The sequence below is a fragment of the Micromonospora matsumotoense genome, assembly GCF_900091525.1.
Taxonomy (GTDB): Bacteria; Actinomycetota; Actinomycetes; order Mycobacteriales; family Micromonosporaceae; genus Micromonospora; species Micromonospora matsumotoensis.
Genome location: NZ_FMCU01000023.1, coordinates 1 through 84,378, shown reverse-complemented (window position 1 = coordinate 84,378; position 84,378 = coordinate 1). Strand labels below are relative to the sequence as shown.

The following is an 84,378-nucleotide window of genomic DNA, read 5'->3' as shown; positions in this document are numbered from 1 at the left end:
CTGGGCTTGACCCGTTTCGACGGACGGGGTCGATGTGGTGATCTTATCTAGGCGGCCTGGTGTACCGGTTGAATGGTGTGGCGGGTGGCTTCGTAGGCGGCTGGGCTGAGGTAGCCCAGCGAGGAGTGCCGGCGACGGGTGTTGTACCAGCCTTCGATGTACTCGAATGTGGCCTGGCGGGCGGCGGTGTGTGTGGGCCACGGCTGCCGGTGCAGCAGTTCGGTCTTGACCGTAGCGAAGAAGGACTCGGCTACCGCGTTGTCCCAGCATTGCCCGCGACGGCTGTTGGACAGGCGGATGCTGTGGGTGGCGGCGAGGCGGGCGTGTTGGGCGCTGGTGTACTGGCAGCCGCGGTCGGAGTGGAAGATCAGCCCAGACGGTGGGCGGCGCCGCACGATCGCGTCGTTCAGGGCGGCATCGATCAGGTCGGTTTTGAGGTGATCGGCGACGGCCCAGCCCACGACGCGACGGGATGCCAGGTCGATGACAGTGGCCAGATACAGCCAGCCCTGCCACGTGTTGATGTAGGTGATGTCTCCGCACCAGCGGGTGTCGATGCGGGCGGGGTCGGTGGTGAAGTCCCGACCGATCAGGTCCGCACGATCGGCTGCCGCGGGGTCGGTGATGGTGGTCGTCTGCCACCGGCGCGGGCTCTTGCCGCGCACGCCGACGTCGCGCATCAGCCGGGCGATGCGTTTACGTCCGTGCCGCAGCCCGGCGTCGGTCAGTTCGGCGTGCACCCGGGGGGCTCCGTAGGTGCCCTTCGACATCGCGTGCACCTCGATGATCTTCGCGGTCAGCGCCTGGTCGGTCAGGTCTCGCTGCGACTGCTGACCGGTGGCGTGCTGGTAGTAGGCGGATCGGGAGACCTTCATCAGCTCGCACGCGCGTGTGACGTTGTGCTTGCCGGCCTTCTCCGCCTCGATGAACGGGTACACGTTCACCGGGTCTCCTTCGCGAAGAAAGCCGTCGCCCGCTTCAAGATATCGACGTCCTCGCGCAACCGGCGGTTTTCCCGCCGCAGTTGGGCGAGTTCGGCCTTCTCGTCGCTGCTCAGCCCGTCGGAGCGGGTACCGGTGTCGAGTTCGGCTTGCTTGACCCAGTCACGCACCGCGGTCTCGGTCAAGTCGAAATCGTCGCTGACCTGCCTGATCGTGCGGTCCCCACGCTGACACAGCTCAACGATCTCGGCCTTGAACTGCGCCGTGAACGACCGGCGAGGCCGGGGCCGCTTCTTACCCATGCTCTCCATGATGCTGGACATCCTCCCGGAGCCCACCGGGCTCCTGATCTCGGATGTCCGTCAAAACGGGTCAGGCCCAGTTCGCGTTCGCGTGGGCCGCTGCGCCCCCAGACGCTCATCGGTTCCAGCAGGTGCCGGTCCTGCCATTCGAGACGGTCTCCGTTGGAGATCATGGCGCCGGTGATGCCGTCCGCATCGCCGAACAGCCGGATTCGTCGGGACTGCCAGGTGTAGAGGCTGAGCAGGCCCCAGGGACCGCGGGTCACATCAGCTTCCTCGGCGGCCGTCTGCGGGTGGCGTTCCCACACCGGCAGGTCTCGCTGATCGGCCCGCTGCCAGCCGGGGGCAATCGGCACCAGGTTGAGCAGCAGGGTCTCCCGCAGGGTGTCGCCCTCCACGTAGATGCCGCCGAGCCAGCCGAGCAGGCTGGCGCCGATCGGATAGCCCTTGCCCTTCTTGGCCCGAGGGTCGCCGACCGCTCCGGTCTTGATGCCCGAGGTGTCGTACGCCTGGCAGTGCACCAGCCACCGGGCGGCCTCCGCCGGGGTGATCGACTCCAGGCCGGAGGTCGGGTTGCGTCTGGGAGGGGAGCGGTCACGTGCCTGAGTGGGTTCCCGTCACGCTCGTGCTGACCTACGTCGGCATGGTGGCCCTGATGGCCTTGTCCAGCGTGTTCAGCGAGACCGCGCCCCGCCGCGACGCCGCTTACAAGGTGCTGCGGGTGCTGCTGCCCTGGGGTGCGGTCAGCGTGGCCACCCACGCGATCGTCACCTACGCCATCACGGGCATATAGCGCGCGAGGGTGCGCGCCGGCCCGGCGCGCACCCTCACGGACCGGCCGGAGTGATTCCGCAGAATCGCCCCGACTTCAAGATCACCTGTTCATGCCTCCATAACTGATCCTGTCGAGGCACGAAATTGTTGGACCCGGACCGTAGCGTCGTCGATTCGTATGTGGCGCTTGGTGGTTCGGGCCGGAAGTCCTTCGGGGTAGACGACCTGAGGTCTGATGTGCGGTCCGACGGTCAGGGTGTGATGGGTGAGAGTGGTCACTGTCTACAAGATGGGGACGCTTCAGTTGTGGGCTCGGGTAGGTGTGCCGGCGGTTTGGTGGAGGTAGCGGCGGCCTGCGGTGAACACGAGTGCGATTGTGGCGCCGAAGAGCGCGCTGTGGGCGATCATGGGTTGGGGTATCAGCCACCAGTCCCAGCCGCCGACGGTGGCATGGACCAGCCAGAACAGGCTCATCGTGTCGAGGATCGCGCCGACCAGGTTGACGACGTGCGACACGAGGAGCAGCGCGGCGGTGGCGGTGGTGGCGGCGAACGCGGCCAACCAGGTCATGCGGTTGACCGCCGCGATCAGGACCAGTGCGGTGAATGGGCCGTTGGCGGCCAGGGTGTAGGAGTCGGGTGGTCCGATGGCCACGAAGACGCCGGCCACTGCCCCGATGCCCAGTGCCACTGGCAGCCCGTATCGCCGCTGCGGTGCACGGCTGCGGGCGGCGAGCGCGCACGCGCCGGCCACTACGCCGAGTAGGGTGGCAACCGCGGCGCTGGCCGTGGTCAGCGAGGTGGAGCGGATGACAATCTCGTCGACGTGGCCGGTCTGCTCGGCCAGAACAGGTGCGCAACAGGCCGCGATGCCGGCGAGCATCACCAGCCTTTTGCGCTGTGCCGCCGGGGTGGGGGCCGGTGCGGCGTGGTCGAGTCGTCGCCCGAGAGTGAGTGCGGTGTGCAGCGCCACGGCGGCGAGCAGGGCGTACGCGGCCGTGGGGAGGATCCCGCGGGGTGCGTGTGCGGAGCCGATCGCATCGGCTACCGGCACGATCATCAGGGGCAGGACGGCGATCAGCCGGGATGTGGCTAGCGCGGTGGCCACGGCGATCAGCACGAACGCCGCCAGGCGGATTTCGTAGGTCCAGATGAAGCGGATCTGGGTCCGGGAGGTCGCGGCGGGGTCTGCGGCCGGCGTGGCCAGCCCGAGGGCCAGCGCCCAGATGAGGCAGCCCAGGATGGCGCTGGCGAGTCCGACCCGGCGCGGCCAGTCGCGTACGGCAGGACCGGCTCGCACCACGCCGGCCGGCGGCGGGTTGCCGTTGTGTTCGACTGGCTGGGCGTGGACTGCTGACGTGGTGGCCGGGTGGGCGAGTCGGCGTCCGTACCAGAGCAGGAAGGCGGTGGCCGGCAGCAGTGTGCGGCTTAGCTGGAAGCCGGTCACGCCGACCCGCTGGGACAGTTGCTCCCATGCCCCGGTCAGGTACATCGGCAGTGCCAGGAACGCGTGGGCCGGGGGCGCCGTGGGCAGTACGGTCACCGCAACCGTCACCTCGACTGCCAGCAGACCACCGGCCACACCGACGGCGACAGCGCGGTGGCGGTGACCGCGCCGGTCCAGCCGGACCATCGCACCCAGCGTGGCGGCCAGCAGCGTGACCCAACCGAGCGTGGCCGACACCAGCAGCAGCAGGTCCCGGGCCGGTGCCGCGTTGATCAGCATCCACAGGTACACGGGGGCTGCGGCGGTCAAGGCTGGGATGATCGCGTACCCCACGACGGTCCCGCGCAGCCACCCGGCCACGGCCGGCACCCCGGCGGCAGCGGCCCCGCCTGCGGCGGCGCAGCCCCCAGCGCCCAGGACGCAGGCGGCCACGGCGACGCCGCCGTAGCCCACGGCGGCCGGTCCGGAACGGCCGGAGAGAACGCCGAACACACCATCGTTGACACCGGGCAACGACCGTACGGCCATGTCGACAGTCATCTGAGCCACGGTGGACAGCACGATGGCACCGATTGGTACCAGCAACAGCACGATGACGGCCGTCGCCGTCCGGGCCGCGCCGCCGAGCAGGCCGGGCGCGGTCAGCGGGGAACGTTCGGGTGCCCGCGCGCACGCCAGGCTCGCCGCGAAGCACAGCCGACGCCAGGCCCGTACCGCTGGCGGGCTGTCGACCTCCGCGGCCAGGGCGTGCATTTCACCGGCCCACTCGGCTGCCTGCTCCTCGCGCAGGTCGACCGGCCACCGCCGGGCGGCGGTGTGCAGCAGCGCCCCGACCAACCTATCCACCGACCGGGTCAGCACACCGCACCCGGTATCCCCGCCGACACCTGCCGAGGCAGCACCGGCGACGCCGCCGTACCAGGACCCAACCCTGCGGCGAGGCCATCGAGCTGGCCACGTAGAGCGGCCAGTTCCAACCGGGCACTGACCAGCCCGTCCCCGGTCAGCCGGTAGTAGCGCCGCGGCGGGCGGCCAGCCTCGACCGGATCAACGTCCTCCCACCGAGTCTGCACCCAACCGGCCCGCTGCAGCCGAAGCAGGATCGGATACAGCGTGCCGCTCGGATGCCCCGTCGCCCGCATCAACTCCAACCCGTAACGGTCCGCGCTCGGATCGGCGCAGAACGCCGAAAGCACCTTGGCGACGGCGACGGTGACACGAACCCGCTCGATATCCATATCGGGATTCTACATAGGGTCCGGGTCAGTTCCTCGTCCGATCTCGTCAACGGCGCCAGTAAAATTGGCGACACCGATCACCGTCGGCCCACGGCAGGACAGCCCAACCGGCACCCCTGATCGGCTCGCCAGCCAGGGCTGGCACCCGGCACACCACTCGTCGAAGGCCCGATACATCCCATAAGGGGGCCCTTTGATCAGCATTGAGGCTGTCCCTTACAACTCCTAACTCTTTGAGCGTTGGAGTCTGCGCCAGCAGATGATGGCGCAGGCGAGGGTGAGGAAGGCTTCGTGGATGTCGTCGCGGATCTCCGTCGCGGCGTTCGACTACGGCGACACACTTATCGGCGTCAACCTCACCGCCTTAGACGACCAGGACGATCCCCTTCTCGTCCCGGTCAACCAGTCCTTCCGCGGCGACGCGGTCACCTGGCTGCCTCAGATCCCCGACACCCAGCACAGCACATCATCAGCTGAAACCCCGGTGCCGGGATGGCTGACAGCAGCCAGCCCGAAGCCTGAAGTTCTGCCGGGGGCATCTGGCGCACGTCCACGACTGCCGTGCTGTCGCCCGAACATCGTTGCCGAGGAGGACTGACACTCCGACACGCCAGACCCGTCATTGGAACACTCGTTCGATGAGGCTAGGCTGGCCGCTGCCCGAGCCACCAGAACGAAGGCGGTGATCCTCTTGCCTATCGTGGGCGCCCTTGTCGTCGAGAGCCTGGCCCTGAACGCCACGATCGATGTGCCGTTGACGTTGCGGCGTATCCACCGCCTCCCCGCGTGGACCGCCGCTGGCGACCAGCCGGCCCAGTGGACACTGGTCGACTTCACGGGCCCCGACGATGCTGGCGACGAACTCGCCCGTCAGCTCGCCGCCGCGTTGTCCCCGGGGCGCTGGTACGCCGACTACGCCACCGACGGCACCAGCTGGGTCGTGTTCGCCGGCCGCGTCTTCACCTATCCCCGAGGCGACGACACCGGGCGGCGGGAAGCGGTCACCTACGCCCGCGACGTCGGCGTGCCCGAGGCGCAACTCGACTGGCCCCGCTGACCGGAGTTGGCCAGCGCCGGTCGCTGCACGGAAGGCGTGCCGATGTGGTGGGAGCGTCGGAAGTCCTTGCGGGGGATGACCGTCGCTGCCGGCATCCGCCACTGCATGAGTCCGGCGGGCTGGGCGGGTTGCGCGAGTGCGGCGGAGAGCCGGCGGCTGGCGGCGGCGTTGTAGGACGCGCGGCGCAGCAGCCGGGCTCCGGCGGTGAACTGGTCGTGGACGCAGTCGCGCGGCGCTGCCTTGATGATCGTCGAGGCATGCCAGGCGAGCCAACACCGCAGGAACCGTGCAGTATGGGTCCTTTCCGCCGTTCCTCGTGTGCCCCGCCGGGGGCACGTAGCAGAACTGCAAAGCACACCGCCATCGGCCGATCACTGATCGTGGAAGCTGGTTTCGCGCTTGAGTAGATGATCGAGGATGCCCCGGCCATCCGGCCGGGGCATCCTCGCGTTGACCCCGATGTAGGGTGCCGAACGCGCCCGGATCGCGGCATTTCCGGGCGTCGCGGGACAGCATGGGTAGCGCAGAGCGTGACGGCCCTGCAGGCGTGCGATCAGCTCACTGAAGAGTTGCGGACTTCCGCGCAGCGGTCGCCAGTTGTCGGCGCCGGCTGTCGGCCCCGGTAGCCCGCACGGCGGGTGCAGGATCCGCCGACCGAAGCGGGGGTTACGGTGGATGATTACAGATCTTGAATGGTCAGGTTGTGTTGGGTTCGAGGGTCAGTCCGGTGTGAGCGAGGAAGCCGTCGAGTAGGTCGTGGCGGTACTGGATGCTCTTGAGTCGGTTCTTGATGATCGCCTGGAGGTGGTCGACGCCGGTGACGGCGAGGTTGCCGATTCTGCGTTTGAGGTGCGACCACACGGCCTCGGTCGGGTTCAGGTCCGGGGCGTAGGCCGGTAGCCGGATCACGGTCAACCAGTCCCGGGCGTCGATCATCTGCCGCATGGCGGCGGAGACGTGGGTGTTCAGGTTGTCCCACACGCACACGATCGGCCCGTCGAGCTGCTGGTGAGCGGCATCCAGCAGGGCGATGTAGTCACGCTCGCTGAAGCTGCGGCGCTCGTTCTTACGGCCCGGGTGCATGATCGTGCGGTAGATGAACCGCGACCGCCGTCCGGGCCGGTAACAGGTCAGCCCGGCGATCGAGACACGCCCGGATCCTTTGCCGGTGACCGGGACGACCGGGGTGTGGCCGCGTCGTCCCCAGGTCCGCGCCTTCGGTGGGCGCAGCGTCTGACCGGCCTCGTCCTCGAAGACCAGCCACGCCTGCCGCTGCGCCGCTACCGTTTTCCCGCCGGCCACGTCTCCCGCCGCCACGTGGTGACCGCCTCGTCCCGCTCGACTGCACGATGTTGGGGCACCTGCACCGACCAGCCGAGCCGGTACATGATGTTCGCCGTGCCGCGCAGGGTGTAGCGGGTGCGGAACATCCGCGCGATCAGGTCCGACACCCGCGCCAGGGTCCACCGCTGATCGGCGCCGAAGCCGTGCGCCGCCGGACCCTGCTCCAAGGCGTCGGCCAGCCGCCGCAGCCGGCCTTCATCCAGCCGGCACCGAGACCCGCCCGGCCCCTTCGACGCCAGAGCCTGTTCACCACCAGCCTTCCACCGCTTGCGCCAGCCGTACACCGCGGTCTGCGACACCCGCAGCCGACACGCGATCTCCGGCACCGACACACCCTCGGCGAACCACCCGGCAGCCTGCCGCCGTACCGCCTCACGCTTCGCCCGCCCCCGCGCGGACAACCCACCTCCATCGGGATACCTCATCCCATCGATCTACCCCAGCCCCAAGCCGTCACACAGACCACATCGGACGAACCTGACCATTCAAGATCTGTAGCGGCGGCGACCGGAGCGTGGATCGTCTTCGAGGACGAGGCCGGACAGACCCTGCGCCCGCCCAGGGCCCGGACCTGGGCCCGCAAGGACCACACTCCCGTCGCGGTGTCGACGCTCATGCAATTCCCCTGGCCTGGGCTCATGTAGTGGGACCGGTCATCGAGGGTTGATGGTGGTCGTCAGGTCCTGCAGCTTGTGGCAGTCTGGCCCGATGGGCGGGGCGGTGTTTGTCGGTGGTGGCTGCAGCGCGGCTGATGAGGAGCGGTTGTGGAACGAGCTCTTCGCGGTGGGCGGACGTGTCGTCTGCTGGCCGTACGCTCTGCGTAAACGCGACGCCCAGGCGTCGGTCCACGATTGGCTGACCGGAGAGTTGGCGAAGCGCGGAGATTTCGACGTCGACACCTGGATCGACGTGCCGGACCGCGCGATCGCTGGCCTGTCCTCGGCGCAGATCCTGTTTATTCCGGGTGGCAACACGTTCGCGCTGCTGGATTGTCTGCGCGCTCGGGGCTGGCTCGGCCGGGTGGGTGAGTTCGTGGAAGGCGGCGGCCTGCTGTATGGGGGAAGCGCCGGTGCCATCTTGTGCGGGGCGGACATCGCCGTCGCGGGTCTGTTTGACGAAGACGTTGTCGGAATCTCTGATACCCGTGCGCTGGACCTGCTGGCGGGAGCGGTGGTCTATCCGCACTTCACGGCAGCGGACGCGCCGGTGGTTGAACAGTGGGCTGGCATCCACGACGAGCCGGTCTTGGCGGTCCCCGAGAGGGGCGGGCTGATCTTCCGGGACGGTGTGTTCCGCGAGACCGGGCCGGAACGGGTCCGGGTCTTCCCGTCCGGTGCGATCGAGCTCACCGCGGCCGTCTGTTGATCAGAGAGGCCCCGAGAGCGGCACGGCTTCGCTCGCTTGGCGTCCCGGCCGAGTCGACTGAGCAGCTCCGAAGCCAGGTTCGATGTTGTCGGTGAGCAAGGCTTGCGGCGCGAACTTCCCGTGAGTCCTCACGAGGTGATCGAGTCGGCGAGGACCTGGTCAATCGTGTACTGGGCCTCGGTAGCCAGAGTGGGCTCGATGCCCCGGTAGTAGTGCAGCCCACCGAGTGAGATCGACAGTGCGCGTGCGCGTGCGCGGGTCCAGGTGGCGTCGTCGCAGTCGACCATCTCTCGGAAGATGGGCCGGACGTTAGCGGGTAGGACGGTCCAGCCGACGATCAGATCGCATGCGGGGTCGCCCATGCCGACGGTCGCGAAGTCGATGACGGCGCTGAGTTGCCCATCCGCGGTCAGGATGTTGCCGGGCAACAGGTCCGCGTGGACCCAGGTGGGTGGACCGTCCCAGGCGGGGATGTCCAGAGCCTCGTCCCAGATGGCGGTAGCCGCGTCGGTGTCGATCGTGCCGTCAAGTTTCGCTATGACTGCCCGTGTCTGCTCGTCAAGCCGCGCCAGCGGACCGCCGCGGTAGGCCCTGCGACTTTCGGGGATGTCGATGGCGCGGAAGGCGATGATGAACGCGGCCAGATCGGCGGCGAGCTTGTCCGGTGCAGTGAGGCTCCCGGGAACGGGGTTTGTGCCAGGAAGCCAGCGAAGGATCGACCAGGTCCAGGGGTACTCGTCGGTGGGCTGCCCGAGAGCGACCGGTGCGGGGATGGCGACGGGCAGGTAGCCGGCCAGCTGCCGCAGCCATCGCTGCTCCTTGGCCTCGCCACCCGCAGCCCACGGCACGCGGCACAGCCGCACCACCAGATCCGGCCCCAAGCGGAACAGCGCGTTCACCGTCCCGGTGGAGGGCAGTCGTCGCAGGGGAAGGGCAGCCCACCGGGGGAACTGTCCGGCGATCAGCCGCTCGACCATGGCGAGCGGGATGTCGATCTCATCGGCGTGCATCTTTGGAGCTGGCAGGACACCCTCCCGATGAAGCGCGGTCGTAGCGCTGACCATCTTCGACGAGCGACTCTGACGCAACCGAATTCCAGCTCGAAGACAAGTCCACTGATCCGCCGGCTTCACTGGCAGAGTCACATTGGTGATGTGGTTGGTGATCGCGGCCTCCCGAGACGATGCTCCAGACCGTCTTATCCGTCGACTGTTAACTAAGACCTCAGAGCCGCCGCGATCGTGATAGCTGGCATTCCCGGATACGGACGTCGGACGGTTCAGGCGGGAACTGCCGCGTTGCACGTGGGGGTTGCTGGTCAGAGACCTGACGGCACTGTCCGAAGTGGCGGTCCGGGGTGTGTGCAGTCGCCCCATCGATTGACCGTCGGGCGTTACGGGAGACGGGAGATGCGTCAACGCGGGCAGCGCGACTCCGATCGCACCCACCACCCACGCCGGACCCCATTCCCGGGCATGGTGCGCCAACTGCCGCCACAACACATCGGTGGTGTCACTGTCGAAACGCTCGCACCGCAGCAACGTCCGTAACTCGTCCAACGGCAGCGTCGCATCCGGTAGACCCGGTACCGGACGGGCGTCGAACGCCAACGGCGCGGGCTCACAGGTCAACAGCGCGAACGCCGACTCGGCGGTGGTCAACGCCGTGACGGCGGAACGGGTACGACCGGTCATGGTCATGTCTCCTCGACAGCGAGTCCCTCACCGACGGCGGGGGACCGAGACCACCGATTGGGACAGCACGACCTGACACCGGACGCGGTTGTCAGACCACGACAGGACGTGTCCGGGCATGACAGGTTCGCGGCGTCGAACCGGCTTCGAGCAGGCGTCGGGCGATCGTGCGCGCCCGTCTTGGTCTCGGCGTATCCAGGCATGCTGCAGGGCTTCGGCTGCCGGGATGCAGAACGCGCGGACCGCGGCAGGTCCGGATACCCGAGTGCGAGTCAGGCCGGCTCAGGATTACCGTCCGGTGATGAACTTCGACTTCGGTATTGCTGGCTACCAGCCGGCCTGGCTGAACGGAGCTGCTGAGGTCGCCGGTCGTCACGCTCAACGGCTGCGGGGTCTCGTGGGCCGTCGGCTGACGTCCAGCTGGGTGGTGTGGGATGACGATGACGACACCTGGTTCGCCGACTGTCCGGTGGTGTTCGACTTCGACGACGAGCGTCTTGAGGTCAATCATCAGAAGTTTGATGATCTGTCGATCACGTATGGGTCGATCGACGTGACACGGATGCCGGTGTGGCCGACCTCAGACGGCTTCCTGCTCCGTTGGCGCAGCGATGCTCCCGCGCTGTTGGTTGCTCGGCACGGGCAGAGGCTTGAGGCGGTGGAGCTTCTGGAGTGGGCCGGGGGTGACCTGGCGGACGGTGCCGTGGCGTTGGGCCTGCGATTCGCGAGCGGCTGGCTGACGGTCTACAACGCGATGGACGAGAACGGAATTCAGGAGGGCGTTCCCTCCCTGCGGTACCGCCGACACCGACTGGGGTGAGCCTGCAACTGCATGACTCGATCGAGCCGTCAGCGGCAGAAGCGGATGGCAGGCGGCTGTGGTGTCTGGATCACGCACGGGTACGGCGGAGATCCACCGGCTGCTCATCGAGGGGCCTGCCCGCCTCAGCCTCGCGGTTGATTGTCCATCAACTCAGATGGCAGATCGGGGAGATCTGTTGACCGGGCTCGAACCGGCGTCCTCCCGGCCCCTAGCCGGGTGCTCTACCTCTGAGCTACAACGGATCTCCACGGGCCCCGCCGGCTGGGCTCGAACCAGCGTCCACCCGGACCAGAGCCGGGCGCTCTACCCCTGAGCTACGACGAGCGCGATCATGCTGCCCTATCACGGCTTGACATGTCCACCCCGTTCCGGCAGCTCGCTGACCACGACGTCACCCGGGATCAGCGTCTGCTCCAAGCTGCTTTTGATCATCTTCCCGGAGAACGCCCCACCGGCACGGAGCATCGACGCCCACATCGGGTCCACGATCGATACCCCGTGCACCAACTCGGGCGTGGGGCGAAAACGCCCGGTTGCTGCGGGTGTCCTGGGACCTGTCCAACCCGACTCGACCGGGTCGACGCCACCAGCGGCGCATGCCGCCTCCACATCCGCACGGGTGCAGGCGGTGGTGCCGTCGAGAACGTCCCACGGCAGCGGTAGCCGAGCCCATACGCCCACGTCGGGGTGCAGGCCGCCGCCGGTCGACCGGTGCCACGCCGCCAGGTCCGCCGCGATCAGCATCATCGCCTTGCCCGGGCAGGACGCCTGCAGCAGGCCGAGGCTGCCGGAGGCGTCGAGCGCCGCGATCCAGGCCGCCCGCGCGGCGTTGTACGCGCCGCACAAGAGGTTCCACGTCGACGAGTCGTTACCCCGCCTCACGATCATGGTGGCCTGGTCGAACTCGCTGGCCGTCCATACCCGCTTGAGCAACGCCGCGACCTGGCGCATCGTTGCCCACCACCGGCCCAGCAGCTCACCACGCTGTGCTTCGGTCAGCCGGGCGAGCACAGCCGGCGTCGGATGGGCCTGGGCGATCATCCACCAGTCCGTCGCCGGGATGGCGGTGCAGTGCCTGAACAACAGGTCGGCGATGTCGTCGTACGGGTTGTCCCGCCCTGACAGCGTGAACTCTCGCCGTAACTTCCGCTTGGCAGTCACATACGCCACGAAGCACCCTGCCCACGGATCAGCCAGGAAGGCATCTCGCTCGATGCTCGCCGCGAATCCTGCCCGCGCGACCATGGTCAACTGCCGCTTGGTCTGCTCGACCGCCAACCTGTCGGCTTTCGTCAGCAGGCGCTGCGTCACCCGGAATCGCCGGTTGTACTGCCGCTTCGACAACTCGATCCCGGCCGCGGCCCGGCCCTCCCGGTTCAACCGATCCCGCAGGAAGTCCAGCCGGGCCGGATCGACGGCACCCAGGGATTCGCTCAGGCGGGCCGAGAAATCAAGCAGCGAAACGGGATCATCCGGGTCGACGCCACCGGGCGGCAGATCGAACAGCCGCGCCGCGGCGTCGATCTGACGGGCCCCACCGACCGGCCGCGCGAAGTCCACCGACATCGAACTCCACCCGCTCCAGCGTGCCGCCGCACGAGCCGCCCGCCCCAACGTCATCCGGTCTCGCAGCCCCAACTGGCCGCCCACCACCCGCAGCACGAGATGCGCGACCTCCTCCGGCCGGCGCCGCTCATCGAGTGAGGTATGCAGCGCGACCAGGGCATCCTCAGCAGAGGTCTCGGCGATGGACATGGCGGCATCCTGGCAGGCACGACGCGACCCAAGCAATCCGATTCGCCGCCGCACCTGGCACCGCACGGGCGGAATGCTGATCATCAGACATCAACCGGTCTCTACCGTGGAGGTGGTACGCGACCCCTGCCGGACAGCGTGCGACGAGGTGCTGTGCGCCACGTCGTTGACGTCGACCTCCTCGTGGTCTTTCAACATCACCACCTGCCACGCGCTCATCGGTACGAACGGGATGCGCACCGGGCGCGCGGATTGCGGCGTGAGCGTAGGGTCTGGCAGCCTGCACAGAACGTTCAGCCGCGGCCGACGCGGCTCCGTCCAACGAGGGGCCGCCGTGTCCAGCGAAACAACTCGTTCGCCGCTCGTACTGGCGATCTCATGGGGCCACATGGACGTCGAGGACCTTGGAGTTGGCAAGGACTTCAAGCTCTACCCCAGCGGTGGCCGCCCGTGGGACTGGTCCGAAACCGGTACCCGCCACAGCCCCGGTGTTCAGCCCGATGATGTCCTAGAGCTTCTGGCCCACGGCGCCACGACCGTCGTACTGTCGCGTGGCATGCAACTGCAGCTGCAGGTCGACCCGCGTACCCTCAGACTGTTGGAGGAGCGCGGGGTGACCGTCCACGTGGCCGAGACCACCGAGGCAGTCCAGATCTACAACGACCTCGCCACCAGTGGCACCGCAGTCGCAGGACTGTTCCACTCGACCTGCTGAACGCAACGATAGAGACACGCTTGCAGCGGCAGATGCGAGCGCCGAAATTCGCCAGTCGGCGGGTCCGCAGCATCTGGATGTGCAATTGGGCGTCAGTACCGCGTCCTGCTTCACGTCCAGCGAAACGGTGCAGCTGCACCGGCGGCGGACTCAGTGCTGAAGCAGGCCACCGACCGGGACGGGGACGACGTGGCCGGTCGAGGGAAGGGTCTGCGCGAGTGCCAGCCCGACGTCGACCAGCGACGATCGGCGCAGGCGGGCCACATCCGGTATTGAGGTCCAGACCGACTCGGCGGTTTCGCCGTTCGGCTCGGGGCGCAGTGTGCCACCAGTAATGCGGACTCGGTAGAAGATGCCGATGTTCTGGTGCTCGATTCCCAGCCGCGCCTCGGTGGCGGGAATCACCCTCGAGTCCACGCCCAGCAAGCGTTCAACCAGCGCGTCGCAGCCGGTCTCTTCGGCGACCTCGCGGATCACCACATCGAACGGATCCTCCGCGTGCTCCACCTTGCCCCCCGGAAGGGTCCAGTTGGTGTCGCCGGTCGGTGATACGTGGCGGGCGAGCAGTACCCGCCCATCCTCGATGCACACAGCATAAGCCGCCAGCCGGAAACTCATCGGCACCTCCGGCCGGACCCTACGCCACCGTTGGGATCGTATCTGGTCCATGCGCCGGCGATCAGGTGCACGCTCATCGGCTAGATGAGTGCGTCGTGGTCGACCACGGTGAGGGTGCGATGCGAGCGCCGACGATGGGGGGCCGGCCGTCACCGTGTCGGCTCCGCGTGAAAACTGACCCCGTGGTTCCGGCTGAATGTTGACCCCTTCCGGAAGCATCGGGAGGTGCTGAGCGTGGAGGACTGGGCGGAGATCCGTCGGTTGCATCGGGCGGAGCGGATGGCGATCAAGGCCATCTGTCGTCGGCTGGGGGTCTCACGGAACACGGTGCGTAAGGCCTTGGCCAGTCATGAGCCGCCTCGCTATCAGCGGGCGGGCAGGGGTTCGATCGTGGATACGGTCGAACCGCAGATCAGGGCGTTGTTGGCGGAGTTCCCGGACATGCCGACGACGGTGATCATGGAGCGGTTCGGGTGAGCCCGCGGCAAGACGGTGTTCGCTGATCGGGTGCAGCAGTTGCGGCCGTTGTTCCGGCGCCCGGACTCGGCGCAGCGGACGGAGCATCTGCCAGGAGAGTTGGTCCCCATAGTGGTGCCACCCGCCCTACCCATCGGTATCCAACTCCTACGCTCCCGCTCGGCAACCGCCGCAGGGGCAACGGCGTTCAGAGACGCATCCGGCACCAACTGATCGGCCCGTCGGCGCCGGGGCAACACTGGCAGGATGACCTCGACGATGCTGGTGCTCGGGCCGAGACTCGCCGTCGCGCTGGCGCTGCTGACTGCTGTCGCAGCCGCCGTCGCGATCGTTGGACGGCTCGGGCACGGCCGGCAGATCGCCGTCGCCGCCGCCCGGGCCGCGCTGCAACTGGCCGCCGTGTCGCTGGTGATCACCGCGATCATCTCGTCGCTGTGGGCGACCGCGGCGTTCGTCATGCTCATGTGCGCGGTCGCTACGGTCACTTCCGGCCGGCGGATAACTGGTGGGCCGAACGGCTGGTGGGCGGGTGTCCCGATCGCCACCGCCAGCCTGACCGTCGTCGCCGCGCTCCTTGTCGCCGGGCTGGTGCCCCTGCGTGGCATCGCGATCATCCCGATCGCCGGTATCCTGACCGGCGGCGCCATGACCGCCACAAGCCTCGCCGGGCGTCGTTTCAACGACGATCTTCGCGCCCGGCGCGGCGAGGTCGAAGCGGCTCTCGCGCTGGGACTGCTCCCCCGCGACGCCGCGCTGCTCGTCTGCCGCCCCGCCGCCAGCCAGGCACTCATTCCCGCCCTCGACCAGACCCGTACCGTCGGCCTCGTCACCCTCCCCGGTGCCTTCGTCGGAGTCCTCCTCGGCGGCGCGAGTCCCCTGACTGCGGGGATCATCCAACTGTTCGTCCTCGTCGGCCTCCTCGCCGTCGAAGCAACCGCCATCGTCCTCACCATCGAACTGATGGCCCGGGGACGTCTACGCCCGCGATCATCCTGAACCCAGCAGAACGCTGGGCTCCTGGCACACATTCTGCGATTGATCGCGGATCCACTGCCGGACCAGCAGGCCCATCACGACGGCGGCGGGATCTCACCGAACGCCCAGGTGATGCCGGCGCCCAGCTTCTGGTCGTCGAGCGGCGACGACGCCCATCCGGGATGCACGCCGAGGTGCCAGTCGGGGGCGAGGACGGTGGTGGTCTGCATGAGCGCGAGGCCGAGGAAGCCGTGCGCCATCATCGCGGCCAGGTGGATGAGCACCAGTACCGGGTGCGGGATCCGGGGCCGGCCCGGGTCGATGCCTTGACCCACGGGTCGCGGACGCGGAGCACGCTGGCCGGCGTGCTCGCGGCGGCGGAGGCTGACCAGGAGCGCCGCCGCCGGCCGCGGCGGGTCAGGGCTGCGCGGCGAGCAGTCGGTGCACCTCGGTCAGCACGTCGGCCAGTGGTCGGCCGGTACGCCGGGCCACCGCCAGCACGTCGTCGTACTCCGGTTGGCTGTTCACCACCCGGCCGCCGAGGTGACCCCGTTTGACCCGCACCGGTGATCCGTCGACGGCGACGGTCACCACGTCGCGGCGCAGGGCGCGGCGGTGCACCTCGCCGACGCGGACCCCGAGGGTGGTGGTCTGCTCGAAGACCAGCCGGCAGACCAGATCCAGCCGGTCGGTGTCGACCAGCACGCTGAGCACCTGACCCGGCCGCCCCTTGCGCATCAGCGCCGGGCTGCACCAGGCGTCCGCCGCACCTGCGTCACGCAGCTGCTCCAACAGGTCGGGCCAGATCCGTGGGTCGAGGTCGTCGATCGTGCACTCGACCTGATGCAGGGTGTCGGTACGCCAGTCGGGCGGGCTGCTCGCAGCGCCGATGAGCACCCGGAGCAGGTTGGCGTGCCCGGCCGGGTCGGCCTGCCCGGCACCGACGCCGACCGTCCGCGGGACGCAGGGCGGGGTCGGCCCCCACCCGGTGGCGAGGGTGCTCAGCAGCGCAGCGCCGGTGGGTGTGCAGAGTTCCATGCTGGCCGGATGCGCCCGCAGCGGGGCACCAGCCCTGGTGAGCAGCTCCAACACGGCCGGTGCCGGCACCGGCAGGACGCCGTGCGCGGCGTGTACCTGGCCCGAGCCGACGGCCACGGGCGAGACGACCCGTACCGCTGCGGCCAGTACGCCCAGCTCGTGCAGGGCCAGCGCGCAGCCGACCACGTCGGCGATCGCGTCGAGCGCACCCACCTCGTGGAAGTGCACCTGGTCGATGCCGGTGCCGTGCACGCGGGCCTCGGCGGCGGCCAGCCGGTCGAAGACCGCGCAGGCGAACGCGGTGACCGACTCGTCCAGCCCAGCCGACCGGATCACCTCGACTACGTCGGTGAGCCGGCGGTGCGTGGTGCTTTCCGACACCCGTACCTCGACCAGGGTGGCCCGGAAACCGTGCCGGCGGACCGGGCGCGGCTCGACCACGATCGGCTCGACGTGCAGCCGCGCCAGCCCGGCCCGCACCACGTCCGGGTCGGCGCCGGCGTCGAGCAGCGCGGCGAGTAGCATGTCCCCGGCCGCGCCGTTGCTCGCGTCGATCCAGAGCACCGGCACGGGTCCGGGCTCGCCGGCTCGGCGTCCGGCGCGCTCCGGTAGGCCGCCGGTCATGGTCGGGCCGTCCGGCGGGCGATCCGGGCGGCGGCCACGCCAGCGCTGAAACCGTTGTCGACGTTGACCGTCAGCACGCCGGGTGCACAGCTGTTCAGCATCGCCAGCCAGGCAGTCAGGCCGTTCAGGTGCCAGCCATAGCCGACGCTGGTCGGCACCGCTATCAGCGGGACGCCGATCAGGCCGCCGAGCACCGACGGCAGGGCTGCCTCCATGCCGGCGACCGCGACCACCGCGTCGGCGCCGGCAATGCGGTCCCGCTGGGCCAGCAGCCGGTGTAGCCCCGCCACGCCCACATCCACGACCTCGTCGCAGCCTGCGCCGAAGACGCCCACCGTCGCGGCCACCTCGCGCAGCACCGGCAGGTCGGCCGTTCCCGCGCCGACCACGGCCACCGTGCCCACCGGGGCCGGCGGTGTCCCCAGGATGGCGAGTCGGCCAGCCTCGTCCAACCAGGCTGCCGGCAGCTCCTCGGCGAGCCGGGCCAGTGCGGCCGGTGCGAGCCGGGTCGCCAGCACCGCCCGGTCCGGGTGGGCGGCGTGCAACGCGCGGAGCGCGCTGACTATCTGTGCCGGGGTCTTACCCTCGCCGTAGACCACCTCGGGGTCTCCGGTGCGTGCCGCCCGCTGTACGTCCAGCTGGGCAAAGCCCAGGTCAATAGTGTTCCCGGCGGAGCCGGTCGGATATGGTTCCATCATCTTCCCCCGGTCGTCGTGATGGGAGTGGCGTCGTGGACACGATTGCACTCGGTGATCGGCTTGTCGCCGAGATCGCCGGTTACGGCAGTGTGCTGGTGGCTTTCTCCGGTGGGGTCGACTCCAGTCTGGTGCTGGCGGCGGCGGCCCGGGCCCTGGGTGCCGACCGGGTGGCCGCGATGACCGCGGTGTCGGCGTCGCTGCCCGCCGCCGAGCGGGCCGCCGCCGAGCGGTTCTGCGTCGCCCTGGGGGTGGCCCACCACCGGCCGGCCACCGGGGAGCTGCGCCGGGCTGGTTACCGGGAGAACGGCCCGCGACGCTGCTACTTCTGCAAGAGCACGGTGCTGGACGCGGCCGTCGAGCTGGCCGGTCGGCATGGCTACGACACGGTCGCTACCGGCACCAACGCCGCCGACCTGACCGCCGGTTTCCGGCCCGGCATCGAGGCCGCCCAGGAACGGGCGGTCCGTAGCCCACTGGCCGACCTGGGAATGTCCAAGGACGCGGTCCGGTCGGTTGCCCGGGATTGGGGCCTGCGGACCTGGGACAAGCCGGCAGCGGCCTGCCTGGCCAGTCGGATCGCCTACGGCATCGAGATCAGCCCGGCCCGGTTGGCTCGGGTCGAACGGGCCGAGCGGGCGGTGCGTGAACTGCTGGCCCGGCACCAACCGCGTGACCTGAGGGTCCGTGACCTCGGCGACGAGGTACGGCTGGAGGTGGACGCCGAACTGGTGGCTGCGGCGCTGGCCGACGAGGCGCTGCCCGGTGCGGTGAGGGCGGCCGGCTTCGGTGAGCTGCCGGTCCGGGTGGCCGCCTTCCGCTCCGGCTCGCTGAACGACCCGCTGCGAGCCGACGTGCCGGGCCGTGCGTGACCGGGGCGCCGCCGGCCGGTCTACAGGGGTGTCCATCCTGTCCTGATCCGCCAGTGTCGACCGGAGCGCAGGTGGGTCACCACGGCCCGCTGCAGGGCGGTGTCCTGCGGAAGCTCGGCCAGGTCGGTGGGGTGTTGCCGGAAGACGAACTCGAAGACGTCGTGGTCGCCGTCGAGCACCGGCGGGAAGAGTCGGAACCGGCGCTGGAAGCGGATGATGTTGGCCGTCGGCGGCAGGTACTCGGCGAGTTGGTCGTCGAGCAGCCACGATCGACAGACCGCTGCCGGATAGGGCTCCTGCGGGAAGTGGCGGGCGAAGAACACCGCCGCGGAGGTGAACGACTCGTCACAGTCCGCCAAGGCCAGCGGACCGTCCTCCGGGATGTGCACGTCCAGCACCGGCTGACCGGCCAGTGGCGATCCGGCAGCCACCGCCGGGTCCAGTCGGAACCGGTCGAACTGTAACCGGCCGAGCCGGTAGAGGCTGCCCCGGAAGTGCCGGGTCAGCCAGTTCTGCCGGTCCAGCCCGCCCTGGCCGTGCGTCCGGCGGTGGATGGCCATCTTGGCACCGAGGTCGGCCAGGGTGTGCCAGGAGACCTCCGCCGGGATGCCCAGGCTGTCGTGCAGCCGGCGGGTGGTCGGCAGCGCGGCCAGGAAGACGTGCAGGTAGAAGTACCGACCGGCGGGGCCGAGCGACGCCGGCAGGCTCGGCCAGGGCGCGATCGGCCGGAGGTCGGCCAGGTCGCGGCAGAGCTCACGGTGACAGTGCTCCAGCAGCCACCACAGCTCCGGCGTGCCGTCCGGGGTGGGCATCGCCTCGATCGCCGGCAGCCGGTCCGGCTCCGGCACCCCCAACCGCTCCAACAGGGCGTACGCCTGCTCGGGCGGCGGTGGCACCGGGCCGGCCGTCGGCTCGCCGGGGGTGGCTGACCGGGCCAGCCACCCCTCGACGTCGACGGGGAGGCCCAGCCGCTGCCGGACCGCCGAGACGTCCACTTCCCGCCGGATCACCGTGCTCCTCACCTCGTACCGTGAACGGACCTCCGGTGTCCGACGGGCCGCGTCCCACGTGATCCGGTCAGGCGCCGCTGTTCTTGAGCTCCTCGGCGTACTCCTCGGCCATCTTGTCACCGCCGCCGTCGCGCCACGACTTGACCGCGGTGTCCCAGGTGGAGAGCGGCTCCCGGCCGGTGGTGATCGAGGTGGCGGCATCGGTCAGGATCTTGTTGAGTTTGGCGCCGTCCGCAGTCTTCGTGGCGGAGCGTAGACCATTGCTGGGATCGCGGATGCTGTTGGGCAGCACCGCGCTCTCCCAGTCGTAGAGCCGGCGGGCGGCCTCCTCCTGACCGGGCAGGTTGATCACGCCGGGCGGGGAGGCGATGTAGCGGAACGGCGGTGGGGCCGGGTTGCCCGACTCCGACAGCGTGATGCCGGTGGCGCTGCGGGTGAAGTCGGTGCCCTCGATGCCGAACGTCTTCAGCTCGTACTCGGTCGTGCCGAACGGCGCGGCCAGGTAGTTGCAGATCCGCAGCAGCATCTTGAGCCGGTCCGTGGAGGCCTTTTTGAACACGGTGTAGCCGAAGATGCCGGTGCCCTGCCACGGGGTGGGCGTGGTGCCGGCGTTGTACGGCAGCGCGAAGTCGACCTTGAACCCGTCCTTCACCGTCGGCGCGGCGGTGGCGTACGTGCCGAAGCCGTCGGTGATGGTGCTGACCGTGCCGTTGTAGTAGAGCGTCTCCAGGTCCACCTGGCTGGTGCTGCTGGAGTCCGGGTAGTAGAGCTTCTCGCTCCACAGCTGCCGGGTGAAGTCCAGCGCCGCCTTGTACTGCTCGGTGCCGTAGGTGGAGATGAAGGCGCCGCCGTCGACCTTCCAGACGTTGGGCGCGCCGAACGACCCGGCGTGGTAGATCTGGTGGCTGCCGCCGAGCGCCTCCCGGGCGCTGCCGGTGCCCCAGCGCCGGCCCGTGGTCAGTGCCTTGAGCGCGGCGCGGAACTCGTCCTTGCTCCAGTCCCGTGGCGCCCCGACCTGGTCGAGCTGGGTGCGGTTGGCCAGCAGGCTGTTGCCGGGCACCGGCCGTTCGATCGGCAGCCCGTAGAGCCGACCGCCGATGCGGCCGACGGCCTTCCAGGCATAGAGCGGGATGTTGGCGAGGTTGGGGTATTCCTTGATGGCGTCGCCGCCGATCAGCTCGGAGATGTCGGCACACTTGCTGGCGACGAAGTCCTCTTCCCGGGGCAGCGTGTAGCCGGCGCCGAGCATGATGATGTCCGGCAGCTCGCCGGAGGCCATCACGGTGGCCATCTTGGTGGCGAACTCGGCGTCCGGCACCACGGTGACCTTGAGGTTGACGCCCAGCGCCTTGTTGATCGCCTGCCAGCGCGGGCTGCCGCTGACGTCGGTCGGCGGCGGCTCGTACGTGATGATCATCGCGGTGACCTCACTGCCGTCGCCCGGGGTCTCCTTGACCGACGTGGTGAGCTGCTGCGGGTAGCTGGTGTAGAGGTTCTGCACGCCCTTGTCGTTCGCCGGGGCGTCCGGTGTCGGGCCGGCGAACGGGACCTGTGTCGGCCACGGCACCAGTTCCTTGCCGCTGTTGGTGACCGAGGTCTTCTCGGCCGAGCCGCAGGCGACCAGGGCCGGGCCGGCGGTGCCGGCCAGAAGGCCGACGCCGGTGAGTTGGATGAAGGATCTGCGCTGCATGGGGTTCATTGGTCATGCCTCGGTTCCTGTGGAAGGGGTCCGATTGTCAGCCCTTGATGGCGCCGGTCATCACGCCCTTGACGAAGTGGCGCTGGATGAACGGATAGACGCAGACGATGGGAACCAGCGCGAGCACGACCACCGCCATCTGGATCGAGTGGGGTGCGTTCCGGCTGGCCGATTCGGCCACGCTGGGGTCGGCCAGCTGGGCGCCCTGCGTCACGTACTGCTGCAGGACCGCCTGGATCGGCCACTTCGATGAGTCGTTCAGATAGAGGATGGCGTTGAAGAAGGAGTTCCAGTAGCTGACGGCGTAGAAGAGGCCGACCACCGCGACCACCGCCTTGGACAGCGGCAGCACGATGCGTACGAGGATGCGGAGGTCGCCGGCGCCGTCGATCCGGGCTGCCTCGTACAGCTCGTCCGGGATGCCCTGGAAGAATCCGCGCATCACGACCAGGTTGAACGCGTTGACCAGCACCGGCAGGATCAGCGCGAAGTAGCTGTCGAGCAGTCCGACGTTCTGCACGACCAGATAGCTGGGAATGATGCCGGGCGGGAAGAGGAAGGTGAACAGCACCAGCAACAGCACCGGTTTGCCGCCGAAGACACCCGGCCGGGCCAGGGCGTAGGCCAGGGTGACCGTGCAGAGCAGCGACAGGAAGGTGCCGACGACGGTGACCAGGAGACTGACCGTGGTGGCCCGGGTGACCACGTCACCGGAGAGTACCTGCTGGTAGGCGGCGAAGCTGATCTGATCGGGCCAGACCACCCAGCCCCCCTTGGCGATGACCTCCTCGGGGGTGGCGAGGCTGGTCGAGATCACCACCAGGAACGGCGCCAGCACGATGGCCACGATGATCGTCAGCACGATGCCCTTGACCGCACGCAGGCCGAGCGAGGGCTCGCCCTGCCAGACCGGTCGGTCGCTCGGCCGGCGTCGCCGTGGTCGTACCGTGGGGCGGTGTGGGTGTCCCGGCCGCGTGGTGCCTTGTGGGCCCGGCTGGCCGGAGGTCGTGCCGCCCGGTGTGTCCGGGTGGGTAGGATTCTTCGTACGGTGTGCCATCAGCGGTAGACCCCCGATTCGCCGAGTCGGTGGGCGACCTTGTTGGCCGAATAGACCAGCAGGGCGCCGACGACGCCCTTGAACAGGCCGGCCGCCGCGGCGTAGCCCCAGTCGCCGTTGGCCACGCCGGTGAAGTAGACGAAGGTGTCGAGCACCTCGGCGGCGGCCGGACCGACCGAGGCGCGTTGTAGGTAGATCTGCTCGAATCCGGTGCTCAGGATGTCGCCGAGCTTGAGGATCAGCAGCAGCGCGATGATCGGGCGCAGCGCCGGCAGCGTGACGTGCCAGAGCCGCCGCCACCAGCCGGCGCCGTCGATGGCGGCCGACTCGTAGAGCTGTTCGTCGACCTGGTGCAGCGCGGCCAAGAAGATGATCATCCCCCAGCCGGAGTCCTTCCAGATCACCTGGCCGACCACCAGCGGTTTGAACATGTCCGGGTTGCCGATGACGTCGATGGTGGAGAGCCCGTGGTCGCCGAGCATCCCGTTGAGCACACCGGCGCCCCCCAACACCTGCTGGAAGAGCGCGACCACGATCACCCAGGAGATGAAGTGCGGTAGGTAGACCACGCTCTGCACGAACTTTCGGACGAAGCCGCCGGTCAGACTGTGCAGCAGCAACGCGAGCCCGAGCGGCGCGGGGAAGAAGAAGAGCAGTTGCAGCGCCGAGATCTGTACGGTGTTCCAGGTGGCCTGCCACATCGCGGGGTCGCGGAACATCTCGCTGAAGTTGTCGAAGCCGACCCATACCGACCCGGTGATGCCCAGGAACGGCACGTAGTCCAAGAAGGCGATCAGGTTGCCGGCCAGCGCGCCATAGTGGAAGACCAGGAAGTAGGCCAGCGCCGGCAGCATCAGCAGCACCAGGGTGAGGTCGCGGCGCAGCCGTTGGCGGCGGCTGGCCCCTCGGACGCGTGCCGGTGCCGGGTCCTCGACCATCGCGGTCCGGACGCGCCGCGCCAGCACCTCGCCCTCTGCGGGGACGTCCGGTGCCGGTGCGCCACTCACCGGATGCCCGCCGTGGACTCGCGCACCATGATCTCCGGCTCCAGCCGGGTGTGCCGGGCCGGCGCCGGCCCGCCCGCCTCGACCAGGTCCAGCAGCGTACGGGCAGCCACCTTGCCAACCTCCTCCTTGGGTGGGGAAACCGCGGTCAACGGGGGGTCACCGAGCCGGGCGACCTCGTCCTCGTACGCCACCACGGAGAGCTGGTGCGGCACCGACCAGCCGTACCTGCGGGCCCGCTGCACGATGGTCATCGCGTTCTCGTCGTTGTGGCAGACCAGCCCGGTCACCCTGGCCTCGCGCAGCTGGCGGACCACCGTGTCGATGTCGTCGTCGCTCCAGCGCGGCCAGCTGCCGACGTTCTTGCCGAGGATCACCGGCACGTCGGTGTCCAGCCCGAAGGCGGCGACCGCCCGCTCCCAGCCGCCGCGGATCAGCTCGGCGGCCTGGCTGTCACCCCGGGTGATCAGTGCGATCCGGGTGTGGCCGAGGGTGCGAAGGTGGTCCACGGCCGCGGCGGTGCCCTGCTCGTGGGCGGTCCGGACCGAGGAGATCAGGCCGAGCCGGTTCTCCGGCAGCTCCCGTTCCACCAGCACGGCCGGCACCGGAAGGTTGCGCAGCCAGGCATCGGTGGCCGGGTCGGTCGGGCCGTTTTCGATCGAGGGGACCAGCAGCAGCCCGTCCGCGCCGGCCTGGAGCAGTCCGTCGACCAGTGCCTGCTCCCGTTCCGGCCGGTAGTCCGAGACGCTCAGGGTCAGCCGGGCACCGGCGGTGTCGAGGGTGCGCTGCATCCCGTCGACGATCCGGCGGAAGTAGTCGGCGGCGGTCGGCACCAGCACCCCGACGTGGATGGCGTCCGGCCGGTGACGGGTGCCCGGTTCCCGACCCGCGCTGGCGCGGACCGGTGACCGGCGTAGGGTCGCCCCGCCCCGCACCTTGCGCAACTCCCCGGTGCGGGCCAGCACCGCCAGGTCCCGCCGGACGGTGACGTCCGATACGCCGAGGCTGACCACGAGGTCGGCGATCCGCACGATGCCGTGCCGGTCGGCGGCCTCCAGGATCTGCGCCCTGCGCTCTGCTGCTAGCACCACGTGCGCTCTTCTCTGCTTCCAGCTGGCCCGCGTTCGTGCAGGTCAGGCCACTTGCGACGGCACCTGCGCGTCGTAGGGGCAGGCTGCCACACAAACGGCTCCTGAACAAGCAGAAAAGTAAGCAAAGAATCAGTCTGTTATGAACCTGTCTCTTGCTGATCAGAACTGATCGATTAGTTGGAAACGGCACGCGCCACCACGGGACGCACCGGGGCGGATCGCCCGTCGGTGCGTCCCGTCGTGGCCGCCGGGCCCACCCCGCCCCGGCCCGCGACAGGCAGGAGGGGGCGTCGACGGCGGCCCGGCCGATGCCCGGTGGGTCAGCGGCTGGCGTCGAGGGTCAGCAGGTCGCGCCGCGCCCTTCCAGGCCGAAGACCGCCAGGTGCTCGTCTTCGGTCACCTTGACCGCCGAGCGCGGCACGTAGTGGAACTGCACCGCGCGCCGACGCAGGTTGGTCCGGTTGGCCGGGGTGCCGTGGTGGATCAGCCCGTTGAAGAAGAGCGCGCCGCCGGGCGGCAGCGGCACCACCACGTCACGCGAGGTCTGCACGTCGTCGTCGCAGAGTTGCCAGTCCCGGCGCATGAAGTGCGGGGCCGGCCCCTCCCGGTGCGACTCGGAGATCACGTGCATGCAGCCGTTCTCCGGGGTGGCCCTGTCCAGGGCGATCCAGACCCCCACCGTCGGGGTGTCCGGTTCCAGGTTGAAGAAGGCGTTGTCCTGGTGCCACGGCTTCTCCCGGCCACCACCCGGCGGCTTCAGCAACGCCATGTCCTGCATCATCACCACGTCGTCGGTGCCAGCGAGCCGGCGTACCACGGTGAGCAGCCGCTCGTCCTGGGAGATCCGGCGCAGCCGCTCGTCGGCCCCGACAAACCACATGAACTTGCGGACCGCGTTGAAGCGCTCCTCGCCGTCCAGCTCGTCCAGCCGGTCGGCCGCCCACGCCTCGAACTCGACGTCCGCGTCGCGCGGGTCGAGCAGCAGGGCCTGGAGCCCGGCCAGCGCCTCGTCGACCTGCCCGCCGGTCAGCGCCGGCGCCACCGCCAGATAGCCCTCGTCGAGATAGCGCCGCACCTCGGCGTCGCCCACCCGCTCCAGACCCGGCACCACTTCGGCGGGGTGATCGAAGCGGTACAGGTCCGCCGGGTAGTCGCCCCGGTCGGTGTCGACCCGCAAGGGTCGGTTCGTCACGGTCATGATCGCTCCCACCTGCTCGTTGTTCCCCCGGTCCCAGCCCTCTGCCGACTGTAGGTTTGCGCAGGTCAGAGCTGCCATGGGTCGAGACGACGACTTGTTGCACCGAGCGGTCGGCGGCCTGGTCGGGCGGTGCCGGCCGGGGGTACCGCAGCCGGTCAGCCAGGAGATCGCCCGGGTGGGGTCGCCGTCCGACGAAGGGCGCTGGGCGGCTCGCCGTAGCGGCGGCGAAACTGCCGGCTGAACAGGAAGACGTCTGGATAGCCCAGCGCCCGCGCGATCTGCCCGACGGTCATCGACGACTCGGTGAGCAGTTGCCGGGCGCGCTCCAGCCGGGAGTCGATCACGAACTGCCGGAAGCTGACGCCGAGCTGCCGGCTGAACAGCCGACTCAACCCGGCCGGGGCGAGCCCGGTGAGCCGGGCTGCCTCGTCCAGCGATGGACGACGCCCCGGATTGCCCCGGACCAGGTCGATCACCTCCTGCAACCGTGGGTCGATCATGTCGGTCTGCTCTCCGTGCGCCTGGGCGTCCTGCCGGTAGACCTCGGTGAGCAGGGAGAGCAGCGCAGCTGCGGCGTCCAGCCGGCGCAGCGGGTGCGGGTCGCGGCTGAGTCGGACCACCCGCCGCATCAGGTCAGCCACCGGGGCGGCGTGGCGCAGCACCGGGAACCGCGCCGGCAGCCAGGCGTCCGCGACCACGGCCGGCTCGCCGCTGGCCGCCTCCCGGAAGTCGAAGTGGCAGTAGAGCACGGTGAGCCGGTCGTGCGGATCCTGCCCGAACTCCCCGCGGTCGCCGGGGCGGAGCATGACCAGGCGGCCCGGATGCAGGTCGACCCGCTCGCCGCCGACGCTGGCCCAGCCCCTGCCACGCACCACCAGCCAGGCGTCGTGGTCGGCGAGCACCGGCCGCCAGGCCCAACCAGGTTCGCACTCCACCCGGCCGCAGTCCGCCCTCGGCCAGGGCGGATGCCGCCGGCCGAGGCGCTCGACCAGCTCGGCCCAGACGCCGGGCCGCTGGTAGTCCGGGCCGCTGGTCACCGCGTCGCCCGAGGCGGTCCGACTTCCTGCCCGAGTACGAGCACCGTGTCGATGCCCAAGGTCGACGCCCCCGGCACCCAGTCGAACCGCAGCAGGTCGGCCGGTGCGCCCACGGTCACGGTGCCGCGGCCACCGACGAACCGGCCCGGTTGCCCGGTGGCCAGCCGGACCGCCTCGCCCAGGCTCAACCGGGCCGCGGTCACCGCCTGGGCCACCCCGTCGGCAAGGCCACGGGCCGCCCCGGCCAGGTACGGGGTGCCGGACTGCACCAGCCTGCCGTCCGCGTGCAGTTCGACGGCGTCACCGATCGGCGTCCGGTACCGGCCGGGAGGCAGCCCGGCCAGCGCGACGGCGTCGGAGACCAGCAGCGACCGGTCCGGCCCCTTGGCCCGCAACATCGCGGTCAGCGTGTCGGCGGGAAGGTGGTGCCCGTCGGCGATGAAGCCGGCGGTGAGCCGTTCGTCGGCGAGTTGGGTCCAGAGATAGTTGGGGTGTCGGGCCAGCACCGCGTGCGCGCCGTTGCCGAGATGGGTGCAGAGCCGGGCGCCTGCGTCGACCACCGCGGTGATCTGCGCCGGCTCGGCGTGGGTGTGCCCGACGGCCACGTGCACTCCCTGGCCGGTGAGCACGGCGGTGTAGTCCGCCGCTTCGGGGAAGTGCGGGGAGAGGGTGACCATGCCGACCAGGTCACCGCTGGCCGCCTGCCAGTCGGCGAACTCACTCAGCGAGGGCGGCCGGACCCAGGTGGCGTCGTGCACGCCACGTGGACCGTCCTGCGGCGAGATGTGCGGCCCCTCCAGATGGGCGTACGGGATGGCGTGCTCGACCAGTCGGTCCGTCCGCCGGGCCGCCGAGATCGCCTGCAGGGCCCGGGTGATCCGGTCGTGCGCGGCGGTCACCAGGGTGGGTACGAAGGTGGTCACCCCGCTCGCGAAGAGGGTGTGGGTGAGCGCGACGACGGTCTGCGGGGTCAGCCCGTCGGCGTTCAGGTCGTGCCCGGCGAAGCCGTTGACCTGCAGGTCGACCAGCCCGGGGGAGAGGAACCGGGTCTCCTGAGCCGGGCCGGGCCCGATCCCGGTGATTCGGCCGGCCGCGACGGTGACCGCCAGGGGTGTGCCACTGACCGGGTCGCGGCCGGTCAGCACCCGGTCAGCCGGCATGGCCCACCTCGGGCGGTAACTGCCCGGCGGACTCCCGGTCGAGATAGAGGGTGCAGTCGGGGTGGGTACGCAGCGCGGTGGCCGGGCAGGCGGCGTCGATCGGATCGAGCAGCGCCCGCCGGACCGCCGTGCTCTTGCGCGCGCCGGGCACCACGCAGAACAGCCGCCCGGCGGCGAGGAGCCGGGGCACGGTAAGGGTGATCGCCCGGTGTGGCACCTCGGCGAGGGTGTCGAAGCACTCGTCGTCCACCTGCTGCTGGCGGCAGACCTCGTCGAGTTGGACGACCTTGACGTCGAGCGGATCGGCGAGGTCGGCCACCGGCGGGTCGTTGAAGGCAAGGTGCCCGTTCACCCCGATGCCGAGGCAGACCAGGTCGATCGGGGCAGCGGCCAGCGCCTCGGCGTACTCGCGGGCGGTCTGCTGGGCATCCGGGCCGGGCTCGATCCGGTGCACCGAACCGAGCGGCACCCGGTCGAAGAGCACGTGGTCGAGCCAGCTGGCGAACCGCTGGGGTGCCGCCGCCGGCAGGTCGAGGTATTCGTCCATGTGGAAGGCGGTGACCCGGGACCAGTCCAGGTCGGGCGCGTCGACCAGCGCGTCGAGCAGTTCCTGCTGGCTCGGTGCGGCGGCGAAGACCATCCGGACCCGGGGCTGGACGGCGAGCAGGGCGCGCAGGTTGGCGGCGACGTCGGTGGCGGCGGCGTGGCCCATCGTGGCCCGGTCGGCGAAGGTGCGCACCCGGGGCGTTGTCGAGGCGGAGATTGGGGTCACGGTCACCATTCCTCGGAGTCTGCCCGCCGGGCGCGCTGCGCGGGGCGGGTTGGCGGCCGACCGCCGGGCCGGCTGTTGCCCAGCATTTCGTGCAACCGGTTGCATGTCAACTCGCGCGCCCTTCGCGACAGGGCCGGTGTGGTGGTCGTAGGCTGCGGCCATGCCAACGCACGGAACCGGGCGGGGACCGGGCGACGCCGCACCCACCATCGGCGAGGTGGCTGCCGCCGCCGGAGTCTCCCGGGCCACCGTCTCGCGCGCCTTCGGCCGCCCGCAGATGCTCCGGCCGGAGACCGTCGAGCGGGTGCAGGAGGCCGCCCGCCACCTGGGCTACGTGCCGAACCGGGTGGCCCGGGCGCTGTCCACCGGCCGGTTCGGCAACCTCGCGCTGGTCGTACCGGACATCGCCAACCCGTTCTTCCCGCCGATGATCAGGGCCGTGCAGGGCCGGGCCGACCGGGCCGGCTTCGCGGTCTTCCTCGGCGACGCCGACGAGGACCCGGCCCGGGAGGAAGTCCTGCTCAGGCAGCTTTCCACCCAGGTCGAGGGGTTCGTGCTCGCCTCGTCCAGGCTGACCGACGAACGGATTCGGGCACACGCCGAGCGCCGGCCACTGGTGCTGGTCAACCGGGACGTCGAGGGCATCCCCCGGGTGCTCATCGACACCACCCGGGCGGTCGGCCAGGCGGTCGAGCACCTGCACGAGCTGGGACACCGCCGGATCGCCTACCTGAGCGGGCCGGCCGGCTCCTGGTCCAACCGGCAGCGACGGCGGGCGGTCAAACGGGCCGGCGACCGGCTCGGCGTCGAGGTGCTGATGGTGCCCGCCGGGCGGGCCACCTTCGAGCTGGGTCGACTGGCGGTGCCGGCACTGTTGGCCACCGGAGCCACCGCCGTGGTCGCCTTCGACGACCTGGTCGCCCAAGGGGTGCTCGCCGGGCTGAGCGAGCAGGGCGTCGGAGTGCCGGCCGGGCTGAGCGTGGTCGGCTGCGACGACGTGCTGGCCACCCGGACCTATCCACCGCTGACCACCGTCTCGGCCCGTTCCGCCGAGGCTGGCGCGGCGGCGGTGGACCTGCTGGCCGGGATGCTCACCCCTGGCACCCCGCTGGCCGACACCCGGCTGCTGCTGGACACCTCGCTGGTCGTGCGGGTCACCACCGGCCCGCCGCCGAGGGGTGGTCCGCGCCGGCCCTAGGCCAGCAGCGCACCGGCGGGTAGCCGCTCGCCCGCACGGCACTGGTCCGGACCTGCACGGCAGCGGTCCGGCCGGTTCAGCGCAGCCGGTAGAGCAGCTCGCCGGCCCGGGGCACGACCAGGGTTTCCGGGTCGGCGGTGAGCGCCGTGAGATCGAGCCCTGCCGGGTCGCGGTAGGACAGGTTGGCCGCCCGGCACTCCTGCGCCGGGATCGCAGTGGCCAGGGTGACCGTGATCCGGCCGCTCTCCCGCCCGGTGGCCGGGTCGTAGCTGCCCGCGCCGCGCAGGTGGGTGGAGTGCGCGAGCACCCCCCGGGGCACGTCGGCGAAGCGGGCCGGATCGGCCAGGAAATAGTCCCGGCAGTGGTAGCCGACCTGCCGGATGTGCCGGTCGTGGGTGATTGAGAAGGTGCGGACGTGCGGGGCATAGATGATCAACTCGCCGCCGTCGGCGACCACCGGTTCCAGCTTGTACATGCCCTTGGCGGCGGTCCAGATATCGTCGTACATCAGTGGCATGACCGAGACCACCCGGCGCACCGGCTCGTCCAGGTAGCGGATGTTGACCTGGGCGGAGAGCTGGGCCGCAGCGGCCCAGGCCGGGCGGGTGGGGCCGACGTACGCGCCCTGCACGCCGCCGCCCGGCCCGATCACCACCGCGACGGTCAGCCGGCGGGTAGGAATCAGGGCGGCGGCCCGCTCGATCAGCGCCCGGACGGGGGTGATGCCCAGCGTCCCGATGATCTCCACCGAGGTGATCAGGGCGCCGAGCCAGTGCGAGACGTTGATCAGCTCGGGGCCGGAGACACCGGGGAAGAAGTACTTGTCGCCGCCGGAGAAGCCGACCACCTCGTGTGGGAAGACCGGCCCGACGACCAGGCAGGCGTCGTACTCGGTGACCATCCGGTTGACCCGGACGGGGACATCCTCGACCAGTCGCCCACCGCTGAGCTCGGCCAGCTCGCCGGCCGTGATCCGGCCCAGCTCGACGAAGGTCGCCGGATCGTCCCAGCGGTGGTTGTGGAAGGTCACCCCCGGCCAGCGCCGGGCCAGCGCCGCCGGGTCGGGGCAGCCGAACCGGTCGGCGATCTGCAACGGCGTCATCATCGGGTGCGTGCCGAGCGCGATCAGCACGTCGAGCGCCGCCGTCTGGGGGGCAAGGGTGTCGTACACGGTGTCGAAGAGCTGATCCAGTGGGATGCTGCGGGTGGCGTCCGGCACGATGACCAACACCCGCGCCCCGTCGAGCCGGAGCGCCGCGAGGCCTCGGTGCAGCACCTCGGTGAGCTCTGCCTGGGTCAACACCCGGTCCGGGTGGCCGGCCCCGATCACGTCCTGCTCCGTGTGCACGGCTGCCTCCTGCCGGTTCGACGATGATTACTGTAACCGGTTGCAGGAGCCCTCTGTACCGATGCCGGCGACGAGAAGGAGCATCGAGTGTCTGAGCTTGACCGAACGGCGGTGCTGAACCGATCGGCGGTGGCCGCGTTGGCGGCGGAGCTGCGGCCGGTGCCGGCGGTGCAGGCCGCGGCGACCGGCATCGTGCACCTCGGGCTGGGCGCTTTCGCCCGTTCCCACGTGTTCGACTTCACCGCCGACGCGGTCGAGGCCGGCGGCGGGGACTGGGGGGTGCTCGCGGTCGCCCCCCGTTCGGCGGCGACGGTGGCCGCGCTGCGCCGGCAGCAGCTGCTCTCGTCGGTGCTGATCCGGGGGGTGGCCGAGGACCGGATCCGGGTGAACGGGCTGCTGCGCGACGCCCGCTGCGCGGCCGAGGAACCGGCCGCGGTGGTCGCCGCGCTGGCCGACCCGGCGGTCCGGGTCGTCACCCTGACCATCACCGAGGCCGGCTACCGGGTCGACCCGGTGACGGGCGTGCCGCGTCCGGACGACGCCGAACTCGCCAACGACCTGGCCGCGCTGGGCCGCGGAATTCCGGATCCGGACCGGGTCTGGCGGACAGCGCCCGGGTTGCTGCTGGCCGGCCTGCTGGCGCGGTACCGGGCCGGCGCGGCACCGGTGGCCCTGGTCTCCTGCGACAACCTGGTCGGCAACGGCGCGGTGCTGGCCGCCGCGGTGCGTGGCGGCGCCGAGCGGATCGTCGCCGGCGCCGGGGATGCCGCCCGGGGCGGGCTGCTGGACTGGTTGGCCGACCGGGTGACCTTCCCGGACACCGTCGTCGACCGGATCACGCCGGCCAGCACCGAGGCCGACCGGGAGCAGGCCGCCCGGCTGCTCGGCGTCCGGGACGAGGCGGTGGTGGTCGGCGAGCCGTACCGGCAGTGGGCCGTGGTCGACGACTTCCCGGCCGGTCGCCCGGCCTGGGAGCTGGCCGGCGCCCGGCTGGTCGACGACGTCGCACCGTACTCGGCGGTGAAGTTGCGGCTGCTCAACGCCGCCCACAGCCTGCTCGCCGAGATGGGGCTGCTGCTCGGCTGCGAGACCGTGGCCGACGCGCTGGACCGGTCGGTCCTGGCCGACCTGGCCGGCCGGTACCTGCGGAGCGAGGCGCAGCCCGCGCTCGATTCCCCACTGGACCTGACCGGCTACGTCGAGACCATGCTGGCCCGCTTCGGTCATCCCCGCCTCGCCCACCGGCTGGACCAGATCGCGGTGGACGGCTCCCAGAAGCTCGCCCAGCGGATCGTGCCGACGATCCGCGTGACCGGGGCCGGCTCGCGGGGGCTGCTCGTGGTGGCCGCCTGGGGGGTGCGCTGCCGCCGCCGGGTGCTGGCCGGCGTACCCCTGCGCGACCCTCGGGCGGCGGCACTGGCGGGTGCGGTCACCGGGGCCGACTCGGCGGCCGGTCTGCTGGAACTGCTCGCCCCCGACCTGGCCGCCGACGCCGGGATGCGGTCGGCGTTGACCGAGCGGATGGCCGGGCTGGACCGCGACCCGGCCGGCTACCTGCGGTCGTGTTGAGCCGGCCGGTGGGCCCGACCTCGGTGCTCTGGCCTGTCGCGCGGTCAGCCCGGGGAACCCGGTCAGCTGCGGAAATACCCGTCGGGCGGGTTGACGTGCAACCGGTTGCACGATTGGATGGGCGCATGCCCGAGGCATCCGAACCCCAGCGGACCGGCCGACGCGCGACGGGAGTGGCGCGGTGATTCGGCTGGCCGTGCTGGGCGCCGCCCACCCCCACGTGCGGTACGCCTTCGACGAGCTTCCCCACCAACATTCGGTGACTCTGGTCGGGGTCAGTGACCCGGACCCGGAGCTCGCTGAGCGGTACGCGACCGAGCAGGGCGTGCCGGCCTACACCGAGCATCGCCGGCTTCTCGACGAGCAGCACCCGAACGTGGTGCTGGTCGCCGGCGTCTACGCCGAACGGGCGGCGGCGGTGCTCGACGCGCTGCGCGCCGGCGCGCACGTGCTCGCCGACAAGCCGCTCTGCACCGACCTGGCCGAGCTGGACGAGATCGCCACCGCTGCCCAGCGGCACGGGCGGATCGTCTCGCTGCTGCTGGAAAAGCGGCACTATCCCGAGACGCTTGCCGCCCGCGCCCTGCTCGACAGCGGTGAGCTGGGCGAGCTGGTGCTGGTGGCGAGCACCGGCCCGCACAAGCTCAACCGGCCGACCCGGCCACCGTGGTTTCTGCGCCGGGCCAGCTACGGCGGCATCCTCGGTGATCTCGCCGTCCACGACGTCGACCTGGTCCTCCTGCTCTCCGGTGCGACCGAGGGCACCGTGGTGGGGGTGAGCGACCCGTCCCGGCCGGACTTCGCCACCTACGGCGCACTGCTGCTGCAGGCCGGCCCGGTCGCCGCCACCATCGAGGTCAGCTGGCTCACCCCGGCTGCCGCGCCCTACCACGGCGACTACCGGATGCGGTTGACCGGCACCCTCGGCACCGCCGAGCTGTACTGGGCGCAGGGCCGGCTGCTGGCGGCCACCGCCGAACGCCCGCCCTGGGAGGTCGAGCTGCCGCCGGGCCGGCGTCCGGCCGCCGACGCGCTGGGTGCCCTGGCCGCCGGCCGGGAGCCCGAGGTGGACACGGCGGCGAGCCTGGCCGCGACCCGGATCGCCCTGTTGGCCCAGGACAGCGCCGACTCCGGCGGCGCGGTGCGCCGGTGGACGATATGACCGTATCGAACGCGACCGAATCGAACAGGACCGGATCGAGAGGAGGCCGCGCCATGCGGTTCGCGGTGGTAGGCGCAGGAGTGATCGGGACAACGCACGCGCGGCTGATCGCCTCGCTGGGCGAACGGGGGCGGCTGGTGGCGGTGGTCGACACCGACCTCACCCGGGCGGTGCGGTTGACCGCCAAGTTCGGCGGTGACCCGCTGACCAGCCTGCGGCAGGCGTGCGTCCGCGACGACGTGGACGCGGTGGCGGTCTGCCTGCCCAGCGGCGCGCACGCCGACGCGGCGGTGACCGCGCTGCACGCCGGCAAGCACGTGCTGGTGGAGAAGCCGATCGACGTGTCGCTGGCCGCTGCCGACCGGGTGATCGCGGCGGAGCAGGAGACCGGCCGGACGGTCGGGGTGATCAGCCAGCGCCGCTTCCAGCGGGCGTCGGCCTTCCTGCACGAGGCCGTCGTGTCCGGCCGCCTGGGCCGGATCACCTCCGGGATCGCCGAGTCGACGTTCTGGCGGCCGCAGGAGTACTACGACTCGGGTGGCTGGCGGGGCACCCTGGCGCTCGATGGCGGCGGCGCCCTGATGAACCAGGGCATCCACGTGGCCGACCTGCTGCTCTGGGTGTTGGGCGAGCCCGTCGAGGTGCAGGCGTACGTCGACCGGCTGGCCCACGACCGGATCGACGTCGAGGACACCGTGGCGGCGACCGTCCGCTTCGCCAGCGGGGCGATCGGTTCGCTGTCCGCCACCACCGCCGCCTATCCGGGCCTTCCGGTGCGGCTCTCCGTACACGGTGACCGGGGGAGCGCGGTGATCGAGCGCGAGGAACTGACCTACTTCCACACGGTCGACGGCGAGCGCCCCGGTGACCAGCCGGACGGCAACCATGCGGTCGACCTGGGCGGGGCGGCCGGCGGCCAGTCGATCGACGACGCGCACCGCGACCAGTACCTGGACTTCATCGACGCGGTCGAGCAGGGGCGCAAGCCGCTGGTCGGCACGCTGGACGGCCGGCGGGCGCTGGAGCTGGTGCTCGGGGTCTACGAGTCGGCCAGCACCGGCCGGCCGGTCCGGTTGGGACGGGCCCGCTGATGCGGATCGGGATGATCGGCACCGAGAACACCCACGTCGACCAGATCCTGGAGTATCTCAACGTCCGGGAGTTGGCGCCCGGCACCCGGGTGGTGGCGCTGGCCGGCGGGGCGACCGAGCGCAACGAGCAACTCCGGGCGCACGGCGGCGTGGAGCGCATCGTGGACGCCCCGACCGAGCTGCTCGGCCAGGTCGACGCTGTGATCATCACTGACCGGCACGGTGGGCTGCACCGTGAGCACGCGGTGCCGTTCCTGGCCGAAGGGCTGCCGGTCTTCGTGGACAAGCCGTTGGCCTGCTCGGTAGCCGACGCCGAGGCGATCGTGGCGGTGGCCCGGGAACACGACGCGCTGCTGACGTCCTACTCGGCGCTGCGTTGGATTCCGGACACCGAGGCGCTGGTCGCCGAGCTGCCCACCGTCGGCACGCCGCAGGTGGTGGTCACCACCGGGCCGGCCGACGAGGCCAGCCCGTACGGCGGGATCTGGTTCTACGGGATCCATTCGGTCGACGTGGCGCTGCGGCTGGTACCCGGCGAGATCGGCGAGGTACGGGTGGAGCGCAGCGCCGAGACCGTGATCGCCCGGGTGCGGGTCGGCGACACCCTGGTCGTGGTGAACCTGGTCCGGCCGGAGGAGATCGCCCGGGTGCCGTTCCACGCCATGGTGGTGGGGCGCACCGGCATCGCCGCCCGCCCGCTGGTGCTCGACGACTGGTACGTCGCCCCGGGTCTGGAGGCGTTCCTGCGGATGGTCGGGACCGGTCACCCCCCGATCGGCTACGACGACCTGTTGCGCCCGATCCGGGTGCTCGACGCTGTCGCTGCGGCGTTGTAGCCGCATGCTGCCGGCGTATCTGGAGAGCACCGCGCCCGGTGGCGGCTGCGATCCGGTCCGGTGTGATGACTGAGGACGCGGCCGCGGGTACGCGGCGGGCGTACGGGTCGTATTGGAAGCGGGTGGTGGAGCACTGGGGGCAGTGGCTGGTTGGATGAGCCGAGTCCGTCGGAGATCGAGTGGTTGGCGGAGTACGTCAGGACGCATGTGGTGGCGCGTCGCAATGCGCGGGGTGGGCGGAGTGCGGCGGAGCATCTGATCGCGGCGTTGCGGTGTCTGTACAAGCGGGCGGTGGCGGACGGGTGCATTGCGGCGGCGGACAATCCGGCGGTGAAGGTGGCCAAGCCGCGGCGGTTGGCGAGCACCAGGCGGGCGGTGGCCGATGCCCGGTTGGCGAAAATCAACGACCCTGACCTGGGTAGAGCGAAACTTCGGATACGCGGTAGCGCGCGCATACGCAGGCCACAACGGCAGAGCCGATGCGGGTACGACGAGCACCTACGTGCGAGCAGACGTCTACGAGGTCGCCCGGGCGCTTTCGATGTTGACCGGTGAGCAGCACCCGCTGTTGACGGTCTCAGCAACCACTGCTATCCCGCCGTTTTCAGGAACCTTGCACTGGCACCCCACGGGGTAGGCCAAGGAACTGCATATGGGCGCCGCCCTCCCGCATCGTCGGCGGCGGGGGCGGGGGCGAGGGGTGCTGATGGTGGCTTGGCGATCACCTCATGAGGGTCGTGAGGAACAGTTCCTCGGACTGCTCTCCTTCCAGGACAGGTCCGCCCTCGAAGCGGAAAGCCGGCGGCTGGACATCGAACCGTCGTACCCGCTCAAGTTCGGCCCGCAGGCCGGCGGCACCGGTCTCGCTGGTCACCACTCCCGTCTCGCTTGCGAGTCGGGTAAGCGTGTCAGGATCGGCGATGTTCAGTCCGTCGGTGAAGTAGGCCCGGAACAGCCGTTCGGCCATCTGCTCGCCCCTTCCCTGGGTAGACGCCTGAGCATGGATCCGGTGCGCGTCGAACGTGTTGGTGAACCATGCCCGACCGAAGTTCAGCTCAAGACCGTCGGCAACACCGAACGACTCATCGGATACGAGGGCACGCGCGACCTCCTCGCCGCGCTGCCGCTTCCAGACCTCGAACAGCGGCTCGCCAGCGCAGGACGCTTCGGGCTGGAGCTGGAACGGGCAGTAGACCGTCTCCACCTGGCCGCCACCGGCGCGGAAGCGACGAGTGGCTCGAGTAAAGCGGCTGAATCCACGATAAGAATGCACACACACGAAGTCCAGGACGACCTCTACCCTGCGCGGCTTGTCCATACTCGGCCCCTTCTACGGCTGTGACTGGTTGATCGTTCGACGGATACGGCCTCCGGGTGCTGTCCCGGCAGCGGGTGGCCTCGATGCGTCACCAGGGAACCGGACCGGTGGCGGCGAAGTAGCCACCCGTCGGGCCGTCCGGCCCGATCACGGCCATCCGCACGATGATCTCGGCGCCCTCCTCGACGCTCTGGGCACCGGTGTGGCCGTTGAGGTCGGTAGCGGTGTGACCGGGATCGACGGAGTTGATCCTGATTGTCGGATACGCGTGGGCGTACTGGGCGGTGACCATGTTCAGCGCGGCCTTGGCGGAACCATAGGCCAGCGCCGGGACCCAGACGGGCACCACCGACGCGTGGCCCACGGGGTCGGCGGTGACGGCCAGCGAGCCCAGGCCACTGCTGACGTTCACCACGACGGGAGCCGCAGCCGCCTCCAGCAGCCCCAGGAAGGCACGCATCACCCGTACGACACCGAAGACGTTGGTGTCGTACACCGTGAGCATGTCGCCTGCGGTGACCTCCCCGGCCGGCCGGACGGCACCGATGACGCCCGCATTGTTGACCAGGACATCGAGGTGACCGACCTGGTCACGAACCAGCTCCGCAGCCGCCAGCACGGACGCGTCACAATTGACGTCGATCAGCAGCGGGCGGGCGCCGATCCGCCCAGCGGCCGCTACGCCGCGTTGGGCGTCCCGGGCACCGAGGTACACGGTGTGCCCGACCTCGACCAGCCGACGAGCGGTTTCCAGGCCCAGGCCCTTGTTGGCTCCGGTGATGAGCGTTGTCGTCACACCCGACAATCTCGCCCGCACGAGGAGGAAGAAGGAAGTGCATCGTTCTTCCTGGTAACGCCGGTACCAGGAAGCCGCGGGCGTTCGTGGCCCGCCGGACGGATAGTGGACCCATGAGCGAGAACGGGATCGGAGACCCGCACAGCGGCCGGTGCGGCAACGAACTGGGTGGCGCCCTACGTCATTGGCGGGACCGGATCGATCCGGCCACGGTCGGACTGCCCGTCGGACGCATCCGCCGGACGACAGGGCTGCGGCGCGAGGAACTGGCCCTGCTCGCGGGAATCTCCGTGGACTACATCATCCGCCTGGAGCAGGGCCGCGCGACCTCCCCGTCTGTGCAGGTCCTCACCGCTCTGGCGCGAGCGCTGAGGCTCTCCGAAGCGGAACGCCGGCACATGTTCCTCCTGGCCAGAAAGCCCGAACCCTCGGGTCACCAGGTGACGTCCCACCTGACGCCCGTCGTGCAGCGCCTTCTCGACCAGATGGCCGGCACCCCGGTCAGCGTGTACGACGCGGCCTGGACCCTGATCGCCTGGAACGCACTCTCGTCCGCCTTACTGGGCGACCCGTCCGGGTTGTCCGGACGCGATCGCAACGTCCTGTGGCGACACTTCATCAGCCCGCCGGACCGGGTGCGGCACACCTCCGAACAGGAGGCCCGCTTCGAGAAAGCCGCGATCGCCGATCTTAGAGCGGCCACCGTCCGCCACCCCGCCGATGCGGGCCTGCGATCCCTTGTCGCCGACCTGCGGAACCTCAGCTCCCGGTTCGCCCGGTCCTGGGACTCACACGAGGTGGGCACCCACGTCGTGAACATCAAGACCATCCACCACCCGCACGTCGGACCACTTGTGCTCAACTGCGACGTCCTCACCGCGCCCGACAGCGACCTGCGCATCGTCATCCACACCGCCGCCCCGGGCACCGCCGCCGCCGACAAGCTCAGGCTGCTCCAGGTCACCGGTACACAGACGGTCATCCTGCCCGGCCCGCACGACACCCAACTCTGATCCGATCCACATCGATCCATGGCCGCTGATGGCCTCTGCGGAGGCGAGGTCGGTGGCGGCTGGCTGTATCTGGCCATCGTCATCGCCACCCGGCGGCTCGTCGGCTGGTCGATCACCACTCGCAGGCGCACGAGCCTGGTCATCGACGCCCTCAACGCCACGGTCGCTGCCCACGGTGACCGGGCCGAGGGCGTGACCTTCCACTCGGACAGAGACACCCAACACGGCAGCGGTGACTTCGCCGACGCCTGCAGTCGCCGCTGGCTGCCGCCGAAGTGACAGAGCCTGAACCTCCCGGCGGTCGTCGGCCAACAACGACAGCATGACCTGGTGCGACGCCGAGGGGGTACCTGCGCTCGGCTCTCGGGTCTCCTGGCACGGTCGGGCCCTGCAGGACTCCTGCACCGCCTCGCTGACCGAGCGCGATGCCATGAGCGCAGACGAGCGCACCGAGTGCAGCAGCAAGCGCAGCGTCTCCGTGATGCGGGCCCGGCGGTGACCGTCGACGTCGATCCCTGGGACGGCAGCACCGGCGATGGCAGGAAGGGGCAGGGGTGAACGCGGGCACATGATGGAAGCTGGCCGTCCCGCTCATCGGCCTGAGCCTGCTGATGACGGTCCCTGCCGTCTACGGCACCTGGGTGTTCTGGTCCGACTTCGGCAACACGTATCAGGCGCTCAGCGTCGTCATCTGCCTGGTGCTGCTGGCACAGCTCGGGTTGACGGTCTCGATCGGCGTACGACCGGCCCCGGACGTGCCATGGCTACGGCTCGGACTGATCGCCCTCGCATTCCTGTTTGCGTGCGGAGTAGCGGGAGTACACGAAGGGTTGCGTCCACGGAAGTGGTGTACGACTTGCCCGTGATGGGCGTGTTGCGTAGATGAGAGACGGCCATCGCGTCGATCCTTCAAGACGACCAAGTCAGAGAAGGAAGAGAGAACGCGATGGCCGCATCTGAGAGGACGTCTGATTCACGTATTTTGTGCATGTTGTGGTTGTGGGGGTTCTCGCCAGGTTGGGGTGGTTTCGGTGGTGAGGCGTTTGGCGAGGTTGTCGATCATGGCGAGGGTGATCATGCTGGCGGAGTTGTCGGGTCGGGTTTCGTAGTCGCGGACGAGTCGGCGGTGGTGCATGAGCCAGCCGATGGTGCATTCAGTGACGATGATGTTGGCACTCGTCGTGGTGGTGATATTGGGTTCTGTGCCGGACAGGCCGCCCCGGCGCCAGGAGACCTCCCATGTGGCGACGGCTCGGACGGTGAACATGCCGGCGGGGCTGTCGGCGGACGTCGTGTTGTAGATGTGCCCCAGGTAGGTGATGGTGAAGTGGGGTTGGTTGAGGCGCTCCGTGGTGTCCCCGGACCTGTGTAGACGGTGTTTGTGCCATCCCCCGCGTACCAGGTGATCTTCCGGGGGTGCTCGGGCTGGCCGCGCTGGCGGCGAGCTAGTGGAGAGTCCGGGCCAGGAGTGGACCGGGCTGGCGCTGAGCCGGGGCCTGGACGCCACGGCACCGCTGGCCGCCGCGGCGCCGGTGCTGTTCGGCGTCGGCCTGGTGGCGTCGCGGCTGGTGCTGGACAGGCTGCTGGCCGCGTTCGGGGCGCGGGCCGTCGCGCTGACCGCCGGCGCGGTCACGACGGCGGCCTCGATCGGCGGCCTGCTGGTCGTCGCCGGGCACGCGTCGCCGTGGCTCGCGCTGCTGGTGGTGACGCTGCCCGGGATCGGCGCGGGGCCGGTGTTCCCGCTGCTGTTCGGCGCGCCGACCACCTGTCCACCCGGTACTGCATCCCGGCGGCCGGCACCGCGTCGATCGTGTCCGCGCTGTCCCGGACCGGCGCGATCACCGCGCCGGTGGTGGTGGGCCCGCTGTCCGAGGCGTACGGGATGGGCCTGGTCTTCGCGGTGATGGCGGCCGGCGCGGCGCTGGTGCTGGTGACGCTGCCGCGCGCGGCGGCCGGGCCGCGGCCCTGAGCTACGACCGGTCCATCATCCGCATCTGTTCCTCGGTGTGGTGTTCGCCGGCGGCGACCGGCAGGGCGTCCAGCCGGGCCAGCTGAGCGGCGCCGAGCCGCAGGCCGGCCGCCGCCAGGTTCTCCTCGACGTGGGCCGGGCGGCTGGTTCCGGGGATCGGGACGACGTCGTCGCCGCAGGCCAGCAGCCAGGCGAGGGCAACCTGCGCGCTGGTGGCGCCCGCCTCGGCGGCGACGGCCTCGATCTCGTGCACGATGCGCAGGTTCCGCGGCAGGTTGTCCGCGGTGAAGCGCGGGTTGTCGGCGCGCAGGTCGGCCGGGCCGAACGTGCCGGAGGTGCGGACCGTGCCGGTGAGGAAACCGTGGCCGAGCGGCGAGTACGCGACGAAGCCGATGCCGAGTTCGCGCAGCACCGGCAGCACGTTCTCTTCCGGGTCGCGCGTCCACAGCGAGTACTCGGACTGGACCGCGGTGATCGGGTGGACGGCGTGCGCCCGGCGGACGGTGGTGGGCCCGGCCTCGGAAAGACCGATGTGCCGGATCTTGCCTTCGGCGACCAGTTCGGCGAGCGCGCCGACGGTGTCCTCGATCGGGACCTTCGGGTCCACCCGGTGCTGGTAGCAGAGGTCGAGGTGGTCGGTGCCGAGCCGCCGCAGCGAACCGGTCACGGCCGCGCGGACGTTGGCGGGGCTGCTGTCCGGTTCGCCGGGTGCGCCGCCCACGTGGGACATCAGGCCGAATTTGGTGGCGATCACCACCCGGTCGCGGCGACCGGCGATCGCGCGGCGCAGCAGCTCCTCGTTCGTGTACGGGCCGTACACCTCGGCGGTGTCCAGCATGGTCACGCCCAGGTCGAGGGCGCGGTGCACGGCCCGTACCGAGCCCGCGTCGTCCGAGCCGGAGCCGGTGTAGCCGAACGATAAGCCCATCGTGCCGAGGCCGATGCGGGAGACCTTGAGGTCCCGCAGCCGCGTGTACTCCACCGTTTGCTCTCCTTCGGTGCGGCGAGGGGGTGCCGGCCGCCGGGTGTCGTCCCGGCGGCCGGTCGGTGCGGTCAGACCTCGTACTCGACGCCGACGCCGCCGAAGTGCAGACGGCCCTGGATGAAGACCTTGTCGCCGTTGTCGTCGTAGCCGTCGAGCAGCCCGGCCTCCATCAGGCGGATGACGAGCTGGGTGCTCTGTTCCTGGCGGCCGGCGGCGCCGAGGCGCTTGACGAGCGTCCGGTAGCCGAACTCCTCCTCGGCGAGGTCCTGGAAGATCTGCCGGGTCTCGTCGTCCATCGCGTAGCGGGTCAGGTCGAGCCCGTCCTCGTTGGCCAGCACCTCGCGGTGCTCCAGCCGGAAACCGGTCGGCTCGACGCCGTAGTACGGCTTCAGCACGGCCTTGCCGCCGGACCAGCGGAAGCGGCTGATGTTGTTCAGCCGGGCGGTGAGGTCGCTGATCCAGCGCACCCGGGCGGCATTCAGCTCGGCCTCGCTGAAATCGTCGCTGAGGTCGGGGCGCTGGTGGCGGCCGATGGAGATCATCGTGGACGCCCGGTCGCGGAACGTCGCCACCGTGCCGCCGGATGCCTCCGGGCCGTTCGCCGCCAGGCTCTCGAACCACTGCCGCCGGACCAGCCGGTCGTCGTCGGACTCGGTGATCCGCCGCTTGCGCCAGAACTCGGAGTCCGGCTCGGTGAACGACGCGAACGTGTAGAACGAGGCGAGGAACTGGTGGTACTGCTCGTACGCCTCGCGGTAGGTGCGGTTGTACCAGGCGTGCACCGCGTCCCGCTCGTCGCCGTGGCTGGTGATCCGGTCGATGGCCGCCGCCGCGGAGACCGCCGACTGCGAGGCCAGGTGCACGCCCTGCGAGAACAGCGGGTCGGTGAAGCAGGCCGCGTCGCCGCAGAGGAAGAACCGGTCGGCGGAGTAGAGCGAGGTGTCGTACGACCAGTCCTGCACGATGCGGACCTCGTCCACCTGCTCCGCGCCGTTCAGGATGCCCATCGCCCGCGCGCACTTGGCGAGCGTGCTGGTGTAGAACTCGTCGGCGCCGCGGGCCCGTACCTCGGCGGACTTCGAGCGGTCCACGACCAGGCCGACGCTGTACAGGTCGCCCTTCAGCGGGATCATCCAGACCCAGCCGTCCTCGAACGTGATCGAGTAGGTGGTGCCCTTCAGGTCGCCCTCGAACGGGTCCTTGAGCCGGAAGTACGACCAAATCGCGAAGTTGCGGTAGAACTCGTCGTACTGCCGCACACCGAGCTTGCGGGCGAGCAGGCTGCCGGAACCACCGGCGTCGATGACGAAGTCGCTCTCGACGGACACGTTCTCGCCGCCCTGCCGCACGGTCAGCACCACGCGGTCCGGGTCGGACAGATCCACGTCGGTGACCGGGGTGTCCTCGTGGACGGTGACGCCACGGCTGCGGGCCTCGTCCAGCAGGAGACGGTCGAAATCCTCCCGCTTGACCTGTACGGCATGGTCGAAGACCCACGGCGTGACCTTGGGGGCCGCGAACGAGAACGTCCACGGCGCCTGGTCCTGACCCCACAGGAACGTCGCGGACGGCTTCTTGACGTAGTTCTGCGCGTCGATCTTCTCCTGGAGACCAAGGCGGTTGAGGATCGACATCGTGCCGGGCAGCAGCGACTCGCCGATCCGGTAGCGGGGCAGCGAGAGCCGCTCGTAGATCGTCACCTCGTGGCCGAGTTTGCGCAGCGTGAGGCCCGCGACGCTACCGGCCGGCCCTCCGCCGATGATCGCCACCTTCGATCGTGCCATGTCGTACTCCTTGGGACTTCGAGGGACTGACGGGATTCCGTGCCGGCGCGGCACGGAGGGTTTTCGCGGCGGAACGCTCACGCCTCGCCGGCGACCGGCCGGGACCGCACCTTCTTCATCCGGTCGGACATCGCGATCGACTCGACCACGTTGATCTTTGAGGGGATCTTGAACGGCTCGACCCGGCCGGCCAGGAACTCGGCCACGTGCTTGCGCAGGGCGGCGCGGGTGACGTCGCCGCTGGGCCGGATGTCCACGCACACCGACTGGCCGGTGATAGCGTTCGGCCGCCCGTAGACGACGCAGTCCTCGACGAGCGGGCTGCCCAGCAGGATCGACTCCAGTTCGAGCGGCAGGAGCTTCTCGCCGCCGACGTTGATGACCTCCTTGGCCCGGCCCTTGATCCGCAGGTAGCCGTCGGCCGCCTCCTCGACCAGGTCACCGGTCCGGAACCAGCGGTCCTCGGTCAGCGCGTCGTCGTAGTTCAGGTAGCAGCGGAACTGGGTGCGGCTGCGCAGCTGGAGTTCGCCGTCCACCACCCGGTATTCCATGCCCGCGTCGGAGATCTTGAAGTACGTGCTGTTCGACGACTCGCTCGTGGTGGTGGCGATCCCGGTCTCGCTGGTGCCGAACGTCTGTAGCAGCCGCACGCCAGGGAAGGCCAGGTTGACCCGCTGGAGCAGTTCGTCGGTCATCGGCTCGGTGCCATACGTGATCATCCGCAGGCTGCTGAGATCGTGCTTGCGGTGGTAGTCACCGACCATGATCAGGTTGAGGTAGGTCGGGCTCGCCGGGAGCACCATGATCCGGTGGCGTTCGATCAGAGCGCAGATCTCGTCCGGGGTTCGCTGCGCGGGCAGGACCGCGGTGCCGCCGACGATCAGCGTGCTGAGCAGCGAGTTGATGCCGCCGATGTGGTCGAACATCAGCACCATCAGGATGTTGAACGGCTTGTCGCTGCGGCGCGGGCGCTTCGCGATCTTCTCCGCGACGAGCGTGTCCAGGCTGTGCAGGATGACCTTCGGCGCGCCGGTGCTGCCGCTGCTGAGCAGCACCAGCCCGGCCGTGTCCGGGTCGCCGAGCCGGTCGTGCACGGCGCCGCCGTCTGCGGCGGCGGCCCACCGGTCCCGGAGATCCTCGAACGCGACGCCCGCCTCGCCGGTGCGCACCAACAGCGCGGGCCGGCAGTGCTCCACCAGCGTGTCCAGCGTCGTGCCGGTCAGCGTCACCACCGGCACCACCACGTTCCGGTCCAGGAACAGCGCGAACAGGGTGGCCACCGAGTCGAGCGAGTACTCGCCATTGACGACCACGGTCTCCTGCGGCTTGACCCCCTGCCCGGCCAACCGGTCACGCACGTCGGTGATGCGCCGCGACAGTTCCGCGTACGAGACGGCGGTCCCGTGGTCGTAGAGCGCGGTCCGGGTGCCGAAGCCCTCGAACCTGCTGATCAGTTCCTCGCGCATTCAGTGCACACCCCCAAGAAACAGCGTCTCGCCCGTGATGAACTCCGACTGGCGGCCGATCAGGAATTCGACCGGGCCGACGATGTCCGCCGTCGTGCACTGCCGGGAGATCGTCTGACGCGCGATCAAATTGTCGATCTTGGGTCGGGGAACGGTACGCGTCAGCACGGTGTGCACCGGCGGAAGCCCGATCCCGTTCACCCGGATGCCGAACGCGGACAGCTCCTTGCTCATGATGCGGACGAGTTGTTCGACCGCGCTCTTGCTGGCCGCGTACGCGAGCTGACCCTCGATGGCCCAGGGCACCGCGACCGTGGAGACGTTCAGGATCGCGGTGCTTTTCTCGGATGACTTCTGCAGCATCTTCACGGCTTCCCGGCAGCAGTTCAGCACCGCGAAGAAATTGACGTCGAATATCCGCCGGGAAACCTCGTCCGGAGTGGTCATGAAATGGTTCATCGACGAGACTCCGGCGTTGTTCACCAGCGCGTCCAGTCTTCCGTACTCCTGGCGCACGCTGCGGAACATCTTCTTCGTCTGCGAGATGTCGGTGATGTCCAGCTGGTGATGCCGGTAGCGCGGATGGTCGATGGCCGCCGGCCGCCGGCTGCATCCGACGACGTCGTGCCCGGCCGCCAGGAAATGCTCCGCGAGAGCCCGGCCGATGCCGGTCCGGGTGCCGGTGATCATGAGGATCATGAGGACGTCAACCCCGCACGCCGACGAGTTCCAGCTCGCCCTCGATGAACCCGATCAGGCGGCGGACGCTGCTGAACGGGCTCACCCGCAGGGACACCGCCTTCTCGGACGTCAGCGAGATCTCGGCGCCGAACTCGTCCTCGATGTTCTCCTCCAGTAGCGAGAGGAACGCCACCAGGTACATCGACTCGAAGACACCGGCATCGCCGTAAAGGCACAGGCCGAGCACGTCGTCGGTGGGGATCTTCTCTGCCCGGCTCGCATTGATCTCGTCGAGCGCCGCGACGACGACGCTCTGAATTCGCTCGGTCACCTTGCGGGCCTCCTTCCAGTGCGAAAGAAAGAACTGATAACGGCGACGGTCCGGCGATGTCCCGTCCGGCGCCTGGATCTTTATGTCAGACGTCCCGGAGCGCACACAAGGCTGTTCATGCCGGAGAAATCGCGCGTGCAACTGTCCTGTTCTTTCAGTTGAACACCCGCGTTGATCTGCACACCCTTGCGAGCGGCAATCGATATGCCCAGACTGCGAAAGGCGCCGGACCAGAAGGGACGGACGCAAAGAAAAGAGGAGACGGGAGCAGTCGTGCGTGACGACGAAGGGCATGTCCGGATCGGCCAGCTGCCGGCATTCGACCCGGACGACCCCGCCGAGAACGCCGTCATCAAACGGCTCGTCGGCAACTGGCACCGGCGGGCCGCAGTGAAACGCGACGAGCCGGACGTGTACGCGCTGTTCGACCACGCCCGACCGGACTTCCGCGACGACATGGTCCCGTTCCGGGCGCACCCGATCTGGGAGCAGCTGTCCGACGAGGCCCGCTCGCGGCTGCTGAGCTGGGGCTGGGTCGCGTACAACCGGAACACCGTGCTGATCGAGCAGCGGATCGCCAACCCGGCGTTCGAACTGGTCATCGGCGGCGCGTACCCGGGCCTCGGCGGTCAGGACCTGGAGCTGGCTGTGGCGCAGGCGATGGTGGACGAGCAGTACCACACGCTGATGCACATCAACGGCAGCGCGGTGACCCGTCGGATGCGCCGCGGCGACTTCGCCGACCGCGTGCTGCCGGACTCGCACATCACCCAGATCCACCAGGCGCACCTGGACCGCTGCACCGAACCGTGGCAGCGGAGCCTGACCACGCTGGGCTTCGCCACGGTCGCCGAGATCTCGATCAACGCGTACCTGGACCTGCTCGCGGACGACCAGCAGATCCAGGTGGTCAACTCGACCACGGTGAGGCTGCACAACCGCGACGAGTACTGCCACGCCTCGATCTCCGGCGAGATGATGAAGCAGGTCTACGAGGCGCTGCCGGCGGACCGGCGCCGGTTCCTGCTCGGCACGGTGGTGGCCGGGCTGGAGGCGTTCGTCGCCCCCGACTTCACCACCTGGGAGACGATCGCCGCGTTCGAACGGGTACCGGGCTGGGAGAGTGCCGCCGCCGAGGTGCGTGAGGAGCAGGGCGGCACCCACCTGGTGCAGGACCACTCCGGCATCCACACGCTGCTGTCCGAGATGGACGTTCTCGACCAGGTCGAGTTCGGCTGGGGCACGACGGAGGCCCGATGACCACCCGCCTGCGGCCCGGCGCGACCGCCGTCCGCGACATCTACAGCTTCCTCGCGGACCTCGGCATGGACTGCGACGTCAACCCGTGCACCGCCTTCGCCGGGACCGTCGATCCGGCCCGCGCGGCGGACGCGGCCGGTTGGCGGGATCTGGTCACCCGGCTCGGGCTGACCCGGGCGCTGGCCGACCTGGTCGAGGTCGCCGAACGGGACGTGGTGGTCACGTTCGCGCCGCGGCCGGAACCGGTCATCGGCGACCCGGCGGAGCTGGTCACCGGCTATCACAACAGCCACCCGCTGCGGCTCGACGAGGCGGCGCACCTCGCGCTCTGGTCCGCCGGTGACGGCGAGTACGTGGTGTTCGTCAAGTTCAGCCATCTGATCGTGGACGGCACCGACGTCGTTGACCTGCTCCGGCACGTCCGGGCCTGGCTGCGCGGCGACGAACCGCCGGGCCGCCCCGGCTCCCGGTACCGCCACCACGAGCGGACCGTCCGGCAGTACGCCGCGCTGCCCGCCGCCGACCCGGACGAGGTGGTCCGGGCCCTCGGCGACCTGCCCGAACCGGGCCGCAAGGGCATCCCGACGATCTCCGCGTCGGACGAACGGTGGCTGCCGCTGCGCGCGGGCGTCACGTTCGACGAGCTGCTCAGCGCGGTCACCGATGCGCTGCTCCCGGTCCTGGGCGGCGGCCTGATCCTCCAGTACCCGTACTCCCGCTGGGATTTCGCCACGAAGGGCGGCTACTACGTCGAGATCAAGCCGCTCGTCGTCCGGGCCGGTGACGCGGCGCAGTACACGCCGGAGCACTTCGCGAAGACCCGGGAGGCGCAGGAGGCGCTGGGCCGGTTCACGATGTCCGGCATCGGCGCCCTGGCCCGCGCGTTCACCCGCGGCCGGATGCCCCGGATCGTCGTCTCCGACACCACGTTCATGCGCCCCGAGCCCGGCCGGTGGCGCTGGATACCGGTCCGCAGCGCCCGCGTCTTCGAGGATCTCAAGTTCCTCGCCGACCGGTCCTGGCCGGGCCCGCCCCTGCTGCGGATGCAGTACAAGCCGGGCTTCCTCTCCCCGGGCACCGCGACCGACGTCCTTTACCGACTTGAGCAGCGAATAGGAGCAAGTGGTGGAACTCCCTGACCTGTTGACCGACCTCTTCCGGCGGCATCGCGACCGGACCGCGCTGCGGACCGCCGGGCGTAGCTGGACCTACCAGGAACTCGACCGGGTCACGGGCGCGCTCGCCGCCCGGATCGGCCGTGAGTGCCCGCCCGGACGCCGGGTCCTGGTCGCCGGGGAGCACACGATCGAGGCCACGGTCTGGGCGCTCGCCGTGATGCGCAGCCACGGCGTGTACACGCCGATGAACCCCGGCCTGCCCGCCGACCGGTTCGTCGAGTTCGCCCGGGTCGCCGAGGCGGGCCTGCTGGTCTGCTTCGACCGGGCTGCGCTGCTGCGGGCCGAGCGGGCCGGGATCGCCGCGCTGCACGCCGGTGACGTGGGCTGGCCCGCCGAGGCAGCGCCGGCCGGTGAGACGACCCGGTCCCGGGTCGCGTACTCCATCTTCACCTCCGGCTCGACCGGCAACCCCAAGCTCGTGGACGTCGGGCACGGCGGGCTGCTCAACCTGTGCCGGTCGCTGCGGCGGCGGCTCGACATCACTCCGGACGACGACGTCCTGCAGTTCGGGTCGCTCTCGTTCGACGCGTCGATCACCGAGATCCTCGGCGCGTTGTACGCCGGCGCCACCCTCGTCGTACCGGCTCAGGACGGGGTCTCCTGGCTGGGTTCCGTCTCGCGGCACCTGGCCGCGCACGGCGCCGACCTGGCGATGATCCCGCCGTCGGTCTACGCGCGGCTCGACGCGGCGGCCCGCGGGCGCATCCGCAAGGTGCAGTTCTGCGGGGAGGCGCTGGGCGAGAACGAGTACCGCGAGGCGGCCCGGCACGGCCGGGTGTTCAACGCGTACGGCCCGACCGAGGCCACCGTCTGCTTCTCGCTGGCCGAGCTGACCGAGTTCGAGAACACGATCGGCACCCCGAACGACGGTTTCCGGGCCGTCGTCCGCGACCCGGAGACCGGCGCGTACGCCACCGCGGGCACAGGCGAGCTGATCATCGTCGGCGACGGCGTCGCGCTGGGCTACGCCGGGGCGACCGGAACCGAGAACGACGTGTTCCGGACGTACGAGGGCTCCCCCGCCTACGCCACCGGCGACGTGGTGACCCTGGCGCCCGACGGCCGGCTCGCCTACGTCGGGCGCAACGACGAGCAGATCAAACGCCTCGGCCACCGGGTGAACCTGGCGCACGTCGAGTCGCTGCTCGCCCGGCATCTGGGCCGCGACGTGGCGCTGATCCGGCGGGACGAGACGATCCTGCTGGTCACCACCGGCGAGGGCGCGGACACCCCGGAATCGCTGATGGCCCGCATCCGCGGCCTGGTGCCGGTCTGGGAGGCGCCCGACCACGTCGTGCTGACCGGCGAGCTGCCGCTGACCCCGGGCGGCAAGGTGGACCGCAACGCGCTGCGGGACCGGCTCGACACCCCGGCACCGGCGGAGGACGACGCGGACGCGGCCGTCCTGGCGCAGGTGCTCGGCGTGGTGACCGCCGTCCTGGGCCGGGAGATCGACCCGGAGACGTCCATCTTCGACGCGGGCGGCAGCTCGCTCGCCATGATCCAGATCCAGGTCAAGCTCTCCGAGGCGCACGGCGAGCATGCCGTCGAGGCCGCGTTCGCCGCAATGGACTACGACTTCGTACCGGCCACGTTCGTCCGGCATCTGGGCGGTGGGACCGTCGCTGCGGCGGCCTCCCCGGCGGAGACGCTGCTGCACCGGGTCGAGCGGGACCGCGACGCCCTGCGCGCCGAGCTGCCGACGCTGCGCCGGGACACCCGGCACGATCCGGACCCCGCGATCGGAGACCGGGCGGTGCTGCTCACCGGCGCGTCCGGGTTCATCGGCGGGCACGTGCTCGACCGGCTGCTCACCGCCGGTCGCGGCGTGCTGGTGGTCGCCACCGGCGACCCGGAGCGGGTGCTCACCGGGCATCGGGCCCGGTTCGGCCGGGCCGCGGCCGACTACGCCCGGGTGCGGGCGATCACCTACGCCGAGCTGGAACAGTGGATTGACCGGCGGCGTGGACCGGCGCTCGACGCGGTGCTGCACTGCGGTTACCAGGTCAACCACCTGCTGCCGCTGGACAGCCACCTGACCGGCAGCGTGCGCAACACCACGCTGGTGGTCCGCGGCGCGGCGGCGCTGGGCGCCCGGTCGTTCGCGTTCCTGTCGGCCGCCTCGGCGGGGCGCGAGTTCGGGCCGCTGTCGGCGGCGGCGCTGACCGCGGCCGGAGACCCGTACTCGCGGTCCAAACTGATCGCCGAGGAGCACGTGAACACCCTGGCCGGCCTCGGCTGCGCGGTCGCCCACTACCGGCCCGGCCTGGTCTACGGGCACCGGCCGGAGGATCACGACCACCTGAAGGACGACTGGTTCACCGCGCTGATCGGGACCGCGCGCCGGGTCGGCGTGATGCCCCGGATCACCGGGCACGTGCCGGTCTGCGACGTCGGCACGCTGGCCGGGACGCTGCTGGCGGGCATCGGGCCCGGTCCGGACGCCCGGTCCGCGGTCGTGGTCCACCGGACGTACCCCCTCGGTGAGCTGCTGGCGCACGCCGGGCTGACGGCGGCCGACGTGGTGGAACCGGCGGAGTGGTTCGAGCGGGTCCGCGCCGGCGGCGAGGTTTCGCCGCCGCTGCTGGCCGCCATGCAGGCGGCGCTGAGCGGACCGGGCTGGCCCACCGCTCACCGCGAGGTCGAGCACGACATCCTCGGCCGGTTGCTCGGCTCAGTCCACGCGTCGTCGCGGCGCTGACCGGAACGGAGCGGCTGTCACCATGCGCTACTCGCTACGTCAGAACGTCGCGGCCGAACCGGTCATCGCCGGGTGGTACGGCTGGTCGTACCTGCTGCCGCCGCAGGTCCTCGCCCGGTTCGCCCACAACCGGTTCACCCGGATCGTCGAGAGCTACCTCGACAATCCGCAGGTCCACGCGACGGCGGTCCGCCAGCGCCGGATGCACGGCGGCCCGTGGATTCACGCCCACGAGCACCACGACGCCATCCGGGACTGGTACCGGGAGACCGCACCCCGGCGGGAACGGCTGGACGAGCTGTTCGAGGCGATCCGGCAGCTGGAGGAGGAGATCCTGCCCCGGCGGCGCGGCGAATGCCTCGACGACGTCTACCAGGAGCTGCCGCGTCCGCTGGCCGGACGGGTGGAGGTGTTCTACGGGCGGGACAACCGCACCGCCGACTACCGGTTCATCGAACCGCTGATGTACGCGTCCGAGTACTACGACGAATCCTGGCAGCAGGTGCGGCTCCGGCCGATCACCGAGGACGCCCGGGAGTTTGCGCTCACCACGCCGATGCTGGAGTACACACCGGACCAGCTGCTGATCGACGTACCGCTGAACTCCCCGCTGCTCGACACGATCTTCCGCGGGAACCTGACCGCGGACGAACTGGACGAGTTGGCGGCGCGGCTCGGGCTGCACGGCGAGCGGGCCGGGCGGTTCCGGGCGTACTTCGAGCCGGCGCCGGAACCGGCCGGGCCACCGGCCGGCGACGACGTCCTCGAATACGCCGGCCACGCCTGCGTGTTCGCCCGGTACGAGGGCACGACGTTCCTGGTGGACCCGGTGCTGAGCTACGCCGGGTATCCCGGTGGCGCGCCGGGCCGGTTCACCTTCGCCGACCTGCCGGACCGCATCGACCACCTGCTGATCACCCACAACCACCAGGACCACATGCTGTTCGAGACCCTGCTGCGCATCCGGCACCGGGTCGGCCGGGTCCTGGTGCCGCGCTCCTCCAATGCCAGCCTGGTGGACCCAGGGCTGGGCGGCATCCTGCGGCGGCTCGGCTTCCGCGACGTCGTCGAGGTGGACGACCTGGAGACGCTGCCCTGCGGTTCCGCCGAGGTGGTCGCGCTGCCATTCCTGGGCGAGCACGGCGACCTGCGCATCCGCAGCAAGACCGGCTGGTTGCTGCGGTTCGGCGAGCGCTCGGTGCTGTTCGCCGCCGACTCCACGAACATCGCTCCGACCATGTATGCGAAGGTCGCCGAGGTGATCGGCCCGGTGGACACCGTGTTCATCGGCATGGAGAGCACCGGCGCGGCGGCCAGCTGGATCTACGGCCCGCTGTACGGCGAACCGCTGGACCGCCGTACCGACCAGAGCCGCCGCCTGAACGGTTCCAACTTCCCGCAGGCCCGGGAGATCGTCGAGACGCTGGAGCCCGGCTCGGTCTACGTCTACGCGATGGGCCTCGAACCGTGGATGGGCATCGTGATGGCCATCGACTACGACGAAAGCCATCCGGCCATCGTGGACAGCGATCTTCTCGTGCAGCACGTCCGGGACAAGGGTGGCACCGCCGAGCGGCTGCACCTGCGCCGGACGCTGCCCATCTGAGAGACGAGGTGCCTCCTCCGTGCGCACTCTTCTGATCAACAACTACGACTCGTTCACCTTCAACCTGTACCAGTACATCGGTGAGGCGACCGGGCAGCCGCCGGTCGTGGTGCCGAACGACGCCGACTGGTCCCGCCTGCCGCTCGACAGCTTCGACGCGATCGTGGTGTCGCCGGGCCCCGGCACACCGGAGCGGTCGCGGGACTTCGGCATCAGCCGCCGGGCGATCGCCGAGAGCGGCCTGCCCGTCCTCGGCGTCTGCCTCGGCCACCAGGGCATCGCCCAGTTCTTCGGCGGGATCATCGGCCTGGCGCCGGAACCGATGCACGGCCGGATCTCCGAGGTGCGGCACACCGGCGAGGACGTGTTCCGCGGCCTGCCGTCGCCGTTCGTCGCGGTGCGCTATCACTCGCTGGCCGCCACCGACCTGCCCGCCGAGCTGGAACCGCTGGCCTGGAGCGACGACGGCGTGGTGATGGGGCTGCGGCATCGCGAGAAGCCGCTGTGGGGCGTCCAGTTCCACCCGGAGTCGATCGGCAGCGACTTCGGCCGCGAGATCATCGCCAACTTCCGCGACCTGGCCGTCGCGCACAACCGGGCGCGGAGCGGCGCGACGGCACCGTCGTACGACGTCCGCGTACGCCGGGTGGACGAGCTGCCGGACGCCGAGGAGGTGCGCCGCGCCTGCCTGCCCGGCTCCGGCGCGTCGTTCTGGCTGGACAGCAGCGCCGTCCTGGACGGCGCCTCCCGCTTCTCGTTCCTCGGCGACGACCGCGGCCCGCTCGCCGAGTACGTCACCTACCGGGTCACCGACGGCGTGGTCCGGGTCCGGGACTCCGCCGGCGCCACCACCGAGCTCCGCCGCCCGTTCTTCTCCTACCTGGAGGAACAGCTCGACCTGCGGCGGGTGCCGGCCATACCGGGCCTGCCGTTCGAGTTCAACCTGGGCTACGTCGGTTATCTCGGGTACGAGCTGAAGGCCGAGACCGGCGGCGAACCCGCGCACCGCTCGCCGCACCCGGACGCCGCGCTGCTGTTCGCCGACCGCGCGATCGTCCTGGACCACCACGACGGCTGCTGCTACCTGCTGGCCCTGGACCGCCGCGGGCACGACGACGGCGCACGGGCCTGGCTGGCCGAGACCGCCGCGGCGCTCACCGCGCTGGCCGGGCACGCACCGGCGGACCAGACGCCCGCGGTGGCGTTCGGCGCGTCCGAGCAGGCCGCCGGTTTCGGGCCGGACGCGACGGCCCGCCTGAACAAGGACGCCTATCTCAAGCGGATCGACGAGTGCCTGCGGGAGATCCGCAACGGGGAGTCGTACGAGATCTGCCTGACCAACATGGTCACCACCCCGACCGAGGCGGCGGCCCTGCCGCTCTACTCGTCGCTGCGGGCGATCAGCCCGGTGCCGTACGGCGCGCTGCTGGAGTTCCCCGAGCTGGCGGTGCTCAGCGCGTCGCCGGAGCGGTTCCTCACCATCGATGCGGCCGGCGGCGTGGAGTCCAAACCGATCAAGGGCACCAGACCCCGCGGCGGTACGTCCGAGGAGGACGAGATGCTCCGCGCGGACCTGGCCGGGCGAGAGAAGGACCGCGCCGAGAACCTGATGATCGTGGACCTGGTCCGCAACGACCTGAACAGCGTCTGCGCGATCGGCTCGGTCCACGTGCCCCGGCTGTTCGAGGTGGAGACGTACGCGCCGGTGCACCAGCTGGTCTCGACGATCCGGGGCCGGCTGCGACCCGGCACGAGCACGTCGGCCTGCGTCCGGGCGGCGTTCCCGGGCGGCTCGATGACCGGCGCACCGAAGAAACGCACCATGGAGATCATCGACCGGCTGGAGGACGGCCCGCGCGGCGTCTACTCCGGCGCGCTCGGCTGGTTCGCGCTGAGCGGCGCCGCCGATCTCAGCATCATCATCCGGACCATCGTGCTGGCCGCCGGGCAGGCCGAGTTCGGTGTCGGCGGCGCGATCGTCTCGCTCTCCGACCAGGAGGAGGAGTTCACCGAGACGGTGGTCAAGGCCCGTGCGATGGTGTCCGCACTGGACAGCACCACGGTGGCGGACGCGTGCTGACCGAGTTCGCCCGCAGCGTCGTCGTCGGCGGAAGCGGGGCGGTGGGCGGCATGTTCACCGGCCTGCTCCGGGCGGCGGGCAGCGACACGCTGGTCGTGGACGTCGCACCGCCGTCGGAGCAGCCCGGCGAGTGCCTGCGGGCCGACGTCACCGCGCCCGGTCCCGAGCTGGCGGCGGCGCTGGCCGAGGCGGACCTCGTGCTACTGGCCGTGCACGAGGCGGTGGCGATCCGGGCGGTCGGGCCGGTGACCCGGCTGATGCGCCCGGACGCGCTGCTCGCCGACACGCTGTCGGTCCGGACCGGGATGGCCGCCGAACTCGCCGCCCGCGCCCCCGGCGTCGAGCACGTCGGGCTCAACCCGATGTTCGCGCCCGCCGCCGGGATGACCGGCCGCCCGGTGGCCGCCGTGGTCACCCGGGACGGGCCCGGCGTCGCCGCGCTGCTGCGGCTGGTCGAGCACGGCGGCGGGCGCCCGGTGCGGTTCACCGCGGCGGAGCACGACCGGACGACCGCGGCCACCCAGGCCCTGACCCACGCGGTGATCCTCGCGTTCGGGCTGGCCCTGTCGCGGCTGGACGTGGACGTCCGCACGCTGGTGGCCACCGCGCCGCCGACGCACCGGGTGCTGCTCGCGCTGCTGGCCCGGGTGCTCGGCGGCCGTCCCGAGGTCTACGGCGAGATCCAGTCGGCCAACCCGGGCGCGGCGCCGGCCCGCGCGGCGCTCGCCGACTCGCTGGCCGGGCTCAGCGCGCTCACCGGCGGCGACCCGGCCGGGATGGACGGCGTCTTCGCGCGGCTGCGCGAGCTGCTGGGCCCCGAGCTGGCGGCGCAGCAGGAGCGCTGTCGGGAGCTGTTCCGCACCATCCACCGCACCGATGAGGAAGGCGAGACGGACCGATGACCGAGCATGACGAGCTGCACCGGCTGCGCGCGGAACTCGACGTCCTGGACGGGACGCTGCTGGACACGCTGCGCCGCCGCCTCGACTGCGGCGTGCGCATCGCCCGGGCCAAGTCCCGGCACGACGTACCGATGATGCAGCCCGGCCGGATCGGCCTGGTCAAGGAGCGTGCCGCCCGGTACGCCGCCGAACACGGCCTGGACCAGGCGTTCCTGGCCAACCTGTACGACGCGATCATCGCCGAGATGTGCCGCGTGGAGGACGCCGAGATGAGCCGGGAGCTACCGGCCGCCGAGGGCCGTCGCTGATCCCCGTACGACCACCGACGACAGCCCGGCCGGCGACCTCGCACGGCGGGCGGAGGGGAACACACGATGACCGCGACCACGACGCTCACCACCCTGACCGGGCGGAGCGCGGCGCAACAGCCCCACTGGCCGGATCCGGTGGCGCTGGAGGAGGCGGAACGGGAGCTGACTGAGCGGCCCGTGCTCGCCACCGAGCCGGAGATCGTCGAGCTGACCGGCGGGATGGATCTGGTCGCCCGCGGTTCGGCGCTGCTGCTCCAGGGCGGTGACTGCGCGGAGCGCTTCCACGAGGCCGTACCGGAACTGGTCCGGCAGAAGGTGGACAACCTGCAGGGCCTGGCCGCGATCATGCGGTCCGGCAGCGGGCTGCCCGCGGTGACCATCGGCCGGATCGCCGGGCAGTACGGCAAGCCGCGCTCGTCGCCGTTCGAGACCGAGGAGACCGGCTCGCGGCGGCAGATGCCCAGCTACTGCGGCGACGCGGTGAACGAGCCGGAGTTCGAGCCGGTGGGCCGGACCCCGCAGCCGCGGCGGCTGCTCACCGCGTACGAGTGCTCCCGGCTCGTGCTGGACGAGGTCCGGCGGTCCTGGTCGCAGCGGCCCGTCCTGGAACGGGTCTACACCTCGCACGAGTTGTTGCTGCTGCCGTACGAACGGCCGCTCGTGCGGCTCGGCGCGCACGGCGTGTACAGCGGTTCCACCCATTTCGGCTGGATCGGCGAGCGGACCCGCGCCCACGACGGCGCGCACGTCGCGCTCAGCCGGGCCGTGCACAACCCGATCGGCGTCAAGCTGGGCCCGTCGGTGTCGCCGGACGACGCGGTCGCGCTGAGCCGGTCGCTGAACCCGGAGGGCATCCCCGGGCGGCTGACGTTCATCGTCCGGTTCGGCGCGAAGGACGTGGACCGGCTGCTGCCGCCGGTCGTCGAGGCGGTCCACCGGCACGGCTCGCCGGCGGTCTGGCTCTGCGACCCGATGCACGGCAACGGCCTGAAGATCAACGGCCAGAAGACCCGCTTGGTCGAACGGATGCACGCCGAGGTCGAGTCGTTCGTCCGGACGCTGCGCCGCCACCGGGAATGGCCCGCGGGCCTGCACCTGGAGCTGACCCCCGACCCGGTCACCGAGTGCGTGTCGGAGCTGGCGCAGCCGCCCCGGTTCACCGACTTCCGGTCCACTTGCGACCCGCGGCTGAACCCCCGGCAGGCGACGGAGATGGTCGCGCTGTTCCTGTCGCTGCTCTGAGGATGCGCCGCGTGTGCCGGGCCGGTGGCCCGTCCTCGCGTGCTGGACGGACCACCGAACACATCGGAGGGTGCCGGTCAGGAAGCTGCCTGCACCGGGCTTCCGGCCGGGCTCTCCTCGGGCGCGGCGCCGGCGTTCCGGCCGGTGACGCCGGTGGCGCGGGCCACCCCGGCCAGCAGCAGCGCGGCGAGCACCAGCAGGGCGCTCACCACCAGCGGCGATCGGTAGCCGTGGTCGGCGGCCAGCGCGAGACCGCCCAGGGCGGGCCCGGCCGCCGCGCCGACGTTCAGCGCGCCGGTGGCGAAACCGCCGGCCATCGTGGGCGCGCTCGACGCCGTGTACAGCGACTGCGCGATCAGCGTGGAACCCACACCGAACGAGAGAACGCCCTGGAGGAACACGAAGATCAGCGCCAGCACCGGGTTCCCGGCGGTGAGCGCGAACAGCAGCCAGCCGGTCAGCAGCGCCGCGCCGCCGACCGCCAGCGCCTCACCCGGACGGGTGTCGGCCAGCCGGCCGCCGATGTTGACGCCGACAAACGATCCGATGCCGAACAGCGCCAGCGCGGCCGGCACCCAGTTGGTGCCCAGCCCGGTCACGTTGGTGATGACCGGTGAGAGGTAGGTGAACGAGCAGAACGTGGCGCCGTTGACCAGCGCACCGAGAGCCAGAACGGTGATCAGCCGGGGCGAGCGCAGCACCCGCAACTCGTGCCGGGCGCTGGGGGCGTTCAGATCGACGGGCGTCGCCGGTACGGACCAGAGCACCGCGACAACCGCCGGGGCGGAGATGATCGCGACGGCCCAGAACGCGGACCGCCAGCCCCACATCTCGCTGAGCACCGCACCGAGCGGGACGCCCGCGACGCAGGCGAGGGTGACCCCGCTCAGCAGCACCGAGGTGGCCCGGCCCTTGGCCTGTGGCCCGGCCATCGCCGCCGCGGTCGCCAGGCCGACGGCGAGGAAACCGGCGTTGGCCAGCGCGGCGATCACCCGGGTGACGAACAGGACCTCGAAGCTGCCGGTGAGCGCGCCGACGACGTGGGCGAGAAGGAAGGTGACGAGGAAGGCCAGCAGCGCCCGGCGGCGCGGCCACCGCAGGCTCAGCATCGCGACCAGCGGGGCACCGACGATCATGCCGACGGCGAAGGCCGAGGTCAGCGAACCGACGGCCGGGATGGACACGCCCAGGTCGGCGGCCATGGCCTCGACCAACCCGGACAGCATGAATTCCGACGTTCCCTGGGCGAACACGGCGAGCCCGAGAACGTAAATGGCGAATGGCATGAAGAGATCTCCAACAACATCGCAGTAAACGGAAGGCGATGCGGTGGATCCGTGACGGAGACGCGACGACAGGGTCGTCAGCGGGTTACGCGCTCAGCCACCGGATCACCGGTGGCTGGATTCTCTCTGCCTCGCGACTCGACATGCCCTCCAACATAGCAGCGCCCTCGACCCACCGAGAAGGAGTGTCCATGTCCACCCACCAAACGGCCATGATAATGGCCGGTCTGGCGTTGGTCCTCGGGCTCGCGCACGTGCTCGGACACGTCGCCCGGCGGTTCGGCCAGCCGGCCGTGCTGGGCGAGATCCTGGCCGGAATCCTGCTCGGGCCGACGCTGTTCCACGGCGCGATCTCCGGCACGATCTTCCCTGCGGACGTCCGGCCGATGCTCAGCACGCTCGGCTATCTGGGCGTCGCGCTGTTCATGTTCCTGGTCGGGCTGGAACTCGATCATCGGCTGCTGCGCGGCAACAAGCGCGCCGCGTTCGGCGTGTCGGTCGGGTCGATGGTCTGCTCGTTCGGGCTCGGCGTGCTGCTGGCGGTGTGGCTGTGGAACGAGCACGCGATGGGCGACCGGCTCGGGTTCCTGCTGTTCATCGGCGCGGCCATGTCGATCACGGCGTTCCCGGTGCTGGCCCGGATCCTGAAGGACCGGGGCATCCAGCACACCCGGATCGGTGCGCTGGCGATGGCGTCCGCCGCGGTCGGTGACGTCGCCGCCTGGCTGCTGCTCGCGGCCGTGCTCACGATCGCGGGCAGCCAGAGTTCCTGGCAGGTGCTGCTGGTCCTGCCGTACGCGATCGTGATGGTGACCGTGGTGCGCCCGCTGCTCGGCCGGTTCCTGGTGGCCCGGGAGCCGCGCGGCACCGGCACCGGCGAGCGGGGGCCGGGCGCCGCGCCGTTGGCCGTGCTGACCGTTCTGCTGCTGGTCTCCGGGGCGTTGAGCGAGTGGTTCGGGCTGCACTTCATCTTCGGGGCGTTCCTGGCCGGGGCGATCGTGCCGCGGCGGGGCACCGAGCGGCTGCGAGCCGCGGTCACCGGCCGGTTCGAGGCGATCACCTGGGTGCTGCTCCCGGCGTACTTCACGGTGGCCGGGCTGAAGGTCGATCTGAGCACGGTGGACTGGACCGGCGTCGGCGAGATGGGCCTGATCCTGCTGGTGGCGATCGGCGGCAAGCTGGGCGGCGCCTACCTCGGCGCGCGGCTCGCGGGCCAGCCCGGCCGGTCGTCGGCCACCCTGGGCATCCTGATGAACACCCGCGGCCTCACCGAGCTGATCATCCTCGGGGTGGGGCTACAGGCCGGGCTGCTGGACACCGACCTGTACTCCCTGATGGTCGTGATGGCGCTGGTCACCACCGCGATGACCGCGCCGCTGCTGCGCTGGACGTACCCGAGCCGGATCGTCGATGCGGATCTCCGGGCGCTGGCCGAGGAGTGGGCGAGGGCGGAACGCGACCGCGCCGCGGTCAGGCCGGACGGGCGACTGACCAGCTCCCGGACCGAGGACGATCGACCCTGACGGACCGCGGGCGGACCGGCGGCGCCGCGTCGGGCGCCGGCCGGTTCGCCTCGACGCGCAGCTCCTGCGCCATGCCCTTGAGGTCCTCGGCGCAGGCGGCCAGGATTTCCGCGACCGCGCTGCGGCCGTGCGGCGGGATGGCCGGGGCGAGGCGTTTCCACTCCTCGGTCGTCCGCAGTTGGGTGTGCAGACGGCGCAGCACGAGCCGGCCGCTCTCGCTGAACCGCAGCGAGGGGTCGTTGCGGAGCCCGGCGAACAGCGTGACCGAGCGGGCGAAGTCCTGCGCGGCCTCGTCGCCGCTGCGGTCGTCGGCGGGTGCGGCCACCGCCGGGTCGCCGTCCGGCACCACCGGCCGCCCCTGCGCCAGCCGGAAACGCACGTCCCGGGCCGTGCCCACCGAGATCCCGGCCTGCCGGGCGATCTCCCGCAGCGAGGCGGCTGGATCACGCGCGATCACTTCGGCCGCCACCCGCCGCCCGTCCGCGGTGGTGGACGGGCGGACCCGGCCGTCCCGGCCAACCCGCGCGTCCGGCCGGGCGTCCGGGTCGGTGGTCTCCCGGCGCAGAACGCCGACGCTGGTGGCGTTCCAGCCGGTCCGCTCGGCGATGCTGCGGTCCGACCACTGTGGATTGATCCGCAGGATGCGCAGCGCGGCCTGCCGGCGTTCGTCGCTCGTCAGCGGCAGGCCGTGCCGGGTGTTGGTCTCCACCGCGAGCAGGAACGCGGCGTGCTCGTCGCCCTCGAACCAGCACGCGCTGATCGTGGACCGATTACGCAGTTCCGTCGCCCGCACCCGGTGCATGCCGTCGATCACCCGCAGCGTCGCCCGGTGCACCAGGATCGGCGGGAGCTCGGCCGCGCTCTCGGCGAGCGCACGGGCGTGCCCGTCGTCGATGGCGAAGCGCGGTGAGTCGGCCGGCAGCAGGGTGCGGATGTCGATCTCGACGATCGACGCCGGCTGTTGATCCGAGAATGCGGACATCAATGCCTCCAGGAATGCACATCATTGAGGACAGGCGGCACCCACCGGGTGCTTAGCGTAGTCGAAACGTGACTCTAGGTCAGCGAATGTTGGGGCGTCAACGCGTCCACTGGCGCGGACGGGCGGCTTCCGGAGCCTGGGTTGCCCGCTCGTGCGGACCGGGATATATATAGAGATGCGCCACTGTGAAGGAGGCGTCGCATGGGCGATGACCCGGCACACTCCGACGCAGGGCCATTGCGAAGTCGGTGGAGTAGTTGCTGAGAGCCACCGGCAATAGGTGTTACTTGAGTCGGCGGGTGGTGGGCCTAGTGTCCCAGCGGTAGAGGGTTCGCGCTCGCTGGATGAGTTGACGTACGGTGACGATCGCTGCTGCCAGGAACAGGTCGAAGTAGATGACGGTGGCGTCACCTATCGGTGCAGCAGACCCGGTCGTGTTCGCCGGCCGTGTCTTCACCTATCCCCGAGGCGACGACATCGGGCGACAGGAAGCGGTCACCTACGCCCGCGACGTCGGCGTGCCCGAGGCGTGACTCGACTGGCCCCGATGACCGGAGTTGGCCAGCGCCGGTCGCTCCACGGAAGGCGTGCCGATGTGGTCGGAGCGTCGGAAGTCCTAGCGGGGGATGACCGCCGCTGCCGGCATCCGCCACTGCATGAACCCGGCGGGCTGGGCGGGCTGCGCGAGTGCGGCGGCGAGCCGGCAGCCAGCGGCGGCGTTGTAGGACGCGCGGCGCAGCAGCCGGGCTCCGGCGGTGAACTGGTCGTGGACGCAGTCGCGGGCGGCGCTGCCTTGATGATCGTCGAGGCATGCCAGTGTCGGGGTACGGCTTAGGTACAGCTGATCTTTCAGAGGCGCGCACCGTTCCTCGTGTGCCCCGCCCAGGGAACAGGCGAAGACTCGGGCCGGTCACGCACCGCTTCTCACGTCAGGTGTCCAGCGAGGCGGTGGGCGAGTTCCTCGGGTGTGATGGTTTCGATGCCCAGTGCTTGGGCCTTGTCGTGTTTGCTGCCGGCGTTGTCTCCGGCGACGACGAGGTGGGTGCGGGCAGAGACGCTGGAGGATGCGCGTCCCCCTGCTTGGGCGATCAGTTCGGTCATTTCGGTTCGGGATCGGTCTGCGAGGGGTCCGGTCATCGTGCCGGTTACCACCACGGTCGGCCCCGCTAGTGGCAGCTCGCTCTTCGCGTTCTGGGCGGACGTTTCCGCGTCGGTCTGCGCATCTGTGGAAGCCGGGGGAACGAAGCCGGGTTGGCTCATGTTCACACCTGCGGCGATGAGCTTGTCGATGGTCGGGGCAAGCTCGGCCAGTTCCTGGACGATCACGGGGGCCTTGTCGTTGCCGATGCCGTTGACCTGCGCGAGAGCGACGGCGTCGGCGTCTCGGATGGCGTGCATGGAGCCGAAGTGCGCGGCGATGCGTAGCGACATGGAACGGCCGGTGCCCAGGACGCCGAGGGCGCAGAAGACGCGATTGAGGGGTTTGGTCTTGGCCGTCTCGATGGCGGCGGTGAGGTTGTCGGCGCTCTTGGCGCCCATGCGGTCCAGGGTGAGCAGTTGATCGTGGGTGAGGGTGAACAGGTCGGCGAAGTCCTCGATCAGCCCTTTGTCGACGAGTTGCACGATGATCTTCTCGCCGAGGCCGTCGATGTCGAGTGCGTCGCGGGCGACGGCGTACCGGATCGCTTCTTTCTGGCCGCAGGCGCGTCCCCGCGCGCAGCGCCAGCGTTCCTGGCTGCGGTCGATGCCGCCGCCGCAGCGCGGGGCAGAGTTCGGGGATGTCGATGGGCTGTTCGGTGCCGGTGCGGAGGCCGGCGACCGCGCCTTCGACGCGGGGGATGACGTCGCCGGCTCGGTAGACGATGACGTGGTCTCCGAGCATCAGGCCGCGGCGGGCGATGTCGGCCGGGTTGTGCAGGGTGGCGTAGGTGATGGTGGTGCCGGCGACGTCCACCGGGTCGAGGACGGCGCGCGGGGCGATCACGCCGGTGCGGCCCACGCTCCACTGCACGGCGCGCAGCACGGTGATCTTCTGGGCGGCGGGGAACTTGAAGGCGGTGATCCACTTACGTCGTGCCGGCCTGGTCCGGGCGCTTGCTCGGCGGTCTCTGTAGCGGGGGTGGGAGGTGGCCCGGGTCAGCCCGCGGTCCTGACCAGCCGGTCGGTCTCGGGGGCCGACCCTTCGATCGCCTCATGGCGGTCGCGAGTGCTGTCCTCGCCGGTACTCACGTCGATCCGACGCGGCTGAGCCTGCTCGGCGACGGGGATGGTCAACGTGAGCACGCCATCCTGGTAGTTCGCCACGATCGCGTCGAGGCTCAGGCCGTCGCCGACGATCAGCTGGCGGGCGTAGGACCTGCCGGAGCGCTAGTCGACCAGGAAGGTGGCGTCCTCGGGCGCGGTGGCGTTGCGGAGGGCTCGCACGGTCAGCGTGTTGCTCTCCTGGGTGACGTCGAGGGTTTCCACGTCGATGCCGGGCATGTCGAAGTGCAGGTGGAGCGCGTCGCCGTGTCGGTAGCAGTCCATCGGCATCGTCTGCGGCAGCCGCCGTCCACCGAGGATTTCGTCGGCCAATAGGTTCAGGTCATGGAACGGGTCGAATCGGAGCAGCATGGCCGCACCACACCCTCAAGGTGCATAAATGTGCGAATGGGACGGTTCGGTCCCAGCCGAAGAAGTAGTTCGTGCCGACGGCTGACGCGTTGCCTGCCGGGATCAACGGCCGTGCGGCCCCGGTGATCCGGAGCGCGGTGCTGCCGTAGAGATAGCGCGACATGCTGCGTGATAGAGGTCGACTCGGTGGACGCCCCTGCTGGCAACGGAGGGACACTCGACGGCTCTGGGCTCTTCGCCACCGGGGACCTGAGCGACAACCTCATCGTACGCTCTGCTGCGTCGGAGCGCGATGTGGGTGATCGGCGTCCATCGTGGTGTCGGCAGCCGGTGTTCTCTGCCGCTGGGGGCCGGTGCCAACCGGGCCGCGTGCTGCCACACGAATCGTCGTCCGAGTGGGCGCGGCTGACGATCGACGGTGTAGGTCTGTTCCTTCAGCCGCGTCCGCCTGGGGCTGATGATCAGCCGCGAGGGTGGGGGACCACGTTCGGGACGAGTTGCTCGGTGCCGTCGACGACTGCCTGAGCCAGCTCCGACAACCGGCGATTGTGGCTGCGGGCACCGTCGCGCAGCAGGGCGAAGGCGTCGCTCACATCGACTTGGAGGCGTTCGGCGAGGACGCCCTTGGCCTGTTCGATCAGGACTCGGCTGTTGAGCGCGGTCTGTAGTTGCTCGGTGAGGATGCCGCCGCGGCGGATGGCGCGGTGTTGCAGCAGCCCGATGGTCGCCACGTCGGCGAGCGCCTGGCCGATGCGCAGCTTGCCCTCGTCGAGGGCACCTGGCTGGACGTCGAACAGGTTGAGCGCGCCGATCACCTCGGTGCGTAGCCGCATGGGCAGGGCGTGTACCGCGGCGTATCCGACCTCGGCTGCGGCGGCGGTGAACCTCGGCCACCGCTGCGCGGCGGGCAGATCGGTCACCGACACTGGTCGGCCGGTGCGGAAGCAGTCGACGCAGGGGCCCTGGTCGGTTTGCAGCTGAAACAGCTCGAGCAGTCTGGTCCGCTCCGAGGAGGCGGCCACCACCTGCAGCGAATCCTGCTGGTCGGTCAGCAGCAACCCGGCCGCCGAGACACCCAGCAGTTCGACGCACCGTTCAGTCAACACATGCAGGAACTCGAGTACGTCGAAGTCGCCGACGAGCGTGTCGGCCGTCTCCACGAAGACGTCCGTGAGCTGGCTGTCGGTCATGTCACCCACCTTCAGCCACACACCATAGCCCCGCCGGTCCCTCGGCGATACCGGACCGGAGGGCGGCTGGTACGGGAACGGTTTCCACCGTCCCCGCTCGTCACGAGTCCCGCTCCGCTGCTGGTTCGGGCTCGAAGCGTAGGCGCCGGGCAACCACGTCGCCCGCCACGTCCCGCAGGTGTCGGTCGTGTGCGTACGCGAAGGCCCGAAGGTGGGCGAGCGCCACCTCCACGGACACCCTCAGCTGGACGCTGATCATCCCGGTGGCCTGATGCACCTCGGGATGCCGCAGTCCCGGCTGCGCGGGCCTGTGCCTGTCCTCGTCCGGGCGGGACTGGGACGGTCCGTCGAGGAGCACCGCGCACACGGTGTCAGCCAGGACCAGGGCGTCGGCCAGTTGCTCACCGTCGAGGTCTCCGGCACGCGCGCGGTAGAGGTCCAACACACCGAGATGGATCCCGCCGATCTGCAGCGGCAGCGCGAACACCGCACGGACCCCGCTGGCCGCGGCGGCCGGCGCGAACGCCGGCCAGCGGGCCTGGCAGTACGGCACCGTCAGGTCCCCGACCAACGCGGGACCGCCACTGGTCGCCTCGACGGACGGGCCCTCCCCGAAGGTCACAGCCAGTTCCGCGACGCGAGAAGCGACCCGGTCACTCGCCCACAGCACCTCCCGCGGGGTGCTGCGCAGGGATACCGCGACGGCGGCGGAGTCGGCACCGGTCACCGTCACCGACACCGCGCAGACATGCTCCACCGCGACCACGGCGCCACGCGCCTCGGCGACGACCAGGGCCCACAACCGAAGCCTGCGATCGGGACTCATCGGCACCCCGTACCGCGCGAAGACCGGCGGGTACCCTCGGACCACGCCCGTCCCGACGCGACCACCGACGGGGCCCGGCACCGTCTGCTCCACCATCTGGTCGTAGGTGCGTCCACGGTTCAGTGCGAAGGTGCCGGAACGGTCCGGTGAGGTGGCCGGATCGGCGTTCCAGCCGGCGCCAACGGTTCCTTCCCGACAGTGAGAACGAATTCGTGACCGAGCGTGTCGTTGACGCCGGTAGCGCTCCGGCGTCGGTGCTGCTCGAATTCCGCAATCCTGTCTGCGGCATGGCGAGCGGCAATGGCGTTCACCCAGGCCAGCCCGTCGACCTCGTGGGAGGCGCACGCCGGCGCGACCCGCCACACCTCTACGAAGACCGCGCGGGTCACGGCCACTGCGAGCGCCGGGCTGTCCAGGCTGTCCGACAGTTGTGTGAACACGGCGCGGACGAGTCGGCGGTAGAAGCGACCGAAGGCGGCCTGGTCGCGGTCGCCGATCCGCTTCACCAGATTACTTACCGTTTCCGGGCCCGGCATGACGACATTCGGCGGAACCGACATCCGACGCTCCTGGAGGTGTGCCTGCGGCTACGGGGCACCACCAGGGACCAGGGCGGCTGGAACTTCCCGTCAGCGTACGCCGGCGGTCAAGCCCGGAGCCAGGCCAGGCCCCCCCGTGGCACTGTGGCCGACGAGGCCGTCCGAGCGCGACGCCGCCCGGGGTCGGGCACCCGAGGCGGTGGAACAGGGAGCCCGCCACGGGCGCGGCGCGTACCGTGAAGCCGTCGCTCTGGTCGCGGGACCTGACGATCACCACGGGGTTGGTCGACACCTCCTCGACGCCGACCCTGCTGCGCCTGCTCGCTGCCGGCCGGATCGACCCGGCGCGCTTCGTCACCCACCGTTTCGACGTGGACGACGTCATTCGGGCCTACGGCACTTTCAGTGACGCAAGACGGACCGGGGCCCTGAAGGTCGTGCTCAGCCGCGTCTGACAGTCCCGACTGTTGCCCTGCGGACACCGACCAGGTTCGGCGGCGACGTCAGCCGGCAGCTCGTCATTTGGTCACGGCCCGACCGGTGCATCCGGTCGGGCCGTGACCAGCTCCGGATCAGCGTGCCGCGCCCCAGCACGGCGCGCGCCCGGTTGCCTTACCCCGCCGCGACGAGAACCTCGAATCGGCTTGGCACGGTGGCACTTCGGGAGACGACGTCGCGGCGCCCTCCGGTCAGGGCGGGTGTCTCCCCGACCGGCACTGCCCTGGCGGCCCGCCGTCTCATCGCCGGCTCCCGATCTCGTCCCGCTCGGGGTCGGTCGGCGGCACCACCACGACCGGGCAGGGCGCGTGCTGAACGCAGTGCTGGCTGACGGAACCGAGCAGCATCCCGGCGAACGCGCCGTGCCCTCGGCTGCCCACCACCAGCATCTGCGCTCCGTGGGCGAGGTCGAGCAGCGCCTGGGACGGATGGCCGTGCACGACCCGGGTCAGAATCTCCGCCGGTGGCCGCCCGGCGGCCTCGTCCTCGACCGCCTCCGCGAGCATCTTTCCGGTGATGGCGGCGAGGTCGACGTCCTCGAACACCGACGGCGACCACCCGTACGCGAACCCGTACACGGGCGGGCCCTGCCACGCGCTGACGGCTTCGACCTTCGCGCCGGTCAACCGGCCCTGGCTCATCGCCCAGCGCAGTGCCGTTCTGGACCCCGCCGATCCGTCGACGCCGACGACGATGCGCCGGTCGTGTTCCTCGACCTGGTTCACCATGTCGTCGTCCGCACGGCCTCTCCAGTCGCCGGCATCGGCCGGTCCTACCTCAGCCATGCGGATCGTCGTACCAATGTGATCTCGGCCCATCGGGCGCCCAGGCCCAGGGTGTGGCCGGCGCCCAGGAGGGCGAGGACGACCAGCACGGCGGCGTAGACGAGGTGGTCGTCCATGAACGGGTTGCTGGCCGGTGGCAGGACCGCAGTCCACATCATGACGGTCAGCAGCGCGCCGGCCCCGGCGGCAAGTCTCATCGCGACCCCGAGGAGTAGAGCGACACCCACCGCGAGCAGCGCGCCCATGAACAGCACGTCCGTCAGCCAGCCGCCGGCGATCGAGTGGTAGAAGCCGGTGAACGGGCCGGTGGCCGCTGACCCCAGGAACCCCTTGGTCGGGCTGCCGCCGTTGACCCAGGACCTCGCCGGGGTCGTCTCGTGTCCCAGGCCGAACATCTTGTCCAGGAAGGCCCAGAGGAAGATCCAGCCCAGCGCGAGACGGATGCCCGCGAGCAGGTAGCGGACCGGTGCGCTCAACTGCGGACCGACTCCCGTCCCGGCGGTTGGTGTCGCTTCGCGGTGCGCCGCGGTGGGTGTCGAACGGGCCGGGTCACCCGGCCCGGGCAGGTGCCCGGCGACACCGGTCGCCGGTTGCGCCAGCCTGGCGGTGGGTACGGCGCCGCGCGCCGTGCCGTTGTGGTCCTTGGCGATGTAGGCCATCGCACTCACATTCCTTCGCTGCTCAACTACGGGCCCACAGCCTGAGAAGACCATGGGTGGTTCCGGTTGCCAGGAAGGCGACCCGCAGGCCACGACGACACATTCCGTCACACGTGTGGCGCGGTCGGCGGCAGCGGGGGACCGGTCAGCTCCTGGGCGGATCGACGACGGCGGGCGGTCAGCCACCGGGGGCCAGAGCGACGCCCTCACCCTACGCCCAGTCGGTGGAAAAGACGCCGAAGGTTGTGCACTGATCGGTACGGGCGACCTCCCGAGATGGGTGGGGGTCGGCTGCGGCGCGCCGCGCGTAAGGTGAGAGCGCCGCCTCGGACCCCGGTGGCTCTGACCGTGTTCGCTGACGTGTTCGCCCGGCGGAGCTGCGGGTGGCCCGCCCGACGCACAACATCGAGCGCCGGGCTATCGACGGCCGCCCCGTCCCGGCTGATCCGATCCGAGTTCGGATCTCCATCCTGCCGCGGAGCGCCAGCGCCGATGTCGCGGCACCGGCATGACGACGCCGTAGTTGCTGGCCCGGACCGGATCGTCGACCGACCACGGTCGGGCACCCACCCGCCCGTTCCCTGCGTCCCACGACGCGTCCCCTCAGGAAGGGCGGCGGCCACCATGGCCTCGGCACACCACCGGCATCCCGCCAACCAGTACCGGCACGACCACCGCAACGCTGGACAGCGCTTGGCCGACTCGGTGACCGCGGTGTTCGGTTCCTGGCGCTTCATCATCGTCCAGACCGGCATCGTCACCATCTGGATCGCGGTGAACATCATCGCCGTTCTGCACCGCTGGGACCCCTACCCGTTCATCCTGCTCAACCTGCTCTTCTCCACCCAAGCTGCGTACGCGGCCCCGCTGATCCTGCTCAGCCAGAACCGGCAGGCTGACACCGACCGGGTCAAGGCCGAGCACGATTACCAGGTCAACCAGCTCGCCCTGCAGTACCTCATCGCCTGGCACCGGGACGCCCACGGCGTGAACTGTGACTGCGTGCGACAGGCGGAGCCGATCGTCGAGGGAATGTTGACCATGCTCGCCAAAGAGCCATGACCGGAGGCACGCTCACCTCGCCGTGATCGGGGCGGGCAGACCGGCCGGGGTCGGGTCCGGCAGGTTGTCGGCGGCGTCGCACCGAGTGATGTCGCGCCGCCGGAGCACCCAACGGAAGACCTCGTCCGCTCCCCAGACGAGGAACGGGAACGGGGCGATGACTACCAACTGGCCGAGGCTGAGCGATGCGGTGCCGAAGATGTCCTGCAACGCAGGGACGTAGATGACGGCGGCGGTGAAGACGAGCTCGAACAGGATGCCCCAGAGCAGCAGCGGGTTACTGAGCAGTCCGATGGTGAACAGCGACTCCCGGTCGGTGCGGGCGGCGAACGCGGTGCCGATCTGGCAGGCCACGATCCCGGCGAAGGTGACGGTGGTGGCCTGCAGGTAGGCGTGGTGCAGCGCGGTTCCGGCCCCGGTGGGGTCGCCGAGCTGCCATCCGGCGCGGGTGAGGGTGTAAAGGAAACCGCCCATGACCAGGGCCGCGGAGACCCCGCCGAGCAGCAGCCAGGCGCGGAGCAGCAGCGCGCGGTCGATGACCCCGGTCGTGCGGGGTCGGGGGGCGCGGTCCATGAGGCCGGGTTCGGGGGGTTCACGGCCCAACGCCAGGGCGGGCAGGGTTTCCGTGCCGAGATCGATCGCGAGGATCTGCAACACCGTCAGCGGCAGCGGAATCGCCCCGCCGGAAAGCGCGAAGATCAGGAAAGGGACGACCTCGGGTACGGCGTGCGCGAAGATGTAGAGCACGAACTTGCGGACGTTGTCGAAGACCCGGCGTCCGGCAGCGACGGCGGTGACGATGGTGGCGAAGTTGTCGTCGGTGAGTACCATGGTCGCGGCTTCGCGGGCGACGTCGGTGCCGGAGCGACCCATCGCGACGCCGATGTCGGCGTGCCGGAGCGCGGGGGCATCGTTGACGCCGTCGCCGGTCATGGCGACGACCTCTCCGCCGGCGCGCAACGCCTCGCAGATCCGGAGCTTCGCCTCGGGTGATGACCGGGCGAACACGATCTCGTCGTTCCCGGCGAGCAGTGCATCGAGGTCGGCGTCGCTGAGCCGGTCCAGGTCGTCGCCGGCGATGACGCGGGAGCCTGCGTGTCCGACCCCGACCTGGTGGGCGATCGCGGCGCCGGTGGGGCCGTAGTCGCCGGTGATGACGTGGATGCGGATGCCGGCGTGGTGGGCGCTGGTGACAGCTTCGGCGACGCCGGGTCGCGCCGGGTCGACCATCGCGACCAGACCCAGCAGGGTCAGCCCGGTTCCGGCGTCCTCGCGTCGGGCGGGGGACACCGCACTGCCGGGGAGGGCCCGCTGGGCGACGGCCAGGACGCGCAGCCCATCGGCCGCGTACCGGTCCAGGGTGTGCTGCAGCTCGACGCGGGTCGGCTCGTCCAGTCCTCGGACGCTGCCGTCGGGGGCGACGAGATGCGTGCAGCACGGGACGACCGTCTCCGGTGCCCCCTTGGTGCGGACGGCCAGGACGCCTGCGGTGTCGTCCACGACGGACATGCGTTTGAGGTGGGCATCGAAGTGGAACACGGCGCGGCGTCCGGCGTCCCGCCCCGCGGTGGTGACGGCTACCCCGAGGTTCCCGGCCAGGCGCAGGAGGGCCAGCTCGGTGGGATCCCCGCTACCCGCCGGCTGGGTGTCGGTCGGCGGCTGGGCGGTGGTGCAGGCCGCCGCTGCCACGGCGAGAGCGCGCACGCGCGGGTCGTCGACGTCGGCCGTGGCGTCGAGTTCCGCGCCGGGCAACCACAGCCGGATGACAGTCATCCGGTTCTCCGTGAGGGTGCCGGTCTTGTCGGTGCAGATGACAGTGGTCGACCCGAGGGTTTCCACGGCCGAGAGGCGTTTGACGACCGCACCCTTGCGGGCGAGTTCCCGGACGCCGACGGCCAGGGCGAGCGTGATGATCGGCAGCAGCCCTTCGGGGACGTTCGCCACGATCAGGCCAATGGAGAAGCTGATCGCGGCACTCCAACCGAGGCCGGCCCACACGCCGACGGGTAGGAACGCCACCCCGGCCGCGACGGCGACGGCCGCGATGATCCAGGTGACCCGGCGGACCTGCGTCTCCAGTGGGCTGCGTTGGGTGGCCCCGCGTTGGGACAGGGCTGCGATGCGGCCGAGCTCGGTGTGCATGCCGGTGCGGGTGACCACGGCGGTGGCCTCACCGCCCGTGCAGGTGGTGCCGCTGAAGACGAGATTGTGGGCGTCCAGCACCGAATCGGTGACGGTGGCGAGGTCGGCCGAGCGGGTGGCGGGCACCGATTCGCCGGTCAGCGCGGACAGGTCCACCGTGACGACGCCGTCGATGATGCGGGCGTCGGCGCAGACCCGGTCGCCTTCGGCGACGATCAGGACGTCGCCGGGTACCAGGTCCGCTGCGGGGATCTCGGCGCGGGTGCCGTCGCGGACCACTGCGGCGGTCGCCGGCAGGAATGCGGCGAGGGCGTCGACGGCGTGTTCAGCCTGCAATTCCTGCACGAACGCGAACCCGGCGTTGAGTAGGATCACCGCAGCCACCGCGACCGCCAGCGCCGGTGTGCCGCCGGCCCAGGCCAGGACGGCGGCAAGTGCCAGCAGGATCGCCAGCGGCTGGGTGAACTGGGACAGCAACTCGGCCGGCCAGCGTCTACCGGCACGCCGGGCCAGCCCGTTCGGCCCGTACACGACCAGCCGGCGGGCCGCCTCACGGCTGGCCAACCCGTGCGGTGAGGTGCGCAGGTCACGGAACAACTCGACGAGCGGCTCCCGCGCGTCCATCTCACCGCCGGCGGGCCGACCGCCCGATCCGGTGCCGTCGGCCAAGGGGACGGTGTCGTTCGGGGAGGCCGGTGTCCGTGCGGTCATCGTGGCGTCCTTCAGATGTCGAGGACAGACAGTGCAGGGCAGGGCGGCGCGAAGTGGCGGTCGGCGTGACGGAGGACGCGGATACGGCGGGACCGTCGTGCGCGAGCCGGTGGCGCTCGGCCGGGTGCGAACGCGCACCGGGCCGAGGTCGTGACCTCAGGGTCGGCTCGACGACCGAGCCCCTGCCGGGTCGAGCGGACGGGTGCCACCGGGGTCCGGAGCGACGACCCCACCGTACGCGCCATGCGTGTGGTCGGCGTTGTCGATCAGGGCTGCGGGGCGCGCGTAACGACGGATGCCGTCCACAGGCGTATGGTCAGGTTGTCGCCCTGGACCCCGGTGGCCGGTATTTAGCCGCTGCGGGCACGTCGACGTCTCTTCGCCTCCGCAGCGATCGGGTGCGTTCCCCGCTGGACATTCTTCTCGCGCACGGACATCCGGTTACGGCCGGAGTCAGGAATCTGTCATGTCGTACGTGTGGCTCGTCGTCATCCTGGTATTGGTTCTGTTCCTGCTGTCGTTGGCCTTGAAGGTGGTCAAGCAGTACGAGCAGGGCGTGCTGTTCCGGCTCGGCAGGGTGATCGGGGTCCGCCGCGCGGGCCTGACCGTGATCATCCCGATCATCGATGTGCTGAACCGCGTCAGCCTGCGAATCGTCACCATGCCGATCCAGTCGCAGGGCATCATCACCAGGGACAACGTCAGCGTCGACGTATCCGCGGTCGCGTACTTCCGGGTCGTCGACGCGGTGAAGTCCGTCGTCGCGATTGAGAGTGTCGGTACCGCCATCAACCAGATCGCGCAGACCACCCTGCGCAAGGTCGTCGGGCAGCACACCCTCGACGAGACGCTGTCCGAGACCGATCGGATCAACGTCGACATCAAGACGATCCTGGACGTGGCCACCGAAGACTGGGGTGTCGAGGTCACCCTCGTCGAGCTGAAGGACATTCAGCTGCCGGAGAGCATGAAGCGCGCCATGGCCCGCCAGGCCGAGGCGGAGCGGGAGAAGCGCGCGAAGATCATTGCGGCTGAGGGCGAAGCGCTCGCCGCGGACGCGCTCGGTGCCGCCGCGGACATCATGATGGCCCACCCCCTGGCGTTGCAGCTGCGTAACCTGCAGAGCCTGGTCGAGCTCGGAGTGGATAAGAACACCACCGTGGTGTTCCCGGCGCCGCTGATGAGCACGATCGGCGAACTCGGTGCCTTCCTCGCCCGGGAGGCCGCTGCGGCGAACGTCGTTCCGGCGCCGCGCGGCCCCGTCGTGGACGCCGCCCCGCCGGTCAACGGCGCGGTCCGACCGGTGCCCGCCTCCTGAGCCTGCCCGCCGGCGTCGCCGACACGTCGCGACTCGTCCCCCCGGTACCGCCGCGGTATCGCGTCGCATGATGCTCCCAGCCGAAAGGTGATACCCCGATGACCGTGACCAGCACCCCACCCGAGGCGGACGCCACGACCTTCCAGATCGCCGACGCCGCACCGCTGGGCAGGGACGAACTCGACCGCGTCGACGCGTACTGGCGGGCCGCGAACTACCTCTCCGTCGGTCAGATCTACCTGATGGGAAACCCGCTGCTGCGCGATCCGCTGCTGCCGGAGCACGTCAAACCACGGCTGCTCGGACACTGGGGTACGACGCCCGGCCTGAACCTGCTCTACGCGCACCTGTCGCGGATCGTCGCGGCCCGGTCCCGGGAGGTCATCTACGTGACCGGTCCGGGGCACGGCGGCCCCGGCCTGGTCGCGAACACCTGGTTGGAGGGCACCTACTCCGAGGTCTACCCGAGGGTCTCGCAGGACGCGTCCGGGATGGGCCGGCTGTTCACCCAGTTCTCGTTTCCGGGCGGTATCCCGTCGCACGTCGCGCCGGAAACGCCCGGGTCGATCCACGAGGGCGGCGAGCTCGGCTATTCGCTCTCGCACGCGTACGGCGCCGCCCTGGACAACCCCGACCTCGTGGTGGCGTGCGTGATCGGTGACGGAGAGGCCGAGACCGGGCCTCTCGCGGCGTCGTGGCACTCCAACAAGTTCCTCGACCCGGTCGGTGACGGCGCGGTGCTGCCGATCCTGCACCTGAACGGTTACAAGATCGCCAATCCGACGGTGCTGGCCCGGATCGGCGACGACGAGCTGTGCGCGCTGCTGACCGGTTACGGGCACCAGCCGTACCTCGTCTCCGGCGACGACCCCGCCACGGTGCACCAACTGCTCGCGGCCACCCTGGACACGGTCTTCGACGAGATCACCGAGATTCAGCGGGCCGCCCGCGTGGACGGTGCCATCGAACGTCCACGGTGGCCGATGATCGTGCTGCGTACCCCTAAGGGGTGGACCGGTCCCAGGATGGTGGACGGCGTGCAGGTGGAGGGCACCTGGCGTGCCCACCAGGTGCCGCTCACCGCGGCCCGCGACGACACCGCGCACCTCGATGCCCTGAGGGACTGGATGTTGTCCTACCGGCCGGCGGAGCTGTTCGACGACGCCGGTGCTCCCCGGCCGGGGGTGGTGGACTGGCTGCCCTCCGGCGACCTGCGGATGTCGGCGAACCCGCACGCCAACGGTGGCCGGTATCCCCGCGACCTGGAACTACCCGACTTTCGCGACCACGCGGTCAAGACCGGTGACACTGCCGAGGCGACCCGGGTGCTGGGCGGCTGGCTCCGCGACGTGCTCATCGCGAACGCCGAGAACCACAACTTCCGGATCGTCGGTCCGGACGAGACCGAGTCGAACCGGTTGGGCGCGGTCCTCGACACCACCGGCAAGGCGTGGCATGCCCGCGTCGACGAGGTGGACCAGCACCTGGACCGACACGGCCGGGTCATGGAGATCCTCTCCGAGACCACCTGCCAGGGCTGGCTGGAGGGGTATCTGCTGACCGGTCGGCACGGGTTGTTCTCCTGCTACGAGGCATTCATCCACATCGTCGACTCGATGTTCAACCAGCATGCCAAATGGCTCAAGACCACCCGGCACCTCGGCTGGCGCAAACCCGTCCCGTCGCTGAACTATCTGCTCACCTCGCACGTCTGGCGCCAGGACCACAACGGCACCTCCCACCAGGACCCCGGCTTCATCGACCATGTCGTCAACAAGAAGGCCGAGGTCATCCGGGTCTACCTGCCGCCGGACGCCAACACCCTGCTCTCGGTGGCCGACCACTGCCTGCGCAGCCGCGACTACGTCAACGTCATCGTCGCCGGCAAGCAACCCGCCCCGACCTGGCTCGACATGGACGAGGCCGCCCTGCACTGCGCCCGTGGGCTCGGCATCTGGAACTGGGCGAGCAACGACGACGGCGAGCCCGACGTGGTCCTCGCCGCCGCCGGTGACGTACCGACCTACGAGATCCTCGCCGCGACCGACCTGCTTCGTCGGCACCTGCCCGACCTCAAGGTGCGGGTGGTCAACGTCGTCGACCTGATGCGCCTACAGCCCGACTCCGAACACCCGCACGGTCTGCCGGCCCCCGATTTCGACGCCATCTTCACCACCGACCGGCCAGTCATCGTGGCCTACCACGGCTACCCGTGGCTGATCCACCGGTTGACCTACCGGCGCACCAATCACCACAACATGCACGTCCGGGGCTACAAGGAGGAGGGCACCACGACGACCCCGTTCGACATGCTCGTCGTCAACGACATGGATCGTTTCCACCTGGTCATGGACGTCATCGATCGGGTTCCGGGTCTCGGCCGCAAGGCAGCCGTCCTGCGTCAGCAGATGGTCGACAAGCGCGCCGAGCACCGCGCCTACGTGCGGCGTACCGGCGAGGACCTGCCCGAAATCCGCGACTGGGTGTGGCCGCGCACCTCATGACCGGTCGGACGTCCCACCACCCAGAAGGAGATCCGACCATGAGCACTGAGGCTTCCATCCGGGCCGCCGACACCCGCGCCGAGGCCCGAGCGCTGTCCGCCGCCGCAGCAGCGGCGGGACACGCCCCGTCGATCCACAACACACAACCCTGGCGCTGGCGGGTAACCGGCAACGAGCTGCACCTCTACCTCGATCACAGCCGGGGCCTCGAGATCACCGACCCCGACTCCCGGCTCGCCGTCCTGAGCTGCGGCGCCGCGCTGCACCATGCTCTGGTCAGCCTGGCCGCAGCCGGCTGGCACACGCTCGTCACCCGGATGCCCAACCCCACGCACCCCGACCACCTCGCGCAGGTGCGCGTCGACCACCGAATCCCGGTAACCCCGGCTGCGGTACGCCACCTGCAAACCATCGCCCTACGGCACACCGACCGCCGGCCCGCCGTGAGTGACCCCGTCGCCGCCGACAAGCTGCACTCCATCGTCACGGCCGTCGAATCCGCCGGCGCGTACCTCCACCTGCTCCAGCCCGACCAGGTGTACGACCTGGCCACCGCCGTCGATCACGCCCAGCGCACCGAGGCCGACGAGATCGCCTGGCAGGCCGAACTCGCCTACTGGACCGGCGGTACCCGGCCGCTGGGCACCGGCATTCCGGACTCCGCCATCGGTGACCGTGCCACCCAGACGACCGTGCCCGGTCGCGACTTCGGCCACTACGGGGACCTGCCCATCTCCGAGGCCCACGAGAACGCCGCCACATTCGCGATCCTCTACGGGCTCGAGGACGGCAAGCTCGACTGGCTCCGCGTCGGCGAGGCGCTCTCCGCCGCCTGGCTCACCGCCACCGAACTCGGAGTATCCGTCCTGCCGTTGAGCGCCACGATCGAAGTGGCTGTCACCCGTGAGCAGCTGCGGCGCCTGCTGGCCGACCTCGGCTACCCGCAGCTCGTGCTGCGCTTCACTACCGCGGACCCGGCCGGCACCGCCGCTGCGCACACTCCGCGAATCCCTGCCGAACAGGTCATCGAGCGCTGACCAGCCGTCGCGCACCACCGGCCCCGCGAGGCTGTCATCACGATCGAAGAAGGCGGCGAACCACAATGACCCTATCCACGACGCCTGTCGTACCGGAGGAGGGCTTGGAGCCCCGGTCGAACGGCGAACTGCGCCCCGCCTCGGCCGATGCCGGTGGCCTGTCGTCGGGCGACGCCGCAGCGCGGTTGGCGCGTGACGGCGGCAACGTGCTGCCAACGCCACAATCCACACCGCTGTGGCGAAGGATCACCACGCAGCTGCGCGACCCGCTGGTGCTGGTCCTGCTCGCCGCGGCAGGGTTCACCCTGGCGACCGCCGACTTCACCGACGCGGCCGTCATCCTGCTGGTCATCGCCGTCAACACCACCGTCGGCGTGCTCCAGGAGATCAAGGCGGAGCGGGCCATCACCGCCCTGTCCGCCCTGACCGCTCCGGCCGCCCGGGTAGTCCGCGACGGCAGGCAACGCGAAGTTCCCGCTGCGGATCTCGTCGTGGACGATCTGCTGATCCTGGCCGAAGGCGACGTCGTACCCGCCGACGCCCGCCTCGTGGAGTCGGTCGCGCTGCTCGTCGACGAGGCGGCGCTGACCGGAGAATCCGCGCCTGTCGACAAATTCCTCGCCGCTACCGGAGCCGGCTCGCCGCCAGCCGGGTCGGCAGTCGTATCGGCGGGCACGGTCGTCGTCCGGGGCCGCGGGCGCGCCGTCATCACCGCGACCGGCGCGGCCAGCGCGATGGGCCGCATCGCCGCCATGATGGTCACCAGCCCTGGCCTGACGCCCCTGCAGCGTCGCCTGGCCGGCGTGGGCCGCCAGCTCGCTGTCGGCGCGCTGTTGCTCTGCGGGCTGGTCCTGGCCCTCGGCCTGCTGCGCGGTCAACCGCTGCAGCTGATGATCGTCACCGCGATCAGCCTGGTGGTGGCCGCCGTACCGGAGTCACTGCCGGCAGTGGTCACCCTCAGCCTGGCCCTGGGTGCACGCCGGATGACCGCCCGCCACGCCGTGATCCGCAGGCTGCCGGCGGTGGAAACCCTCGGATCGGTGACGATCCTGGCCACCGACAAGACCGGCACTCTCACCGAAGGCACGATGGTCGTACGGCAGCTGTGGACCCCGCATGGGGACGCCTCGGTCAGCGGGTTCGGCTTCGCCCCGGACGGGCAGATCCACCGAGACGGCGAGAGCATCGTCGCCGACCAAGCCGGCGACCAGGCCCCCGACCTCGTGCAGCTGATGCGGGCGGCCGTGCTCTGCAGCGATGCGTCGCTGCGAGCGCCCAGCGGAGACAACGACGACTGGCTGGCCGTCGGTGACCCCACCGAGGCGGCGCTCCTGACCGCCGGCGGCAAGCTCGGCATCGACGTCGACGCGCTGCACAAGGCGTCGCCCCGGCATGCTGAGGCACCCTTCGACAGTGACCGCAAACGGATGAGCACCGCACACCAGCTGGCCGACGGACGCATCCAGATCAACTGCAAGGGAGCCCCGGAGTCGCTGCTGCACCCGGCGATCCTCACCGACCACCCCGACGTGCTGGATCAGGCCACCGACCGCGCCGACACCCTCGCCCGAGAGGGATACCGGGTCCTCGCCGTGGCCCAGGCCGAACGCGACACCGTGCCCGACGACGCCGCAGGCTACGAGCACGGCCTACGACTACTGGGCCTCGTGGCGATCCTCGACCCGCCGCGCGCGTCTGCCGCAACCACCATCGCCGCATGCCGTGACGCCGGCATCACCCCGATCCTCATCACCGGCGACCACCCCGCCACCGCCACCGCGATCGCCACCGAACTCCACATCATCGACGCCGGCGAGACGGCCGTCGACTGTCGTACCACCGAACCCGGCCCGGCAGCCACCCGCGGCGTACGGGTCTTCGCCCGCGCCACCCCCCAGCAGAAGGTCGCCATCATCGACGCCCTACGTGCCGCCGGGCAGGTCGTCGCGATGACCGGCGACGGCGTCAACGACGGCCCGGCACTGCATCGCGCCGACATCGGCGTGGCTATGGGTAAGCGCGGCACCGAAGTCGCCCGCCAAGCCGCCGACTTGGTCCTCGCCGACGACGAACTCGCCACCGTCGTCGCCGCCGTGCAGGAGGGCCGCCGCGTCTATGCCAACATCCGCCGCTTCCTGCTCTACGCCCTGTCCGGCGGCGCCGCCGAGATCGCCGTGATGCTCGTCGGGCCGTTCGTCGGCCTGCCCCTGCCTCTGCTCCCGGCCCAGATCCTCTGGATCAACCTGCTCACCCACGGCCTTCCCGGCCTGGCAATGGGCAGCGAACCCGCCGACCCCGACGGCATGCGCAAGCCCCCTCGCCCGCCGGCGGAAACCGTCCTCGGCGCCGGCCTGTGGCAACGCGTCCTGCGCGTCGCGGCGGTCATCGCCGCCGTCACCATCGGCGTCGGCGTGTGGGCGCACACCACCGACCGGCCGTGGCAGACCCTGACGTTCCTCGCACTGGGCCTCACCCAACTCGCCGTCGCCCTGGGATCACGCGCCCGCCCCGGCACCACGGCCAACCCCATGCTGATCGCCGCCGTCGGTGCCGCACTGCTGCTGCAACTCGCCGCCATCTACGCTCCGCCGCTGCGTCAACTACTCGGCACCGAACCGGTCACCGCCACCGACCTGCTGATCGTTACGGCCGTCTCCACCCTGGGCTACGCCGCCATCCGTGTCGACCGCCTCATCTACTCGGTCTCGCCACCACCAGCGGCAGAGGTTCCCCCTGACCGCACTGGCCCGTCAGCGGCTCAACCTCGCGCACAGCGCCTCAAGCGGCCGTAGCAGCGCCACCGTTCACGGCGGCCGCGAGCACCAACTCCGCCCGACCATGATCGCGCTGACCGGCGGTCGGATGCTCAGCGAATGCGAGAACCCCGGCAAGGCCACAGTCCATGTCCCGCACGGCCGGTCCGGCCGCGGCGCTGGCGACCGCCGACTCCCGGCAGCGGATTCGAGCCTGCCATCCGTAGGATCCCGAAGCGCGGGCGTTTCCACTCCCACTGCGAGCCGTTGTCGTCTTCGGCATCGAAGTAGCCGTTGCTGCCGCCGTAGATGCCCAGCGTGTATCCGAGTCTGTTTCGGAGGTCTGCGCTGAGCAGCCGGGGGTATCCGGGCAGTGCCGACTCCTGGACGCCTGCCGGCGCGACGAGTTCGGCGACCTGCTCCAGCGGGATATCGCCGGCCAGAGTCAATCGGTATTCGACAGCCACCTGCTGCCTGCCCTCTCAGTCTCGCCGTACGATCTGAACGATCTCACCGCTGCGGGTCACCGCCGCGAGTTCTTTGAGCTGCGCTACGGACCTCAAGGCGTACGAGTCGCCAGACGCCGGCGTGGTGGAAATCGCTGCCGACATCGCGCGAGTGGCCCCAGCCGCTGCCCGGACCGTAGTCGTCGAGTACGTCACCACCGGGCAACGCCCCGCTACAGATCTTGAATGGTCAGGTTCGTCCGATGTGGTCTGTGCGACGTTGGGTTGGGGTAGATCGATGGGATGAGGTATCCCGATGGAGGTGGGTTGTCCGCGTGGGAGCGGGCCAAGCGTGAGGCGGTACGGCGGCAGGTGTGCAGCAGACCCGTCAGTGGTGGTGTGTTGCGGGGCGCCCGGGAGGATGCTCTGCTGATCCAGGCCGCAGCCGGCCGGTACGCGAACATCCGCATCGAGGACTCGGGCCGTTACGGCGTACGGGTGCAGGGTGGCAGCCCGACCTTCACCGGCCTGACGATTACCGGCGGCGAGGGCGGAATCGTGCTCGATGGTGCCCTCGATACCGACGTCCGGGTCGAGGACACCACTGTTCGGGGTGCCTCGCAGACCGGGATCGCCACCGAGGGCTCCGGCCGGCTCACCGGCACGACGGGGTCAGCGGTGGTGCTGGGGGACCAGTCCCGGCTGGACATGCGGGCCGAGATGGCACGCGGCTGCGGCGGGGACGGCGTACAGGTGGAGACCGACGCCCCGGTGGTGGTCCAGGGGTGCGGGTTCGTCGACGTCGGCGGCGAACCGGTGCGGGGCGTCGACCGGCCGCTCGTGTCGGTCCGCGCCACGCAGTCGCCCGACAACTTGCCAGAGGCGACCGGTTCGGCGGGCGGCGACCGCACCGACGAGCCGGATCACAGCGGCGGCAGCAGTGGTCCCGGCGAGGCCGATGCTGTCACCAACGTCGACGCAGCGCTGGCGGAACTGGACGCCATGATCGGACTGGCCGCGGTCAAGCGCGAGGTCCGGACCCTGGTGCATCTGATTCGGGTGAGTGAGCAGCGGCGGCGTGCCAACCTGCCGGTGCTGCCGATGAGCCGGCATCTCGTCTTCACCGGCCCGCCGGGGACCGGCAAGACCACCGTCGCACGCATCTACGGGCGGCTGCTGGCCCACTTCGGATTGCTGTCGAAGGGGCAGGTCGTCGAGGTGACCCGGGTCGACCTGGTGGGTGAATACCTGGGTAGCACCGCACTGAAGACCTCAGCGGTGTTCGAGCGGGCGCTCGGCGGTGTGCTCTTCGTGGACGAGGCATCCACGCTGGGCCGTACGTTCGGCATCGGTTCGGACCTCGGCCTAGAGGCGATCGACACCCTAGTCAAGCTGATGGAGGACCACCGGGACGAGGTAGTGGTGATCGTTGCCGGGTATCCCGCCGAGATGGACGGGGTCCTGGCCACCAATCCCGGCCTCGCCTCGCGCTTCACCAGGACCATCGAGTTCGCCGACTACAGCCCCGAGGAACTGCTCGCCATCGTCTCCGGGCTGGCCGCCCAGCACGACTACGACCTGACGAAGGCGACCAGCGCGGCCGTGCTGGAACGGCTCGCCGAGGCCGTCGAGCAACCGAACTTCGGCAATGGGCGCGGCGCACGGAAGCTGTTCGGCGTCATGGTCGAACGGCAGGCCGAACGGCTCGCCGACCTACCGACGCCGAGCTCCGAGCAACTCCGGCTGCTACTGCCCGGGGACATCCCGCCGGTGGGCCACTGAGAACCTGGGTCACCGGTCACGGTCGCCCGTTTTCTCGGTGGTCGTCCCCACCCGACGACCACCGAGAAAGCGGAAGCACCGAATTCGGGAGATCAGAAAACGGCGGAGATCAGCAGACGTGCACCGTATTCCCACTCACCTTCGCCACGATCAATGGCATATATAAGAATTGTCGCCGGTAATCCCAGGTGGGCCAGACGCAGAGTGGAGGATCAGCAGGGGGTCAGCTGCCAAGTCACCTTCGTCACGTTGGCCGGTATATACAGGTCACCCCCGGTCCCGCCGGCAGGAGCGCAGTTCTTGAAGGGGGCCCCCGTGCCGTACTGGAACCCGGATATTACGGCGTCGCGGCCTGTGCCGTTGTAGAAGTTGAATCCCTGGATGCTGCCGGTCCACTCGGTTTTGGTAATCAGAGACGGCGTCTCCACGGGACCCTGCGGCGGGTGATTCCAGTTGGGCCAGATGCAGAGCGAGCCCTGCGGGCAGTTCCCGGACCCGGCCCCCCCTTGTATCGACACTCCGGGTGCTGCCGCCGAGGCGGCGGGGGCGGCTGCCGAGGCGGCAGGGGCGATGACCAGCACACCTGCGACGGCCCCGGCGATGGCGAAGGATTTCCACAGCACGGCTACCTCCTTCCATTGATGAATCTGGATGTAAATCTCAAGCTACCGCCGAAAACTTTCACCGTCAAGCATCTGGTGCCCCTGCACTCAGGTCGCCCAGCGACAGAGATCAGCGACGGATTTTTATTGACACGGAAAATAAAATCGACGACCATCTACGTTAGCCCTGGGCTGAACGAGCTCCGGCCCCGTCCCTGAACGCCGCTCGAAAGGGAAACCCATGCGCCAATTCACCAGCCGAATCGCAGCGGGTCTCGCCGCCGCATTGATTACCACACTGGCCCTGACGATACCGGCGTCGCCGGCAGCCGCTGTCGAGACGCTCAAGGTTCCCGACGTCGGCCTCGTCTTCTACCAGGCCACCACGCAGATCATCGTCGGCAGGCAGGCCACGCCCGACGGTATCTGTCGCCCGGTCCCGACCGAGGCGATCTGGGCGATCGGCTGGAACGGTTTCGGTTCCGTCTCGGGCTACCGGACCTCCGACTGCGCCGGTACCGCGGCCGAGCTCAACAACTTCCACAGCTGGCCGTACGAGGGCTACTACCTCTCCTACCGGGCCGGCTGACCAGCGTTCCCGGTGGCCGTTCGCGGACGACCACCGGGAAGGCACCGATCCGAATTGCCCGGATCAGCCCCGCCGGCCGAGCCGGCGACTCCGGGAAAGCCCGGGAACATCAGTCCCGCCCACCACCGGCCCGGACGAGCTCCACGGCTTCACCAACATCACCGCCGCCAACCGACATCACGCCCGCGACAGCACCCGCCCACTCGTCCTGCCCGGAATGACCTGACGACCTCGCCGTGGGCCCTGTTCCCACCGCGCTGCGCACCCAGCCCTCGTCCTGACCCGCCCGGCCGCTCCGCGGCGCCCTGAACGTCAGCAGCGGCCCTGTCTGCCACCTGTCCGGGGCGGGCAGACACCCCGTGACGGCGGAACGGGTACGACCGGCCATGGTCATGTCTCCTCGACAGCGAGTCCCTCACCGACGGCGGGGGACCGAGACCACCGATTGGGACAGCACGACCTGACACCGGACGCGGTTGTCAGACCACGACAGGACGTGTCCGGGCATGACAGGTTCGCGGCGTCGAACCAGCTTCGACCAGGCGTCGGGCGATCGTGCGCGCCCGTCTTGGTCTCGGCGCATCCAGGCGCGCTGCAGGGCTTCGGCTGCCGGGATCCGGAACGCGCGGATCGCGGCCATTTCCGGGCCTCGCGGGACAGCATGGGTAACACAGAGCGTGACGGCCTTGCAGGTGCGCGATCAGCTCACCGAAGAGTTGCGGACTTCCGCGCAGCGGTCGCAGTTGTTGGCGCCGGCTGTCGGCCCCGGTAGCCCGCACGGCGGGTGCCGGATCCGCCGACTGAAGCGGGGGTTACGGTGGAGAATTGACAATCCGACGATGAGGCTGCAAATGATCAATGTCCAGGAGTTCGCGCGACGGCTGAGTACTCTCGGAGCTGATGGGTTCACCAGCGACGACGTC

Annotated in this window: 76 protein-coding genes, 2 tRNA genes and 7 pseudogenes; 36 read left to right on the top strand and 49 right to left on the bottom strand. The window is 70.3% G+C overall.

The window, feature by feature from the left end:
- Nucleotides 1-47: 47 nt before the first annotated feature.
- The 3 genes and pseudogenes from GA0070216_RS29670 to casA form a co-directional block, all read right to left on the bottom strand.
- A complete protein-coding gene (locus GA0070216_RS29670; RefSeq protein ID WP_091245182.1) occupies nucleotides 48-944 on the bottom strand; it encodes an IS3 family transposase in 897 nt (298 codons plus the stop codon).
- Nucleotides 941-1,243: a transposase gene (locus GA0070216_RS29665; RefSeq protein ID WP_176738962.1), complete on the bottom strand. Its 303-nt coding sequence runs from the start codon at nucleotides 1,241-1,243 to the stop codon at nucleotides 941-943. The genes GA0070216_RS29670 and GA0070216_RS29665 overlap by 4 nt, the downstream gene beginning before the upstream one ends.
- 107 nt (nucleotides 1,244-1,350) lie before the next feature.
- Nucleotides 1,351-1,803, bottom strand: a pseudogene (gene casA / locus GA0070216_RS29660) (type I-E CRISPR-associated protein Cse1/CasA); the annotation flags it as partial.
- A 38-nt stretch (nucleotides 1,804-1,841) separates the two neighbouring features.
- Here casA and GA0070216_RS29655 point away from each other — a divergent pair.
- Nucleotides 1,842-2,036 (top strand): hypothetical protein, encoded by a 195-nt coding sequence (locus tag GA0070216_RS29655; RefSeq protein WP_091252996.1) that lies wholly within the window; start codon nucleotides 1,842-1,844, stop codon nucleotides 2,034-2,036.
- Nucleotides 2,037-2,317: 281 nt separating this feature from the next.
- Here the strand turns inward: GA0070216_RS29655 and GA0070216_RS29650 are convergent, their stop codons facing one another.
- Together GA0070216_RS29650 and GA0070216_RS29645 are read right to left on the bottom strand one after the other, a co-directional pair.
- Nucleotides 2,318-4,309, bottom strand: a complete 1,992-nt coding sequence (locus GA0070216_RS29650; protein ID WP_141723236.1) for a hypothetical protein — start codon at nucleotides 4,307-4,309, stop codon at nucleotides 2,318-2,320.
- A gap of 8 nt (nucleotides 4,310-4,317) precedes the next feature.
- Complete coding sequence (locus tag GA0070216_RS29645) at nucleotides 4,318-4,701, bottom strand: PadR family transcriptional regulator (RefSeq protein ID WP_091252992.1); 384 nt, start codon at nucleotides 4,699-4,701, stop codon at nucleotides 4,318-4,320.
- Between the two features lie 295 nt (nucleotides 4,702-4,996).
- Between GA0070216_RS29645 and GA0070216_RS29640 the strand changes: the two genes are divergently transcribed.
- Nucleotides 4,997-5,299 carry a hypothetical protein gene (locus GA0070216_RS29640; RefSeq protein ID WP_141723235.1) on the top strand — a complete coding sequence of 101 codons (303 nt, stop codon included), beginning with the start codon at nucleotides 4,997-4,999 and terminating at the stop codon, nucleotides 5,297-5,299.
- Nucleotides 5,300-5,383: 84 nt separating this feature from the next.
- The gene (locus GA0070216_RS29635) at nucleotides 5,384-5,758 is read left to right on the top strand and encodes a hypothetical protein (protein ID WP_245722820.1); all 375 of its coding nucleotides are present in this window, start codon (nucleotides 5,384-5,386) and stop codon (nucleotides 5,756-5,758) included.
- A gap of 696 nt (nucleotides 5,759-6,454) precedes the next feature.
- On the opposite strand, the gene GA0070216_RS29630 is transcribed toward GA0070216_RS29635, so the two are convergent.
- Entirely contained in the window at nucleotides 6,455-7,060 is a 606-nt protein-coding gene (locus GA0070216_RS29630; RefSeq protein WP_245722819.1) for a transposase, read from the bottom strand.
- Entirely contained in the window at nucleotides 7,039-7,527 is a 489-nt protein-coding gene (locus tag GA0070216_RS29625; protein WP_091252988.1) for a helix-turn-helix domain-containing protein, read from the bottom strand. The genes GA0070216_RS29630 and GA0070216_RS29625 overlap by 22 nt, the downstream gene beginning before the upstream one ends.
- 283 nt (nucleotides 7,528-7,810) lie before the next feature.
- Here GA0070216_RS29625 and GA0070216_RS29620 point away from each other — a divergent pair, with 283 nt between their 5' ends.
- Entirely contained in the window at nucleotides 7,811-8,467 is a 657-nt protein-coding gene (locus GA0070216_RS29620) for a Type 1 glutamine amidotransferase-like domain-containing protein (protein WP_176739199.1), read from the top strand.
- A 128-nt stretch (nucleotides 8,468-8,595) separates the two neighbouring features.
- Here GA0070216_RS29620 and GA0070216_RS35125 read toward each other — a convergent pair whose 3' ends face one another.
- Nucleotides 8,596-10,161: an aminoglycoside phosphotransferase family protein gene (locus tag GA0070216_RS35125; protein ID WP_245722818.1), complete on the bottom strand. Its 1,566-nt coding sequence runs from the start codon at nucleotides 10,159-10,161 to the stop codon at nucleotides 8,596-8,598.
- Nucleotides 10,162-10,462: 301 nt separating this feature from the next.
- Between GA0070216_RS35125 and GA0070216_RS29610 the strand changes: the two genes are divergently transcribed.
- Entirely contained in the window at nucleotides 10,463-10,981 is a 519-nt protein-coding gene (locus GA0070216_RS29610) for a hypothetical protein (RefSeq protein WP_091253019.1), read from the top strand.
- Nucleotides 10,982-11,154: 173 nt separating this feature from the next.
- Here GA0070216_RS29610 and GA0070216_RS29605 read toward each other — a convergent pair.
- The 4 genes from GA0070216_RS29605 to GA0070216_RS36275 all read right to left on the bottom strand — a co-directional run bounded on the left by GA0070216_RS29605 (nucleotide 11,155) and on the right by GA0070216_RS36275 (nucleotide 12,958).
- Nucleotides 11,155-11,226: transfer RNA gene (locus GA0070216_RS29605), tRNA-Pro, on the bottom strand.
- Between the two features lie 10 nt (nucleotides 11,227-11,236).
- Nucleotides 11,237-11,308 (bottom strand) — tRNA-Gln (locus GA0070216_RS29600).
- Between the two features lie 18 nt (nucleotides 11,309-11,326).
- Nucleotides 11,327-12,739, bottom strand: a complete 1,413-nt coding sequence (locus GA0070216_RS29595; protein WP_091252984.1) for a hypothetical protein — start codon at nucleotides 12,737-12,739, stop codon at nucleotides 11,327-11,329.
- A gap of 90 nt (nucleotides 12,740-12,829) precedes the next feature.
- Nucleotides 12,830-12,958, bottom strand: coding sequence for a hypothetical protein (locus tag GA0070216_RS36275; RefSeq protein ID WP_281190477.1), 129 nt, complete (start codon nucleotides 12,956-12,958; stop codon nucleotides 12,830-12,832).
- Between the two features lie 13 nt (nucleotides 12,959-12,971).
- On the opposite strand from GA0070216_RS36275, the gene GA0070216_RS29590 reads away from it, so the two are divergent.
- Nucleotides 12,972-13,454: an Mth938-like domain-containing protein gene (locus GA0070216_RS29590; protein ID WP_091253017.1), complete on the top strand. Its 483-nt coding sequence runs from the start codon at nucleotides 12,972-12,974 to the stop codon at nucleotides 13,452-13,454.
- 150 nt (nucleotides 13,455-13,604) lie between these two features.
- Here the strand turns inward: GA0070216_RS29590 and GA0070216_RS29585 are convergent, their stop codons facing one another.
- Nucleotides 13,605-14,072, bottom strand: coding sequence for an NUDIX hydrolase (locus GA0070216_RS29585; protein WP_091252981.1), 468 nt, complete (start codon nucleotides 14,070-14,072; stop codon nucleotides 13,605-13,607).
- Nucleotides 14,073-14,297: 225 nt separating this feature from the next.
- Here GA0070216_RS29585 and GA0070216_RS29580 point away from each other — a divergent pair.
- Both GA0070216_RS29580 and GA0070216_RS29575 read left to right on the top strand, forming a co-directional pair.
- Nucleotides 14,298-14,541 (top strand): annotated as a pseudogene (locus GA0070216_RS29580) (helix-turn-helix domain-containing protein); the annotation flags it as partial.
- A gap of 254 nt (nucleotides 14,542-14,795) precedes the next feature.
- Nucleotides 14,796-15,545, top strand: coding sequence for an ABC transporter permease (locus tag GA0070216_RS29575; protein WP_091252978.1), 750 nt, complete (start codon nucleotides 14,796-14,798; stop codon nucleotides 15,543-15,545).
- 74 nt (nucleotides 15,546-15,619) lie between these two features.
- On the opposite strand, the gene GA0070216_RS29570 is transcribed toward GA0070216_RS29575, so the two are convergent.
- From GA0070216_RS29570 to larB, 3 genes are all read right to left on the bottom strand, one after another.
- Nucleotides 15,620-15,859: a cytochrome c oxidase assembly protein gene (locus GA0070216_RS29570; protein WP_176739198.1), complete on the bottom strand. Its 240-nt coding sequence runs from the start codon at nucleotides 15,857-15,859 to the stop codon at nucleotides 15,620-15,622.
- A gap of 82 nt (nucleotides 15,860-15,941) precedes the next feature.
- A complete protein-coding gene (larC, locus tag GA0070216_RS29565) occupies nucleotides 15,942-17,132 on the bottom strand; it encodes a nickel pincer cofactor biosynthesis protein LarC (protein WP_218108318.1) in 1,191 nt (396 codons plus the stop codon).
- A gap of 50 nt (nucleotides 17,133-17,182) precedes the next feature.
- Nucleotides 17,183-17,884 carry a nickel pincer cofactor biosynthesis protein LarB gene (gene larB, locus GA0070216_RS29560; protein ID WP_091253015.1) on the bottom strand — a complete coding sequence of 234 codons (702 nt, stop codon included), beginning with the start codon at nucleotides 17,882-17,884 and terminating at the stop codon, nucleotides 17,183-17,185.
- Nucleotides 17,885-17,916: 32 nt separating this feature from the next.
- On the opposite strand from larB, the gene larE reads away from it, so the two are divergent.
- Nucleotides 17,917-18,753, top strand: a complete 837-nt coding sequence (gene larE / locus GA0070216_RS29555) for an ATP-dependent sacrificial sulfur transferase LarE (protein WP_218108317.1) — start codon at nucleotides 17,917-17,919, stop codon at nucleotides 18,751-18,753.
- Nucleotides 18,754-18,773: 20 nt separating this feature from the next.
- Here the strand turns inward: larE and GA0070216_RS29550 are convergent, their stop codons facing one another.
- The 9 genes from GA0070216_RS29550 to GA0070216_RS29510 form a co-directional block, all read right to left on the bottom strand.
- A complete protein-coding gene (locus tag GA0070216_RS29550; RefSeq protein ID WP_141723234.1) occupies nucleotides 18,774-19,763 on the bottom strand; it encodes an acyltransferase domain-containing protein in 990 nt (329 codons plus the stop codon).
- Nucleotides 19,764-19,830: 67 nt separating this feature from the next.
- A complete protein-coding gene (locus GA0070216_RS29545; protein WP_176739197.1) occupies nucleotides 19,831-21,453 on the bottom strand; it encodes an extracellular solute-binding protein in 1,623 nt (540 codons plus the stop codon).
- Nucleotides 21,454-21,499: 46 nt separating this feature from the next.
- Nucleotides 21,500-22,324 carry a carbohydrate ABC transporter permease gene (locus GA0070216_RS29540; RefSeq protein WP_245722817.1) on the bottom strand — a complete coding sequence of 275 codons (825 nt, stop codon included), beginning with the start codon at nucleotides 22,322-22,324 and terminating at the stop codon, nucleotides 21,500-21,502.
- Between the two features lie 194 nt (nucleotides 22,325-22,518).
- Entirely contained in the window at nucleotides 22,519-23,526 is a 1,008-nt protein-coding gene (locus GA0070216_RS29535; protein WP_245722816.1) for an ABC transporter permease, read from the bottom strand.
- The gene (locus GA0070216_RS29530) at nucleotides 23,523-24,614 is read right to left on the bottom strand and encodes a substrate-binding domain-containing protein (protein WP_091252960.1); all 1,092 of its coding nucleotides are present in this window, start codon (nucleotides 24,612-24,614) and stop codon (nucleotides 23,523-23,525) included. Before GA0070216_RS29530 ends, GA0070216_RS29535 begins: the two co-directional genes overlap by 4 nt.
- Before the next feature lie 340 nt (nucleotides 24,615-24,954).
- Entirely contained in the window at nucleotides 24,955-25,812 is an 858-nt protein-coding gene (locus GA0070216_RS29525) for a phytanoyl-CoA dioxygenase family protein (RefSeq protein WP_176739196.1), read from the bottom strand.
- 155 nt (nucleotides 25,813-25,967) lie between these two features.
- Nucleotides 25,968-26,849 (bottom strand): AraC family transcriptional regulator, encoded by an 882-nt coding sequence (locus tag GA0070216_RS29520; protein ID WP_091252956.1) that lies wholly within the window; start codon nucleotides 26,847-26,849, stop codon nucleotides 25,968-25,970.
- Nucleotides 26,846-28,009: an N-acetylglucosamine-6-phosphate deacetylase gene (locus tag GA0070216_RS29515; protein ID WP_091252953.1), complete on the bottom strand. Its 1,164-nt coding sequence runs from the start codon at nucleotides 28,007-28,009 to the stop codon at nucleotides 26,846-26,848. Before GA0070216_RS29515 ends, GA0070216_RS29520 begins: the two co-directional genes overlap by 4 nt.
- Nucleotides 27,999-28,781: a glucosamine-6-phosphate deaminase gene (locus GA0070216_RS29510; RefSeq protein ID WP_218108316.1), complete on the bottom strand. Its 783-nt coding sequence runs from the start codon at nucleotides 28,779-28,781 to the stop codon at nucleotides 27,999-28,001. Before GA0070216_RS29510 ends, GA0070216_RS29515 begins: the two co-directional genes overlap by 11 nt.
- A gap of 160 nt (nucleotides 28,782-28,941) precedes the next feature.
- Here GA0070216_RS29510 and GA0070216_RS29505 point away from each other — a divergent pair, with 160 nt between their 5' ends.
- Complete coding sequence (locus tag GA0070216_RS29505; protein WP_091252951.1) at nucleotides 28,942-29,979, top strand: LacI family DNA-binding transcriptional regulator; 1,038 nt, start codon at nucleotides 28,942-28,944, stop codon at nucleotides 29,977-29,979.
- A gap of 76 nt (nucleotides 29,980-30,055) precedes the next feature.
- On the opposite strand, the gene GA0070216_RS29500 is transcribed toward GA0070216_RS29505, so the two are convergent.
- A complete protein-coding gene (locus GA0070216_RS29500; RefSeq protein ID WP_218108315.1) occupies nucleotides 30,056-31,327 on the bottom strand; it encodes a lactate racemase domain-containing protein in 1,272 nt (423 codons plus the stop codon).
- A gap of 87 nt (nucleotides 31,328-31,414) precedes the next feature.
- Between GA0070216_RS29500 and GA0070216_RS29495 the strand changes: the two genes are divergently transcribed.
- The 4 genes from GA0070216_RS29495 (at nucleotide 31,415) to GA0070216_RS29480 (ending at nucleotide 35,985) form a co-directional block, all read left to right on the top strand.
- Nucleotides 31,415-32,896 carry a mannitol dehydrogenase family protein gene (locus GA0070216_RS29495; RefSeq protein WP_091252949.1) on the top strand — a complete coding sequence of 494 codons (1,482 nt, stop codon included), beginning with the start codon at nucleotides 31,415-31,417 and terminating at the stop codon, nucleotides 32,894-32,896.
- Nucleotides 32,897-33,077: 181 nt separating this feature from the next.
- Nucleotides 33,078-34,058 (top strand): Gfo/Idh/MocA family protein, encoded by a 981-nt coding sequence (locus GA0070216_RS29490; protein WP_091252947.1) that lies wholly within the window; start codon nucleotides 33,078-33,080, stop codon nucleotides 34,056-34,058.
- A 53-nt stretch (nucleotides 34,059-34,111) separates the two neighbouring features.
- A complete protein-coding gene (locus GA0070216_RS29485) occupies nucleotides 34,112-35,149 on the top strand; it encodes a Gfo/Idh/MocA family protein (RefSeq protein WP_091252945.1) in 1,038 nt (345 codons plus the stop codon).
- Nucleotides 35,149-35,985 carry a Gfo/Idh/MocA family protein gene (locus GA0070216_RS29480; protein WP_091252942.1) on the top strand — a complete coding sequence of 279 codons (837 nt, stop codon included), beginning with the start codon at nucleotides 35,149-35,151 and terminating at the stop codon, nucleotides 35,983-35,985. Before GA0070216_RS29485 ends, GA0070216_RS29480 begins: the two co-directional genes overlap by 1 nt.
- A gap of 721 nt (nucleotides 35,986-36,706) precedes the next feature.
- Here GA0070216_RS29480 and GA0070216_RS29470 read toward each other — a convergent pair.
- Nucleotides 36,707-37,303: a DsbA family oxidoreductase gene (locus tag GA0070216_RS29470; RefSeq protein WP_091252940.1), complete on the bottom strand. Its 597-nt coding sequence runs from the start codon at nucleotides 37,301-37,303 to the stop codon at nucleotides 36,707-36,709.
- Between the two features lie 88 nt (nucleotides 37,304-37,391).
- Nucleotides 37,392-38,099 carry an SDR family NAD(P)-dependent oxidoreductase gene (locus GA0070216_RS29465; protein ID WP_091252938.1) on the bottom strand — a complete coding sequence of 236 codons (708 nt, stop codon included), beginning with the start codon at nucleotides 38,097-38,099 and terminating at the stop codon, nucleotides 37,392-37,394.
- A 113-nt stretch (nucleotides 38,100-38,212) separates the two neighbouring features.
- Here GA0070216_RS29465 and GA0070216_RS29460 point away from each other — a divergent pair, with 113 nt between their 5' ends.
- From GA0070216_RS29460 to GA0070216_RS34830, 3 genes are read left to right on the top strand one after another with little or no spacing between them, the layout of a single operon-like run.
- Complete coding sequence (locus GA0070216_RS29460; protein ID WP_091252936.1) at nucleotides 38,213-39,112, top strand: helix-turn-helix domain-containing protein; 900 nt, start codon at nucleotides 38,213-38,215, stop codon at nucleotides 39,110-39,112.
- Nucleotides 39,113-39,130: 18 nt separating this feature from the next.
- Nucleotides 39,131-39,391, top strand: coding sequence for a DDE-type integrase/transposase/recombinase (locus GA0070216_RS29455; RefSeq protein WP_091252934.1), 261 nt, complete (start codon nucleotides 39,131-39,133; stop codon nucleotides 39,389-39,391).
- Between the two features lie 43 nt (nucleotides 39,392-39,434).
- Entirely contained in the window at nucleotides 39,435-39,611 is a 177-nt protein-coding gene (locus GA0070216_RS34830) for a hypothetical protein (RefSeq protein WP_176739195.1), read from the top strand.
- 474 nt (nucleotides 39,612-40,085) lie between these two features.
- On the opposite strand, the pseudogene GA0070216_RS35865 reads toward GA0070216_RS34830, so the two are convergent.
- Nucleotides 40,086-40,274 (bottom strand): annotated as a pseudogene (locus tag GA0070216_RS35865) (IS5 family transposase); the annotation flags it as partial.
- A gap of 648 nt (nucleotides 40,275-40,922) precedes the next feature.
- Here GA0070216_RS35865 and GA0070216_RS34825 point away from each other — a divergent pair.
- Entirely contained in the window at nucleotides 40,923-41,081 is a 159-nt protein-coding gene (locus GA0070216_RS34825; protein ID WP_176739194.1) for a hypothetical protein, read from the top strand.
- Between the two features lies 1 nt (nucleotide 41,082).
- Here the strand turns inward: GA0070216_RS34825 and GA0070216_RS29440 are convergent, their stop codons facing one another.
- From GA0070216_RS29440 to GA0070216_RS29420, 5 genes are all read right to left on the bottom strand, one after another.
- Nucleotides 41,083-42,063, bottom strand: coding sequence for an aldo/keto reductase (locus tag GA0070216_RS29440; protein WP_091252932.1), 981 nt, complete (start codon nucleotides 42,061-42,063; stop codon nucleotides 41,083-41,085).
- Between the two features lie 71 nt (nucleotides 42,064-42,134).
- Nucleotides 42,135-43,850, bottom strand: coding sequence for a chloramphenicol-biosynthetic FADH2-dependent halogenase CmlS (gene cmlS / locus GA0070216_RS29435; RefSeq protein WP_091252930.1), 1,716 nt, complete (start codon nucleotides 43,848-43,850; stop codon nucleotides 42,135-42,137).
- Nucleotides 43,851-43,927: 77 nt separating this feature from the next.
- Nucleotides 43,928-45,316 carry an ANL family adenylate-forming protein gene (locus tag GA0070216_RS35860; RefSeq protein ID WP_091252928.1) on the bottom strand — a complete coding sequence of 463 codons (1,389 nt, stop codon included), beginning with the start codon at nucleotides 45,314-45,316 and terminating at the stop codon, nucleotides 43,928-43,930.
- Nucleotides 45,317-46,015, bottom strand: coding sequence for an SDR family NAD(P)-dependent oxidoreductase (locus GA0070216_RS29425; protein ID WP_091252925.1), 699 nt, complete (start codon nucleotides 46,013-46,015; stop codon nucleotides 45,317-45,319).
- 7 nt (nucleotides 46,016-46,022) lie between these two features.
- A complete protein-coding gene (locus tag GA0070216_RS29420; RefSeq protein WP_091252921.1) occupies nucleotides 46,023-46,328 on the bottom strand; it encodes a hypothetical protein in 306 nt (101 codons plus the stop codon).
- A gap of 273 nt (nucleotides 46,329-46,601) precedes the next feature.
- Between GA0070216_RS29420 and GA0070216_RS29415 the strand changes: the two genes are divergently transcribed.
- The 8 genes from GA0070216_RS29415 to GA0070216_RS29380 all read left to right on the top strand — a co-directional run bounded on the left by GA0070216_RS29415 (nucleotide 46,602) and on the right by GA0070216_RS29380 (nucleotide 57,608).
- Nucleotides 46,602-47,588 carry an AurF N-oxygenase family protein gene (locus GA0070216_RS29415; RefSeq protein ID WP_091252919.1) on the top strand — a complete coding sequence of 329 codons (987 nt, stop codon included), beginning with the start codon at nucleotides 46,602-46,604 and terminating at the stop codon, nucleotides 47,586-47,588.
- Nucleotides 47,585-48,727: a condensation domain-containing protein gene (locus tag GA0070216_RS29410; protein WP_091252917.1), complete on the top strand. Its 1,143-nt coding sequence runs from the start codon at nucleotides 47,585-47,587 to the stop codon at nucleotides 48,725-48,727. Before GA0070216_RS29415 ends, GA0070216_RS29410 begins: the two co-directional genes overlap by 4 nt.
- Nucleotides 48,714-51,467 carry an AMP-binding protein gene (locus GA0070216_RS29405; RefSeq protein WP_218108312.1) on the top strand — a complete coding sequence of 918 codons (2,754 nt, stop codon included), beginning with the start codon at nucleotides 48,714-48,716 and terminating at the stop codon, nucleotides 51,465-51,467. Before GA0070216_RS29410 ends, GA0070216_RS29405 begins: the two co-directional genes overlap by 14 nt.
- Before the next feature lie 22 nt (nucleotides 51,468-51,489).
- Complete coding sequence (locus GA0070216_RS29400; protein ID WP_091252912.1) at nucleotides 51,490-53,073, top strand: MBL fold metallo-hydrolase; 1,584 nt, start codon at nucleotides 51,490-51,492, stop codon at nucleotides 53,071-53,073.
- 19 nt (nucleotides 53,074-53,092) lie between these two features.
- A complete protein-coding gene (gene pabB, locus GA0070216_RS29395) occupies nucleotides 53,093-55,153 on the top strand; it encodes an aminodeoxychorismate synthase component I (protein ID WP_091252908.1) in 2,061 nt (686 codons plus the stop codon).
- Nucleotides 55,147-56,055, top strand: coding sequence for a prephenate dehydrogenase dimerization domain-containing protein (locus GA0070216_RS29390; protein WP_245722815.1), 909 nt, complete (start codon nucleotides 55,147-55,149; stop codon nucleotides 56,053-56,055). Before pabB ends, GA0070216_RS29390 begins: the two co-directional genes overlap by 7 nt.
- Complete coding sequence (locus GA0070216_RS29385; protein ID WP_091252906.1) at nucleotides 56,052-56,363, top strand: chorismate mutase family protein; 312 nt, start codon at nucleotides 56,052-56,054, stop codon at nucleotides 56,361-56,363. The genes GA0070216_RS29390 and GA0070216_RS29385 overlap by 4 nt, the downstream gene beginning before the upstream one ends.
- 66 nt (nucleotides 56,364-56,429) lie before the next feature.
- Entirely contained in the window at nucleotides 56,430-57,608 is a 1,179-nt protein-coding gene (locus GA0070216_RS29380) for a 3-deoxy-7-phosphoheptulonate synthase (RefSeq protein ID WP_091252904.1), read from the top strand.
- A gap of 77 nt (nucleotides 57,609-57,685) precedes the next feature.
- On the opposite strand, the gene GA0070216_RS29375 is transcribed toward GA0070216_RS29380, so the two are convergent.
- Nucleotides 57,686-58,894, bottom strand: coding sequence for a Cmx/CmrA family chloramphenicol efflux MFS transporter (locus GA0070216_RS29375; RefSeq protein ID WP_091252902.1), 1,209 nt, complete (start codon nucleotides 58,892-58,894; stop codon nucleotides 57,686-57,688).
- Nucleotides 58,895-59,085: 191 nt separating this feature from the next.
- Between GA0070216_RS29375 and GA0070216_RS29370 the strand changes: the two genes are divergently transcribed.
- Nucleotides 59,086-60,417: a cation:proton antiporter gene (locus tag GA0070216_RS29370; RefSeq protein WP_091252900.1), complete on the top strand. Its 1,332-nt coding sequence runs from the start codon at nucleotides 59,086-59,088 to the stop codon at nucleotides 60,415-60,417.
- Here GA0070216_RS29370 and GA0070216_RS29365 read toward each other — a convergent pair.
- The 9 genes and pseudogenes from GA0070216_RS29365 to GA0070216_RS29340 form a co-directional block, all read right to left on the bottom strand.
- The gene (locus tag GA0070216_RS29365) at nucleotides 60,365-61,399 is read right to left on the bottom strand and encodes a ParB N-terminal domain-containing protein (RefSeq protein WP_091252897.1); all 1,035 of its coding nucleotides are present in this window, start codon (nucleotides 61,397-61,399) and stop codon (nucleotides 60,365-60,367) included. The genes GA0070216_RS29370 and GA0070216_RS29365 overlap by 53 nt on opposite strands.
- 283 nt (nucleotides 61,400-61,682) lie before the next feature.
- Nucleotides 61,683-61,790: pseudogene (locus GA0070216_RS34100) on the bottom strand (IS5/IS1182 family transposase); the annotation flags it as partial.
- Nucleotides 61,791-62,323: 533 nt separating this feature from the next.
- A complete protein-coding gene (locus tag GA0070216_RS35115) occupies nucleotides 62,324-63,082 on the bottom strand; it encodes a helix-hairpin-helix domain-containing protein (RefSeq protein ID WP_281190476.1) in 759 nt (252 codons plus the stop codon).
- A gap of 124 nt (nucleotides 63,083-63,206) precedes the next feature.
- Nucleotides 63,207-63,422, bottom strand: a pseudogene (locus GA0070216_RS36720) (NAD-dependent DNA ligase LigA); the annotation flags it as partial.
- 113 nt (nucleotides 63,423-63,535) lie between these two features.
- Nucleotides 63,536-63,751 (bottom strand): annotated as a pseudogene (locus GA0070216_RS35105) (Hsp20/alpha crystallin family protein); the annotation flags it as partial.
- A 15-nt stretch (nucleotides 63,752-63,766) separates the two neighbouring features.
- Nucleotides 63,767-64,012 carry an Hsp20/alpha crystallin family protein gene (locus GA0070216_RS35100; protein ID WP_218108310.1) on the bottom strand — a complete coding sequence of 82 codons (246 nt, stop codon included), beginning with the start codon at nucleotides 64,010-64,012 and terminating at the stop codon, nucleotides 63,767-63,769.
- 461 nt (nucleotides 64,013-64,473) lie between these two features.
- Entirely contained in the window at nucleotides 64,474-65,202 is a 729-nt protein-coding gene (locus tag GA0070216_RS29350) for a GAF and ANTAR domain-containing protein (protein ID WP_091253004.1), read from the bottom strand.
- A 100-nt stretch (nucleotides 65,203-65,302) separates the two neighbouring features.
- On the bottom strand, nucleotides 65,303-66,028 hold the full coding sequence (locus GA0070216_RS29345; RefSeq protein WP_141723233.1) for an ANTAR domain-containing protein: 726 nt from the start codon (nucleotides 66,026-66,028) through the stop codon (nucleotides 65,303-65,305).
- 119 nt (nucleotides 66,029-66,147) lie between these two features.
- On the bottom strand, nucleotides 66,148-66,588 hold the full coding sequence (locus GA0070216_RS29340; protein ID WP_141723232.1) for a sigma-70 family RNA polymerase sigma factor: 441 nt from the start codon (nucleotides 66,586-66,588) through the stop codon (nucleotides 66,148-66,150).
- Nucleotides 66,589-66,803: 215 nt separating this feature from the next.
- Here GA0070216_RS29340 and GA0070216_RS29335 point away from each other — a divergent pair, with 215 nt between their 5' ends.
- On the top strand, nucleotides 66,804-67,022 hold the full coding sequence (locus GA0070216_RS29335) for a hypothetical protein (protein ID WP_176739193.1): 219 nt from the start codon (nucleotides 66,804-66,806) through the stop codon (nucleotides 67,020-67,022).
- 282 nt (nucleotides 67,023-67,304) lie between these two features.
- Here GA0070216_RS29335 and GA0070216_RS29330 read toward each other — a convergent pair whose 3' ends face one another.
- Both GA0070216_RS29330 and GA0070216_RS29325 read right to left on the bottom strand, forming a co-directional pair.
- Nucleotides 67,305-67,850 (bottom strand): universal stress protein, encoded by a 546-nt coding sequence (locus GA0070216_RS29330; protein WP_245722813.1) that lies wholly within the window; start codon nucleotides 67,848-67,850, stop codon nucleotides 67,305-67,307.
- The gene (locus GA0070216_RS29325) at nucleotides 67,838-68,509 is read right to left on the bottom strand and encodes a DoxX family membrane protein (RefSeq protein ID WP_091252887.1); all 672 of its coding nucleotides are present in this window, start codon (nucleotides 68,507-68,509) and stop codon (nucleotides 67,838-67,840) included. The genes GA0070216_RS29330 and GA0070216_RS29325 overlap by 13 nt, the downstream gene beginning before the upstream one ends.
- Before the next feature lie 624 nt (nucleotides 68,510-69,133).
- Here GA0070216_RS29325 and GA0070216_RS29320 point away from each other — a divergent pair.
- Nucleotides 69,134-69,571, top strand: a complete 438-nt coding sequence (locus GA0070216_RS29320) for a DUF1003 domain-containing protein (protein WP_091252885.1) — start codon at nucleotides 69,134-69,136, stop codon at nucleotides 69,569-69,571.
- Nucleotides 69,572-69,583: 12 nt separating this feature from the next.
- Here the strand turns inward: GA0070216_RS29320 and GA0070216_RS29315 are convergent, their stop codons facing one another.
- Entirely contained in the window at nucleotides 69,584-72,424 is a 2,841-nt protein-coding gene (locus tag GA0070216_RS29315) for a cation-translocating P-type ATPase (RefSeq protein WP_218108308.1), read from the bottom strand.
- Nucleotides 72,425-72,890: 466 nt separating this feature from the next.
- Between GA0070216_RS29315 and GA0070216_RS29310 the strand changes: the two genes are divergently transcribed.
- The 4 genes from GA0070216_RS29310 to GA0070216_RS29295 all read left to right on the top strand — a co-directional run bounded on the left by GA0070216_RS29310 (nucleotide 72,891) and on the right by GA0070216_RS29295 (nucleotide 80,075).
- The gene (locus tag GA0070216_RS29310; RefSeq protein ID WP_091252883.1) at nucleotides 72,891-73,742 is read left to right on the top strand and encodes a slipin family protein; all 852 of its coding nucleotides are present in this window, start codon (nucleotides 72,891-72,893) and stop codon (nucleotides 73,740-73,742) included.
- Nucleotides 73,743-73,840: 98 nt separating this feature from the next.
- The gene (locus tag GA0070216_RS29305; RefSeq protein ID WP_091252881.1) at nucleotides 73,841-76,246 is read left to right on the top strand and encodes a phosphoketolase family protein; all 2,406 of its coding nucleotides are present in this window, start codon (nucleotides 73,841-73,843) and stop codon (nucleotides 76,244-76,246) included.
- Between the two features lie 38 nt (nucleotides 76,247-76,284).
- A complete protein-coding gene (locus tag GA0070216_RS29300; protein ID WP_091252879.1) occupies nucleotides 76,285-77,283 on the top strand; it encodes an Acg family FMN-binding oxidoreductase in 999 nt (332 codons plus the stop codon).
- 104 nt (nucleotides 77,284-77,387) lie between these two features.
- Entirely contained in the window at nucleotides 77,388-80,075 is a 2,688-nt protein-coding gene (locus GA0070216_RS29295) for a cation-translocating P-type ATPase (protein WP_245722812.1), read from the top strand.
- Nucleotides 80,076-80,281: 206 nt separating this feature from the next.
- Here the strand turns inward: GA0070216_RS29295 and GA0070216_RS29285 are convergent.
- Nucleotides 80,282-80,503, bottom strand: a pseudogene (locus tag GA0070216_RS29285) (SitI3 family protein); the annotation flags it as partial.
- Between the two features lie 306 nt (nucleotides 80,504-80,809).
- Here GA0070216_RS29285 and GA0070216_RS29280 point away from each other — a divergent pair.
- On the top strand, nucleotides 80,810-82,264 hold the full coding sequence (locus GA0070216_RS29280) for an AAA family ATPase (protein ID WP_141723231.1): 1,455 nt from the start codon (nucleotides 80,810-80,812) through the stop codon (nucleotides 82,262-82,264).
- A gap of 212 nt (nucleotides 82,265-82,476) precedes the next feature.
- Here GA0070216_RS29280 and GA0070216_RS29275 read toward each other — a convergent pair whose 3' ends face one another.
- The gene (locus tag GA0070216_RS29275; RefSeq protein WP_091252874.1) at nucleotides 82,477-82,887 is read right to left on the bottom strand and encodes a hypothetical protein; all 411 of its coding nucleotides are present in this window, start codon (nucleotides 82,885-82,887) and stop codon (nucleotides 82,477-82,479) included.
- 220 nt (nucleotides 82,888-83,107) lie between these two features.
- Here GA0070216_RS29275 and GA0070216_RS29270 point away from each other — a divergent pair, with 220 nt between their 5' ends.
- Nucleotides 83,108-83,455: a hypothetical protein gene (locus GA0070216_RS29270; protein WP_141723230.1), complete on the top strand. Its 348-nt coding sequence runs from the start codon at nucleotides 83,108-83,110 to the stop codon at nucleotides 83,453-83,455.
- Nucleotides 83,456-84,132: 677 nt separating this feature from the next.
- The coding region (locus tag GA0070216_RS35095; RefSeq protein ID WP_218108307.1) for a hypothetical protein at nucleotides 84,133-84,378 on the top strand (246 nt) is incomplete at its 3' end.

What these genes read in the sequence shown, in the direction of transcription:
- cmlS (WP_091252930.1), bottom strand. Translation starts at nt 43,850, where the DNA reads ATGGCACGATCGAAGGTGGCGATCATCGGCGGAGGGCCGGCCGGTAGC.
- GA0070216_RS29305 (WP_091252881.1), top strand. Translation starts at nt 73,841, where the DNA reads ATGACCGTGACCAGCACCCCACCCGAGGCGGACGCCACGACCTTCCAG.
- GA0070216_RS35100 (WP_218108310.1), bottom strand. Translation starts at nt 64,012, where the DNA reads ATGCTGCTCCGATTCGACCCGTTCCATGACCTGAACCTATTGGCCGAC.
- GA0070216_RS29325 (WP_091252887.1), bottom strand. Translation starts at nt 68,509, where the DNA reads ATGGCCTACATCGCCAAGGACCACAACGGCACGGCGCGCGGCGCCGTA.
- GA0070216_RS29575 (WP_091252978.1), top strand. Translation starts at nt 14,796, where the DNA reads ATGACCTCGACGATGCTGGTGCTCGGGCCGAGACTCGCCGTCGCGCTG.
- GA0070216_RS29645 (WP_091252992.1), bottom strand. Translation starts at nt 4,701, where the DNA reads ATGGATATCGAGCGGGTTCGTGTCACCGTCGCCGTCGCCAAGGTGCTT.
- GA0070216_RS29370 (WP_091252900.1), top strand. Translation starts at nt 59,086, where the DNA reads ATGTCCACCCACCAAACGGCCATGATAATGGCCGGTCTGGCGTTGGTC.
- GA0070216_RS29320 (WP_091252885.1), top strand. Translation starts at nt 69,134, where the DNA reads ATGGCCTCGGCACACCACCGGCATCCCGCCAACCAGTACCGGCACGAC.
- GA0070216_RS29620 (WP_176739199.1), top strand. Translation starts at nt 7,811, where the DNA reads ATGGGCGGGGCGGTGTTTGTCGGTGGTGGCTGCAGCGCGGCTGATGAG.
- GA0070216_RS29270 (WP_141723230.1), top strand. Translation starts at nt 83,108, where the DNA reads ATGCGCCAATTCACCAGCCGAATCGCAGCGGGTCTCGCCGCCGCATTG.
- GA0070216_RS29455 (WP_091252934.1), top strand. Translation starts at nt 39,131, where the DNA reads ATGGCCGCTGATGGCCTCTGCGGAGGCGAGGTCGGTGGCGGCTGGCTG.
- GA0070216_RS34830 (WP_176739195.1), top strand. Translation starts at nt 39,435, where the DNA reads ATGACCTGGTGCGACGCCGAGGGGGTACCTGCGCTCGGCTCTCGGGTC.
- GA0070216_RS29525 (WP_176739196.1), bottom strand. Translation starts at nt 25,812, where the DNA reads ATGACCGTGACGAACCGACCCTTGCGGGTCGACACCGACCGGGGCGAC.
- GA0070216_RS29505 (WP_091252951.1), top strand. Translation starts at nt 28,942, where the DNA reads ATGCCAACGCACGGAACCGGGCGGGGACCGGGCGACGCCGCACCCACC.
- GA0070216_RS29410 (WP_091252917.1), top strand. Translation starts at nt 47,585, where the DNA reads ATGACCACCCGCCTGCGGCCCGGCGCGACCGCCGTCCGCGACATCTAC.
- GA0070216_RS29340 (WP_141723232.1), bottom strand. Translation starts at nt 66,588, where the DNA reads ATGTCGGTTCCGCCGAATGTCGTCATGCCGGGCCCGGAAACGGTAAGT.
- GA0070216_RS29625 (WP_091252988.1), bottom strand. Translation starts at nt 7,527, where the DNA reads ATGAGGTATCCCGATGGAGGTGGGTTGTCCGCGCGGGGGCGGGCGAAG.
- GA0070216_RS29470 (WP_091252940.1), bottom strand. Translation starts at nt 37,303, where the DNA reads ATGGACAAGCCGCGCAGGGTAGAGGTCGTCCTGGACTTCGTGTGTGTG.
- GA0070216_RS36275 (WP_281190477.1), bottom strand. Translation starts at nt 12,958, where the DNA reads ATGAGCGCGTGGCAGGTGGTGATGTTGAAAGACCACGAGGAGGTCGAC.
- GA0070216_RS29480 (WP_091252942.1), top strand. Translation starts at nt 35,149, where the DNA reads ATGCGGATCGGGATGATCGGCACCGAGAACACCCACGTCGACCAGATC.
- GA0070216_RS29595 (WP_091252984.1), bottom strand. Translation starts at nt 12,739, where the DNA reads ATGTCCATCGCCGAGACCTCTGCTGAGGATGCCCTGGTCGCGCTGCAT.
- GA0070216_RS29350 (WP_091253004.1), bottom strand. Translation starts at nt 65,202, where the DNA reads ATGACCGACAGCCAGCTCACGGACGTCTTCGTGGAGACGGCCGACACG.
- larB (WP_091253015.1), bottom strand. Translation starts at nt 17,884, where the DNA reads ATGATGGAACCATATCCGACCGGCTCCGCCGGGAACACTATTGACCTG.
- GA0070216_RS29585 (WP_091252981.1), bottom strand. Translation starts at nt 14,072, where the DNA reads ATGAGTTTCCGGCTGGCGGCTTATGCTGTGTGCATCGAGGATGGGCGG.
- GA0070216_RS29375 (WP_091252902.1), bottom strand. Translation starts at nt 58,894, where the DNA reads ATGCCATTCGCCATTTACGTTCTCGGGCTCGCCGTGTTCGCCCAGGGA.
- GA0070216_RS29380 (WP_091252904.1), top strand. Translation starts at nt 56,430, where the DNA reads ATGACCGCGACCACGACGCTCACCACCCTGACCGGGCGGAGCGCGGCG.
- GA0070216_RS29315 (WP_218108308.1), bottom strand. Translation starts at nt 72,424, where the DNA reads ATGACCGCACGGACACCGGCCTCCCCGAACGACACCGTCCCCTTGGCC.
- GA0070216_RS29460 (WP_091252936.1), top strand. Translation starts at nt 38,213, where the DNA reads ATGAGCGAGAACGGGATCGGAGACCCGCACAGCGGCCGGTGCGGCAAC.
- GA0070216_RS29385 (WP_091252906.1), top strand. Translation starts at nt 56,052, where the DNA reads ATGACCGAGCATGACGAGCTGCACCGGCTGCGCGCGGAACTCGACGTC.
- GA0070216_RS29640 (WP_141723235.1), top strand. Translation starts at nt 4,997, where the DNA reads ATGTCGTCGCGGATCTCCGTCGCGGCGTTCGACTACGGCGACACACTT.
- GA0070216_RS35860 (WP_091252928.1), bottom strand. Translation starts at nt 45,316, where the DNA reads ATGCGCGAGGAACTGATCAGCAGGTTCGAGGGCTTCGGCACCCGGACC.
- GA0070216_RS29665 (WP_176738962.1), bottom strand. Translation starts at nt 1,243, where the DNA reads ATGGGTAAGAAGCGGCCCCGGCCTCGCCGGTCGTTCACGGCGCAGTTC.
- GA0070216_RS29610 (WP_091253019.1), top strand. Translation starts at nt 10,463, where the DNA reads ATGAACTTCGACTTCGGTATTGCTGGCTACCAGCCGGCCTGGCTGAAC.
- GA0070216_RS29365 (WP_091252897.1), bottom strand. Translation starts at nt 61,399, where the DNA reads ATGTCCGCATTCTCGGATCAACAGCCGGCGTCGATCGTCGAGATCGAC.
- GA0070216_RS29330 (WP_245722813.1), bottom strand. Translation starts at nt 67,850, where the DNA reads ATGGCTGAGGTAGGACCGGCCGATGCCGGCGACTGGAGAGGCCGTGCG.
- GA0070216_RS29545 (WP_176739197.1), bottom strand. Translation starts at nt 21,453, where the DNA reads ATGCAGCGCAGATCCTTCATCCAACTCACCGGCGTCGGCCTTCTGGCC.
- GA0070216_RS29345 (WP_141723233.1), bottom strand. Translation starts at nt 66,028, where the DNA reads ATGAGTCCCGATCGCAGGCTTCGGTTGTGGGCCCTGGTCGTCGCCGAG.
- GA0070216_RS29425 (WP_091252925.1), bottom strand. Translation starts at nt 46,015, where the DNA reads ATGATCCTCATGATCACCGGCACCCGGACCGGCATCGGCCGGGCTCTC.
- GA0070216_RS29485 (WP_091252945.1), top strand. Translation starts at nt 34,112, where the DNA reads ATGCGGTTCGCGGTGGTAGGCGCAGGAGTGATCGGGACAACGCACGCG.
- GA0070216_RS29515 (WP_091252953.1), bottom strand. Translation starts at nt 28,009, where the DNA reads ATGCCGGCTGACCGGGTGCTGACCGGCCGCGACCCGGTCAGTGGCACA.
- GA0070216_RS29300 (WP_091252879.1), top strand. Translation starts at nt 76,285, where the DNA reads ATGAGCACTGAGGCTTCCATCCGGGCCGCCGACACCCGCGCCGAGGCC.
- GA0070216_RS29590 (WP_091253017.1), top strand. Translation starts at nt 12,972, where the DNA reads ATGCGCACCGGGCGCGCGGATTGCGGCGTGAGCGTAGGGTCTGGCAGC.
- GA0070216_RS35125 (WP_245722818.1), bottom strand. Translation starts at nt 10,161, where the DNA reads ATGACCGGTCGTACCCGTTCCGCCGTCACGGCGTTGACCACCGCCGAG.
- GA0070216_RS29310 (WP_091252883.1), top strand. Translation starts at nt 72,891, where the DNA reads ATGTCGTACGTGTGGCTCGTCGTCATCCTGGTATTGGTTCTGTTCCTG.
- GA0070216_RS29400 (WP_091252912.1), top strand. Translation starts at nt 51,490, where the DNA reads ATGCGCTACTCGCTACGTCAGAACGTCGCGGCCGAACCGGTCATCGCC.